Here is a 115343-nt window from a genome sequence, read left to right on the forward strand (position 1 = left end):
CTGTTTCCGCCAAGATGCGCTGTATCGATGAATGGTTTCGATCAAAAAGTTGGGCGATGTGCTGGAGAGAGTCGCCTTTCTGCCAGTGATCCCACATCAGCTTTTTCTGGCTTTCGGTGTAATAGATCCGCGGTCTCTGCTTCATCTGCAACACTCCTTCTACTTACACAGAATTTAGTTGTGTTGCGTCGACCGGTTGAATCCACAGCCAAAAGCGGACGTTTGCCAATGGCGGCTACCGACCCATTGCAGTACTTCGATTGGGCTGGCAGTCAGGAGTGTCTTTCGCTGTGTGATCGGTACACGCTTTCGGTTCGAATGGGCATTTCGTCCAGCAATTATTGAGGGACGGCAGGAGTCAGGAAACGAATCACTTCCGCGAGAATGGCTATTCCCTCATGAATTTCTTTGGCCGATAGGCCCGCATAACCCAGTATCAGGCCTGCGGATCCCTCTATTTTCAGAAATGTAGGACGCGCATACAGCGGGGACAACGGATATACCCCTACACCGCGCTCAAGTGCCATTGCTTGCACTCTCGCCTCATCTTCAGCACGAAGTCTCGGCAGCATTAGCACACCATGCAACCCCGCTGCCATGCCACCCAGTTCCCCGTATCCCGCCAGATGCTGTGCGAAAGCCTCCAGCAGCGCCTTTCGCCGTTGCTCGTTGTCACGGCGCAGGCGGCGAACGTGGCGCTCGTAAGTGCCATTTTCGATCAACGACGCGAGGACGTTCTGCTCCCAACGCGGTGAGTGACGATCCGTCAGGCGCTTGGCTTCGCGAAACACGTGGACCAGTTCCCTCGGAAGCACCAGATAGCCCAGCCTGAGCTGCGGCGACAGTGCTTTGGAGAAGGTTCCAACATAAATGACCCGCGCCTGGGTATCCATCGATTGCAGCGCGTCGATGGGACGTTGGCCGTAACGGAACTCGCCGCCGTAATCGTCTTCGATAATCCAGGCGCGACGGCGGCTCGCCCACTCCAGCAGTTGCAGGCGACGCGCGACGGGAAGCACCGCGCCCATGGGGAACTGGTGCGAAGGCGTTACGTAGGCCAAGCGCACACGATCATCCTCTGGCAACGCACCGGTAACCATTCCCGCACAGTCGACGTTGATGGGTAAAGCTGTCGCCCCCGTGGCCTGAAAGCTGTAGCGAGCCATACGGTAGCCAGGTTCTTCAAAGACGAACGCATCGTTCGGGTTCAGCAGCAGCCGTGCGCACAGATCCAGCCCTTGCTGCGAGCCATGCACCACGAGAATCTGATCGGCCTCGCAGGACAGACCGCGCGCCCGGCGAAGATAGCTCTGCAACGCAGTGCGCAGGCGTGACTCCCCTTCGGGTTGGCCGTAGGAGAGGCTGGGTTGGCGTTTGACCAGTTCGGCACGATAAGCGCGCTGCCAGCCCAGCGCCGGGAAATCCCTCGTCGCCACCGAGCCGTAGCGGAAGTCGATGCGGGCATTGGGCGTGGCCATGTCATAGGGCTTCATCGCCGCCACGCGCTGGCCATAGTCGGACAGCACCGGCGGGAGTATCGGGTTCTCCCTGGCTCGCCCCGCTGGTTTACAGATCACGTTGGCCACGAGGGCGGCCTTACCCTTGGTGGTGATCACAAAACCTTCGGCGGCCAGTTGTTCGTAAGCCGCTGTCACGGTGGTTCGCGATACCCCAAGCTCGTCCGCCAAAGCCCGCGTCGACAGCAGTCTGCTACCCGCTGCAAGCGTGCCGTCCTCAATCTGCGCCCGCAGCCGGGCATAGATCCGGCGCTGAGCACCGCGTGTGGATGCATCGGACTGGCGTGCAAACTGGCCCATGGCAATACCTCGAAACTGGCACTTTTTGTGGTGCAGGTTGTGGTCGACATTATGGATACCCCGCTCTGGGGAATGAAATCCCCCGTTACAGGAAGCCTACGTTTTGGACCTGACACTCACCACGATCCTTGTGACTTTCGCCGGAGTCTTTCTGATCTGTTTCATGAAGGGTGCGTTCGGCGGTGGTTTTGCCATCGTCGGAATTCCGCTGCTCTCGCTGGTGATGGACCCCATCACCGCGGGCGGCCTGCTCGCGCCGCTGTTCATCGCCATGGACCTGTTTGGCCTGCGTTACTGGAAGCCCTCCACCTGGTCGAAGCCGGATCTGAAGCTGCTGATCCCCGGGTTGGTGCTGGGAGTCGGCATCGGCTACTTGTTCTTTCGGGTGGTGGACCACCGGATGGTCGCGATAATGATGGCGGCAATCACGCTGGTATTTGTCGGTCTCTGGTTCAGGGGGGGCGGAGAAGTCAGGGTTCGTCCGCGCTCGTCGCCCAAGGCAGTGGCAGCGGGCATTACCTCGGGCATCACGACAATGGTTGCACACTCCGGCGGCCCACCTCTGGCGATTTACCTGCTGCCGCTGGGCCTGAGCAAACAACTCTATGCCGGCACCACCAGCATGTTTTTCACAGTGGGAAATCTGATGAAGGCCGTGCCCTGGCTACTGCTGGCCAAGCCGACGGGGAGTGTGCTTAGTCTCATGGGCATTTGTCTGCTGGCGGTGCCCAGCGGGGTATGGCTGGGGTGGCGGCTGCATGAAAGGCTGGATCAGCGCCAGATGTATCGCGCCTGTTATGGATTGCTGGTGGTGACGGCCGGGAAACTGCTGTGGGATGGGGTTTCGGGTTATCTCGCCTGAACACAAACAACTTTAGGAGCGAGCATGCTCGCGATGTACCCGAGGAGACCACGGGTCATCAAGCACGCCGCTTATCTGTCAAAAAACTGCTGAATCGAGGCACCCGGACTCAGCGACACTTCATGAAAAATTTGCTTGCTGAGAGGCTGGTAATGGCCGTTATCGGCCAGTTGAATCCACAGTCGTTAGCGGCCGTACCGAGTGACGTTTGCACACAATTAAAGCGCAATACTTTGATCCATAATCCATTAAAATTCATAATTTTAGTCATGGGCTTAAACCGTCGACTGTAACAGTTCCATGAGTTCGAATCCCATCGCCTCCGCCATATTAGATATGACAAAGCCTTGATTACCCAGGGCTTTGCCGTATCTGGGGTTTGCGATTTTTGTTGCGCCATTTCCGTATCCTTTCAGTTTTTTTCCGCAACCCTCCCCCTTCCGTACCGCCCCCTAAGTATCTGATAGGATTCAAGCGGGACCACCTTTCACATGGCCGCTCAGGCATTCACGCACGGCGTATTACTCGACCATGGCACGCAAGACCGTCACCGTTCACTGTTTGTCCAGCACTCATGCGATGTAGACTCCAGGCGCGGGATGCAAACATGATGATGGTTCTTTCACAGGACAACATCGCCCCCTACCGTGGCCCACCTGTTCGGCCTGATGCCATCAATCTGTAAACCCAAAGGACGGCAGCGAAGATGTGACACCGAAGATATAACGTGTGGGATAAGCAATGAAACTCAGAAACGTCCTATGTTCGTAGCTCAATGCGGTCTCTATTTTATGCCGCTCCTATGGCTACCCGTAATCGCTACCCCATGGCCCACAAAACACGGAATCGATCGATATTTTTGTTGTTCTTCGGAACCCTCGTGGCTGTTGCTCACTCGCCCGATACATTTGCCTATTGTAATTTCAATCAAGGAGCGACGTTCGACGCCAACTACATCAAGCTACCGCTCAACGACCTGAGCATCTCCGCAGACGCTCCCGTCGGCACCGTGATTTACGAAGAGTCCGTCACGGCTCCCTCTCAGGGATTCACGTGCAGCGACCAATCGCCGTTTATTTTCTTGCTGGATCCAAAGCTGGGAAGTGTTTCGACCGGCAGCGTTTTCCCCTTGGGAAAAACGGGGCTGTCGCTCAAAGTCAAGAATGATATAAACGGGTATCTGAACGCCGATCGAAAGCTGAGCGGGACATACACGGACCCTGCCCGCAACTACGCCATTGAAATCATAAAGTCGAGCGAACTCTCATCCCAAAGCGTCATCGCCGCAGGCTATCTGGGGTCCCACGTCTACGGGGACCTTCAATTGGTCAGGATCAACTTGCTCAATCCAATTACCCTGAATTCAGCATCGTGCCAGACACCGTCGGTCCGAGTAGAAATGGGCGACGACTATCGCCTCGTGGACTTCGTCAATGCTGGTGATACGCCACGAACAATCAAGTTCAATATCGACCTCAAAGAATGCCAGGCCGGCATAAAAGCGGTCACCTACTCCCTGAAGGCAACTTCTCAGGTACTTGATCAAAAAAAAGGATTGGTTGCGCTAAGCCTTGACTCGACAGCCAAAGGCGTTGGTTTGCAACTGATGAACGAGACCGGACAACCTCTTGCCCTGGACACCACTTACGCATTCAGTGAGTTCGACCCTAAAGGCACCAACTTCAAAATACCGCTATCTGCCGCTTACTATCGACTGGCCGACACCAAACTGGAAGCTGGCACCGCCAACGCATCAGTAACATTCATAGTTAATTACTTGTGACTGCCGCTCGCTGCATCGGACGGCAGCCTTTCCATTCATGCTCTGAAGCCATTGTGTGACTTTGTCTATGCACCGATGGCCTGCTGATTATGCAGGAGCAAAGTCAGCGCATCCGCCGTAGCGATCCTGTATTCAGAGTTATCCGGCATGGGTTCCGTCCTGGACTACCTCTAATCAACCTACGGCCTGCCAATATAAGGATCGTCTGATTTTCCCGGCATCCGGCCGCCCCTAGAGTGCCGGGATGAGATTAAAAAACTACCTCCATCAGATCAGCCCGATCCTGTCCTCGCCCCATGCTGCGCGTCGTCTGCTGCGCATTTTTGCTACCGTGCTGCTAGTGGGGATTCTCGGCGGCGTATACAGCTTCCTTCAATTTACCTTCAACAATGAAGTCTCCCAGCGCCGCAGCTACATGAGTAGCGCGATTGCTGAAGCGCATACGTTTTTCACTACCCGTGAAGCACTGCTCGAAAGTCTGAGTCTGTCAGCCACGCGCATGGCCAACCTGGATCTGCCGGTCTCCGAGGAAGAGATCCGCCTGCTGCTCGGGCAAGCACCGGGCCAGCAATGGAGCATCTGGCTGACCCAACGCATGCGTGATTACCTCAAGGCGCGGCAGTTGAACCTGGTCTACGTCAGCAGCGGCCCCCGGCCCCAAGTGTTGCGCCTGTACAACGCAACCTCGGTGATCGGTCGTTTCCCCGAGGCCATGCTCGAGCAGCTGCAAACCCTCGAGCACCACAACAGCGGCAACGTCAAAGAACTCTGGCTGCCTCATGCCGCCAACGGCCACTCGCCGTTGTACATCTTCATTCGCCTGGACAAGCGCGAAATCAACTCTGGCTGGCTCGGCCTGGAAATGGACGACCGCGAAGTCTCCAGCGCCTTGAGCGACCACAGTGCCGGCGAGTTCACCATGTTCAATTCGCAAGGCATGCCGCTGTTCAGCAACAGCCAGAAACCGCCGCCCGAGCAGAACCTGCCGCTGCTGCGACAACAGGACTTCTTTGGTTTTGTCGGGAACGGCTGGCTGCCCGAGCAACTGGTACTACGCAAGCAGCTGAAATCATCGGATTGGCAACTCACCTACTCCATCGACTTGCTCGCGGTGCTATGGGCGCTGTGGCCGCAGATGCTCGGCGCCCTACTCTTCTGTCTGCTGGGTATCAGCCTGGTGTGTCTGTTGACACGGCGCCTTGAACACCGCGTGATCAACCCGGCAATTCACCGGATCCAGGCGTTGGTGGAAAGCGAGCTGTTCAGCCGCGACGTGATCCAGACTGCCCCGGTGGCGCTATGCGTGCTGCGCCGCAGCGACGGTCAGGTCGTGCTGGAAAACACCCTCGCCCGGCAATGGCTGGGCGTCTGTGGCGAGCAACTGGGCGCCGGCTGGATTCGCGATGCCTTCGATGCGACCGAGCCATTCCTGACGGATTACTTCGAGACCGCCGACGGCCGCCATCTTTACTTGAGCTGCGCACCGACTCGCTACAACGGTGAAGACGTGTTGCTGTGTGCATTCAGCGACATCAGTGCGCGCCGACAAATCGAAGCTGCGCTGGAGCAGGCGCGACAGTCGGCAGATACGGCCAACGAGGCCAAAACCTTGTTCCTCGCGACCATGAGCCACGAAATCCGCACCCCGCTCTATGGCGTTCTCGGCACCCTGGAATTGCTCGCTCGGACGCAACTCGACAGCCAGCAGAAAAGTTACCTGCAAGCGATCGAAGGTTCGTCCGCCACGTTGCTGCAGTTGATCTGCGACGTACTCGATGTGTCGAAGATCGAGGCCGGGCAACTGACGCTTGAACTCAGCGAGTTTTGCCCGGCGACACTGGTTCAGGAAGTGGTCCAGGGTTACACGGCGGCAGCACAGAGCAAAGGCCTGCAGCTGTATGCCTGCCTCGATCCGCAACTGCCGGACCGGCTGATCGGCGATGCCAGCCGCGTGCGGCAGATCCTCAACAACCTGCTGAGCAACGCGGTCAAGTTCACCGATTCCGGGCGCGTGGTGCTGCGGGTCAGACTGCTGGGGCGCGAAGGCGAACGGGTGTGCCTGCAATGGCAAGTTTCGGACACCGGCAAAGGCATTGCCCATGACGATCAGGCATTCATTTTCGAGCCGTTCTACCAAACCGAAGGCAATACCAACGTTGTGGCCGGTACGGGCCTGGGTCTGCCGATTTGCCAGCGTCTGACGCACTTGATGAATGGCACTCTGCGCATGGTCAGCGAGCCGGGACTGGGCAGCAGTTTTGCCCTGAGCGTTCCGTTGGAGCAGCCCTCCTCCAGCGCCTCCCTTGTCGCGTTGCCGACATTGGCCGCAGACAGCGTCTACGTGGTGTCGCCCATCCGCGAACTGGCAGAGAGCCTCAGCGGCTGGTTGCGTCGCTGGGGCGCCCGCGCGCAAATCGGAGCACCTGAAATCACGGAACTCGACGCAACGGCGGTGCTATTGGAGCTGCATCCTGCACCGCTCGGCCAACCATCGAACCCTGAATGGCGCGGGCCGCGCGTGCTGGCCAGCAGCGACGGTGCCCACGAACCGCAATTCAGCGGCAACGGCTGGAAGGTCAATCTGAACGACCTGGTGGCGATCCAGCGTGCAGTTCGCCTGGCTCAGGGCGGTCCGGTTGTCCCGCATCCGCGGCACCGAGAACCCCATACGTTATGGCCATTACACCTGCACATTCTGGTGGCCGAGGACAACGTCATCAACCAGTTGATCCTGCGCGATCAGCTCGAAGAGCTCGGCTGCACAGTGGCGCTGGCCTGCGATGGCGAAGAAGCCTTGTCGCTCTGGCGTGATGGTGCGTTCGACATTGTCCTCACTGACGTCAACATGCCCCGCCTCAATGGCTATGAACTGGCCGAAGCCCTGCGTCGTCAGGGCTGCACCACCCCGATCATCGGCGCCACCGCCAACGCGATGCGCGGTGAAGACGCCCTTTGTCTGGCCGCCGGGATGAATCACTGCCTGGTCAAACCTTTTACGCTGCGAGCCTTGTTCGCTGTCCTGGCTCCCTACGAACGAGTTGCTCATGAAGCCCTGTAGCCTTTTGATTGTCGAAGACCATTCCTTCCAGCACCTGTATTTGCGCAACCTGCTCAACGAGCTGGGCGTCTTCGACGTGGTTTGCGCCAAGGACGGCGAAGCAGCACTGGCCTGCCTGCAACAACGCGATTTCGATCTTGTACTCACTGACCTGCTGATGCCGGGCATGGACGGCGTGCAGTTCATTCAGAGCCTCGCCAGGCAACGTTCACGCCCGGCGCTGGCGATCATGAGCGCCGCTTCCCGGCGCATGCTGATGGGCGCGAGCCTGGTCGCGAGCAACCTGCAAGTGAAAGTCATCGGGTTGATTTCCAAACCGGTGACCCCGGCCGCCTTGCGCTGCCTGATCGATCAGTTGCAGGCGCTGCGCCAGGCGCCGCCGGCAGAGCCGAGCGAAGGCATCGACCGGCAGAGTCTGTTACAGGCACTGAACAATGGCGAACTGCAAGCCTGGTTTCAACCGAAGAAAGCCCTGAGCAATGGCCGGATCGTCGCCGCCGAAGCACTGGTGCGCTGGATGCATCCCGAGCATGGCACGCTGTTGCCCGGGGTGTTCCTGCCGACGCTGGTCGCCTGCGGCCTCGAAGAACATCTGCTGTGGCGGGTGCTGGAACAAGCGATCGCCGCGCAGATCATTTGGCGCAAGCAAGGCTATGACATTCCGGTGTCGATCAACCTGCCTACGCACTTGCTCAACAGCCATGACTTGCCCGATCGCATCCTCGCATTCGTGCTGGCCCATCAGGGATTGCCGGCAAGGATCTGCTTCGAGTTGATGGAATGCTCAGTGCCCGATGACATCAGCAACTTCTACGCCGGGGCCTGCCGCTTGCGGATCAAAGGCTTCGACTTGTCCCAGGATGATTTCGGCAAGGGCTACAGCTCGTACATGAACCTGGTGTCGGCTCCCTTCACCGAATTGAAGATCGACCGTACGCTGGTACAAGGCTGCAACGCCAACGAGGAACTGGCCCAGGCCCTGACCAGCATTGTCAGCCTCGGACGGCAGTTGGGCCTGACGGTGGTGGCCGAAGGTGTCGAGACCGCGCAAGAACTTGCTCTGCTGCGTAGAATCGACTGCACTCAGGTTCAGGGTTTCCTGATCTCCCACGCCGTGTCTTCGGATCAGTTCCAGCAATTGCTGACCCATGACGGGCCGGCGAAAGCGTATTGACCCGCCAGCCGATGTTGACGAACGTCACTTGCTATCGAGGTTACTGTGCGCAAAGACTCTTCCACCACTGCTGCCCGGGCCAATTGATGCCACATCCCAATGCCATGATGGAGAAGCTCGCCAGCAGTTCATCGCGCCTGAACAAGAGCCTGCTGGTGCTCGGAGCCCTGGTGTTGCTGCTGATGGGCGTCAGCTATCTGGGGGTGACGCGCATGATCGAAGAGCGGCGCGAAACCCTGCAGTTTCATTTTGCCCGGTTAATGGAGAATGTCCGCGAACAGGAAGTGTTCCTGCAGGACATCGCCCGGGAAAGCACCAAGGGCGAGCGGCTGCCCTTGATCACGTTGCCTCCCTATTTACAAAAGCCTCTGCCCGAAGAAGGACCGGACATCTATGAGGTTCGTAGCCTGCCGTTTTCGCTGCCCTATAGCATGAAGATCGATCCGCAGCGGATTGCCGCCGATCAACGCCCCAAAGTCTTCGCACTGGGCACCTATCTGGCTGCCTACTACAGCGCGTTCTGGTCGGCGTCACATTATCAGTCCCCTCAGGTCATCCTGATCAATGGCCCCGGCAATTTCGATGTGGCCGTACCCTCCTCCGGGCGGTTGCGTGGCAACGGGCAAACGCAGATCAGCCATCTGGCAAAGGTGATGACCCAGGTCAGCATGCGCCTGCACGGAAAGAACCCGTCGCAGCCCGATCTGGAAGTGCACTGGGAGCCCTATTCTTCCGTCGAGCAAGACAAGAGCGCACCGTCCCTGCTGGCCTACGTGAACATCAACCTGGCCAGGACCGCACTTGATATCGAGGGCGCCGATACCTGGGTGATCCTGGGTTCGCTGCTGAGTCTGGGCCAGGTCAACAACATCGAGCGGCTGATGCAGTGGTCGATATACGACGACTTCACCTTGATCACACCACGTGGCGTGGTATTGACCGGTGCATTGAAGCCGGGCCAGGTGCTGGATGAGGGGGTGAATTTCAACCGCGACGGCCTGGTATTCAAACTGAGCAGCCCCGGCGAGCAACACTGGACCGCGATCTACGTCATCAGCGTGCAGAGCTTCCTCGATTACGCGCTGTGGCCGTTGCTGGGCCTGATAGCTCTGGTAGTGGCGGTGCTCGGATGCAGCAGGGCGATCAATCGCTGGTACCAGACCCAGGTCATCCTGCCCGCACAAAGCGCACACGCCAGCATCGCCGAAAGCGAGGCGTTCAGCCGGGCGGTGATCGACACGGCACCGATCGGCCTGTGCGTGATCCGTCGCAGCGATCACCACGTGCTTCTGCAAAACCAGCGCGCCCAACAGTGGCGTGACAACGGCCAGTTGATGAGCTTGCTCAACTCGCGCACCGACCCCGGCCACGCCGATCTCGAACTCAACGGGCGCCATCTGCACGTCGCCTTCGTGCCCACCCGCTATCAAGGTCAGGACGCCTGGCTGTGTGCGCTGCATGACGTGACCCGACATGTCGAAGACGCAGCGGCGCAGGAAGATGCACGCCACGCGGCCGACTCGGCGAACGAGGCCAAAAGTCGCTTCCTCGCGACGATGAGCCATGAGATTCGAACCCCTCTATACGGGGTGCTGGGCACTCTGGAACTGCTCGGTCTGACCGCCCTCGCCCCGCGCCAGCAGGATTACCTGCAGACCATTCAGCGCTCGTCCGCTACGTTGTTCCAGTTGATCAGCGATGTGCTGGACGTTTCAAAAATCGAATCCGGACAGATGACCCTCGAACTACAGGATTTCTGCCCGCTGGAACTGACCGAAGACACGGTGCGCACCTACAGCGCGTTCGCCCGTTCCAAGGGCCTGCAATTGTATGCCTGCATCGACGCGACGCTGCCGGATCGGCTACGCGGTGACCCGATACGGATTCGTCAGATCCTCAACAACCTGCTGAGCAATGCGATCAAGTTCACCGAAAACGGTCGTGTGGTGCTGCGGGTACGGGTGCTGGAAAGTGTCGACGGCCGCGCCAACGTGCAGTGGCAGGTCAGCGATTCGGGGGTAGGGATTTCCCAGGCGCAGCAACAGCAATTATTCGACCCTTTCTATCAGGTCAACGACGCAACCGAACAGGCCGGTGCCGGTCTCGGTCTGGCCATCTGCAAATGGCTGTGCGAGTTGATGGCGGGCCATCTGAGCGTGGTCAGCGAACCGGGGCTGGGCAGCAGCTTTACCCTCCAACTGGCACATGAGCCCGCACCCGGCGCATTGGCCGATTGCCCTGCATTCAATTCCGGCCCCCAGACCATTTATGTGCGCGCCCAGGTCACTGAGCAGGCACAGCACCTGATCGCCTGGCTCAACCGTTTCGGTCTCGACTGCCGTGCGCTGACAGCCGACGTCCCCGCGTCCTCGGCGCTGCTGGTGGAACTCTCGCCACTGGCGAACACCTCGCCGTGGTCCGGACCACGGATCATTGCCACCGCAGGCGGTCCCAACCCGTCGCAGGTACGCGGTGCCGACCGGGAAGTCGACGCCGACGATGTCCGGACAATTGCCTGGGCGATTCATCAGACGCTGTACGGCGCCAGCAGCACCAGCCAGCCGTTGCCGATGGAAAAGGCCCGGCGCTTGAATCTGCGCGTGCTGGTAGCAGAAGACAACGTGATCAACTCGGCAATCATCAAGGAGCAACTGGAGGTGCTGGGCTGCACGGTAGTCGTCGCGGCCCATGGCGAACAGGCACTGGCACAGTGGTCACCGGGACGCTTCGATCTGGTGCTGACGGATGTCAACATGCCGTTCATGAACGGTTACCAACTGGCGGCGGCGTTACGCCTGCGGGATCAAACCGTGCCGATTATCGGCATCACCGCCAACGCCCTGCGCGAAGAAGGCGAACGTTGCGCCGCCGTCGGCATGAACGCGTGGATGGTCAAGCCACTGAACCTTGTCACCTTGCGCGCCCACCTGGAAAAACACTGCAAGATCGTCCTGCCGGCCACCAACGCCGCGCCGATTCAGCTGTCACCGAAAATGCGCGAACTGTTTGTAACTACCCTGCGCCAAGACATACACACCACGTTGACGGCACTCGACAGCACTGACGCCAATCGAGTGGCGCAGCAACTGCACAGCATGGCCGGCGCGCTGGGTGCTGTGCAGATCGAAGCCATGGCCACAACATTTGTCGAGCTGGAATGCCGTTTGAACGGCATGGCCGTGACCCGCGCCCTGGACCTGGAAGTCCGCCAGAACCTGGCTCGATTGAGCGATTTACTGGATACCCTTGAATAATTTCACTCTGGATGAATAACCATGGAAACCCTCAACGTTGTCATTGCCGATGACCATCCCATCGTTCTGGTCGGGGTACGTGAGCTGGTTGAACGGGACAGTCGCTTTCGCGTGGTGGGCGAGGCGGTTTGCTCCAACGAGCTAATCAATCTGCTGCAAACCCGCCAGGTGGATCTGGTTATCACCGATTTCAACATGCCCGGCGACTCGCCCTATGGTGACGGCCTGAAATTGGTGGAGTACCTGACGCGGCACTTCCCCGGCCTCCGCGTGCTGGTACTGACGATGATTTCCAACCCGTTGATCCTGACTCGCCTGCAGGAATTGGGGGTGCTGGCGATCATTCAAAAAAACCAGCTGCACAACGAAATCGAAACCGCACTGAAGGCCATCGCCCGGGGCAATCCCGTGCGCAACTACGGGCCGCCGCCGACCTCGGTGATCGTTGACAATGCCGACCTCGATGAGCGCTTTACCCGACTGTCGCCCAAGGAACACGAAATATTGCGTTTATTTGTCTCGGGGCTGGGTGTCAATGAAATTGCCCGCGGGTTGAACAGAAGTGCCAAGACCATCAGCACTCAGAAGATATCAGCCATGCGAAAACTGGAAGTCAGCAGTGATCAGGACTTGCTGACCTATTGTATAGAACGCAACTTGTTCAACTAATCAAACAGGAGCAAAAGTTCAACCTGATCACTTCTAGGAATCGTCTGATGTGCATCAGAAACTGTGCGCTTTATCGTGTTGTTGTTTTAACCCCAACCATTGGAAAACAACATGAAAACGCTGACTCGCGCACTTCTCGCCCTTTCAATCGTCGCCGCTAGCGGCAACGCCTTCTCTGCCGAACCACCGGTTACGCCAACCAAGGCCGGCAGCGGCACCATCAACTTCACCGGCACCATCAACAACGATGCCTGCTCCGTTGAAGGCGCCGGAAACAACAAGACCATTTCGGTCGCCATGGGCGAAGTGTCGATCAAGGACATGGGCACCGCCACTGCACCTAAAGGCAACGGCCCCCTGAGCGCCGAGAACTTCGACATGAAGATCAACTGCAACGCCGGGACCAAGGTCGCGATGATCTTCGAACCGACCAAGGGTGCAGGTTCGGGCATTGTTGCCGGGACTAAAGTACTGAAGCTGATCGACGGCCTGGGCGCGGCCAAGAACATCGGTATCGCCTTGCTCGATTCCAACGGTGCGCTGATCGACCTGAGCTCGCCGTCCACCGCGAAGATCGAAAACACCCTGCAGGACAGCAACACCACGCTGAAATTCTCGGCCGTCTACGTCACCACCGCCGATGTGGCAACCGCCGTTGCCGGTCGCGGCGATGCCACCCTGCCGTTCACGCTGCAATACGAATAACCCGCGCGGACACTCAAGCCTGGTGCGGGGCCGCTCGGCCCTGCACCTTCATTCAATTACGCGGTAACCCTAATGTTTTATCGTCATTCATTGTCTCTTTGCGCAGGCCTTCTGGGCCTGCTCATGGTCGATCAGGCCATGGCCGGCATTTCATTGAGCAGCACCCGCCTGATTTTCAACGGCCAGTACAAGGAAGCCGGGATCACCGTGCGTAACAGCGGTGAAGATGTGTTGATCCAGTCGTGGATCGATACCGACGCCAGCGAAACCGCTGCGGTACCGTTTGCCGTTACGCCGCCACTGGTGCGCGTCAGCGGCAACGAGCAGCAGATCCTGCGGGTGATCTACGAAGGTACGGGCATGCCGACCGACCGTGAGTCGGTGGTGTGGCTCAACGTGCAGGAGATCCCCCAGGCCTCAAAAACCCAAAACACCTTGCAGCTCGCCGTGCGCCAACGCATCAAGGTGTTCTTTCGCCCGGCGGGACTGAAAAACAATGCCTACCTGGCACCGAGCGAATTGACCTGGCGCCTGGCCGAACACGCCGGCAAACATGTTCTGCTGGTGAACAACCCAAGTCTGTATCACGTATCGATTGCCGATATCACCCTGCAATCCAGCGCAGTCAGCGAACACCCTTTTGATTCGATGATGATCGCTCCCGGTGAACAGAAAGAGTTCAGCCTCAAAACACTTCACAACGCCAATACAGCACGCCTGTCATTCAGCAGCATTAATGACTATGGCGCGCAAGACCGTTATGCCGCGCAACTATCCAACAATGCCGACACCCAGGCCAGTTTGAATAAAGAGACGCCATAACTTGAGTGCCGCTGTTACAGCCGCACTTTTACTGTATTTCTCTTCGCTCCGTTAGTTCGTATCGGAGGTGATATAGGGTTCCCGCATGTTTTTACTCAAGCGCGACGGATGGGCGCCATTTTCGGTTGCTCTGGTGTTCAGTTCCGCCTGCCTGGCCGATGGCGAAGAACAATTCAATACCTCGTTTCTGCAAGGTGCGTCGTCTTCTGTCGACGTACAAGCGCTGCTCGCTACCAGTCGGGTATTGCCCGGGGTTTACCGGGTCGACCTGTACGGTAACAAGACACTGGTTGGCCGTCGCGATATCGACTTTCGGCGCCACCCGGGCACGGGCAAGATCGAGGCTTGCCTGACCCTGGAGATGGTCCGGCAACTGGGGGTGGACGTCGGAAAACTGCAGACCGCTGACAAACTGCTCGGCGATGATCCGAACGCTTGCCTCGATCTGCCCGCGTTGATCGATCACGCCAGCGTGCGTTACGACGTGCCGCGTCTGCAGCTGATGGTCAGTGTTCCACAAAGCGCCATGGAGCGTGGTCGGCGTGGATATGTCGATCCAGCCCTGTGGGACGCAGGTGTGTCCGCCGCGTTCATCAACTATCAAGTGAGCAGCAGCCGCAACAGCACTCAGGGTGATAACACGCTGAGCAATAACATTGGCTTGCGCAACGGCATCAACCTCGGTGCCTGGCGCATGCGTAACGAGTCGAACTTCAACAGCACCACCGGCAACCCAAGCACCTTCAAAAGCAACCGAACCTATCTGCAACATGACGTGACCGCCCTGAAGGGCCAGTTCAGCGCCGGGGATATTTTCTCCGACGCTGACCTGTTCGACAGCGTGCGCTATCGAGGCCTGAAACTGGCGTCCGATGACGGCATGCGCGCCGACAGCGAACGCGGTTATGCACCCGTGATTCGCGGCATTGCACAGTCCAGCGCCAGCGTGGAAATTCGCCAGAACAACTACATCCTCTACACCGCCAACGTGCCGCCGGGGCCGTTCGAGATCAGCGACATCTACCCCAGCGGATCCAACGGCGACCTGGAGGTAACGATCATCGAAGCCGATGGCCGGCGCCGGGTAAGCGTGCAGGCGTTCTCCAGCCTGCCCATCATGGTGCGTCAGGGCCAACTGAAGTACAGCGTCTCTGCCGGCCGCTACAACAGCAACAGCGATGATCAGCAGTCACCGCAGTTTCTCAGCAGCACGCTGGCGTATGGCATCAGTAGCAACCTGTCGGGGATCGTCGGCGTGCAGGCGACAGAAAACTTCAAGGCGTTGTCCGTGGGCGCAGGTCGCAACACCGCCATCGGTGCGGTTTCGCTGGACTTGACTCACTCAAGCAGCCGCACGTTCGATCAGACGGTTACCGGTAACAGCTTGCGCGCCCTGTACGCCAAGACGTTCACCGACACCGACACCAACTTCACCCTCGCCGCCTACCGCTACTCGACCGAGGGCTACCGCACCCTCACCGAGCACGTCGAGGAACTGAACAGCGCGGGACAATCACACACCGGCAACTCCAAAACCCGCACCGACCTGACCGTCAACCAGAGCCTGGGGCGCAACCAGGAATTTGGCAGTGTCTATATAAATGCCAGCGACCAGCGTTACTGGGGACGCGGCGGTTCACAAAGTTTGTCGGCGGGTTACAGCAACTATTGGGGGAATGTCAGTTACAACCTCGGCACCACCTATTCCAAGGATATCGGAAACTATGGGCTTTCAAGCAATGACACTCTGGTCAACCTGTCCGTGTCGTTCCCGCTAGGCTCGAAACCCCGTGCCACTCGTGCGTTTGTCTCGGCCAGCGCGCAGAACCACAACGACACCACTCAGATGGGCATCAATGGCTATCTGTCAGAGGACAGCGATACGTACTACTCGGTGCAGGGCGGCAACAGCAGCATCGGTGGCAGCTCAGGTTCGGTCAACCTCAGCACCCGTACCTTGGTGATGGACATCGGCGCCGGTTACAGTCAGGGACGCGGCTACAACTCGCAGAATCTGAATGTGGCAGGTTCGATCGTCGGCCATGCCGGCGGCATCAATCTGGGACAAACCGTGGGCGAGACGTTTGCGCTGGCGCAAGTCGAAGGTGTGGAAGGGGTAAAAATCGGCAGCTTCTCCGGGGCAAAAACCGGCAGCAACGGCTTCGCCGTGGTACCCAACGCGCAGCCTTATCGGGTGAACTGGATCAACCTCGACACCCGTGACCTCGGCGGCGATATCGAGATCGACAATGCGACCCGGCAAGTAGTGCCACGCCGCGGCGCGGTCGTGCTCGCACGTTATGCCAGCAAGACCGGGCGGCGGGTGCAGTTCGCCTTGTTCGACGCGCAGCACCGACCGATCCCGTTTGGCGCATCGCTCGAGGACAGCGCCGGCAAACAATTGGCGATCTCCGATCCGGGCGGCAAGGCACTGGCGCTGGTGGAAGCCGACGCCGGCACTCTGGTCATCAGTTGGCAAGGCCAGCGGTGCGAGGCGTCTTACTTATTGCCAGAACGTAATAAGGCTTTGAATTATGAAAAGGTCTCCCTTTCCTGTATCAGGTAATCAGTTTTTTGATGACATTTGCAGCAAGGATAGGATCTCGATTACAGCTCCGAACTTAGCGCAGCTCACCCAGAAACCCAAATACCGGCAAAATCCGTTTCCGCAAATGAACTCCTGCTCCTTGATTTCAAGGGCTCCAGACCATTGATGAAGACCAACAGGCGGAAACGCGCGGGTTAGTCGTGCACCGCGACCGGCGCACAGAACTGAAACCGGAAAACTTACGCGGCCGCCCTCTCATGCTCGCTTTCATGGACGTAAATCCACGAAATACCCGAAGGGGATTTCTCATCAAGACGCATGAGCGCCGAATCGACTTTTTTCTTGGTGATCCCGTCCTTGACCAGATCGAACACCGTCAGGAAAAAGCCACCGGGTAGCGGCGTGATCGAGAGATTGGTGATATGCGATTCGGGGCTTCCGGCACGCTTGCCATGCAGGCCCCATAGTCGCTCCCAGTAGTCCGCCCGTTCCATGATCTGGCCATCCGTGAGCACCACACGAAAATCGTCCGCCAGCGCATCGTACAAAGGCTTAATGGCGCCTTCCGATTGTGAAGACATGCCGCGTGACCACGGGAAAAACAGGTTGTACCAGCGATACACCTCGGCTTCGACGAGCGCCGTTTTGTCTGAGGTGTCGAGTACTCGATTGCTATCCATCTGCGTTCTCCCTAACAAGTAAAAAGGCACGGGGGGCTCCGTTACGCATCGGATGAACGATGCCCCGCGCCTTTCAAGATCCATCCTGAAAGCTGCGTCACCGGCCTCAGCTAAAGTGACCGTTTCCCAAGGGCTGCTGTCACTTCGCTGACCCGGATAAAAAATAGTCTTTTCCCTGCTGGATAGTATTGAGAACTGACCAATGGTCAACGATGGCCGAGCGATCGCTGTCCTCCTATCCGGGGCCAGCGACGAAGATGGCATACTCCCCAGAACCTGATCATTTCGGAGGCCCTTATGCTTCGCGTGTTTGAACGCAGGCTCGATCCTTTCCCGCCCGACGAGGCGCCGCCACCGCCGGTTGGCCTGATGCGTTTTCTGTGGGCCTGCACCCGGGGTGCCCGTGGCTACGTGCTTGCGCTGGCGCTGCTCAGTGCCAGTGTTTCGATCTACGAAGCCTGGCTGTTTTCGTTTCTCGGGCAAGTGGTGGACCTGCTCTCGAACTGGCAGGCCGGCGGCGCCGTGAGCAGTCAGGAAAGCCGTGTGCTGTGGGGCATCGCCATCGTCCTGCTCACCAGCATCGGCCTGGTAGCGTTGCGCACGATGGTCCAGCACCAGATTCTGGCGATCAACCTGCCGCTGCGCCTGCGCTGGGACTTCCATCGCTTGATGCTGCGGCAAAGCCTTTCGTTCTTTTCCGACGAGTTCTCCGGTCGCGTCACGACCAAAGTGATGCAGACCGCGCTGGCCGTACGCGAAGTCCTGTTCACGATCATCGAAATCGCTCCGGGTATCGGCGTTTACTTCATTGCAATCATCGCTTTGGCCGGTGGATTTGCCCTGAAACTGATGCTGCCATTCATTGCCTGGGTCGCCCTCTTCGGGCTGGCGATGCTGTATTTCGTGCCACGCCTTGGACAGGTCGGGCAGGAACAGGCCCATGCGCGCTCGTCGATGACGGGGCGTATTTCCGACGCTTACACCAACATCACCACCGTCAAACTGTTCTCGCATTCCAACCGTGAAGCGCACTTCGCCCGTGCGGCGATGGAGGACTTCAAGCTCACCGGTTTTCGCCAGATGCGTCTGGTCAGCCAGTTCGAAATCGTCAATCAGGCCCTGGTCGTCGGGCTGATCCTGGGTGCCGGCGGCTATGCCTTGTGGCTCTGGCATCAGGGTCAGGTCGGTGCGGGCGCGGTGGCCGCGATCACCGCCATGGCATTGCGGATCAACGGCATGTCCCACTGGATCATGTGGCAGATGACCTCGCTGTTCGAAAACATCGGCACCGTGCAGGACGGCATGGCCACCCTCACCCGCGGCCCCAAGGTGCAAGACGCGCCCGACGCCGGCGTGTTGGTGCCTTCCGGCGGCGCCGTGACCTTCGACAACGTGCACTTCAACTACAACGGTGAACGTCAGGTGCTCGACGGCTTGAGCCTGCACATCCGCGCCGGGGAAAAAATCGGTCTGGTGGGCCGCTCCGGCGCCGGCAAATCCACGCTGATCAACCTGCTGCTGCGCTTCTACGATGTCGACAGCGGTACGATTCGCATCGATGGCCAGAACATCGCGCAGGTGACACAGGACAGTCTGCGCAGCGCCATCGGCATGGTCACTCAGGATACGTCGCTGCTGCACCGTTCGATCCGCGACAACATTGCCTACGGACGCCCGGACGCTACCGATGCGCAAATTCACCGCGCCGCGATCAACGCCCAGGCCGACGGCTTCATCAGCCAACTGAGCGACCGCCAGGGTCACACCGGTTACGACACGCTGGTGGGCGAACGCGGCATCAAGCTTTCGGGCGGTCAGCGGCAACGCATCGCCATCGCCCGGGTGATGCTCAAGAACGCGCCGATCCTGCTGCTCGACGAGGCCACCAGTGCACTGGATTCCGAAGTGGAAGTCGCGATCCAGGAAAGTCTGGATGAAATGATGCAAGGCAAGACCGTCATCGCCATTGCGCATCGGTTGTCGACGATTGCCGCAATGGACCGGCTGATCGTCATGGACGAGGGCCGCATCATCGAACAAGGCACCCACGCCGAGCTGCTGGAACGAAACGGCACCTACGCGCGGCTCTGGCAGCATCAAAGCGGCGGTTTTCTCGGTGAAGATCAAGGGCTGGATGAGGCGATGGACCGGGCATGAACCGTACCGGGCCCCTTTCCCTGCCGAGCGCTGAAATTTTGTGAAATAGGGACAGATTTTTTGCCCCCATCGAAACGACAAAGCCCTGAATAATCAGGGCTTTGTCGTATCCGGGCTTTCTGGATATTACAACCAGGTCAACGCCCCGGGCACTTCAGGACTTCGCCATTGGCAGCGCCGCAACGGATGAGATCCCTGACGTCCGGGTTTTTAAAGTAGTCAACGTGCGCGTTCAGGGGGCTCTCCATTATCAGGAGCTTGGGTGCATTCCGCACAAATACGTCTGTCACATCGATCCGCGGCCGCCCTCCCGGCGTAGCCTCAGCGTTAGCGTACCAACTCGGGATATGCCAGGTGAGCAGGTCATTTGTGTCATTGAAAGAGACTATCTGAAGGCCATCGGTTTGTTTTCCGGTCTTCGTTTCTACGGTTGATTTTAAATCTGCGAGTTCCGAAAGAACATTTCCGTACGCAACCGGTCCTGCGTTTTCTTGCGACTGAAACGAGAGAGCATCAAAGTCACTTACAGGAAATAACTGCCGAAAAAAAGGATGTGCAACGCTATCACTGGAGCGGGCTAGTGGCGGAACTTTGGCCAAACCCAGCAACGAAAGCTGATTCGCCATCATGTAGAAGGCAGGCGTATTCGTGATCATGTTTTCGATGAATCCCTGAGCGCTGCTGCGTTCGCTGTAGCGAAAAGGGTTGGTCTCACTGTCTTTTGTCCGGTCCATTAGGTCGAGGAACATGTCGTAAGTCATGCGACTGCCCAGACTGTGGGTCACGAATAAATTCTTGTGCGGTGTTTTTTCACTTTCCTGCGCAGAGGGCCATACACATTTTTTATCCTTGTCCGTAGGCGTGATGGCATGGCAAATCCCCTCTGCAAGCCCCCGCACCATGGTCTGCCCATAGGTTCCGGTATAGAGAATGGCATCGGACAAGTTCCGGTCAAAAACCTGCTCCTTGATTGTTTTATCGAGCAAAAGCCTTGGTGGCGCCTGTACCGTTGCAGGAATTTTCGGGTCGGGGAACTCAATGCATGGCTCGCGTTTTTTATTTGCGAAAACAGACGGCGAGTCATATCCAAGCTGATTGCTTTTCAGCCATCGGGTCAGGGGTGACCAGGTAATTTCAATCGCCTCTACGCTCACTGCGCGGTCCCTGTCAGGCAGAGTCAGAGAGTAATTTCTTTTGAGGACGTTCACCCCTGAGTGTGGGTCTTCTTCTCCCCCCATAAAGACGTTCACATTGATGAATTCATCAGATTTGATTCCGCCGGGTACGGGTTTCAATCCCATCGCAGCAGCGTTTTTTTCATTCAACCAGCCGTCAGGACCCAGGGCGTAACCCGGACAGTGATCTCCTACACCATGAACAAAAAACAGCCTCACAGGGGTGTTGTCAGGGAGCAGTTTCTGTAACGGTTTTATAGTGCCTGGAGAGTTATCGCTGGCATTGTAGATAAGAGGGGTGGACGAACAAGCGGTCAAACTCAAAACGATAGTTGCGCAGAGCGCGCGAGGGATGTTCATTTTCAGACTCCTTGCCTATGGATGCAGCTATCCACTCATGGGCATTGAAGTCATGCAGATTTGAAACTGGCGGAGTACACACAGATGCCCATGTTCAGGTTAGGTGTAAAAACCATGGCTGCAACCTGCGTTTTGACAATCGTATTAAAGCTCGCACAAGCGTCTTGATGAGTCCGCGTGCTGATGGGCAACCCTTGCCTCAAAGACCGATTGACCGGCCTCTGAAGCAAAGCAGATACGCTGAATGACTCAGACCATTCAGACAGCGCATCACTGCAAATCACAAGCGAAAGTACGATACGTAAGGCAGGAACGGCGAACGCAGGACCTGAATAGTGTTCATGTCAAACACTTCAAGCAGCGCTTGTGTTTCGCCCGGGAAGTGAGGGCAGTTCAGCTCGTCAAATACCAGAATCGAACCTTTTGACAGTCGTGGCTTGATCGCTTCCAGCACATCCTTCGTCGGCTTATAGACGTCCATATCGAAAATGGCCATCGAGATGAGCGAGTGAGGATTGTCTTCAAGCCATCGTTTCGAAGTCTCTGAAGCATCGCCCTTGATCAGAGTGAACTTCTTCAGGTGATTATTCGGGCTTAACGACTCTTGAGCCTGGAGAAGCCGCTCCAGCAAATTCTCATAGCCATCGTCTACATGAAAATCGCCCGCTTTTACTTGTGCACCATCTTTCTCGTCAACTTCGGCAAAACCACTGAAGGTGTCGAAGCCAAAGATATGCCGCGAGTAATTGTAGGGTTCCTTGATAGCCCGAAGATTCAGCAACGTTGCCAGACTGCTGCCGTAATGAACGCCAAACTCGCAGATAGATCCCGCGACAGGGAGCATCTCGTCGTACAGGAAGTTAAGGTTCAAGATTCGCGCCAGGGAAGGCCTAGACAGAGTAGCAACCGAAGGCCAGTTCCAGTATTCCCCTGCGATTGTATGAATCTCGCCATGAATATCCCGCAGCTCCTTGTAGGCATCCGCTTGGCTGGGAGGGGTGAAAAACAGCTGACCGTCTTGAGTTTTCATTTACTTTCCATCAAAAAGTTAAGACCGTTCGAAATGAGTTTGCTTTGAATCAGGTAGGCCAGTTTGGAAACCCTGGCGTGGATGCTGGATATATTTTGATCCGGCCTGTGCACGAGCCCCATGCCTCCGATGATAATCGCCTCCAGCGTCAGCTCGGCGTTCAATATCCTTGACCAGACATGCCGCGAAGCCTCGTAGCCGACAGTACCGCTCTCGTATTCATCCGACGCCGTGAGCAATCTCACGGGAACAGGACCGCCCACTGCCTTGTTCAGAAAACGCTCGAGCTGCTCAAGCAGCAAATCAAAGAGCTCTTCACCTGGGGACTCGTGGAGCTGACCCGTTTTTATGTCGATTCCGGACACACACTGGGTGAACGGCCCTGGATTTCGGCGCAAAAAGTCTTGCGCAAGATCGTAGAGAGAACCTCTATCCCAAGAGGCCGGGTATTGATACAGCGATTGATTCGCGTAATAGAAACCCTTATCGAGCCCCAGATGTTTGAGGTTAGCCGTGGTTGCGGCCTGATAGGACTTGAATCGAGACTCGATCATCTCGTCCGCACTTTGCTTGTCAAAGGACGGGTAGTTGACCGGAAAACTGTCAGCGATTCCGAACTGGATAAAAAAGTAACGACGTTCAACCGGGACCGTACTCAAACACTCATTGAGCGCATCGGTGAGCGCAACCGGATACTCGTGCCAGTTATCGTTGGCATGAATGACCGCATCGGTTTCAGACACGATAGTCACAATCGAATCGTATTCCGTGAAATCCGGATTGATGAAGCATCTCAGCTCCACTCCGTCGACGTAATGCGCCTCTTCTGTCAGCTCAACCGGATAACGACCGGTAAGGCGCTCAATACGTTTGGACAGCCCATTCGTCTTGAACTTCGGAACAAAGAACGTGGCGTCTGCCAGATGCTGCTGAATGAAAAACTCATCCAGATGATCGTCATGACCATGCGAAATGATGACATTAAGTTTATCGACCGAAAGAGAAAGCAGCTTCTCAATCATTGCTGTTCTGGGTGACGGGTTTTGAATCCACCCGCCAAACGCTGGAGAAACGTACCAGGGATCAGTAAGAAAATAACTGCCCTTCTCTTCCAGAAGCAATGAGGCGTGATTGACGAACTCTATATCCAACTGCCTAACCCTTCATATATTAATTAATCAAATCGTGAGTTAAGCAAAAGAACAACCACCTCAAAAAAAATAACCCACTGCCAGTTTACTGACAAACCACCACTAAACGCAGCCGCTACACCACTTTGCATACATTTTCAATCACCTGCTCAAAAAAATAACACACCTGGGCTCAGTACGAAAAGTAGCAATGCGGCCGTCGCAGCGTGCAGATCAGCAAGGTACTCTGGTCCTGTATCGGCCGCCGAACGCGATTCCACACCCGTCCATTCAAGAAAAATTCTGAGGCCTTTGATGTTGTTTTCAAAAACGTGGCTCGCACTTGCAGGCTTGGCGCTTGGCCTGACCGGCCCCCATGTTCAAGCGAAGGAGCCGTTGCTATACACCCTCGACGCTTCAACGGTATTGCCAGGCGACGGTTACAGTTGGGGCTTCGCGGCACTGGAACCCAAGGGTCCGCATCTGTTCGTCGCCCGCCGCGAAAACGGCCTGTCGGTGTTCGACGTCGACCAACAGAAACTGCTGAAGACCCTCGACAACTCCGCCGGCGCCAATGCCGTCGCCTTCGTGCCGCAACGCAACCGCGCGTATGTCGCCAACATGGATGGAACGCTGGGGATCGTGGCGCTGGATCGGCTGCAAGTGCTGCAACGACTCAAGCTCGACTCAGGCAACCTCAACAACCTGGTCTACGACGCCAGCCGCGACCGGCTGACCGTCACCAGCGGCCGACGCGGCGATCATTCGACGCTGTATCTGATCGATGCGAAAACCAATCGCCTGACCGATGCAGTGGATCTGCCTGCGCAAAAACTTGACGGCCCCGTGATCCTTGAAAACGGCCACTTCATCGTCCCCATGCGCGACGAGGATAAAGTCGCCGTGCTCTCAGGGGCGAAGCTTGAACAGCAGCAATTCTGGGCATTCAAGGGTTGCAGCAAACCCAGCGCACTGGCCGTGGACGAACCGCGTCAACGCCTGTTCGTGGCCTGCCGTGGCGCTGACCCGATTCTGGTGGTCGCCGACCTGAAAACGGGCAAGGCCTTGAGGACCCTGCCCATCGGCCGCGCCGTGAATGCGCTGGCTTACGATCGGGTGAAAGACCAGCTGCTGGTGCCCAGCGGCGCCGACGCCAGCCTTGCGATTGTCCAGCGCGACGACCAAGGACAATACCAATTGCGCGGCAGCGTCGGAACCCGGCCATGGGCGCACAACATGGTGCTGGACGCCCAACGCGGTCAGGCCTATCTGTTCACTGCCGACTTCACCCAACCCGCGTCGAGCCGGGAACAACCCAAACCCGACCCGGTGTTTCACCCCGACACTTTTACGGTCCTGACCTTCAAGTCGCAGTAAGCGTCAGGAAGCGCGGTGTTGCACCGGCTGTACCGCACCGAACCCAGCCGCCATACGCCAGGCAACGGGTTGGGCTTGAGCATGGTTTCGGCGGTCGCGCGCCTGCATGACATGCGCCTCACCGTAAACGATGCGGCCCCCGGTTGCCGCATCGACATGCTCGGAAAGCCCTTGCGGCAACCGCCTGATCATGACGCGCAGGTGCCCTGTGTGCCTGCGCGCTCAGCCGAAAGCGTTTTTCTCTCAGTTGATTTTAATCAAACACGCCTGCGCGCTTCTCGACGAGATTAATCCTCGACGTCCGCATCACCGCGTTCGCGGCCAATGCCGACCATCTTGTCTCGTGGAGGCGCGTCATGGCTACTCAACTGCAAGACCTTCAACCGGGCGCTACCCCCGCCCAGCATCCGCCACTGATTGGCAGTTTGCGCAAGAGTGAGCCCAGGCGCCTGACGCTGAGCCTGCTGGTGGCGCTGGTGGTGGGTTCGATGATCGGCAGCGGCATTTTCAGCCTGCCGCAGAACATGGCCGCCAGCGCCGGGGCCGGGGCGATCCTGATCGGCTGGCTGATCACCGGAGTCGGCATGCTGTCTCTGGCACTGGTCTATCAGAGTTTGTCCAACCGCCAGCCGGCACTGGATAACGGTGTATTCGCCTACGCCCGGGCACTGGGTGGTGATTTTCTCAGCTTCAACTCTGCCTGGGGTTACTGGATCAGCGCCTGGATCGGCAACGTCAGCTACCTGGTGATTCTGTTTGCCGCGCTGAGTTACTTCTTTCCGGCATTTGGCGACGGCAATAACAAGGCAGCGATTGCCGGTGCGTCGGTCGTGCTCTGGTCGTTGCACTGGATGATCCTGCGGGGCATGCGCACGGCGGCCCGTGCCAACGCCCTGAGCACCGCGGCCAAGATCGTGCCGCTGCTGTTGTTCATCGGTTTTGTGATCGCGGCCTTCCGGCGCGACACCTTCGCCATGGACTTTTGGGGCGCTCCGGCGCTGGGCAGCACCCTCGACCAAGTCAAGAGCACGATGCTGGTGACGGTCTGGGTGTTTATCGGGATCGAAGGCGCCAATGTGTTTTCTGCCCGCGCCGCAGAACGCGCTGATGTCGGACGCGCCACGGTCATCGGTTTTGTCATTACCCTGTTGCTGCTGATCGCGGTTTCCCTGTTGTCCCTGGGCATTCTCAAACAGCCGGAACTGGCCGCCCTGAAAAACCCTTCGATGGCCGGCGTACTGCAGGCTGCCGCCGGGCCATGGGGTGCCGTGCTGATCAGCATCGGCCTGATTGTTTCGGTCGGTGGCGCCCTGCTCGCCTGGACCCTTCTGGCGGCCGAATCGGTGTTCACACCGGCGAAGGAAAAGGTCATGCCACCGTCGCTCGGCGCAGAGTCCACCCGCGGCGTACCGGCCCACGCCTTGTGGCTGACCAACGGATGCATCCAGCTGTTTCTGTTGCTGACGCTGTACTCGAGCGCCAGTTACCTGGCACTGATTTCCCTTGCCACCTCGATGATTCTGCTGCCCTACCTGCTCAGCAGTCTGTATGCACTGAAAATGACCTGGCAGGGCGAAACCTACGCCGGTCATCGCGCCCTGCAAGTGCGCGACCTGGCCATCGCGCTGGTTGCCACGCTCTATTGCTTCTGGCTGCTTTACGCCGCCGGCCCCAAATACATGCTGCTCAGCGCGTTGCTCTACGCCCCCGGCTCACTGATCTACCTCGGCACATTGAAGGCCCGGGAGGGACAGCCTCTCGACGGACCGGACACCGGCCTGTTGATCATCATCTGGGCGGCAGCGGCCTACGCCGGCTGGATGCTGTGGTCCGGGACGTTGACGTTGTAAGGAGTTCGTTCAGTCCGCGCGGTTCGCCGACAGGACGTCCGGCGCTGCGCTTTCCATCCGAGAGGAGTACCGAAATGAGCAATTCCGTGAAAAAAATGCAGGAACATGCGGACGTAAAATCGAACCAGGTGCCCGTGACGACCGACCTCTGGCGCCCGCTGGAAAAGCTGCGGCAACAGGTCGACCACCTGTTCGAGGACTTCCACCGCGGATCATTTATGTCGCCCTTCAGCCGCGGACTGTTCGATGTCGAACCGTTCTTCTCGCGTGACTTGTTCACCCGCAGCGTGCCTGCCGTGGACATCACCGAAAAGGATAAAAGCTTCGAGATCACCGCAGAACTGCCCGGCATGGATCAAAAGAACATCGAGATCAAACTGTCCAACGGCAGCCTGATCATCAAGGGCGAGAAAAAGGAAGACAAGGAAGAAAAACGCAAGGGTTATCACTTGAGCGAGCGTCACTACGGTTCCTTCGAGCGGGTGTTCAACCTGCCCAAAGGGGTCGACGCCGAGAAGATCGATGCGCACTTCAGCAAAGGCGTATTGAGCATCTCGCTGCCGAAAAAGCCCGAAGCGATGAAAGCGGACAAGGTCGTGCCGATCAAGGGCGAATGAATCCGCAGATGTATGCCCCTTGCCGGAAAACCGGCAAGGGGCTTTTTCTTGGGCCTCAGCCTCTGAAAATGTCGAATGGCTCGATCTTCAGCACCTTGCGAATGCCCAGGTAGCTGGAAAACCCGGCAATCAACAGCACCAGACCAAACGCCAGTCCCAGATTCCAGAAAGTGACGATCGCAGCGTAGTTGGGAAGATAGGTTCGTGCGATGACGATCATCAGAGTCACCAGTCCGATGCCCAGACCATAACCGGTCATCGCGGTGAACATGGCCATGAAGAAGATCATGTAGACCATCTCCCGGCTCTTGGCGCCGATGGCTTTCAAAGCGGCAAACTTATCCAGGTTTTCCAGAATGAAACTGTAGAACGTCTGACCGGAAATCGACAGGCCGACCAGAAAACTGATGACTGTCATCATCAGAATATTGGTCCCGACACCGGTCTGATAGATGTAGAAGTCGGCAATACGCCGGTTGAACTCATCCCTGGTCAGGGCGATGTAGCCCAACCGCGCCACTTGCTGCTTGATGGCTGCCTCACCTTGCCGGCTTCTGGGCTTGAGCAAAATGTATGACACGGTGAAGCGTGTCGTAGGGATGTATTCGATGGCACGCCGGTAGGTTGTGTAAAGCGTCGGCACTCCGGTCAATCCACCGACCAGAACCCTGGCGATGCCGACGATGGTGCCCCGGTGGTCGTTGAGCTCGAACGAGGTACCGATGGCAGGGTTACCCAGTTTTGCGAACTCAGCATCGTGAACCACGATGAACGCGTTTTCGGCGTAGATATCCTCGATGGCGCCCTGCTCCAGGGCCGGACGGCCGAGCAGGCTGGTGTCGTCCAGACCAATCACGCTAACCCCTTGATATGTGCCATTTTCCAGGCGCACCTGGGCGCTGCCAATGAATACCGGGACGGCGTATTCCACCTGCTGCATGCTGCGCACTGCGTCCAGCAGGTAGTCCGGCAACGGGATGGCAATCGTCGGGGTGTTGACCGCCGGATCGATGATCCACATCGGTGCACCGACATTGGTGACCGTCGAATAGGCGCGGTTCAGGATGCCGGCGAACATGGCGGTCATTTGCATCATCAGGAACACCGAGAAGGTGATACCCACCAGTAACGCGGAGAATTTGGCGCGATCATTGACCAGAAGCTTGTACCCGATGCGCAGAATTCCACTGTATTTCATGGCTAGTTTCCGCTAATGCCGGTATCGGGCCGGTTCCACCAGCCGCCGCCCAGCGCCACGAACAACGCAACCGTGTCCTGATGCCGCTGCGCCAATGCTTGAAGGTAAGCAATATCGACCTGATGCAACTGCACGTCGGCCACGAGCAGATCCAGATAGGTCACCAACCCCGAGCGATAGTTGGCCTGCAATAATCTCAAGGCCTCTCGGGCAGCGGCCTGCGCCTCGGCCTGCTTCTGCAACGTTTGCGCATCGAGCTCTATTGCCCTGAGCACATCCGCCACCTGCGCGAAAGACTCCAGCACCACTTGTCGGTAGTTCGCCGCTGCTTGCTGATAGGCGTCAATTGCCGCCTGGCGGCTGTACCACAGGCGCCCTCCCTGAAACAGCGGAATATCGATCGACGGCCCGAAGTTCCAGAATCGTCCGGCGCCGGCAAACAGTGAACCGGTGTACGACCCAGCCGCCCCGTAGGTACCGCTCAAGCTGAAGCTGGGAAACATCGCCGCCGTGGCGACACCGATTTGCGCGCTGGCCTGATGCAATTGCGCCTCGGCGGTGAGGATATCCGGACGCTGGCGCACTAGGTCGGAAGGCAGACTGACCGGCAGATCGTGCGGTAACGAAAGTGCTGTCAAGCGAATGTCGGGAAGTTTGAGTTCTGCAGGCATCACGCCTTCGAGCGTGGCCAGCAAGTGCTCGCTTTGACTGACTTTCTGTTTGAGCGCCGGTAACGAGGCCTCGTTAGTCGCGATCAGGCTCTGCAGGCTCAATGTCGCCGAATAAGGCACCGTTCCGCTGCGCACCTGAACCTGGGTGGACTGCAGCTGCTGGCGCTGCAAACCGATCAATTGTTCCGTGGCCTCGATCTGCGCGGTATAGGCTGCCCGGGCAATGGCCGTATTGACGACATTGGCCGTTAGCGTGAGATAGGCCGCCTGAGTCAGCCAGGTCTGGCGATCGACCTGGGCCTGCAAGCCCTCCACGGCACGTCGCTCGCCGCCAAAGACATCGAGGGTGTAGCTGATCGTGCCACTGAAGATCATCACGTTAAAGATCGAGCCTGCCGTCGTCAGCCCTTGCTGGACCGGCGCGCTGCGCTCACGACTGGCGCTGAAGCGGGCATCGAGCTGCGGATAGAAGACCCCGTGACCGGCTCTGAGCGCGTTCTGGCTTTGACGCAAACTGGCCTCGGCCGCCTGCACGGTCATGTTATGGGTGATCGCCTGGCGCACCAGTGCATCAAGCGCCGTCGAGTGGAAAAAACGCCACCAGTCCGGTGTGACCTCACCGCCGGACACGAACTGTTGAACCTGGCCCTGCGCCGCAACAGTCCCCGGCAGCGGCTCGTTCAGATAACGCTCTGACACAGGCGTGGCCGGAGGCGAAAAATCCGGGCCGACCGTGCATGCGCTGCCCAGCAACAGGCTCAGTGCAAGGCAGAAGCGTCCAGTGCGGCGTAACCGGTCTACCCTTTCCATTATTTCTGACCTATGAACACATCCACCAACTGCCCCGGGTAGACGTTCGGCAGATCTTTCTTCTCGAAGCGAAAAATCACCGCCAGCACCCTCAGGTCAACTTTTTCCCGGCGCTGGTTGGACAGCTCGATTTTCGGCGATACGTAGGGCTGCACCCGCACGAAGGCCAGCGGCACACGGATGTCCGTGCCGTGAATCAGCATCTGCGCCTGCATGTGCTCGGGCGCTGGTAATCGGGCGATCAGAATCTCGTCCACATAACAGCGCACAGCCAGATGCGCCTGATCGGCGCTCATGACCAGCAGCGGCGCGAACCCTTGGGTGTAAACGTCATAGGCCCCCTGGGGCGATACATAACTGCCCACTGCGCTGTTAATAGTCATCACCACACCGTCCGCTGGCGCCTTGATGAGGTATTGCGCCAGCAACGCCGCCGACGCCTTGAGGGCAGCCTGCGCCTGGGTCACGGAATTGCGCGCGGTGTCCAGGGTATCTTTGCTGATCGATTTCGGATCAATGTTGTAAGACGCCAAGCGCTTGTTGTACTGGTCGCGGGCGGTGGCCAGGCTGGCCTGGGCCAGTTCAAAATTGGCGCGTGGCACCGCGTCGTCAAGTGTGACCAGCGGCTCCCCGCGTTTGACCGTCTGCCCCTCCTGCACCCACACCCGGGTTACCGGCGCGGCCACCTGCGGATAGATCACGATATTGCTGCCACCGGGCTGCTCGCCCTCGATGATGCCATTGGCATAGATCGCGCTGGCATCGTTGCTGCTCGCTGGTGCGAAGGCGGGCGGCAGCGGCTGCGGTGTCCGCCCGAGCAGATAGGCGGCGATCAGCCCCCCGAGAACACCGACTACCGCCAGCGTAAACAGCAGGGACTTTTTCACGATATGGCATGCCCGGTTTCGCTGATTCGGCCGTCAGCCATGTAGATGATACGGTCGGCGTACTCGTTGATCCGTGCATCGTGAGTGACAATAAGGATGCAGCGTTGCTGATTGAGTACTCTCTCCTTGACGAACGCGATGATCATTTTTCCCGTGTCCCCATCCAGAGATGCCGTGGGCTCGTCCATTATCAAGATTTGCGGCTCCCCCACGATGGCTCTGGCAATGGCAACGCGCTGCTGCTCCCCTCCGGAAAGCTTCATGGGCAAGATGTTCCCCCGATCCTTCAGGCCCACCACCTCCAGACTCTGGCGGGCCTTCGAAAGCGCATCGTTCCATTTGTGATGCCTAAGGATCAGGGGGATGGCGACGTTCTCGGCCGCCGTCAACCGCGAAAACAAGTGATAGTCCTGGAACACGAACCCGATGTGATCCAGGCGCAGTTCGGCCAATCTGTCGCTATTCAGGCTCCAGATGTCCAGGCCATTAATCAGCACCGTTCCAGAGTCGGGTCGCAGGATGCCGGAGAGGATGCTCAATAGTGTGGTCTTGCCGCTACCCGAGGGGCCGACGACAAAAACCATTTCGCCGAACTGCGCGACCAGCGCCACCTGGTCGACCGCTTTCATGCGCGTACTGCCTTCGCCAAACCACTTACACAACCCGCTCGCAACGATGGCCGGGTGGGGGGTCATTATTTGCGACTCGCCTTTTCAAGCATTCGGCTGGCGCGTTCATTGGCCTCATCGGCGGTGCGTTGTGCCTGACTGGCCGCGGCCTGCGCCTGTTCCGCTTTTGAATACGCGGCATCGGCTCTGGATTGCGCAGCAGCGGCAGCGCTTTGTGCCGAATCGATACGAGCATTCATTTCTTGCACATGCTTATGACTGCACCCCGCCGTCATCGCCAGAAGGACGCTCAGCACAACAACAGATAAACGCTTGTTCATGGTGGTTCTCCTCAGTTGAGTGAGCCGGGAACACGCCGGCACCCCTCAAAGTATCCGGCCCCCCTGCGCCGGCACTGTGATTTTTGTCAATGAATGGCCAACCCGGCGTGCCGGTTAATCACTCGTCGCAATAATGTGCGCGTGCCCGCTCATCCGGATGAATGCTCAGCGGTGCATCAACCAATCCAGCGAATCTCTGGTGCCTGATGGGCAACAGGCGCCGGCGCGGCTTTCGGATGGCCGACGATGATCGGTGCTACCGGAACCCACGCCTGTGGAAGATTCAGCATTTGCTTGCCCTGTTGAGTATTGAGATACGGCTGGGCAAAACCGATCCAGCAAGTGCCCAGTCCTTCTGCACAGGCACTGAGCATCAGGTTCTGGGCGGCCAGCGCACAGTCTTCGACCACCCATTGCCCGGGTGCGTCAGCCGAGATCAGGATCAGTACCGGTGCGTGATAGAAAATCTGAAAGTGCTCGTCATCGAGCAACGCGTGAAAGCGCTCTGATTGTGATCCCGGTGCCAGCGTCTTGAGCATGCAGGCTTTCGCCTCGCGTGAAATTCGATCCAGCAACGCTTGGTCGCGAACCACGGTGAATCGCCAGGGTTGTTGGTTCATCGCACTTGGCGCCAAGGTGGCGGCACCGATCAAGCGCACAATGACCTCTTCATCGACAGCCTGCGCCGTGTATTCACGTGTCGAATGACGGCCAGAAATGGCCTGGTCAATGTTCATGAGCATTCCTCCTACAGGGACCTCCGGCGCGGTGCTACACAGCCAGAACGTTGCAAGGGACCTGATACAGAATGTGTTCGGTGGTACTGCCGAGTAGCTTGTCCAGACCGTGGAATTGCACGCGCCCCATGACGATTACATCCACCTGATGCTCGTCTGTGAACTCACTGAGCGCCGCAACGGGGTGCCCCACCACAAAATGCCGGCGATCAGCCGGTACGCCATGCTGACTGGCCCAGTCGAGGTAGGTCTTTTCAAACTCACGGCGCAAGCCTTTAGTCAGTTCGGCGATTTTCAGGCCATCGCCCAGTTCTGCCAGGTATTCCTGCGAAACGTCATAGGCATACAACAGGTGCAATTCGGCATCACACTGGATAGCCAGCGCAGTGGCCTGCTGGATGATGCGCTCGTTCAACCGATTATTTTCCAAGCCGTTCGTAGAGACGTCGACCGCGGCTACAACCTTGCGCGGTAATGCATGGGCCGCGCCGCCAAGCAGGTACACCGGCACTTGGCATTGGCGCAAAAGATACCAGTCCAGTGGGGTGAAGAATGCACGTTTGAGCAGTGACTCGTGTTGCACTTCCTTAATCAGCAAGTCGGGATTCAACTCTGTAACGTGATCAGAAATCTCCTGTTTTATGTCGTCCGCCCAAGCGACTTCGCAGGTCACTGCTACGCCTCGGCCAGACAGTTTCTCCGCCTGGGACTTCAACCAGTCGCGTTGGTTCTGAAGATAGCTTTCCCGAACCTGTTTCCTGCTGCCCTCGTCAAGTAGCCACAGAATGTCCAGTGTCTTGACGAGGGCGACGATGTGCAATGTCGCACCACTGGCCCTGGCCAGCGCGCCGGCATGGTTGATTGCCGGAGAGCGGCGCAGGAGCGGGTTGATGATCAGCAAAAGGCGTTGATATTGGCTCATGATCTGTCTCCCGTCAGGCAGGTCGCGAGACCGGCCTTGCTCAAACGCCCGGCGACACTGCCGGACCTCATTCGCTGAACCCAGGCGGGATCGGCGACTCTTTCTCCGGAATATCCGTCAATATTGCCTCGGTCAGCAGCAGGATGCTGGCCACTGACACTGCATTTTCAAGGGCGATCCGCACCACTTTGGATGGGTCGATGATTCCGGCCTCGTAAAGATCGACGTAGCGATTGACCGACGCGTCGAAGCCAATGTTGCCAGGCTCCGCCAACATCCTCGCGACAACGACGCCGGCATCCACTGCCGAGTTTTCAGCGATGACCCTGGCCGGCGCCTCCAAAGCGCGCCGCATGATTTGCAGACCCGTGCGGGCATCCCCTTCATACTGCATCTCCTCGGCGGCAATCTTCGGGACGGCCTTGAGCAAAGACATGCCGGCGCCTGGCACAATGCCTTCGGCGATGGCTGCACGAGTGGCGGAAATGGCGTCATCCAACGCATCCTTGCGGGTTTTCATCTCGGCTTCCGAAGGCGCTCCGACCCGGACCACCGCGACGCCGCCCGAGAGCCTGGCCAAGCGTTCCTGTAGCTTTTCACGGTCGTAGTCGCTGGTGGTTGTCTCCATTTGTGCGCGGATTTGCTGCATCCGCGCCTCGATGGCCTCGCGATTGCCAGCCCCCCCGATCAACGCCGAACTGTCCCTTTGCACCACCACCCGATGCGCCCGGCCCAATTGACTCAACTCGATCTGTTCGAGGGCAAAGCCCAGGTCATTGGAAATCACCGTTCCTGCGGTCAGAACGGCCATGTCCTGCAGCATCTCCTTGCGCCGGTCACCGAAGCCCGGAGCTTTGATCGCCACCGCTCGCAGCACACCGCGTATCTGATTGACCACCAGCGTGGTCAACGCCTCCCCTTCTATGTCATCCGCGATCAACACCAGGGGCTGGCCGCTCTTGGCCACGAGCTCCATCAGGGGCAGCAACTCCTTGAGATTCAGAATCTTGTGGTCGCAAAACAACAGGTAAGCGTCATCGAGTTCCACCTGCATCTTTTCGGTATCGGTGACGAAATATGGCGAGACATAGCCTCGGTCGAAGCGCATGCCTTCCATGACCTCGACCACCGTTTCAGTGGTTTTTGACTCCTCGACGCTGACCACTCCTTCAATACCAACCTTCTCCAGGGCATCGGCTACCAGTTGGCCAATGACCGCATCGTTATGCGCGGATAGCGTCGCGACCTGGACCTTTTCCCTGGGCGTACTCACTGGTCGCGACAGCGTCCTCAACGACTCCACAACCAAAGCGAGTCCGCGATCGAGCCCGCGTTTGAGGTCGATCGCACTGGCACCCGCCACCACATTGCGGATACCGTCCGCGAGGATGGCCTGGGCCAGCACCGTTGCAGTGCTGGTACCGTCCCCCACCGCGTCACCGGTGCGCTCGGCAGCCTGACGCAACATTTGCGCACCGAGATTTTCTTCCGGATCCAGCAGGTCGATGCGCCTGGCGATCGTTACACCATCATTGCAGACTGTTGGATTGCCCCATTTATTCTGAATCAGCACCGACTTGGACTTGGGGCCCAGCGTCACGCGCACGGCATCCGCCAACTGAGTGGCACCGCTGAGAATCCTCTCGCGGGCGGCGCCGCGAAATACCAGCTTGCTGTGAGCCATCGGATCGCTCTCCTGCCAATTCCACGTTCAAGCAGGGTCTATTAACCACTCCCGGCGACGTTGACTTTTATCAACAAAGCCCTGAGCAGCCCGGTCCTCCTGTCGCCTCATGCATAAACGCGGACCATTGGCTCGAGCCGCCTTCAGCGCTTGCATCGCAGTTGATAAAAATCAACCTGCTGGAACCCGGATCGCGTCGAAATGAGCGGGTGCGCTTCAGCAAGCGTCAGTTGTTCTGATCATCTCTGGAGGAACATCATGGACAAGTTTCAGCAAAGCCAAAAAAACAAACTGTTCAAGAACGTCTCGCATGACCCTTATAGCGCCCCACGCACGGAGGGCCCTGCCGTTTGCCCGAAATGCGAGGCCGTGTATGCCGCAGGAACCTGGAGCTGGAAACGCCAGGAAAACACCGTGGTTCACGGTGCGCAAACAACGATCTGTCCAGCCTGCCGGCGCATAGAAGACAACAGGCCTGCGGGTATCCTGACCCTGTCCGGCGGCTACGTGCACCAGCACCGTGGAGAAATCGTCCAGCTGATTAAACACACTGAGGAAAAAGAAAAAGCCGAGCATCCCCTTGAGCGCATCATCAAGTTCGATGACGCGGCCGATGATCTGATCGTGACCACTACTGGCATTCACCTTGCCAATCGTCTGGGGCATGCCCTGAAAGGCGCTTTCAAAGGCAACTCTGAATACCACTACAGCGATAGCGAATATGGCATGAGCGTGCGCTGGTCCCGTGAGGAATAACCCGGACAGCGAAGTGGTTGCAGTCAGTACTGAATTGATTATCTGGCGTTGGCCGGCGCCGGCTCTGATCTTCGTCAAAATATCGTTGACTTGTGGGCAACCCATTCACTGCCGGGCCAAACAGGCATTGTTGATATTCCTCAAGGATTTTTTGCCACTCAGGCGTAGAAAAAAACAAGGCGACTGTTCCCTGCTCTCTTGCATCGTGGACACCGTCACGTGCGACTTGAGCCTGCGCAAAAGCATGCTGGAAGAACTCGAGTTCCAGCGTGATATCGACGACGCCAACATCGGCGTCTCAGGTGATGCTTGAAGCCCGGGTTCATCTGTGGCGCGAGCGGCACGCTGAGCGCCTCGATTGGTCGGTGCCCGAGTCGAGGTTCATCTCCTGCTGGCGTACAACGTCTTCGTTGAGACAAGACCATGAAAAACAACCACCAGTGGAACCTCTCGTACTTCCTGATCGCCTTCGTTGTTCTGGCACTTGTGCAGTTTTTGTTTGCCGAACGTCATGCCGTGCAGAACATTCCGTACAGCCAGTTCCTGCAACTGGTGAACGACCAGAAGGTCAGCGATCTGCGGGTCGAGAAAGACCAGATCAGCGGCAAGTTACTGGACCCCATCGACGGCCGTGAACTATTCACCACTGTCCGGGTGGATTCGACGCTGGCGGCAGACCTGGCGCATTCGGGGGTCAGATTCAGCGGCGTCAATGAAGACACCCTGCTCAGCGGGCTGTTGGGCTGGTTACTACCGTTGATCCTGATCACGGTGGTCTGGCACTTTGCATTCCGCGGTTTTGCCGAAAAGCAGGGCTTGGGAGGGTTGATGAGTATCGGCAAGTCACGGGCCAAAGTGTTTGTCGAACGGGATACAGGCGTCACCTTTGACAACGTTGCCGGGATCGATGAAGCCAAGCTCGAACTGATGGAAATTGTGTCGTTCTTGAAGGACAAGGCCCGCTATGCTCGCCTGGGCGCACACATACCCAAAGGGACGCTGCTGGTCGGCCCGCCCGGCACCGGAAAGACACTTGTGGCCAAGGCCATCGCGGGTGAAGCTGGTGTGCCGTTTTTCTCGATCTCTGGTTCTGAGTTCGTCGAAATGTTCGTCGGAGTCGGTGCCGCCCGGGTCCACGATCTGTTCGAGCAGGCGCGCCAGGCCGCGCCCTGCATTATCTTCATCGATGAGCTGGATGCACTGGGCAAAATGCGCGGTGTCGGCGCGTTCGGTGGCAATGACGAGAAGGAGCAGACCCTCAATCAACTGCTCTCGGAACTGGACGGCTTCGACCCTCGCGAAGGCGTGGTATTACTGGCCGCGACCAACCGGCCTGAGATTCTCGATCCGGCGCTGTTGCGCGCTGGAAGGATTGATCGCCAAGTGCTGATCGACCGACCAGACCGCAAAGGCCGACAAGCGATCCTCAAGGTACACCTGCAGAAAATCACCGTGTCACCGACTATCGATAGCGAAAGTATCGCTGACATCACCACCGGATTCACTGGCGCGGATCTGGCGAACCTGGTAAACGAGGCGGCGATTGTTGCGACCCGACGCGGCGCGGACATGGTGGAACTCGTCGACTTCACCGCCGCCGTGGAACGACTGGTTGCCGGGATCGAGCGCAAGAGCAGCATACTGCGCCCCGAGGAACGCCAGATAGTGGCCTATCACGAGATGGGCCACGCGCTCGCCGCGAGTCACTTACCGGCCATGGATCCGGTACACAAAGTCTCGATCGTGCCGCGGGCCATCGGCTCGCTGGGCTACACCTTGCAGCGACCGACCGAAGACCACTTTCTTATCAGTTGCCAGATGCTCAAGGACCGGATGGTCGTGCTGATGGCGGGACGCGCGGCGGAATTCCTCCTGATCGGGGAGATTTCCACCGGCGCTGCCGATGATCTGGCCCACGCCACGGACATCGCCCGTCAAATCGTCACGCGCTTTGGTATGAGTAGCGAACTCGGCCAAGCGGTTCTGGAGCGGCGCAATGCGACCTGGCTTGGCGAGCGAGTGCCCGAATCCGGCGAAAAGGACTATTCGGAGCAGACCGCGCGGGAAATCGACCTCGCTATTCGCGCACTGCTGGACGACGCTTGGCAGCGAGCCAAAGCCCTGCTCGAAAGGTTGCGTCCCGAGCTGGAGGCCGGCGCTCACCTTTTGCTGCAAAAGGAAACCCTGACTCCCGAGGAGTTCGCCGCGCTAAGGCCGCTTCAGCGCGTTGCGCAACCTGCACGGACTGACGCGGCATCGTCCTGACACGGGAGGCTGGCGAATGCCGGCAGTCACGTTGTCTTTGAGGTAAATCTGCCCGACGGCCAGATAATTGGCCGCGCGCCAGTAAGCATGCAGACCTTCCAATTGCTCGGCACTGAGAAAATCGCTCATGAAATTGCCCACCAGACCATTCAACGCCAGTACTTGCGGGATGGCGCGAAATGGACGCATCAAGCTTCTGATACGTCGCACAGCAATACGTAGATCATGCAGCGCCTCATGATCGGTGTGCGCCTCCAGTCGTGCCATGGCCTGATAGAGCCTTACTTGCAAGGTCAGTACCTGCGCGACGATATTGTCTACGGCTGACTTAAGCTTTGATCCCTTTCTGTTTGCCAGCCCCCGCCCCCGCTCAAAAACGACTTGAGCGCTGGTAGTGACATTGTGTTTAAAACGTTATGGGATTCCAGCCAGGCTCGACGTGCCTGTGCGACCCCAAAACGCAAATGGGAGAAATCAGCTACTTGATGCGCATCCGAATTGATGCTGACCATCCCCCCCTGATCCTTGACGTATTGGCATTGCAGATCGGACAGGTCCATGCGTTGCGGTTGCGAATTGAGTTCCAGACAGCAACCTCGTTCAGCGGCGGCCTTGATGATGGCTGAGAGATCCAGGTTTATGGGGTCGCGCTCATTGATCAACCGACACAGCGGGTGCGCCAGAATCGTGAAATGACGATGGTTTATCGCCCTGAGCAAGCGGCGGGTCTGCTGGCGCCGAGTCAGATTGAAATGGCTGTGGACAGCACCCACCACCAGATCAAGGCGCCCCAGAATATCGTCCGACAAATCCAGGCTACCGTCTTCGAGGATGTCGACCTCGACGCCCTTGAGCAAGGTTATGCCCTGCAATCGATCATTGAGCGCATCGATCTGGTCCATCTGCTGCAGTAACCGGTCCCCGTCCAGACCATGGGCTACCCTGAGGGACTGGGAATGATCGGTGATTGCCAAATATTGCAACCCCGCTGCCTGCGCGGCGAGCGCCATATCTTCCAGGCTGTTGACGCCATCGGATTCACAGGTATGGGCATGCAAGTCACCTTTGAGATCGCATGACTCGATCAGTCTGGGCAAGCGATTGGCAAGCGCCGCTTCGACTTCACCGCGATTTTCGCGAAGCTCAGGCACTATCCAGGGCAGATCCAGCGCCCGATAAACATCGGTTTCAGTGCTACTGGCTAACCGTTCACCACCTTTGAATACTCCATACTCACTGAGTTTGAGCCCCTTGTTCTGTGCTCTTTGGCGAATAGCGATGTTATGCGCCTTGCTGCCAGTGAAGTACACCAGGGCCGCCCCATACACAGCCGGGTCAACGACCCGTAAATCGACTTGCATGCCTGAACTCAGAAGAACGCTGGTACGTGTCTGTCCTTGAACCAGCACAGTGGCAACATCCGGGTGTTTGATGAATTGCTGGCAGACATCAACGCGAGCAGCAACAAGAATATCTATATCGCCGACGGTGTCCCTCATGCGTCGCAGGCTTCCGGCCACGGTCGCTTGTTCGACACCCGAGATCTGCTTCAAATAGCGCGCCAACCGTTCTGCCAATGGCTCGACATGTGCGAGCGGAACACGGCGATCTTTGCCGATTCCTTTCTGCGCTGCACTCAATAACCGGGCCTCCAACTTTTCACCGAAGCCTGGAAGATGGCGAATGCGCCCACTTTCAGCGGCCAGGCATAACTGTTGTACGGTTTCGATGCCAAGATCGTGATAGAGGTGCCTGACCCGCTTTGGTCCCAAGCCGGCAATAGATAGCAACTGGGCCAGTCCTTTTGGCGACGTGCTCCGCAACCGTGAAAGTAACGCACAATCGCCGGTGGTAACGATTTCGTTGATCTTGCCCGCCAGGTCGACACCGATCCCAGCCAGTTTTGGCAACGGCTCACCACGCGCGATGATCTTCGCCAGATCGATTGTCAACGCCCTCAGCGTTCGCGAAGCATTACGATAGGCCCTGATCCGGAAAGGGTTGGCATCGTCCAACTCCAGCAAATCGGCAATATCGTCGAAAACCCTGGCAATCTGTTCATTCACTGAGCCCTGGCCGAGCGATGAAGACGGCAGGGTTGCCAATGGTTCGCATGAGGTTCTGTCCGGCCGAGGCATGGAAAATCCCGCTGCTGTGGCTATCGATGTCGACAGCTTTGCTGATCCCGATGTCCGTTCCTTGATGTAGATCAGATACGCCCAATGAACGGTCGGACGGCCGGATAACCGGTTGAGGCCAGGCGGTTTTCATGGTGCAAGCGCTTGTAAATTGACGTTGGGGGATCTGCCTACCTGTCAATGATCAAAGAACTGCAGCCTTTCACTCAAGGGACAAGCGCCTGGCCCCTTCAGCATCATGTTTCCACAGTTCATTGATGCAGACTTCTGCATCTTGCTCTGTTACTGGCTCAAGTGACTGCGGTGCCAGTAAGTGGCTGTCGACCAAGGCAAGTCGCACAACTCCGTTTTTTTTGAGCAGCGCTTTTGCCTGACATTCGCACAAGGATCGCGACAGAACTTCGAGCGGAGGCTCTACTTCGGCTTGTTCGAATTCCACTTCAAAACGCGCGGTACAAAAGTTCACCAACTCCCTCAACGTATGGGCAGCAAAGTGATACGCCGTGAAATATCCAACCGGCAACAGCAGCAAGATTATCAACAGGTGGGTTGCGTCACGTTTCCAATGCCTTTTGCCCGATCGGCGCAGATTTCCTGCTGTGGCTCCCCTGCTCCGCTGCCAGCCTTGCACCGCGTGAATCCCTATTGGTTTGTTGGTGTTCATGACCCGGCGCCAATCTCCGCATGTGACAAGAGCATGGAACCGGTAACAGGCTGCCCATTGATTTAGATCAACCTGACTGCATCCAGCTTACTCTTGTTCCGTAATCCGTAGGCTTAAGCACTTCGGATTATTAATGGCAAAAGAAACCCGTGCAGTTTGATCAATCAAAGCAACGCTGTTGAACAACTGTGTTTACACGCGTATGCGGCGCCGACGTCAATCAGCATGCAGGTTTTCACCAGTGGGTTTGGCCCCTGGTTCAAAGGGGCAAGGGGCAAATGGATTGAGTTTGTCGCTCTCAAGCCCCCCTTGCTCCTCGAAAGACCGGCTGTCAACGCTCGACTTACAATTGATAAAAATCAATGTGGGCGCCAATAAGTTGCATCTCAATACAGTCGTGGAGTCGGTCGACAGTCCGTTCTAGTTGTCCTCCTCTGCACTCAATTGAGTCTGATAGGGATCGAGCATGCACTTCCTTGCCCTGGCAGTAGACTACGATGGGACCATTGCCGAAAACGGTAGCGTTTCTCCCCAGGTCTGCGCATCGCTCAGCCAGGTAAAAAAAAGCGGTCGCAAGTTATTGCTGATTTCAGGCCGGGAATTGCAAGCGCTCAAGCATCATTTTCCGCATCTGGATCTTTTTGACAGGGTGGTTGCGGAAAATGGCGCGCTCTTGTACGACCCGAGCACTGATACCGAGGAGCTTATTGCAGATCCCGCCTCAACCGAGCTGGTTGGTCACCTGCGCGCCAAAGGGGTTTCACCGTTGTCGATCGGACAGTCGGTCATCGCTACTTGGCAGCCATTCGAAAATGAAGTGATCAGTAGCATTCACGAGTTGGGTCTTGAACTGCAGATAACCTTCAACAAGGACGCCATCATGATCCTGCCGCCTGGCGTGAACAAAGCGTCCGGCCTTGTTGCAGCGTTACGAGATTTAGGCATATGCGAATTGAACGTGGTCGGAGTGGGCGATGCGGAAAACGACCACTCCTTTCTGTCGATCTGCGGCTGTGCCGCAGCGGTCAGCAATGCCATAGCCTCCATAAAATCCAGCGCTGACCTATGCCTGACCCGTGACCATGGTCAAGGGGTGTGCGAGCTGGTCGAGATGCTCCTGGAAAAAGATGCCGCACTGGTTGGCGTCGAACGCATCGGGGTTCAGTTGGGGCAGTCCACCGATGGGCACCCGTTATGGCTGCCTCCAGAATCGGTGATGTTGGTAATTGGCAATTCCGGGGCCGGAAAATCCAGTTACATCACCTGGCTGACAGAAAGAATGGTCCAGGTTCATCAGGGATTCTGCATCATCGATCCAGAGGGCGACTACCTCACACTGGAAGACGCGGTGACCATCGGCGGCCTCACCGCGCCCCCGACGACAGAAGATGCTGTGCACTATCTTTTGCAGGCGCAGCTCAATGTGGTGGTCAATGCCCTTGCCCTGGATCTCTCGGCGCGCGTGCAGTTGTTTGGCGACCTGCTGCCTTTCCTCCAGCATTTGCGCAGCACTTCAGGTCGCCCCTACTGGTTGATCGTCGACGAAGCTCATTACATGCTTCCCCACTGTTCAAGTTGGCCGCCCGGCTTTCTCAGAGACATCGGTGCAATCATCGTAGCCCTCGACTTCGACCAGGTCTGCCCGGCGCTACTTGAGGGGGTCGACGTGCTGGTGACGCTTGGCAGCACTGCTCGGGAACTGGTCGAGCAATTCGCCAAGCGCATGCAGCGACCTTCCCCTCGGTTTCCAGAGCGAACGCCAGGCCTCGAGCATGCCTGTCTCTGGAGCTTGCACGAAGACGACGAGGTATACCTGATCGACCAGATGCAGCCGCATCAAAAGCACCATCGCCACAGTGGCAAGTATGTCGCGGGAGATGTCGGTCCATGGCGATCATTCCACTTTCCTGCTCTTGGCCGGAGTGCCGCCAACCTGACTGAGTTTTTATCCTGTTTAACGCAAATTGAAGAGCCCGCCCTTCGCGAGCATCTCGATGCCGGGGATTTCTCCAATTGGTTTCGCAAAGTGATCCGGGACGATGTACTTGCCAATAAGACACGCCTTATCGAAATGGACAAAAGCATGGTCCTCAAAAAGGCAATGGAACAGATCCGGGGCATCATCCAGTCACGCTATCACCTCTGAATCATCAGGCCGGAGTCAGACGCTCAGCCGGTATGCACAACGTTCGCTCAGCGTGCGTCAAGGAAACGGAACAGCTCTTCCTCTTGGTCAAAGTGCAGTCGCACCAGGGTATCGAGCCTGATCAATTGATGCTGAATTTCGTCGGCATCGGCCCTGGCCGGCTCGGCATTGAAATCACGACTCATGCGCTCCAGCAAATGGATCAGGCGGAAGATCTCTCGGTGGGCGTGGCTCATGGCTGACATCGGGTCCTCGCCTGGCAACCGTTGCGTTAAAAGCGGGTAAAGCAGCTGCTCATCATCACGCTCGTGGTGCGCCAATGAGGTTTGCAACTTGTCGACCAGCTCCTGCAGTTCGGTTCGTGCCTGTGCAACCGGGCACCGGGCGAAGTCAGCGGACAGTTGGTGCAGGTCACTCAACACGCTGGACAGTTGCCGGTGTTCATCCTGCAGCCGATCAATATGTTCTGCAGTCAGCATGCCCTTTCGACGCCCCCACAGTGGCCCCAATGCCCGCAACGCATTGAGGATAATCAGCACATCAATGCCCTCCTGCACCACAGCGCCGATTAGTGGCGCGAGAAAGCCGAGTGCCGCCGCGACCATGGCCAGCAACGATAGGCCCATGCCGACCAGCACACCGATGACAGCAATGTGACGAGTTCGTTGGGCGATGTCCAAGGCCTCGACCAGACGATCCAGGCGATCGACCAGCAGAACGACACCCGCAGCTTGTGCCGAAGCGGTTGCGCCGCAGGCCCCCATTGCCACACCAACGTTAGCCGCCGCCAATGCGGGTGCATCATTGATACCGTCACCGACCATCAGCGTGCGGCTGCGCAAACAGCCCTCCTGCACGGCCCGCACTTTATCCTCGGGTGTCAAACCCGCGCGCAGCTCGTCGATTCCGGCAGACATTGCGATCATCTCGGCTGTTTCCAGTCGATCGCCGGTGAGCATAACGATTCTCTCGATCCCCTTGCAGCGTAACCGGCGCAGCGTTTGTGGAGTTTCGCGCCGAACAGTGTCCGCGAGAACCAACAGCCCCGCCAGTTTCCCATCCACTTCGATAAAGCTTCCGCTACAGGCCAGATAATCCATGTGACGAAGCATGGCGACAGCCCAGGCAGTTTCGCAAGCGTCCTGATGAGCAAAAGACAGTGTGCCCAATCGCACCTGCTTACCGTCGATGAGCCCGCAAAGCCCCTCGCCCGGACTCTCCTGTACCTCAGTTGGCACGCTGAGGGACACCCTGCGCTGTTGCGCTGCCTCGACAATGGCCTGAGAGATGGGATGCGTCGAAGCTTGTGCTAGCGAGGCCGCCAGGCCAAGCAATTGCTGCGGATCGGCCAGTCCATTGACTTCGATCGACTGCAGGCGCGCGTGTCCACTGGTCAGCGTTCCGGTTTTGTCGAAAAACACTTGTTTGATCCCGGCCAGCGCTTCCAGGGTGGCTCCATCCTTGATCAATATTCCGCGCCGCGCGGCTCGGGATATACCCGACATGATCGAAATGGGCACTGCCAGAATCAGAGGACAAGGCGTGGCCACCACCAGCACCGCCAACGCTCGCAAGGGGTCACCGCTCAGATGCCAGGCCAGTGCCGCCATCAACAAGGTCAACGGGATAAAAAACAGTGCATAGCGGTCAGCCAAGCGCACAAAAGGCGCCCGTGAACTGCGCGCCGCTTCGGCCAGCCGCACGATGGCAGCGTAGGTGCTTTGCGCAACCGTTCGCGTAGCAACCAACAGAATGGGGGCGCCGACGTTTGAGACTCCGCTGGGCAATTGCTCGCCTTGTCGTCGGGTCACGGGCAAGGATTCACCGCTGAGTGCCGACTCGTCCAGAATCGCTGCCGGGCTGAGCAAGCGGCCATCGACCGGTACAACCTCTCCCAGGCGTACCAGCAATGTCTGATCTGGATGAATCTGTTCAACGGGAATCTGGCGTAAGCCCCCCTTCTCCTGCAACCAGGCAAAACGTGGTGCCCGATCGATAAGCGCACGTAGTTCACGCTCGGCTCGTTGACGGGTAAAGAATTCCAGGGTGCGACCGGTGGCCAGCATCAGGGCAATCACTGCTGCGACTAAAGCCTGCTCGAAAAACAGGGCGGCACTGATCGACAACAGTGCGATCAAATCCACTCCTGCCTCACCTCGAGCCAATCGCCCGGCAATCTCGACGAGCAGAACCAATGCCATTGTCAAGCTGCCTGCGGCCCAACAAAACGATGCCCAATCATTCTCTTGCGCACTATGTGCAACGACACCAGCCAGCAATGCCAGCGTTGTAAGCAGCAAAAGCATGGGGTCCAGCCATTTACTGAACATTGCTCTTCACGCCTCTAAACCGAATGTTCAATCAATCATCTTGCGCCCATCGAGGTAAAGCTTAAGTCTTTTGCCTTGGCCTGAGTGATGCGGCAATGGATACGCCGCAGCGCATGGTTTTTCCCTGACAAACCAAGGCGAGTACATCCGTACAAGCCCCGCCTCTTGCCGGAGCTCCGCACCTGGGAGTTGTGGTCTTTTTGATTTAGCTCAATGTCTTTCTAACGCTGCAGCGTAAAAAAAGACATGGGCTTTGTCGGCCCATGCATTTCAGTCATCTGGAAGAGGACAAGATCATGAGCGACATCACCTTGCGCAATACCATTTTGGATGAGCTTGACTTTCAGCCCAACATCGACGCCGCCCACATTGGCGTCAGCGTGGAAAATGGCATCGTCACACTGTCCGGCCACGTGAAAAGCTACGCTCAAAAAATCAGCGCCGAGCGCGCGGTCAAGGCGATCAAAGGAGTACGTGCCGTGGCTGAAGAAATACAGGTTCGGCTGGATAAGGGCGCAGGTACAGACGATGACACCATCGCAAACCGTGCCGTCAATATCATCTCGTGGCGCTCCGACACACCCGCCGGCGACATCAAGGTCGTCGTGCAAAAAGGCTGGGTAACCCTGGAAGGCCAGGTGGACTGGCAGTATCAGAAAGAAGTCGCTGAAAGTGCGGTGCGCAAATTGTCAGGCGTTGTGGGCGTGGATAACCGGATCACCCTGCGCCCGAGAGTGGAGGCCGTCGATATCCAACGAAGTATCGAAGAAGCCCTTAAACGCAATGCCGAAGTTGATGCCAAGGCCATACGGATCAAGGTCGATGGCAGTGTTGTAAAACTCGAAGGCAGGGTGCACTTCTGGCGTGAGCGTGAAATCGCCGAACGAGCAGCATGGTCGGTGCCGGGCGTCAGCAAAGTGGAAGACCAACTACTGATCGCCTGAAGCATAGCCCCGGAAATTCCCTGAATATCGGGGGCTATCCCATGCGACACCGCCTCAGTCGGGGAATCGTGTGTGATCACGACATGCATTGGCACCTACGTGGGCCTGCGTCTTGAATCCATATGCAGATCAAGTCCGGTGACGGCGAACAGCGTAGAAAGACCTTGAGCGCTTGGGATATCTTCGCGTCAAGTGACCGCCGGATGGAGGGCTGAAAGGTGATCGCCCCTGAAAAATCCTGGATTGATGTTCTCAGCAACGGTCGCCCGGTGTTGATCAGGTATGTCACGCAAGCAGATCAAGTTCGTGAATACGCCCTGGTGCGGCATTCGGCGCCTGAGTCCCGGCATGCGCTTTTACTCAGACAGCAGCACGAACCCCGCCAGACCCAAGCCTGCATCGCTCTGGCCCACGAGAATGGCCGCTTGACCGAAATCGGCGCCAGTCGTTATGCCGCGATGGGGAAATACCAGTGCGAATGCGCCGTGACCATCTCCTCTGCCTGGAAACGCCTCGGTCTGGGAACGTTATTGCTGGAGCACTTGATCGACGCTGCCCGCAGCAATGGCGTCCACCAATTGTACTCGGTCAGCACCTCCAGCAATGCGCCCTTGCGTGAGCTGGCCAGATTTCTGGGTTTTGAAGCCCACGACGATCCTTTCGATCCCCATAAGGTCATTCATCGCCTGTACCTGTAAAGCCTGTGCAAGGTTTCAGGGTGCGCATCAACTTCTGGTATGACCCGAGCGCCTTGCCGCCACCAGTTGCCAGCCATTCGGAGGACGACATTCATGAACTCTCATACGCACACATTGCTGTCGTCCGCAGGTACTGTTCAAACCAGTCGCCGGCGAGCCTGGCGACTTCCTCCAGCGTGCCAGGCTCTTCAAAAAGATGCGTGGCACGTTCCACGACTTCCAGCCGTTGCTCACACCCCAGGATTTGTTTGCTCCGGCGATTCAAGCCCAGTATCAAAGGATCTTGTGCACCAACAATCTGCAACGTTGGCGCCTTCACTCGGGTCAGGGCCGGCCCGACCAGATCGGTTCGTCCACCCCGGCTGACCACTGCCCTTATCACCGACGCTCGCTCGGCGGCAGCCACCATTGCTGTCGCCGCACCGGTACTGGCGCCGAACAGACCAATGGGCAAAGAACACAACTCACGATCCCGGCCGACCCAGTCGATCACGTCGATCAACCGTCTAGCCAGCAGGGAAATATCGAAGCGCAAGACCCCGCTAAGATTATCCAGGCGCTGCTCCGGTTCCGTCAGCAAGTCGAACAGCAGCGAGGCCAAACCCTGAAGGGCTAATACATCGGCCACATATTGATTGCGCGGGCTCAATCGAGCACTCCCACTGCCGTGTACGAAGATGACCAGGGCGCGCGCGTTTGCCGGCAAACGCAAATCTGCGGACAGTTCAACGCCAGGCAGCTCCAGGCATCTAAATTCAGCTTCAGGCATCGCGATGTTCCGTGCAGCAGACGCTCGACAGTTTTCGCCCCCAAGCTCGTTGCATGAGATCGATGACTTCTTCGTCCGAGGTCTGGGGAAAATCCAGATACCAGTAGCCGATCGACATCATCCAGTCAGGAATGAGCGGACAGATCACTTCGTCCACTTGCATCGATAAATCCTCGACTGTTTCCCGAGGAGCAACCGGTACCGCGACGATGATGCGCTCCGGCGCCTGCATCCTCACCGCCTGGATCGCAGCCATCATCGAAGAACCTGTGGCCAGGCCGTCGTCGATCAGGATTACCACCTGGCCCTTTACTTTCGGTGGCGGGCGGGTTCCCCGATACGCTTTTTCACGTCGCGACAGCTCCTGCGCCTCCCGGGCGACAACGGCCTCGAAACTGGCTCGACCGATCCGGTGCGCCCGCAGCGCGTCATCATTGAGGATTTGTACACCGCCACTGGCTATGGCGCCCATGGCGTATTCCGGGTGCGAAGGGACGCCGAGCTTGCGTACCAGCATCAGGTCCAGCCGCACACGCAGGGCGGTGGCGACTTCATAAGCCACCGGAACACCGCCACGGGGCAAGGCCAAGATGATCACCTCAGGCCTGTTGGCGTATTTGAGCAGAGGTTCGACCAAGCGCCGACCGGCTTCGGCGCGGTTAGGCAAGGTAATTTGTGATGAGGGACTGTGGATCAAGTTAACCTCCCGGGGAGAAGTATCGCAGGCATACACCAGATGCAACTCGGCCTGACACTGGATAGCCAGGCTGGACGCCTGCTGAATGATCCGCACATTGCGCTCGTCGTCCTGTGCAGGGAACTGGAAACATCAACTGCTGCCACAATCTTGCGCGGTAAAGGATGATCACCTTCGCCAGACAGGTACGTTTTCCATGTACCCAGAATCCCTCCTGGTGGCGGCCTTGGCGTTGATTTTTATCAAGTGCCTGTGCGAATCGCAGGCGACCCACTCGAAGCCGCTGCGTCCCGCGCGCGTGACCAGACAAGTAGCCGAGGGCTGAATAGACCGACGTTTATTTAATCGCGATTGATCAATGTCAATTGCGCCAAGGCAGACCGGGCTACCTTGAGCGAAACGTACGTGCCCATCGTTCGCAGACGGGAGATGGCAATGACGATCCTATTGGCAAGTCAGCGGTTGCGCCTGTATGAACGCAATGAACTCGATGACGTGCTGCAGACGATGGCACGCCAGGCTGCCAGCCTGCTGCCACCGGCGCCCGCCGCCCTGATTGGTATCAAGCGCCGGGGTGAGCCACTGGCCCAACGATTGCGCGAGCACATTGCACGCCAGACCGGCCAACCGGAACTTCCTCTTTATCCACTTGAGGTCAAGCGTTATGCCGACGACCTGCAAGTGCTGCATGCCCTCACACAACTGACCGAAAACCCTCTGCTGGCCAAACTCGATCTCGCCAATACCACCTTACTGGTCGTTGATGATGTTTTGTTCGAAGGCCATTCGCTGCTGCGTACCTGCGCTTATCTGGCACAACTGGGAGCTCGTCGGGTCTACACCGCCGTATTGGTCGACCGACACATCTGCCAGCAGCCGATCCGGGCCGACATTGTTGGCGTGCACCTGCAAGTTGCCGCTTCGGACATTGTCGAATGCAATGTGCCGCCCTTCGAGCCAGACTTTTGCATAGAGGTCGTGCGCCACGGTGCCGCTCGCTGACGCCGATGACGTCAAGCGCTGGCGGGTAGAGGCGCACACCCAAGGCCATAGCCACCTCATACGCAAGCGGAACTCCGCCACAATGTCCAACGACTTCATGAGGACGACGATGTGCAATGCCGCCCCACTGACCCTGGCCAGCGCTCCGGCATGGGTAATCGCCGGGGAATTGCGCAGCACCGGATTGATGACCAACAACAGGAGGTTCGAACGAAGAGGCCTTTACGAGGCTGGTTCCCCGTCACGCCAGCGTGCGCCGCACGCAGGTCCGGCGCTTGATAAATATCAAACGCGGCGGTGCTCACGAGCTTCAATCTGCAGAGGTCAGCCGATGACCGCGCCGCCTACCGTGCAGCGTTGTGCTGATCGTTGGCGGTGATAAAACACACGCTTCGCGCCTTCGGCACACACCGTGTACCGCAGACTGATCGCCAGCACCGATGCCAGGATCGGCAACGGCAAAGGCGCCAACCCCAGCGAAGCGGCAATCGGGCTGTACGGCAGCCCGATCGCCAGCAGCCCCACCGCAAGGGCACTGACCATCAGTAGTGTCGCCGGTCGACTGCGATAGAACGGTTTGTAGGTGCGCACAATGAAAATCGTCAGCAGCTGGGTCAGCAGCGACTCCACGAACCAGCCACTGCGAAAAACCTCGGGCACCATCTGCGACAGCAGGTACAAAGCCACGAACGTCATGATGTCGAACAACGAGCTCACCAGCCCGAAGACCACCATGAAATTGCGGATCTGATTGATGTCCCAACGATGCGGGGTTCTTTGCCATTCCCGGTCAACGTTATCGCTGGCGATGCCCATGGAGGGAATATCCGACAAGAAGTTGTTGAGCAGGATCTGCTTGGCGAGCAACGGCAGAAAGGGCAGCGCCAGCGACGCGAGGGCCATGCTGATCATGTTGCCGAAGTTGGCGCTGGAGACGATGGAAATGTACTTCAAGGTGTTGGCAAACGTGTGCCGCCCCTCTTCGATGCCCTCGCGCAGCACGTCCAGATCGTGCTGCAGCAACACAAAGTCGGCCGCCTGCTTGGCCACGTCGGCAGCGTTGTCCACGGAGATCCCGATGTCCGCCACTTGCAGCGCCGGGGCATCGTTGATTCCGTCGCCCATGTACCCGACCACATGACCGGTCTTCTGCAGGGCACGGATGATGCGCTCCTTCTGATTGGGGTCGACTTCGGCGAACAGGGTCGTGCGCGCTGCCAGGTGCATCAGCGCCTCGTCCTTCATCGTCGCCAGCTCGGCACCGGTAATGATGCGCTCCACAGGCAGGCCGACAGCCCTGCCGACATGCCGCACCACCAGTTGGTTGTCGCCGCTGATGATTTTCACCTGCACGCCGAGCCTGTCGAGGGTGGCGATGGTTTCCGTGACTCCCGGTTCCGGCGGATCAAAGAACAACAGGAAACCGCGAAAGCTCATGTCTTGCTCATCCTCGCGGCCATAGTGCGTCTGTTCCGGCAGCTCGCGCGTGGCCAGTCCCAGGACGCGGAAGCCCTGCTCGCTCCACTCGCCGAAGCGTTGCGCGATCAGTGCCCGTTCAGCGGCGTCCAGTGCCTTGCTCTGGTCTCCACGCCGCACCTGCGTGCAGACTTGCAACACGTTGTCCAGCGCCCCTTTGGTGATCATCAATCGGGGCGCCTGCGTTCTCTGGCTGACCACCACACCCAGACGCTTGCGCACGAAGTCATAAGGGATTTCATCGATTTTCTGCACCCCGTCTTCCGTCGCCAGGTCTTTGCCCGCCAGGGTGATGGCATCGTCCATGGCATTGCGCATGCCGGTCTGCAGGCTCGCGTTGAGCACTGCCAGTTGCAGAACGCTCGGTGCCGCGATGCCCTCGACATCCATCGCTGCGTCCAGAACCACAACACCCCGGGTCAGGGTTCCTGTCTTGTCGGTGCACAGAATGTCGATGGTCCCGAGATTTTCGATGGCATTGAGGTGACGCACGATCACTCCCTTGCCGGCCATGCGCTGCGCACCTTTGGCCAGGGTGATACTGAGGATCGCCGGCAACAGTTCCGGCGACAGTCCGATGGACAGGGCAATCGCAAACATCAGCGTGTCGAGGGGTGGACGATGCAGCAGGATGTTGATGCCGAACACAACGATGGTGATCACCAGCATCACGCGCAGCAGCAGACCGCCAAAGTGCCGAAGGCCTCGCTCGAACTCCGTTTCCGGAGGGCGTAACGCCAGGGTTCTGGCGATATGACCGATTTCACTGTCCTGGCCATAGCGGGTCACCAGGACTTCGGCCGAACCGCTGCGCACCGAGGTGCCCATGAACACACAGTTGTGACGCTGCGCGAGGGTGGCGTCCGGGGCGCACTCCCCCGGCGCTTTCTCCACCGGGTAGGTTTCGCCAGTCAGCAGGCTCTCGCCGATGAAACAATCGAGTGCCTGCAGAATACGACCGTCGGCAGCGATCAGGCTGCCGGCGCTGAGCACCAGAATATCCCCGGGCACCACATCGCTGGCGGCGACATCCAGCAAGTGTCCCTCTCGCCGCACGGTCGCGCGCAAGGCAATCTTGCTGCGCAATTGCTCTACCGCATGGCTGGCACGGTTCTCGTACCACGCGCTGAGCACTGCGCTGATCAGCACAATGCACCCGACGATTACCGCATCCAGCCAGTCCCCCACCCACACGGCAATACCGGCGCCGGCGATCAGAATCAATACCAGCGGTGTGCGCATCTGCTCCAGTACCAGCCTGCCCAGTCCTTTGGGTCGATCCTTGATTTGGGTGGGTGCTCGACGCCGTCGTGCCCTGGCCTGAGCGTGACTCAACCCTGCAGGCCCACTGTGCAAGGTATTGAACAATTGACTGATGGCCGGGCTCCAGTAATCCGCGGTTGCCGCAGGGTCGCGCCCGTGCGCGGTGGAGTGCCATTCCCGATGGGCCAACCAAAGGCCGGGAAGCATCGGCAACCAGAACGTCAGGCCACGAAACAGCAAAGTCGCGGAGAGCGCCACTGCCAAGTCGATGCCGACCCAGTGCATCGTGACGACGGCAGCCGCCTCGAACGCGCCGAGGCCACCGGGCACAATGCCGATACTGCGCAAGACGCTTGCGAGCATGAAGCCGGCAAACAGGCCCAGGGGCGGTGCCGAAACACCCAGCGAGCGCACTAGAACCCACAGGGTTGTACTGTCGAGAAGGATGATTGCCAGTTCCAGCAACGTGATGCGCAACAGCAGAAAATGGCTGCGTACCAGGCGCCGGTCAGCGCCTGTCAGCAAGGCGAGGCTTCTGGCAACGATCGCCAACCGTTGGCCCGGCACATGCGTCGCCAGTTGTGCATTACCCGACAGCCCCGGAGTGACAACCGCCAGCAGCAGGCTGAATGCGACGAAGATCACGCAGGTGGTCAGCACGGCCGTCGTGCCATGCCCCTGAAGAATGATCACCGGCAACGCCAGGCCCACTGACAAGGCATAGGCCAGAAAATAGCCCGACAGATCCAGTACCAGACACGCCAGCACCACCGGCCTGACAAAGCCCAGACGAACAAACGAAGCAACGACTGCGAACGCCCCGCTGATCCCGGAGGATGGCAGCGCCTGGTCGACAAACAGCTTCATCACGCTGAGCTTGCCCGCGACCCACAGGGACAGGTCCTGCCCCCCGGCCTTGAGTACTACGCGAAACACCTGGCCTTGGGCAACGTATGTCAGGGCCTGCAGAACGAAGGCCAGGATCAGCCATTGCGGCTGCGCCTGCGTCAGCAAGCGGCTGAAGGATTCGACATCGGTAAAGTGCAGAGCAACACCTACCACCGTCGCAAACATCGCGGCGCCCAGCAGCCAGGTCAGCCACAGAGCTGACCGGCTGTAATGCCGGTCACGTTCCAGTGCAGGCCGCCGGTTGATCTCTGAAACGGGCGGTTTTAAAGGCATGCCGTGACCCTGCGCATTCATTTGCATAACGGTTTCAGTATGCCCGTCAGGCCTTGTCTGTCGTATCACCGACAGCGGCCAGATCAACGCTGTCGCGGTACTCCGGCACCGACACCGCCCAGCCCAGTTCCAGACTGATACGCCGGCGCAGTACGTCCGATGCATTGGGTTCGCCGTGTACCACGAAGGTGTGTTTCGGCGGGCGTTTGAAGCCGCGCAGCCATTGCATGATTTCATCGGCATCGGCATGTGCCGACAAGGTCTGCATCGGCACCACGTCGGCGCGGATCGGGACTTCCTGGCCGTGAATGCGCACCGAAGGGGCTCCCGCCACGATCTGTGCGCCACGGGTACCGCCGGCCTGAAAGCCCGGCATCAGCAGCGAGTTCAGCGGGTTCGGCGCCAGCGCCTTTAGGTGGTGCAGCACACGGCCGCCCGTGGCCATGCCGCTGGCAGCGATAATCACCACCGGAGTGCGAAGCCGTTCCAGTTCGATCGACTCGTCGATCGAGCGCACAAAATGTGTCCCGCGACACATCCCTTCGCAACCGTCCGGTGACAGCCGGTGTTCGCTACGAAAGCGCTGGTACAAGCGCGTGACATCCGTAGCCATCGGGCTATTGAGATAAATCGGCAGATCGGGGATCGCATGCTGCTGCTTGAGGCGGTACAAGTGGTACATCAACAATTGCGCCCGGCCCACCGCAAATGAAGGCACCAGGGTAATACCGTGACGCAGCGCCGTACGATTGATCACGTCGGCCAACTGTTGCTCCGGGTCCTCATCTGGATGCTTGCGGTCACCGTAGGTCGATTCCACCAACAGATAATCCGCCTGCTCAATGGTTTCAGGGGCAAACATCAACGGGTCATCAGGGCGCCCCAGATCCCCCGAACACACCAGTGTCACGCCATCGGCGACTACTTCCACGGTGCTGGCCCCCAGAATATGACCGGCCCCGCGCAACAGCACGCTCAAGCCAGGGACGATTTCGACCCGATGGTGCCATTCGATCGGTTGCAACAGTTTCAATGTCTGTTCGGCGTCCTGCTCGGTGTACAACGGCAATGCCGGCGAGTGCTTGGAGAAACCGTGCCGATTGGCGAAACCGGCCTCCTCTTCCTGCAGGCGACCGCTGTCGAGCAAGAGGATTTTCACCAGCTCACAGGTCGCCTCTGTCGCATAGATCGGTCCGCGATAGCCATTGCGCACCAGTACCGGCAGGTAGCCGCTGTGATCGAGATGGGCATGGGTCAGGACAATCGCATCCAGGTCCTGCACAGGTAACTGAAAAGGGTCCCGGTTGTGCAGACGCAATTGCTTGTAGCCCTGAAACAGGCCGCAGTCGATCAATACATGCCGGTCCCTGTGATCCAGCAGATACTTGCTACCGGTGACGGTGCCGGCCGCACCCAGAAAAGTGATTCGCATGGCCATCTCCCCAGCCTCGACAAGAGCGTCATTGATCGCTCTTTTTGCCTCGCTGCCCTTTGATTTTTATCAACTGGCCGCCTGACTGGCGCCGCCATCAGTCGAAACCGGACGTGGGTTTGACGATCATCAGGCTGCACGGTGCCCGGTTCGTCAACGTTTCGACCGTACTGCCGACAGAACCATCGACATCGCGGTGATAGGCCGAACCCAGCACCAGCATGTCGAAAGCGTTCTGGCGCGCAAACAGTTCGATCACCTTGTGGGGAATGCCGGTCAGTTGATGCCGGCGCGGTTTGCCGATGCCGTAGCGTTCGGCAAGCGCATCGAATGCCTCTTGCTGGGTATCGGTGATCGCCTCGCACAAGCTGTGGTCCAGACTCAATGTCGGCACACTCATCGCAGCGTCCCCCAGCACCGACCAGTTACAGACGTTCAACAGGTGCAACGTCGCTTCGGTTGCGCCCGCCAGGGTTGTGGCCAGGTTGAGAATCCGGTCGTTGAGACCCTGGGTCAGCTCTTCCAGATGAGAAAGGTCGACGGCTGCCAGTATTTTCGCAGGTACGGGTTTCGCGTTTTCACTCACCAGGTGCAGATGAGCCGGACAGTCGCGCAGCAATACCCAGTCCAGCGGCCGGTGAAAGGCACGCTCGAGTGCCGGCACATAATGCATATCCTTGATCACCAGATCGGCATGGAAGTCATTGATGTATTCGAGTACATGGGCGGGCGTGGTCCTGGCCCACACCACTTCGGTGCTGACCGGCAGTCGGGCGCTGCGCTGAAACCGCGCTTGCTGTTCCAGCCACTGGCGGTGCACCTGCAGGTAGCCCTCCCGCGCCTGCGCCATCGCATTCGGGTCAAAAAGACCCGCCACCGCCAGCGCCTGGACATAATCGAATGCCACGATGTGCAGAAGCGCCCCGGTGGCCCTGGCCAGCGCCTCGGCACGTTCGAAGGCCGGCGAATGGTTCATCTCGGGGGGAGCAATCAACAAAATACGTTTGAGTTTGAGCATCACTTTTCTCCGGCAATGCTTGGCTGGCCCTGCCAGCCTGACGTCCCTGTTCCGACTCACGATGGAACTCGATTACTTGCGCGCCGCTTTTTCGGCCATGCGTCTTGCGCGCTCGTACGCCTCTTCCGCCGCTCGCTGCGCCTGCTCTGCCTTGAGCAGGGCCTCATCGGCCCGAAGCCTGGCGGTAGCGGCATTGTCCTCGGCGGACTCCAGTCGAGCGTCGAATTCTTCGGTCTGGCGATGACCGCAACCGCCAGTCGCCGCCACCAGCACACTGAGCACGACGATGGCCAAGCGCCTGTTCATGGTTTTCTCCTCAATGGATCAATGCTGAAGACCGTGTTGGCTTGAGTATCTGGCGTTGGCCACCGCTAGCTCTGATCTTTGTCAAACAAATCACTCGCCCGCGGGCACTGGGATCGATGCCGGGCCCAACAGGCATTGTTGACATTCCTCAACGAAATTTTGTCGCCTTGGCGTAGAAAAAAACACCGGGCACCTGTTCCCTGCCTCTCACATCGAACCGAGGACACCGTCATGAACGATTTGAGCCTGCGCAAATGCATTCTGGAAGAACTCGAATTCCAGCCTGAAATCGACGCCGCCAACATTGGTGTCTCGGTGGAGGACGGTGTCGTCACGCTGACGGGGCATGTCAAAAGCTACGCTCAGAAAGTCAGCGCCGAACGTGCAGTAAAACGGGTCAAGGGGGTGCGTGCGCTGGCCGAAGAGATCGAAGTCAGGCTTGAGCGAAATGCCGGCACCGCAGACGACACCATCGCCAGCCGCGCCTTGAAAATCATCCACTGGAGTTCCGACGTTCCCGAGGGCGATATCAAAGTCATCGTGCAGGGCGGGCGGATCACGCTGGAAGGCGAAGTCGACTGGCAGTACCAGAAGGAAACCGTCGAGCGCTCGGTACACAAGCTCACGGGCGTCACCGCAGTGAACAATCGCCTGACCCTGCGTCCGCGACTGGACGTCTTCGATATCCAGCAACGTATCGAAGCCGCTCTCAAACGCAATGCCGAAGTCGAGGCCAAGGATATTCGCGTCAAAGTCGAAGGCGATGTGGTAACGCTTGAAGGCCGGGTTCACCTGTGGCGTGAACGGCAGATCGCGGAGCGAGCCGCCTGGTCGATGCCCGGCGTCAGTCGCGTCGACGATCATCTGCTGCTGGCGTAAACCTCGTCTCGATCAGGACGCCGGCGCCAGCCTCTTGCGGCAAATGGAAGCCCTGACGGCCGAGGAATTCGCCCCGCTACAGCCCCTGCCGCGCGTTGCGCAACCTGCACGGACTGACGCGGCATCGTCCTGACACGGGAGGCTGGTGAATGCTGGCAGTCACGCTGATCAACACGCTGGTGGTGATCGTCGCCGTGGTGATTCACTACGAGTGCCTGTTGCGCCTGAACGACTTCCTGCCGCGCCTGAAAATGTGGCGCCGGTTCAGAATTGTCGTTGGCGTGTTTGGCAGCCTGCTGGCCCATGCCGTCGAAGTCTGGGCGTTTGCCCTGGCTTACTACCTGATGGCGCATTCCGGCCAATGGGGCTATCTGACAGGCAACTTCGACGGCACCTTCATGGACTGCGTGTACTTCTCTTTCACCACCTACACGACCATCGGTTTCGGTGACATTTCCCCTGCCGGTCACCTCAAGTACCTGACCGGCCTTGAAGCGTTGACCGGTCTGGTCCTGATCACCTGGACCGCCTCCTTTCTGTTCCTCGAAATGCAGAAATACTGGAAGAGCAAATAGCCGCTCATGGGGCCGACGGAGGCGTCCATTGCCAGTTGCGCACCTCAGGCAGGTCCTCGCCATGTTCGATGAGATAGAGCTTGTGCCGCTCCATTTGCGACCAGTATCGCGCCCGCGCCTCATGCACCTGGTCCTGCAATCGCGGTACGCGCTCGAACACATCCAGCATCAACCGGTAACGATCCAGACGGTTGATCACGACCATGTCGAACGGGGTGGTGGTCGCGCCCTCCTCCATAAAGCCACGGACATGGAAGTTGTCATGGCTGGCGCGTTTATAGAGCAACCGGTGAACCAGCGCCGGATAACCATGGAAGGCGAAAATCACCGGTTTATCGACGGTAAACAGCGTGTCGAATGCGCTATCCGACAAGCCGTGGGGATGCTGATACGACGGTTGCAGCACCATCAGGTCCACGACATTGACCACCCGCACCCGCAGGTCCGGTACGCAGTCGCGCAACAATGTCACGGCTGCGAGGGTTTCCAGAGTCGGTACGTCTCCGGCGCAAGCCATGACCACGTCCGGTGTCTGGTCGTCGCGACAGGCCCAGTCCCAGCGGCCGATACCTGCCTGGCAATGGCGTTGCGCTGCGTCGATGTCCAGCCACTGCCACTCCGGTTGTTTGCCGACCACGATGACGTTGATGTAATGGCGGCTGCGCAGGCAATGGTCGGCCACCGACAGCAGGCAATTTGCGTCTGGCGGCAGGTAGATTCGCGCGATGTCGGACTTTTTGTTCGCCAGCAGATCGATGAACCCCGGGTCCTGATGCGAAAAGCCGTTGTGGTCCTGGCGCCACACATGGGAGGTGAGCAAGTAGTTGAGCGACGCCACCGGCTTGCGCCACGGTACTTCGGCAGCGGTCTTGAGCCACTTGGCGTGCTGGTTGACCATCGAATCGACGATATGGATGAACGCCTCGTAACAGGACAGCAGACCGTGACGGCCGGTCAGCAGATAACCTTCCAGCCAGCCCTCGCATACCTGCTCGCTGAGAATCTCCATGACCCGGCCATCGGCACTCAGGTTCAAATCGTCATGTTCCACAGGATCAAGCCAGGTCTTGCCGGTCACCTCGTACACCGCATCGAGACGATTGGAGGCAGTTTCATCTGGGCCGAACAGGCGAAAATTACGGGTCGCCAGGCTGTTTCTCATCACCTCGCGCAGGTATTTCCCCAATACCCGCGTGGCCTCGGCGCGCACGCTGCCGGGGGTGTCGAGCGGTACAGCAAAGTCGGCAAACCGGGGCAGATCCAGTGGTCGCAGCAACAGCCCGCCATTACCGTGGGGATTGGCGCTCATGCGGCGGTGGCCCGTAGGCGCCAGCGCCGCGATCTCCGGCATCAGTGCCCCTTGGGCGTCAAACAGCTCTTCGGGACGATAACTGCTCAACCACGCTTCCAGCTGTTGCAGGTGAACCGGCTGGCTGAAGTCGGCCAGCGGTACCTGATGGGCGCGCCAATTGCCTTCAACCCGGTGGCCATCGACAAACTTCGGCCCGGTCCAGCCCTTGGGCGTGCGCAATATCAACACAGGCCAGACCGGCCGATGCGACACGTCATGGGCCGGTCGCCGACGCGCGTCACGCTGGATCCGGCGAATCTTCAGCAGCATCGTATCCAGGGTCTGTGCCAGCACCTGATGCACCTGCATCGGATCATCGCCTTCGACGAAGTACGGATCGTAGCCATAGCCGCGCATCAGCGCCGACAGTTCGTCCTCGGGAATTCTGGACAACACCGTGGGGTTGGCGATTTTGTAGCCATTGAGGTGCAGGATCGGCAGCACCGCCCCGTCACGCACCGGGTTCAGAAACTTGTTCGAATGCCAGCTGGCGGCCAGCGTACCGGTTTCAGCCTCTCCGTCGCCGATCACGCACGCGACGATCAGATCAGGGTTGTCGAACGCTGCGCCATAGGCATGCGCCAGGCTGTAGCCGAGTTCACCGCCTTCGTGGATAGAGCCGGGAATCTGCGCCGATACATGGCTGGAGAGGCCGTAGGGCCAGGAAAACTGCCGAAACAGACGCAACAGGCCATTGGCGTTGCGCTCGACCATCGGACAGACCTCGGTGTAAGTGCCTTCCAGATACGTCTGCGCCACCACCGCCGGCCCGCCATGGCCGGGGCCGGCAACGAACAGCATGTTCAGGTCATAGGTAGTGATCAGCCGGTTGAGATGGGTGTAGATCAGGTTCAGCCCCGGCGTCGTCCCCCAGTGTCCCAACAAACGCGGTTTGATGTGGCTGCGACGCAACGGCATCGCGAGCAACGGGTTGTCCTTGAGGTAAATCTGCCCGACGGCCAGGTAATTGGCCGCACGCCAGTAAGCATCCAGACCTTCCACTTGCTCTGCACTGAGAAACTCGCTCATGAGATTGCCCGCCAGACCATTCAACACCGGTTCATCGATTCTGGAGGGCGGCCCTCCCCAGGACTTGATTTAAATCAAGCGTCATCATCAGCAGAAACGGTCAATTAACGACTCGACCTGAAGCGAAATAAGATGATGAGTGACATATTCCATTGGTCTTTTTTTCCCCTTGCCAACGCCGGATTGAGCGCCCCTGACAGACCGGCGACTACAATTAAAAAACTATGTGATGGGGATCACACTCATGTCCGACACCAAAGCGTTGCAATTTCGTCGCCTCAAGTCGGCCTGTTCCAACTGCAGTGTGCTGGAGCTGTGTCTGCCGATCGGCCTGTCCGAGCAAGAGGTAGAACGACTGGATGCGCTCATCGCGCAGCGTTTCAAGGTCAAGAAAGGCGCAGCACTTTACCGCGAGGGTGATCCGCTGCGATCCCTCTATGCCGTCCGCCTGGGGTCATTCAAGACCAACGTGCTGTCCGTCGACGGGCGCGAACAGGTCACCGGGTTTCAAATGCCGGGAGAAATGCTCGGCCTGGACGCCATCAGCACTGACTCGCACGCCTGCAACGCCTTCGCACTGGAAGACAGCGAAGTCTGCCCGGTCCATTTCGCCCATCTGGAAAAACTCGCGCAGCAACTGCCCTCGCTGCAACACAACCTGAACAAGCTGCTGAGCCGGGAAATCGTGCGTGACCACGACATGCTCATGTTGCTCGGTACGATGAACTCCGACGAACGCCTGGCGGCCTTCTTGCTGAACCTGTCTCAACGCTTGAACCAGCGTGGTTACTCGTCGAAAAACTTCGTCCTGAAAATGCGCCGCGAGGAAATCGGCTCGTACCTGGGATTGCGCCTTGAAACCATCTGCCGGGGCATCGCGCACCTGCGCGATCAGGGCTTGGTGGAAATCTCCGGGCGCGACGTGAAAATCCAAAATCTGGAAGGGCTCAAACAGATGATCGCCGGTTGCCATCGCCCTACCTTGTGCTGATCCCGTAAAGTCTGGAGCCTCCCCGTGCGCGCCATGGTTCTGCATTCGCCCGGGCAGCCGCTGCAACGGGAAGAACGTCCGGTCCCCGTCCCCGGCGCACGGCAACTGCTGATCAAAGTCCTGGCCTGCGGCGTGTGCCGTACCGATTTGCACCTGCTCGACGGCGAACTGCCGCAAGCCGTGCTGCCACGGGTGCCGGGGCATGAAATCGTCGGTGAAGTCACCGCCGTGGGCGGCGACGTCGCCCGCGGTTGGATCGGACGAAGGGTCGGTGTTCCCTGGCTGGGCTGGACCTGCGGCGAATGCCCGTTCTGTCGCTCGGGCCGGGAAAACCTTTGCGATCAGGCGCAGTTCACCGGCTGCCAACTGGACGGCGGCTACGCCGAGTACACCGTTGCCGACCCGCGATTCTGCTTTCCGATTCCCGATGCACTGAGCGACCAACAGGCCGCGCCACTGCTGTGTGCCGGACTGATCGGTTTTCGAGCATTGCAAATGGCCCGTGACGCCCGCCACCTCGGGCTTTACGGGTTTGGCGCGGCAGCCCATCTGGCGATCCAGATCGCCCGGGGCCGCCGCCAACGTGTCTATGCTTTCACCCGGCCGGAGGATCATGAAAGCCAGGCTTATGCCCGCACGCTGGGCGCGGAATGGGCCGGCCCTTCGGATCAACTGCCGCCTCATCCACTGGATGCCAGCCTGATATTCGCCCCGGTCGGTGCGCTGGTGCCTCTGGCGCTGTCCGCAACCGTCAAGGGCGGTTGCGTGATCTGCGCCGGAATCCACATGAGCGACATCCCCACCTTTCCCTATCGTCTGCTCTGGGGCGAACGCAGCCTGCGTTCGGTAGCCAACCTGACCCGTGAGGACGGCACCGCGTTTTTCGCCGAGCTGCAACACACGCCAGTGCACTGCGACGTCACCCGGTTTGCGCTGGATGACGCCAATCAGGCCCTGGCCTGTTTGCGCAGCGGCCGGTTCAACGGCGCCATCGTGCTCACCCCCTGATGCTTTACCGCACCGCGAGAATACTGCCCGGCACGCTATACAGCGCCCGTTCGGTGTTGCTGCCGATCAAGCGATCGACGCCCACCCGGTGCACGGTGCCCATCACCACCACATCCGCCTGATACTGCTCGACGAACTCGCTGATCACCGGCACCGGCAGCCCCATGACAAAGTGCCGACGTTCTGGCGGCACGCCATAACGGTCGGCCAGACTGACGAAGGCCATGTGCAACGCCTGCCGCAATTCCTCGACAAAATCCACGCCCCAGCCGCCACCGACCAGCGGTGCGTCACCATTGAATGCAGCCGACAGGTCGTAGGCATACAGCAGGTGCAGCGGTGCATCGCACTGCAAGGCCAAGGCATTGGCGGACTGAATGATGGTGTCATTGAGGCCGCTGATCTGCGTGGCCGGATCAAATGGATCGACCGCGGCCACCACGCGGTGCGGCACACCATAACGCGCCTGATTGACCAGGTGCACCGGCACCGCACACTCGCGCAGCAAGTGGCAATCCAGCGGCGTGATGAACACCCGCTTGAGCGCCGGTTCCAGGGTGACGTCCTTGATCAGCAGGTCCGGCTTCAGGTCTTCGACGGCGCGCAGGATGTCCGGCAGCGGGTGCGTGGTGAACACGACCTTGACGGTGGCCTCGATGCCCAACTCGCCCAGACGCCGTTCCTCATCCGCGACCCAGCGGCGATAGCGGCGTAAATAGCGCTGGTAGTTGGCATCGTCGGTTTTCTCTTCCCACACATGCACCACCGGCACAGGATCGGCAAACGCTCGCACATGCAATACCGCGTCACACGTCCTGGCCAGCGCCTCGGCTCGTGTCATCGCCGCAGACGGATGCAGATTCTGGTCGGCGATCAGCAATAAACGTTGATATTGGCCCATCACACACCTCGGTTCGCACAGGTCTACCAATTCCGGTAAGCCAAGACTGCGCCTGCCATGCCCATGACCGGGTTGATTTACATCAGAAAGGCGCAAATCAACGCCGCACATCGACTGTGTCTGATCCAGATCAGATTCCGGCCGCGCCAGCGGCGTAGAAAGGACTCAACCGCGAGGTTCGTCACCCCGCGCCGACCTGAAGAAAGCGGAAGGAGGACCACCCCATGCTCACTGTCAAAGACCACAATGAACGGGCCGCTGCGGCCTACGCCGCAGTGTCCGGGCAATACTGGATCGAAGCGCTCAAGGATGGTCGCCACATTCTGATCCGACCTTTGGCGCAGAAGGATCGCGAGCGCGAATACGCCTTTATCAAACGGCTCTCTCCCGAGTCCCGGCACATGCGTTTTCTCGCGCAGATCAACGAACCGGACAAGGCGATGCTCGACCAGTTGATGGACACCGATAACCAACAGCGCATGGCTTACATCGCCCTGGTACACGAAAACGGCCAACTCATCGAAATCGGCGTCAGCCGCTATGCGGCCACCGGCGAGCACGAATGTGAATGCGCCGTGACGGTCGCCGATGAATGGCAGCACCTGGGCCTGGCGACTTTGTTGATGGAACACCTGATCAAGGCCGCCCGCCGTAACGGTTTCCATCGGATGTATTCGGTGGACGCATCCAGCAATGCCCCCATGCGCGACCTGGCCAGAGCGCTGGGATTCGAGACGCACCATGACCCCGAAAGCAGCAATCAGGTGATCCATCGTCTCTACCTGTAAAAAATCACCCCGCGATGTTCAGGCCAACGGTTCATCGCGGGGTGATCCAGAGCTTCAGCTCTGCGACTGCCCGCCCGGCTTGATCGCAAACACACTGCAGGGTGCACGATGCAGGAGTTGCTCGGCGGTCGTGCCCAATAACTTGTTCAAGCCATTGTGCTGCACGGTGCCCATGACGATCACGTCCGTGTCATGTTGGCTGGCGAACTCGCAAATGCTCGGCACTGGCGCGCCCTCGATGAAATGGCGCCGCTGTACCTCAACCCCATGACGCTCCGCCAGCGCGGCGAAGGCCTCATGCTGAGCCGTACCCAAGGCTTCATAAAGCCCGGTCGCCAGAGGCAAGGCGCCCACGCCAATATCCATTGCGTACGCCGCGGCCCAGTCATACACATGGACCAACTCCAGTCCGGCGCCGCACTGTTCGGCAAGTTTCACCGCCGCATCGATGATCTGATCGTTGAACACCAGATCCTGCTCCTCGCTGCGCAGCACATCGACGATGGCCATGATCTGGCGCGGCCGAGGATGGCGGTCATTGGTCACCAGATGCACCGGCACCGGACAATCGCGCAGCAATTGCCAGTCCAGCGGGGTGAAAAACACGCGCTTGAGGGCCGACTCTTCCTCGGCGTCCTTGATAATCAGCGCCAGTGACTGTTCATGCACGAAATGCAGGATTTCCTCATAAGGGCGCTGCACCCAGAGCACCTCGCGGGTGACCTCGATACCGTGTCTACCCAGGTGCGCAGCCTGGTCCGCGAGCCAATCGCTATGGCGCTGCAGATAACTTTCCCGGGCCACGCTGATTTCTTCGGCAGCAAACAGCCCTGCCACCGCCAGCGCCTGCAAGTAATCGAACGCGACGATATGCAACGGCAATTGCATGGCCTGCGCCAACGCGGCGGCGCGCTCGAATGCGGGTGTGCGCGTCATGGAGGGGGGAGCGATCAACAACAAACGCTGAGTCTGTGACATTGGACACCTCGGCATGCAGTCAACTGAAAGAACACTTGTCCAGATTGAGCCATGCAACCGAAGGCCATTTGATCTTTGTCAGCTTTGGCCGTTCTGCAGAACAAATCCGGTGATTCGAGACACGCCTCAGTAATGCAGCAAGGTGCCCGCCCACATGGCCAGCGTCAGTAAAAGCTGGCCGGGGATGACATACGCGGCAAATCGCCGGCCGCCGCTGACCCAGGCCACCAGACATTTGCTCAACGAATTGCTGCTGACGGCAATCAGCGCCGGCGGGACGATGGCATCGACGGGCAACAACCCGGCCTTGGCCAGCGAGGCGATGGACGCGATGGAAGAATGAGCGTCGGCAAAACCGCTGAACGTTGCGGTCAACATCACCCCTACCTGGCCGAAGTAGTTGAGCATTACCGATGAAACGAGCGTGATGGCGGTCATGGTCAACGTCACGACCACGGCGAGCTTGAGATTGAACGCCCCACCGTCCTCACGGGGTTCCTCGGCACCTCTTTGCGACCCGTGAAACATCAGGCATACGCCATACAATGCCGTGGTCGCCAGCCCGCAGCCCAGCGGCACCCACAGGCTGCGCAACAGCGCGGTGTCCACAGTGCCGACAATCAACGCCACCTGAATCACCGTGGCCAGGTTGGACACGATTGCAGCCGCCGCGAGCGTTCGCACCTGCCCGGGCGCCCTGGCGACGCGCTGCCCCATGGACGCGATGGTGACGGTGCTGGAAACAAAACCGGAGGCAACAGCACTGATGGCATAGCCGTAACGACTGCCCAGGGTTCGCACGGCGATGTGCCCGATGGCCCCCACCAGCATCAGCAATACCGTCAGTGTGCAGAGGGTCCGCAGGTTGATCGCGTGATAAGGCCCGATGTAGCGGTCCGGCGCCAGCGGCAGGATCACCAGCGCCGCTACCAGCAAGACCAGGCCGTCGCGCATTTCGGTCTCGGTCAACTGACTGTTGGCAAAGTCATGCAGTTTTTCCCGATACGCCAGCAACCCCGCTACTACTACACCTGTCGCCACCGCCATTTCTGCAGCAGAACCGCACCAGGCGCCGAGCAGCAATACCGTGAGCAAGGCCACTTCGCTGGTGACGCCCGGGTCGTCACTCAGGCTTCGCCAATACGCCACGGTAATCAGTGCGGTCAGGCCGAGCACCACAATCCCCAGCAGCAACGCGCCACCGACCTGCATTGCCATGTACCCCAGCAGCGCAGTGATGGCGAAGGTCCGCAGACCCGCACAGTCACGGGTACTACCGGTGCCTTTGTGTCGTTCGCGCTCCAGGCCGATGAGCATACCGATGCCCAACGCGGCCGCCGCGCCGGCCAGGTCAAGGGACTCATTCACGGGCCACCCGCCCCTGTCAGCGACTAGTCAACGCTTGCCACCGATGGTCGTGCGGCGTCCATCGGCACGCCAGCCTTGCGCGCCGTCGGCTGCGGCCAGGTGTGCGGTGCGTCGATTCGGGCCCGGAGCTGGCCGACAAATGCCCGGGCCTGCTCCAGGCTGTTGAAATTCACTTGCAGCCGATCCATGTGCACGACCCAGCCATGGGGGCTGCGTCTCTCGATGATCTCAATGTTCATGGACAGTCTCCGCAAACCGGATATTCAAGGCGTGATCGCGACTTTCATCACACCGTCGCGTTGATGGGCAAACAACTCGTAGGCCGCCTCGATGTCATCGAGTTTGAAACGGTGTGTGACCAGCGGCGACAGATCCACCGCCCCGCTCTGCACCACTGCCATCAACCGGCGCATCCGCTCCTTGCCGCCCGGACACAGGGTGGACACGATGCTGTAATCGCCCAGCCCGGCGGCAAAGGCGTCGAGCGGAATATGCAGGTCGCTGGAATACACCCCTAGGCTGGACAAGCGCCCGCCGGGCCGCAGCACCCGCAACGCCGATTCGAAAGTGCCTTGGGTGCCGAGCGCCTCGATGGACACGTCAACGCCACGGCCATCGGTCAACGCCATGATCTGCTCGACCACGTTGCCGTCCTTGAAGTTGACCACGTCGGTTGCCCCGAGGCGCCGGGCGACACTCATGCGTTCCGCAACCGCATCGACGCCGATGATGGTGGTGGCGCCCTTGAGGCGCGCCCCGGCCACCGCACACAGACCGATAGGCCCCAGGGCAAAGACCGCGACGGTATCGCCGATGGCGATCTTGCCGCGCTCGGCCCCGGAGAATCCGGTGGACATGATGTCCGGGCACATCAGCACCTGCTCGTCCGTCAGGCCGTCGGGAATCGGGCACAGATTGGCCAGCGCGTCCGGCACCAGCACGTACTCGGCCTGGCAACCGTCAAGCGTGTTGCCGAACTTCCAGCCGCCGATGGCCTTGAAGCCATGCCGGGTGTCCGGGCCGTCCTGGGATCCGCAGCCACACAGGCAGGCGTAGCTTTGTCCACTGGGGGTGATTGCCCCGGCGATCACCCGTTGCCCTTCGACGAACCCGCGCACCTGTGAGCCCAGCCGCTCGATGATGCCCACCGGCTCATGACCGATCGTCAGCCCTTTGGCCACCGGGTACTCGCCGCGCAAAATGTGCACATCAGTGCCGCAAATGGTCGTGGTGGTGATGCGGATCAGGGCGTCCAGCGGGCCGACCTCGGGGATCGGCTTGTCTTCCAGCACGATGCGGTTCTTTTCAACGAAAACAGCAGCTTTCATGGTCGCCATGGTCGATCCTCTGCGCCTGTCGTGAACGTGGTTCCAGCACAGGACCCAGACTGCGCCCGAGCGACTCGGCAAAAATTGATAATGGTCAACAATCGGTGGATCAGTCAGCCCCTGACCACCCATCCGGCCGTCCGGCGACCAACCGCCGGATTGACAAAAATCAAGGCCCTCCCCGTCAGCGTCGGCAGGATAGACACAAAGCGGTGCCGTCCGAGCGCGCTGTCGCCCTCGAGTCCAGACGTTCCTGCATTTGCCTACGGGAGATCTGCCATGTCTGAGCAATCACGCTTCATGCTCGTTGTTTCGCCCCTGATGGAAAACAGCCCGGCGTTCGACCGTGCGGCGGCACTGGCCAAAGCTGCGGACGCCGCGTTGCACATCGTGGCATTCGATTATCTGGAAGGCCTGGCCACTGCCGGTCTGGTCAATGAACAGGCGCTGGAGCAAATGCGCGTGGGCTACGTTGAACGTCATCGGCATTGGCTGGAGGATCAGGCTCGCCCTTTGCGCAAACTCGGCGTGCATGTGACGACGGAGGTGGTGTGGGTGGCCAACCCGCTAAAGGAGATCCTCATTCACCTCAAGGAGCAGCCGATGGCGGCCATGATCAAGGCGCTGGAGCACGAGTCAGCGTTGTCGCGCCTGATGTTCACCCCGCTTGACGTCCATTTGCTGCGCGAATGCCCGGTGCCGCTGCATTTCGTCAGCCACGTATTGCACGCTCTGCCGCGTCGCATTGTTGCGGCGGTCGACCCGTTCCATCGCGATGGCCGCTATGCAGGGCTCAATGACCGGATCCTGCGCGAAGCGGCCAAACTGGCAAGCATCTGCAACGCTCAACTTGACGTGATCTATGCCCACGACCTGTCCTCGATAGGCGCGGCAGAATTCGGCTTCGACAACGCCTCGGCGTTCTTCTCCTCGAATGCAGCCAAGAAGCTGTTCGATGCCCAGGGCGAAGCGTTCCGTGATCTGGCTGAACGCAATGACATCCCCGCCGAGAATCAACACATGATCCTCGGCGACCCGGCCAAGGTCCTGTCCAGCTATGCCGATGCGTATGACGTTGATCTCATCGTCATGGGTCGCGTGGCCCACCGGGGGATCGGGCGGCTGGTCGGCAGTACCGTCGAGCACCTGCTCTACAAAATGCCTTGCAGCGTGTGGGTGGTCGCGCCGGAGAGCCTGGAGGGCTGAGCCCTCGCCGTCACGCGCAGTGCAGTCGTCACCGTTCAGTACTGCACTGCGGCCCGGCCGTCCGCAGTGGTGCATGGTCCGGACAATACGATCAACCCACCTCTCGCAACCATTCCAGCAAATCCATTTCCAGACTGCCCGGTTTGTGAGGCGCAGGCGACAGCAGGCAATAATGCGAGCCGTCCTCTACAAATCCTGATGGCGCGGCCAACACCCCGCTTTCGATATCGTCGCGGACCAAATGCCACGGACCGATGGCCACCCCCAGTCCAGCGACAGCCGCCTGAATGCTGAAGTAAAAGTGTTCGAAAGCCTGCGTCTGCGTTGCAGGAACCGGCTGGCCCGCTGCGGCGGCCCACTCCTGCCAGGCCGTGGGTCGGCTGCTCGTTTGCAACAGAGGCGCCGTGGCGCGTAGACATTTGCCGCTTTTATCGAACCACTCACCGACCTTATCCGGTCGGCAGACCGGCCCTACCTTCTCGGCAAACAAGCGCTCGGCGTGGTAACCGGGAGGCCGGTGGAAATCGTCGCGGCGAATGGCCAGGTCGATTCCCTGTTCAAATGAAAACGGCCCGCCACCGGCCACCAGATGAATGTCCGGGCCGCGATGTTGTTTCTGGAAATCACTCCAGCGCGGAATCAACCAGCGCATCAACAGCGTCGGCTCGCAGGACAGGACCAGCCGTCGCGTACGGCGCGCCTCAGTACGGATCTCGCGGACGGCATGGTTCATCACCCCCAAACCTTCGCTCACTGCTTTGAGCAGTCGCCTGCCAGGGTCAGTCAGAAAAACCCTCCGTTGGCGCCGCTCGAACAAATCAACGCCCAGATCCTCTTCAAGCAGGCGCACCGCCCGGCTGATGGCGCCGGGTGTCAGATGCAGTTCGTCAGCCGCACGGGCGAAGTTCTCGAACCGGCCCGCGGATTCGAAGCAACGCAGCGCCAGCAGAGAAGGCATTCGCCCTTCGGAAAATGGTGATTCAGACTCACCATTTGCTTCAGAAATCATCGTTAATTCCAGCGTTCGGGATCTGTAAACATGGCTTTCTATCACCAACCCACCCAAGGTTCCACCATGAGCGAATGGATAGCCGTAATCACCATCACACTGCTGGCATGCATCAGCCCCGGGCCTGACTTCGCCCTGGTCTCGCGCAACGGCTTGCTGCTCTCTCGACGCGCAGGCGTGCTCACGGCGATGGGCATTGGTCTCGGAGTGCTGGTGCATGTCGGCTACACCCTGCTAGGACTCGGATTAGTGCTTCAACAATCGCCCTGGTTGTTCAATGCACTGAAACTGGCGGGGGCTGCGTATCTGGTTTATCTGGGCATCAAAATGCTTCGCTCCAGACCTGACGTTCAGCAGCCGGATGCTGCGCCACCTGCCCTGTCGGACCTGGCTGCGTTGCGTTCAGGTTTTCTCACCAATGCGTTGAACCCCAAAACCTCGATTTTCATCGTGAGCCTGTTCATGGGTGTCGTCCGGCCGGAGACGGGCCTGCCGGTACAAATCGCCTATGGGGTGTTCATTGCCGGGGCGCATGTGCTGTGGTTCAGCCTGGTGGCGCTGTGTTTCTCCGCCGGGCGAGTGCGGGAGAAACTGCTGGCGGCACGGCAGTGGATTGACCGGGCGTTCGGCGGCCTGCTCGTGGGCTTCGGGGTTCTGCTGACGCTGTCTCAGCGATCAGCCTGAACGCATCGCTACACAGCGATACATAACCCCCAGTTCATGACACATCCCTGGTACATGCCGATGCAAAAGTGTGGGCTATCGGAACCTTCCTTCCGACTCAACCACTCACATAGGCAGGCCTTCTCATGATCAATCAAATCGACACCGTGCTGTACACCGGCAAGACCCGCACCACCGGCGGACGCGATGGTGCCTCGCGCAGTTCCGACGGCAATCTGGACGTCAAGCTGTCGCCACCGGGCTCCAATGGCAGCGGCACCAATCCGGAACAGCTGCTGGCGGCCGGCTGGTCGGCCTGTTTCATCGGTGCCATGGGCAAAGCGGCGGCTGCGCTGAAGATCAGGCTGCCAGCCGATGTGGCGGTGGAAACCGAAATCGATCTGGGCAAGACCGGTGATGCGTTTTTCCTGCAGGCCCGCCTGAATGTCAGTCTGCCGGGGCTGGAGCCTTCGGTCGCCCAGTCACTGGTGGAAGCTGCGCACCAGACCTGCCCTTACTCCAAGGCCACGCGCGGCAACATCGACGTGACCCTGCGGCTGATCTGAATCCCGATCCTCCCTACACGCCCGAGGCACTGCCTCGGGCGTTTTGTTTGACTGGGACAGACGAAGTCGCCGGCCCATGCTGACGCGTGGTCACCAGCCCGATAAAGGAAATCGCCAGCGCCAGGCCAATGGTCGACGTCACTTCCAGGCGATGCTCCGGCGTCAGCATCATCACCGCGAGTGCGGCGCAGATGAACGCCATCACCAGATACGTCAGCCAGGGAAACAGCCACATGCGAAAGGTCAGCTCGACATTCTGCCGAAGCAGCATCCGCCGCATGCGCAGCTGGGAAACCGCGATCACCAGGTACACCAGCAACGCAATGGCGCCGGAACTGGCGAGCAGGAATTGAAACAGGCCGGCGGGCATGAAGTAACTGAGCAGCGTCACCCCGGCGCCGATGACGCTGCTGGCAATCACCGCCGCCCTCGGCACGTCTGCGCCGGAAGTCACTTTCAACGCGCGCGGTGCATCGCCGCGAAGCCCCAGTGAGAACAACATGCGCGAAGCGATATAGATCGACGAGTTCATGCAACTGGCCACGGCAATCAACACCACCACATCGACCATGAATTTGGCGTGGGGAACGTTCATCAATTCCAGTGCGCGCTGATAGGAACCGACGGACGCCAAAAGCGGGTCGTTCCAGGGCACCACGGAAATCACCACGAAGATCGACAGCAGATAGAACACACCGATGCGCCAGATCACCGAACGCGTGGCCTTGGCGATGTTCTGTGCCGGATTGTCCGATTCGGCAGCGGCAATGGTTACCGCTTCCGTACCGATAAAACTGAACATGATGGTGATGAAGGCGCCGACCACCGCCGACAGGCCATTGGGGGCGAACCCGCCATGTTCTTCCATCAACCGGCTGAGGCCGCTGGCTTCACGCTCGGGAATCCAGCCCATCAGCACGGCAAAACCCACGCCGATAAAACCGATGATCGCCACGACCTTGGCCATGGCGAACCAGAATTCGAACTCGCCGTACTTGGAGACACTGAACAGGTTGGTGATCACCAGCAGGATGATCGACACCAGCGCGAACAACCATGCATCGACCTGGGGAAACCACTGATTCAACACATGCCCGGCGGCAAGGGCCTCAATGGGAATGACCAGCACCCAGAACCACCAGTAGAGCCAGCCAATGGTGAAGCCGGCCCAGCGGCCGATGGCCTGATCGGCGTAGGTGGAAAACGATCCGGTGTCCGGTCGGGCCACCGCCATTTCCCCCAGCATGCGCATGACCAGCACCACCAACAGGCCGGAAAACAGATAGGCCAGCAACACCGCCGGCCCCGCCGCCGCGATGGCGTGTCCGGAACCGACAAACAACCCCGCACCGATGATTCCTGCAATTGACAACATGGTCACGTGACGTGGCTTGAAACCCTGCGCCAACTGACCGCTCGATTCCTTCGAATTCAGGCTGTTCATTGTTTTTGTTGTTCTCTGATGGACGCCTCACCTTACGTGGCTGAACTTGAACGCAAATAGCTCGAGTGCGGCATGCCGATGCCCGATTTCGACATGCCCGGGTGACGGTCAGCGAGAAAGACGAGCCTTCGAACTGCTCATGAACGTGGAGCCGATCCCGGGCCTCCCGTAGCACAATCGAAGCGCCCGAGGATGAACATACGTTCACCAAAAACATCGCCGGATGCGTCTAGTCTGCAGGTTCCAACATAGTGACTACAGGAGTAACCCACCATGTTCTCGCACGAAAGCATCCCGCTGATCATCCTTTTCATCATCCTGCTGCTTGGCGTGCTGACGGCTGTTTTGCATCCGGTGCATGCGTTTTTCAGCTGGCTCAAGCGGCGCAAACAAAGGGCATCTGCCGGGGTTGTGAAAGAGGTGGATGTGAGCTGAAGTTGCTTCAGTTTGAATCGGGCGGCATCAGCCTGCGTTGAGTCCGCCGACAAAAAAGGCCTGCCACATTGGCAGGCCTTTTCAGTATCCCGGTCGTTATTGCTTGAGGATCAACAATGGCTCGCCCTTCTTGACGATATACGTCGCCAATTCCGAACCCTTGTCATTCCCGACGTTCTTCGCGATGTGCGCCACGCCTTCCGGGATGAACAGCGAATCTCCCGCCTTGAGCGTCACCGGTGCCCGGCCTTCGAGCTGGTATTCGAAGGTGCCGCTGATCACATAGGCGACTTCAACGCCCGGATGCGCATGCCGGGGGGAAGTGATGCCTGGCTCGAAATCCACTCGAGCCTGAATCACTTCGCGATCCGCTGCGCCCAGGTCCTGATGGACCAGATCCGTGCGGCTCAGGCCTTGTTGCCAGCTCTTTGCAGGGGCTGCGGTTTGGGTGTCGGCGGCGTGTGCAAGGCCGGTCATCGAAACCAGTACGGCGGCTGCGGTCATCAGAAGTGTGCGGCGCATGGTGTTGCCCTCTTGGAAGTAGTGAAGTGACGCCGCTACTTTGACGAGGGCATGTACCGGGAATGTGTCCCGATATCGGCGCTTGTTAGCTCACTGTGTACGAGGGCGGGATTGATACACGCTCATACAACTCTCGCCACCTGCGACAGCCACTGCCTGAAGGCGACGATCTTTTTCGAGCCGGCGTTTTCATGGGGCGTGACGAAGTAGAAACCCGAGTCGGACTTGAGCCGCAAATCGAACGGCGCCACCAGTCTTCCGGCCCGTAAATCGTCCTCGACGTAGGTCGAGCGCCCGATGCACACGCCCTGCCCGTCAATCGCCGACTGCACCGCCATCATGGCCAGGTCGAAGGTCAGGCGCGGGCCTTTGGCCGACGGTGGCGGTTGACCTGCGGCGTTCAGCCAGGCGCTCCAGTCATCGGCGGTCTGCCCGCTGACGTGCAGCAAAGTGTGCCGGGCCAGATCGGCCGGCGTTTTGATCGGGTCCGGCCCGGTGAGCAAACGCGGGCTGCACACCGGGAATATCTCGTCGGCCATCAGCCAGTCGGCGCGCAGTCCCGGCCAGTTTCCGTTGCCGTATCGGATCGCTGCATCAATGCCACCCTTGCGAAAGTCCACCAGTTCGGTGGATGCACTGATGCGCACATCGATCTCGGGAAACGCCTTGCGAAAGGACGGCAGGCGCGGCAACAGCCACTTGGACGCCACCGAAACCAGGGTACTGATCGTCAGGACGCTTTGGTTGCTCGCCTCCAGCAAGCGCTCGGTCGAATGGCGCAGTTCCATGAATGCCGAACGAACACCGGGAAAATAAGCGCTGCCCTCTTCGGTCAGCGCCAATCCGTCCTTCAAGCGCATGAACAGGCGCACGCCGAGTTCATCTTCGAGGCGCCGGATCTGATGGCTGATCGCGGTTTGTGTGACGTTCAGTTCTTCGGCCGCGCGGGTGAAACTCAAATGGCGGGCCGCACATTCGAAAGCTCGCAGTCCGTTGAGCGACGGTAGTCGGGTGAGCATGGGGCTTCTTCAGTTCATGAGATTTTGTCATACGCTAGCATCGCAGATGTCCTTTGCGAAGCGCCGCCACAATGCCGGATTCTAGGCTCTCATTTGAAGGAGAACCCATGAAACTGTACTTCGCTCCCATGACCTGCTCGCTGGCCCCGCACATTGTCCTGCAAGAACTGGCGCTGCCGTTCGAGCTGATCCGGGTCAACAACCAGACCAAGCGCACCGCCGACGGTCGGGACTTTCGGGAGATCAATCCGAAGGGTTATGTAGCCGCACTGATGCTCGACAACGGCGAGGTGCTGACCGAAGGCCCGGCGATTCTGCAGTACCTCGCCGACCTTGCTCCCGACCTGAGACTGGCCCCGGCCAATGGCACCTGGGAGCGCTCGCGCCTGCAGGAGCACCTGAATTTCATCAGTTCGGAAATTCATGGCGGCAGCGCGCCGTTGTTCAGCAGCGAAATCCCGGAATCGAGCAAAACGATCTTCAAACACAAACTCTTCAAACGTCTGGATTACCTGAACCGAATTCTTGCGACCCAGCCCTTTCTGATGCAGGCGTTCGGCGTAGCGGATGCCTATCTGTACACCGTGTTGAAGTGGTTGCCGACGTTCAGTATCGCCATCGAAGACTGGCCAGCGCTGGCGAATTACATGGCGCGTATCGCCGAGCGGCCCAGCGTGCGGACCGCAATCGCAGTAGAGGAAGTCACGCAACCGGTGTGAATCGCCCGGTTGCGTGGTCGTTGCCCGGGGCCAGATTCGGCGCGGCGCAGCGGCAGACCAAAGGTGCATTTCGCGATGCGACAGTTGTCGGATGCCCCAACGCGCCTATATTGAAGAAGGTTCAAGCCCTCCTCCCCTCGAGCGCCCATGGCCACGACCGATCACCTGATCATCTGCGAGCATTGCGACTGCGTGTACGAAAAAGCCACGCTCGCCCGCTACCAGAAATCCCTCTGCGCCCGCTGTGGCGGCGTGCTCCAGCGCCACAACAATCTGAGCGTGGAACAACGGCTGGCCCTGAGTTTCACAGCGGCGATGCTGTGGCTGTTCGCCAATTTCTACCCGGTGATGAGCATCAGCATGAAGGGACTGAAAAACAGCGCGACCCTGTGGGATTCGGTGCTGGCCCTGAGTCAGGGGCCGATCACCTTCATGGCGATGGTCGCGGCGATCTCGATCATCATCGCGCCGGCCTTTCAATTGGTTTTGCTTATCTGGGTATTGAGCTTCGCCCTCGCCTCGCGCCGCTCGCCGGCCTTCAAACTGTGCATGCGCTGGCTGGAGGCGCTGCGGCCGTGGAGCATGCTCGAAGTGTGTCTGCTCGGAGCGATGGTGGCGGTGTTCAAACTGGCGGGCATGCTCGATGTGATCCCCGGCATCGGCCTGTTTGCGCTGGCCGTGCTCAGCCTGTTGCTGATCCGCATCGCCGGACGCGACATACGTGATTTGTGGGGCATCCTGTGAAGCGACCACCGACCGCCAGCGAGCTCAACCTCTGCCTGTGCCACAGCTGCGGACTGGCCTGCGACATGACCGACGAGCCGCACCAGTGCCCGCGCTGCGACGCGCCGCTGCACCGGCGCAAAACCAACTCGCTGGCCCGCACCTGGGCCTACATGTTCGCCGCCCTGGCGTTTTACGTGCCGGCGAACCTGCTGCCGGTGATGAACACCGTCATGCTCGGCAACGGCGCCGACAGCACCATCATGAGCGGTGTGCTGGAATTCTGGGAACACGGTGCGTGGGACATCGCGCTGATCATCTTCATCGCCAGCATCGCGGTGCCGGGGGTGAAATTCGTCGCGCTGACTTTGCTGCTGGTTACCGTGCAACGGGACAGTCATTGGGCGCGCAAGGAGCGTTCGAAGCTGTACCGTTTCGTCGAGCTGATCGGCTATTGGTCGATGCTTGATGTACTGGTGGTCGCGCTGGTGGCGGCGCTAGTGAAATTCCAGGCGCTGGGGGATATCGAGCCGCGACCGGGGATTCTGTTTTTCGGTCTGGTGGTCGTGTTCACGATGTTGTCGGCGATGAGCTTCGACCCGCGTCTGATTTGGGACAAGGCGCCGGCCGAAGAAACCGATGAAACAGACGAGCCCCGACACTCGAATGAACAAGTGCCGGGGCATTGAGTGACTCCAATCAGATCTGCGCAGTGCCACCGTCGACGAACAACTCGATGCCGTTGACGAAGCTGCTGTCATCCGAAGCCAGGAACAGCGCCGCCTTGGCAATCTCGCTCGGCTCGCCCAGACGCCCGATCGGCACGATAGACGCCAGTTGATCGAACAGCCCCTGCGTGTGCTCCGCCGGCACCAGCCCTGCCAGACCTGGGGTGCGCACCGGGCCAGGGCTGATGGCGTTGACGCGGATGCGCCGAGGCTTCAGGTCCAGCAACCATGACCGGGCGAAGTTGCGTACCGCCGCTTTGCTCGCGCTATAGACGCTAAAGTTTTCTGTGCCTTGCACCGAAGTGGTCGACGAAGTCAGCAGGATCGATGCGCCATCACGCAGCAGCGGTAACGCCTTCTGCACCGTGAACAACGTGCCCTTCACGTTGGCGTCGAAAGTCCGGTCGAAGTGCTCTTCGGTGATCGCCCCCAGCGGCAGCATGTCGCCGCCACCGGCATTGGCGAACAGGATGTCGAGGTGCCCGGCCTTCTCGGCGATTTCGCGGTAAATGCGATCCAGATCGTCCAGTTTTGCTACATCGCCCTGAATACCGATGGCACGAGGGCCGATGGCGGCGACCGCTTTGTCCAGTTCGGCCTGACGCCGGCCGGTGATGAATACCGTGGCGCCCTGGGCGACGAACTCCTGCGCCGAGGCCAGGCCGATGCCGGTGGTGCCGCCAGTGATCAGTGCGATTTTGCCTTCAAGTCTGTTGCTCATGATGAATCTCCAGTAACCGTTTCAAAGAAGGTGACGGGTCGTAGGTGAGCCGTTGGAATCGACTTTAGGCTGATGGATTGAATTGAAAAATCCGCAAAATCGGTTTTGTTTGTGCACAGATATGCACAATACTCAGCCCTGTCTTCGATCCTTGAGTGCAGCCCGATGAATCAGTTACTGGCGATCCGTGTGTTCGCCCGCGTCGTGGAAAGCGGCTCGTTCACCAAAGCCGCCGACTCGTTGAACCAGCCGAAAACCACGGTCAGCAAATTGATCGGGCAACTGGAAAGCCATCTCGGCGTGCGCCTGCTGCAACGCACCACGCGACGCCTGACCGTCACCGCCGACGGCGCTTCCTACTACCAACTGACCCAGCAACTGCTGCATCAACTGGATGACATCGATCAGGGTTTCAGTCAGGCCCAGGGCTTGCCCCGTGGCCGGATTCGCGTGGACATCGGCGGCTCGACCGCGACCATGCTGGTGATTCCCGAACTGCCGAAGTTCTTCGAGCGTTATCCGGACATTCAGGTCGATCTGGGCGTCAGCGACCGGCCGGTGGACTTGATCAGCGAGCGCGTCGACTGCGTGATTCGCGGCGGCCCGCTGACCGAGCAGGCCCTCGCCGTGCGCCGCTTGGGCGAAGTGTCCTGGACCACCTGCGCCACGCCCGACTATTTGCAGCGCCACGGCACGCCGATGCACCCGCTGGAACTGGCCCAACATCAGTTGATCGCTTACCGCTCGGCCTCCACCGGGCGCATTCTGCCGTCGAACTTCCAGCGCAACGGCGAACGCCATCAGATCGAAGGCAAAGGTCTGGTCAGCGTCAACGAAAGCAACGCGCATCTGGCGGCCGGTCTGGCGGGTCTGGGGATCATTCACACATTCAGCTACACAGTCAGGGCGGCCATCGAACGCGGTGAACTGGTGCCGATCCTCACCGACTGGCGCCCGCCGGCGTACCCGTTCCACCTGCTGTACCCGCCGAACCGGCATTTGAGCAACCGCGTGCGGGTTTTTATCGATTGGCTGGTTGAGCGATTTGCGCAGGTTGATTAAGGCGTTGCGGGGCATTGCTGATTTTTACGCAAAACACCTTTGACCCAGGGCCGGTTCTTCTCATGTCCGCAGACCGGGATACTGACGGCCATCGAAATCATGAGAACCGCACAATGCAAACCGATTACGCAGCTTGGGCCTGGACGTCCGGCCAAGGGCTGGATGGCCTGACACTGACCCGCAAAACCCTCGTGCAACCCGGCCCCGGCCAGGTGCTGGTGGCCAATCGCGCCATCGCCCTGAACCCGGTGGACTGGAAAATCATCGAGTGGGGCCATCCCGCATGGAGTACCGGGCGTGTGCCGGGTGTCGACGGCATGGGCGTGGTGGTCGCGGCGGGCGCCGGCGTGACGCTGCAACCCGGCAGTCGCGTGGCGTATCACCAATCATTGGCGAGCGATGGCAGCTTCGCCGAGTACTGCCTGCTGGACGCCGCCACCGTACTGTCGGTGCCCGCCGCGCTCGATGATGCAACTGCCGCATCGCTGCCCTGCCCCGGATTGACCGCATGGCAAGCCGTGGAGAAAGTCCCTGCCGGCGAGGCCGCTGATGTGCTGGTGATCGGCGCCGGCGGCGCGGTTGGTCTGCTGCTGGTGCAACTGGCGGTGCAACGCGGCTGGCGGGTCTGGGCGACCGCGTCCGGCGCGCATCATGCAAAACTCAAATCCTTGGGGGTGGTCGGCGTATTCGATTACCGCGAACCGGACTGGAAAACCGCACTCACCGCCAGCCTCGGCGAGCGCCGTTTGCACGCCGTGTTCGACACGGTCAGCGGCGCTCACGCAGCAGAAATGGCCAGCATGCTGGGCTACAACGGTCATCTGGTGTGCATTCAGGATCGTCAGGAAACCGCGCCGGTTCCGGCGTTCAGCTCTGCGATTTCGCTGCACGAAGTGGCGTTGAACAGCTACCACACCCACGCCAGCCTGCAGGATCGCCAGACGCTGCGCCGCAACGGCGAACAGCTGCTGCAAGCCCTGCTCGACGGCAGTCTGATCGGCCCGGCGCTGCAAACGTTCGACTTCCGCGAACTGCCCCAGGCTCTGCGCGCCTTGAAGGACGGCGCCGGTGGCGGGAAATGGGTGGCGCGCCTTCCCTCCGTTTGAAGCGCGTCAGTCTAGGCCTTCCCTTGCGCCTTGACTGACCTCCCGGGTCAGACAATCAATCAGCGCCCGCGCCGATGCCGACAGTTGCCGATGTGGCGGGTAGATCACCGAGAACGGTCGGGAGCGCCCGCCCGACTGTTCAAGCAATCGCACCAGCCGCCCGCTTTCGATCCGCTCGCGGACGATGAAGTCGTAGGTCTGGCAGATGCCCAGCCCCTGTTCCGCCAGCGACACGATCCCCAATACATCTTCGGACACCTGGATATTGGCGCTGGGCAGCCATTCGCGATCTTCGTTCTGTTCACGAAACAGCCACGGCCCGACGCGGCCGGTGCTGGGCATCACGAACGGCAGGCACGCATGCCGCTGCAGATCGTCGACACTTTGCGGCGTCCCGGCCCGTTGCAGATAATCCGGCGCGGCAACCACACACAAACGCGCATCTTCCAGCTTGCGCCCGATCAATCCGCTGTCCGGCAGCGCGCCCAACCGAATAGCCAGGTCGTACCCTTCGGCCACCAGATCGACGTTGCGATTGCTGATACTCAACTCAACACGCACTTGCGGATATTGCCGGGTGAATCGGCCAAGCATGGCCGGCAAACGATAGTGACCGTAAGTGGTCGGCACGCTCAGGCGCACACGGCCACTGAGTTCACCGTCCTGCCCCTGGATCGTGCGTTCTGCATCATCGATCAGGCCGAATGCGGCTCGCGATTGTTCCAGATACAACACACCGGCATCGGTCAGGCTCAAGCGCCGGGTAGTGCGCCGCAGCAACTGCACGCCCAAACGCGCTTCAAGTCGCGAAATCGCCCGGCTGACCACCGAAGGCGTGGTTGCGAGAAAAACCGCACCGGCGCTAAGCGAACCCTTTTCCACCACCGTAACGAACACTTCGACGTCAGCCAGATAATCGAATCGGCGGCTCATCTTGATCTCCAGAGAACAAATTCTTTGCTGTGGCGAGAGTTTATCGCCGCCATGAGCATCAATACAGTGAACCGCACTTTCCTCCACGTACTGGAATCGCCATGCGCTCATACACTCGTCTTGCTTTCGCCTTGTCTCTCTCCGTTGCGGCGTTGAACGCCCAAGCCGCCAATGTGCTGGTGGTTCTGTCGGATTCCGACCATCTCGATCTGAAAGACGGCAAGGTATTCAGCACCGGTTTCTACCTCAACGAACTGATGCAACCGGTCAAGCTGCTGCTCGATGCGGGCCACACCGTGACCTTCGCCACCCCGACCGGCAAGGCGCCGACGCTGGACCGGTCCTCCGGCGACAAGATGTATTTCAAAAATGACGTCGCGGCCCTGCAGAACCACAAAGCGCTGCTGGAACAACTGAAGATCACCTCGCCCGGCGAATCGCCGGTCATCAGCCTCTCGCGGGTCGAGCAAGTCGGCTACGACCATTTCGATGCCGTCTACATTCCGGGTGGCCACGCACCGATGCAGGATCTGTTGCACAGCCAGGCGCTGGGCAAATTGCTGAGCAACTTCCATCAAAAAGGCAAATCCACAGCGCTGGTTTGCCACGGCCCGATTGCGCTGCTGTCGACCCTGACGGATCCGACCGCATTCACCCGGCAACTGGAAAACGGCAAAGCCACAACGGCGAACAACTGGACGTATGCCGGCTATAAGTTCACGGTCATCAGCAATCAGGAAGAAGAGATCGCCAAAGGACTGCTGAACGGCGGCACGATGAAGTTCTACCCGCAGACCGCGCTTGAAAAAGCCGGTGGTGTATTCAGCAGCAACACTTCGGCGTGGGCCAGTCATGTGGTGGTTGATCGTGAACTGATAACCGGACAAAACCCGGCGTCTGCATTGGGTGTCGGCAAGACGCTTGTTGAACGGTTGAAGTGATTGCCGGCTCCGAACCCGACACTGGTCGGGTTTGTCCGGGCTGACGTCATCGTGAGCCGGCTCGCTCTCACACTGGAACGCGTACTGCTGTGGGACCGAGCATGCTCGCGAAGGTGAAGGTTCAAACACTGCAAACTCATGGACATCCCCAACAAGTCCCCCGTTTCGGCTAACCTGACGTTGCACACGATGACCTTTGCCCCAGTCGGCGCATCGTTCCTGAAGCCCACGAAACGGAGAATTCCATGCTCAAGCGAACCCTGGCACTGACCGCAGGCCTGGCCCTGTCCTTTACCGCGGTGCTGGCGCAAGCCGCCGATGTGTTGAAGGTCAGCGCAATCCCCGATGAAGCCCCGACCGAACTGCTGCGCAAGTTCGAACCGCTGGGGGCTTATCTGGAGCAGCAATTGGGCATGAAAGTGCAATTCGTTCCCGTGGCCGACTACCCGGCCGTGGTTGAAGCCCTGGCCACCGACCGCCTCGACATGGCGTGGCTGGGCGGTTTCACCTTCGTCCAGGCACGGCTGAAAACCGATGCCACCACCCCGGTGATCCCGCTGGTACAGCGCGAGCAGGACGCGCAGTTCACCAGCAAATTCATCACCGCCGACCCGAACGTGAAAAGCCTCACCGACCTCAAGGGCAAGACCTTCGCCTTCGGTTCGGTATCGTCGACTTCCGGCAGCCTGATGCCGCGCTATTTCATGCTCAAGGACGGCATCAAACCGGAAACCTATTTCAGCCGCGTCGGTTACTCCGGCGCCCACGACGCCACCGTTGCCTGGGTGCAGGCCGGCAAGGTCGATGCCGGTGTGCTGAACGCCAGCGTCTGGCAGAAACTGGTGGACGCCGGCAAGGTCGACACCAACAAGGTCAAGGTTTTCGCCACCACTCCGGCCTACTTCGATTACAACTGGACCGTGCGCGGCACCCTCGATCCGGCGCTGGCGGCGAAGATCAAAAAAGCCTTCCTCGCCCTCGACCCGGCCAACCCCGAGCAGAAGAAAATCCTCGACCTGCAGGCCGCCAGCCGCTTCATCGAAACCAGCCCGGACAACTACAAAGGCATCGAAGAAGCCGCCCGCGCCGCCGAACTGCTGAAATGACCCTGAGCCTCAAGCAAGTCGTCCTGCACCACGCCAACGGCGTCGAAGCCCTGCGTGGTGTGGATTTGCAGATCAACAGTGGCGAGCAGGTGGCGATCATCGGCCCGTCCGGCGCCGGTAAATCCAGCCTGCTCAACTTGTTGGCCACCGCGGTTCGGCCGAGTAGCGGCGACATCGACGTGCTGGGCCAGCGGGCTTGGCACTTGTCCGCCCGCCAGCGTCAACACCTGCGCGCAAAAATCGGTCTTGTACATCAGGCACCGCCCCTGCCGCCCCGGCAACGGGTGGTGACGGCGGTGCTGGCCGGCAAGCTCGGGCAATGGAGCCTGGGCAAAAGCCTGATCAATCTGCTGCACCCGCTGGACATCCCCGGTGCCCGCGCCGCATTGGCGCGGCTGGATCTGGCGGACAAACTCTTCAGCCAATGCCAGCAGCTTTCCGGCGGCCAATTGCAGCGCGTGGGCATCGCTCGCGTGCTGTATCAGGCGCCGGACGTATTGCTGGCAGACGAACCGGTGTCCGCCATGGACCCGGTCCTCGCCGGGCACACCCTGACGGTCCTGTCGCGCCACGCCCGGGAGCACAACGTCACGCTGGTGGCGAGCCTGCATGCGGTGGAACTGGCGCTGGCGCACTTCCCACGCATCATCGGTTTGCGCGAGGGGCAGATCCTGTTCGATTGCCCGTCCGATCAAGTCAGCCACGACATGCTCGACAGCCTGTACGCCAACGAACAACTGCAATCCCCGGCGCCGGCCCTGACGCCGCTGATTGTGCAGATTCCACGATGCTGAGCGCCGACACCCGCGACCCTGCCGCGTGGCCACGCCTGTTGCTGACACTGCTGGCGATTGCCTTGATGTGGCCGGGGATTCAGCTCAGCGAACTCGACCTCGGCGTGTTGCTGCACGCCGACAGCCAGAGCGAAATGGGCCGCTTCGTCGCGACCTTCTGGCCGCCGGCCCATGACCGGGACTTTCTGCAATTGCTGCTCAAGGCCACCCTGCAAACCCTGGCCATCGCCACGGCCGGCATGGCGTTGGCACTGGTGTTGGCGGTGCCGGCCAGTTTGCTCGCCAGCCGCGCCTTGTCGTTGTCCGCCGCTTCCCACAGCGGCCATCCGAGCCTGTTGGGCCGGTTGCTGCGCTGGCCGGTGCGCGGCTTGCTGATCTTCCTGCGCAGCGTGCCGGAAATCGTCTGGGCGCTGCTGTTCGTGCGCGCCGTCGGCCTCGGCCCGGCAGCGGGCGTGCTGGCGATCGCCATCACCTACAGCGGCATGCTCGGCAAGGTCTACGCGGAAATCTTCGAATCCACCGACCAGCGCCCGGCCCACGCCCTGCTCCAGGCCGGCAGCGGACGCCTGGCCAGTTTCGCCTACGGCGTGCTGCCCAACGTCGCGGCGGAACTGCTCTCCTACACCGTCTACCGCTGGGAATGCGCGATCCGCGCCTCGGTGGTGATGGGCTTCGTTGGCGCCGGCGGCCTCGGCCAACAGATCGACCTGTCGATCCGCATGTTCGCCGGCGGTGAAGTCGCGAGCATGCTGCTGACCTTCCTGCTGCTGGTGCTCGGCGCCGACCAACTCAGCCGCCTGCTGCGCTGGAGGCTGACATGAAGCGTCTGATCAACCCGTTGCTGATTGTCGCGATCATCGCCGCTGTCATCGCCTCATTCGCCTACCTGGGCCTCGACCTCGAAGCCCTCGGCAGCGCTACCAGCCTGAAACAAATGGGCTCATATGTTGGCCGCTTCCTGAGCCCCGACTTCAGCGTCGGTTACCTCAACGCCATCCTCCACGGCGCCATGGAAACCCTCGCCATGTCCGCCCTCGGCACCCTCCTCGCCGCCGTGCTGGGACTGTTACTGGCACTCCCCGCCGCCGGGCGTTTTGGCTGGTTTTTTCAGAGCGCCGCACGTCTGCTGCTCAACGGCCTTCGCGCGATTCCTGAATTGGTGTGGGCTGCGTTGATGGTGTTTGCGGCTGGCCTCGGGCCGAATGCCGGGACACTGGCCCTGGCCCTGCACACCACAGGCGTATTGGGGCGGTTGTTTGCGGAAGCGCTGGAAAACACACCGCCGGAGCCGGCGGATGCGATTCGGTTGCAAGGGGGGAATCCGGTTTTGGCGTTCTGCTACGGCACGCTGCCGAATCTGGCGCCGCAGTTGCTCGCGTATTGTTTGTATCGGTGGGAGAACAATATTCGGATGGCGAGTGTGCTGGGGTTTGTGGGCGCTGGGGGGTTGGGGCAGATGTTGTATGTGAGCTTGAGTTTGTTTCAGGAGGCGCAGGCGGGGACGGTGATTTTGGCGATGTTGGTTTTGGTACTTGGGGTGGATTCGTTGAGTGCCTGGAGTCGGGGGCGGTGGGTTAAGGCGTAGGTTGATTAACCTTTGAAACGGGCTAAAAGCAGGTACTCGGAAGGTCCGCTTTCGGCCAGAAGCGGACATCGGCGATGTGACCGCTACCGGCCAGCAGCAGGCGTTCGAATGAGTCTAAAAAATCGGGGAAATTCAAAATTCGGGTTCACGATTACACCAGTTGCTCACTGCTAATCACCCGGGACTTAACCATTTGAACGCCGCATTTTATTCTTTCGGTGTGAAGCTACAATGTTTGGAGGGCCGTTTTTTTCGAGGTGCAGGTAGGAGTAAAAAATATGCTTTGGTCCCTAGGCGCGATTGCATTCCCTGTGCTAGATTCAGAGTGCTTGTGGCATTAGGCCATAAGGTGGATCACAAGTTGTCAAGCCACCCATGATTATTTATCAGCGGGATACACATGGCGAACAACAGCACGCGGAATCTCTTCATTGAGAACCTCCAGATGTAATCGTGATACTGACACTATACGTCAACTCTAGCAATACGCGGCCTAGTCTGAAAAGATGGATAATGTTTAGAGCATTAAGTTTAGCCGGTGGGGCGGTTTAGGGATTGCCGCCATCCTAGTCCCACCGGTTGGCTTATAAAGGTGAGAGCATGGACGAGTTGCCGTGGTACAAGCCTAGAAAGTATCTCCATTTTGATCGTCCTGTTGGCCAGAAAGCCGCACTGGATTACGTTTCATCCCCCCAGAAAGTTGCAACTCATTCTTTTTATCCTTTTATCACCTACACCTCAGTGATTCTGAAATATCGGTTAGACAATGATCGTGGCATATTCGTCAAGAATCCTAAGCCTAGACCAATCAGTTATTCCGCTCACTTGGATTCGCATATATATGCTTATTATTGTTTTCTTCTGAGTCAGCTTTATGAGAAAGAGTTGGTTAGGCGTGGTCTGCATACATCAGTGTTGGCTTTTCGCTCAATTGATGGGAAAAGTAATATTCATTTTGCACATGATGCTTTCTGCGAAATCAGGGCAAGGGGGGAGTGCTGCGTACTCGCCTTTGATGTTGAAAAATTCTTTGATCGCCTTGATCACTCCCTGTTGAAGGGGGCTTGGGCGAAACTTTTGGGAGTTCATAAACTTCCAGCTGATCATTTCGCAGTTTATAAGGCCATTACCAAAAGTTCTAGCGTCGATAAAGTCGCCCTCTATAATAAGCTTGGTGTGTCTATCCATAATCCACGAGTTGAGGATAAGCGTCTCTGCTCCGCAAAGCGATTTCGTGATGATGTGAGAGGTGGTGGACTTCTTGCTATCAATCCCAACTCACGAGGTATTCCCCAAGGTTCCCCAATAAGCGCACTCCTGTCCAATATCTATATGTTGGATTTTGATCTTGCTCTACTTTCCAAGTTATCCTTGACAGAGTCGGTCTTTTATCGTTACTGCGATGATATACTGGTTATTTGCGATTCGGATAAGGAGGATGAGATTTATAATTATGTGAATGACAATATTAGAAAGTTGGGGTTGAATTTACAGGAGAAAAAAACGGAGATTAGACAATTTGCGTTCGACGCTGCTGGCAAACTTCGCTCGGAAAAGCCGCTGCACTACCTTGGTTTTTCATTTGATGGGCAGCGTGAGCATATTCGCTCCTCCTCTATAACGAGGTATTATAAAAAGCTTCGTAAGCGTATTTGGGTAAGCAAGAAGGCAATGGATCGTTGCAATGAGCTCCGGGCTCGAAGGGGGGAACCTCCGCGAGAACTTTTCCTTCGTACTATCTATAGAGGCTATAGCTACCTTGGGCGCAGAAACTTCATTTCATATGGGTTCAGGGCTGCAAATATCATGGATTCTAAATCAATTAGAAAGCAGTTGCGCTCTCATTGGAAGAAACTAAACAAGTTGTTAGCCGATGCTAGGTCAAGTGATCAATAAAGATGTTCAAATTGGTTCAGAGTTAGCGGGTGTCTGGCCGATGATGAGTTGCAGGAATGCAACTGCCACCTCAAGTTGCACCGACTGTTAATCAGTCTCGACGAAAGTCGCGTATATTAATCATTTTTATCGCTATCAATTCTTGGATTTCGAATAAGATCGACTGAGTCAGCGCTCGAGTTAAATTCAAATTTCTTATCACCCAAAGTAATGATCGTTTTGCACCCTAAATTTATTAACTCGAAGCCAATGTGGAATGGTTTTTCAGAGGACGATGGCATATACGAAATGTACACGTCAACGTTCTGGTAAAAGCATAACTTTACTAGAAAAATCCCGAATTTATCCGGCTCTGTATATTGATAATAAAAGACTGCCGGATTGTCTCCATGCTTAGTCTTGTCGGCGAGTTCCAGGCTTGCCTTTTCTTTAATGAAAGCTTTTAATGCTTTCGGGTTGGGTGCATTTGTGTGAAGAAATCCTAAGAGTGCCTTAGTAGTACCAACAAAACTGGCCTTGAAATGATGTCTGTGTATGCCATAGGCAATATGTGTAAAGCAGTCAATAAGACGTTTATAATCTGGGGTTCCCCAAAGTACGTCGATAAACTTATTTTCGTTGCCGAGCCGAATGAGCCGCTTCTTAAGGAAAACCTTTTCTAATAGCTTGTAAGATGTGCGCTTTAGAGCTCTTTGGATTTTTCCATTGTAATGTTCATAACCGATGGAATTATTCCCAAGAATCCCGGCAATACTAACCATCAGAAATTCATCGTCATCAGACTTTTTACAATTGTGCTCCTCACAAGAAGGTACCGTAATTAAGTTTGATCTTAAATCAACGCCGGCATCCTTTAACTCAGGAAACAGACATCTTGGAGGTACGTGCTCGACAGTGATGCCCGGCTTTTCACACATGTAGCATAATTCAGACATGGCGCCTCACTTCTTATAAGCTTTATGACAGGGTAGCTAATGCACGTGTTATTAAGGGCAGGAGCCTACCATTCAAATCGATGTTGTAATCGCCGACCAAAAGTAGTGCTCCGACCTTGCCAAGGTCTGATCGTCGCGAATCTAAAATTCTAGAATCGCAATCAATAAGGGAATTTAACCCCCGGAAGATTTGGAATATCTCTTCGAAATACAAAATCCAAATGAGGTATTTCAACCTCTGCTTTTTTAGAACAGCACTGCCCGAACTTGCCTCCTCCTTTGCAAGGACAATCAGAATCCAAATCAACACGGAAAAACATATCAATTGGAAATTTTCTTGTCGTCCTAATAACATCCCACTCCTCAAAAGCCTCTTCCAAAACAGCCATGAGGTGTTCCAATACGGAAAAATCCAAAGTCTCATCATTATGAACAACAGAGTATTTTTGGACCGGCTTTGATACAATAGATATCTCTTTAAGTACGATATCATGTGCAACATGAACGCATAGTTTTCCGTTGTATATTTTCCCTTTCGCATGAGAGCATCTAGAGCGAGGGCGAATTTTATGGTCACAGATACCGCAAGAGTAATACCCAACAACCATGCCAGGGCTTGAAAACACACAGTAAGGGTAAAGTGATTGCAGATTTGAAATTTGATGATTTATGAAGAATATATTTTTGTTCAGACAGAACTCTTCACTCGAGTTCCGTATGACAAACTGACACTTAATCTCGCATCGTTCTAAGTCGTACCATGCCTCTCTGTACTCCTTGCGCTTTATTTTGTGAAACGCCTCTATGTAGATCAGCGTAAGCTGAAGAGCTTCTGATTCTCTCCAGCAATTGTTTGCACGCTCTTCGTCCCCTGCAACAACAGCTTTCTCCTTAACTTTTTCCAGCTCACTCAAGGCCCACTTAATGTCTGGATTTTTTGTGTGCTCCAGCGTGGTCAGCTCAAATTTCATTTTCGAGTTCCTTGATAGCAGTGAAAACTTTATCTAGTTTTTCAACCTTGCCATCAAAGCTAATGGAGACTGTTGAGCCGCTTTTTCTTTCGATAATAAGCTTTAAGGATACCCCGTCATCCTTCTGGGCTTTGAGCTTATCATATATGTAAGATGACATAAGATTGCTTAGTATTGGCAGAACAATGCTAGAAATAAAGAATGTTCCAAGCCAAAAGTCTGCCCCGTGCAGGCTTAGCTCTTTATAGTTCTCATCTGTAGAGTAGATCTCAGTATCGACATTGTTATTATTGAGGTAATCAAGCGTATCTAAACTTCCCGCGTAAAACTCATCTACTGTTCCGTGGGACGGCAAAATTATTAAACTCTTTTCTTTGATAATTTCTGCCAATGATTGGGGTGCATTGCGCACTAATTCTTCCCGCGTCAGCGACTCTTCCTTTACCTCAAAACGATCTCTTTTTTCCAATATAGACATTTTACAGAGCACTCCTTTCCATGATTTCGCAGTTCTTAGGTAATATTATGCTATCTAAAACACTTTGGTAATGGCCATTGCGCATTAGCTGTGATCGCAAGCCGCTCATCGGTAGTCAGTCTCCATATGACACTCAAAATTGCATACGCCTGCTCATCCGGAGTTATATCTAGTACACGCCGCGCAGCCGGCAGCTTGGTGATCTTTGCGCGGAAGCTTCAGATGAACGATCGTTTCTGGCCTGAAGACCATGGCCGAACGTCCGCTTTTGGCCGATAGCGGAAGTTCGCAACGTGCAACTTGGTCTTGAATCCCACCTTGATCGGAGGGCCGACTCACGGCCCTCCGATCAATAATCAGCGATTTACACAGCCACGTTTAAAGTCACCACTCGTAACTTCCCCAAGGCTACAACGCCTTGCGTCATTGCCTACGACTACGCCAGAATCCGCCGGCTTGTGCGTCTGGCATGCGGGTTTTATCGTTCCGGGGTCACTGAAAAACAGTGATCGGGTTTGGTAGCCCGGTATTTCCAGGCGCATAGCGCCACCTCTTTGCAGGGATCGTTCTCGTCTCTGCATTTTTATGGTGGCCGTGCGCAGGGCTTCTTCGGAAGCGCCGGGTTCCTGGACCGGTCTACCAACCTGAGCATGGCCACCACCCAACGTTTGGTAGCGAAGGTTGGTGGCTCCTAATAGCTTTCCAGGAGATACATCCATGATCAAACCAACACCCAACCCACCCGAAACCGACCCGACCTCCCCTTACGAATTTCCCGATTCGAAGAAATTCCACGACGCCGCCGAGCGTGCGCTGGACCACTACCTCTCCCCGTCTTCCCGGGTGATGTCGTGCTGCATCGATCCCGAGCCGATGTTCCGGGCCAATCCCAAGTACAACACCGAAGCCCTGTTGGCCAATGCCAGCGAAAGCCTGGGTTCGGCCAACGAGATGTTGAACAACTTTGCGTCCACGCTTGAACCCTCGCATCGCAAGACGGCGTTGGGGATTGCGCAGGTGGTGATGGTCGCCGGGTTGGCGGTAAATCAGGCACTGGATCACGTCGAAGTGGCGTAAGCGGCTGTCGCTAAAAACAGCCTTGAGCACCTGGCATCGCGCCAGGTGCTTTTCCTTCAGGGCCAATGACCCGCCCCCTGCCCTACAGCGCCCGCACCGGAATGCAGATGTCACAGCTCATTTCACCGGTGCGCGGATCGAAAACGGTAGATGCCGTAAACCGCTCGAAGAATGGGCGGTCGTCGCATTGCAGGCCGCTGGACGGCATCCATTCGCGAATCAGCCATGTCCACGCGTTGGCCATGCCTTCGGCTTTCCCTTTGAAACTTGCGACGGCATACCGCCCACCCGGCAGCGCTTGCGTATCCACCTGGCCGCTGGCGACGAAATCCGTCGGCACTTCGACGCAGGCGTCATAGCGGCATTTGTCGGGTGGCGTGATCGAGGGGTCGTCATGACCGATGCCGTAACAGGTCCGGTCACCGAGGCCATGGGAATACATCCATGGCGTGATGGTGCTGCGCCAGAATTCGCCGATGGCCGGCCCGTAAGGCCCGATCAAACGTTGATACGCGACGCGTGCTTTGGGCAATTCAATAATGCGTACTTCCATGGCATTGCCTTCCGATAGCCGATTAGAGCCGTCAGCTTCGGCGAACGGCCACTCGGCCGCCTGATGGCGATTGCCGAAGACCTGATCAGGATTGCTCTCCCGGCTGCCCGATGGCTGCCTGATCGCGGCCGCCTGAGCCTTCAGCCGCTGAGGCGTCGTGGCGCGCCAGGCCGAGGGCGTGCAGCCGAACTTGAGTTTGAAGGCCCGCGCAAACGCCTCGCCCGACTGAAAGCCAGTGGCCAACGCGATTTCAAGCACGGTTTCCCGGCCGCCACAGGACAGCCGCAACGCCGCCTTCTCGAGCCGTCGACGCTGCGCATAACTGCCCAGCGTTTCTCCCATCCACGCGGCGAAAATGCGATGAAAGTGAAAGCGCGAGAAATTGGCGATGTCGGCCAGATGCGCGCCGTCCAAGGGTTCATCAATGTGCGCGTCGATGTAGTTCAGTACACGATTGATCCGTCGCGCATACTCGGCGCGGGAGGCTTGCGCAGAGGGTTGGTTTGTCATTCCCGAGGCACCGTCCATGTGGCTGTTGAGCCGTTGAGTTACTGCGGCAATCCTGCACCGCCATCCACACTGGATTTACTACGCCGACAACGCTCCGAGCAATAGCGCACGTCCTCCCAGCAGCGAGCCCATTTCTTCCTCCATGTGAATGGAAGGCCGCAGGTCGCGCAGGTTTTGACGGGCAGCTCACTTTTTTTCACAGCGACTCACCATCGTCTAATTGCTTGAGCAACCATTCGCCGCGCTGCCAAAGCGCCTGTTGTCTGGGCTCAGGCATGCGGTCGAGGTTTTTGTAGATGATGCTCATGCGTTGATTGCCGCGCAGTCGGTCGCCGTGACGCATTAGAAAGTGCCAGTAGAGCGAATTGAAAGGGCAAGCGTCGTCTGTGGTGCTTTCACTGACCTTGTACACGCAGCCACGGCAATAGTCGGACATGCGTTTGATGTACTGGCCGCTCGCACAATAGGGTTTGGAACCGAGATAACCGCCATCGGCGTGCATGACCATGCCCAGGGTATTGGGCAGTTCCACCCAGTCGAAGGCGTCCATGTAGATAGCCAGATACCACTCACAGATGTCCTTCGGCGCGATGCCGGCGAGCAGTGCGAAATTGCCGGTCACCATCAGTCGCTGGATGTGGTGAGCGTAGGCATGTTCCAGGCTCTGGTTGGTGGCCTGGCGCATGCAGTTCATCTGTGTTTGCCCCGTCCAGTAGAACTCTGGAAGCGAACGCGTATTACCAAAGGCATTTCCCTGGGCATAGTCAGGCATCTTCAGCCAGTAGACACCCCGGACATACTCACGCCAGCCGATCAGCTGCCGAATAAAGCCTTCGGCGGCGTTGAGTGCAATGCTGCCGGACCAATAGGCAGATTCCACATCGCTGCAAAGCTTACGAAGATCCAGCAAGCCGATATTCAGTGCCGCGCTGATACGCGCATGAAACAGAAACGGCTCATCGCTGGCCATGGCGTCTTGATAGTCGCCGAAGGCTGCCAGCCCCCAATCGAGAAAGTAATCCCACAGGGCCTGCGCTTCGGCGTGGGTGACCGGATAGTCGAACGTATCGAGGGCGCCGTAGTGGCCGGAAAAGTTGTTGGAAACTAACGCAAGCACCTCACGGGTGATTGCATCTGGCGTAAAACGGGCTGGCGAAGGCGGCCTGACACCCTTGGGCAAGGCTTTGCGGTTTTCCGCATCAAAATTCCAGGCGCCTCCGACCGGACTGCCGTCGCCATTGAGTAACAACCTGCTCTTGCGGCGCATCTCTCGATAAAAGAACTCCATGCGCAGCTGTTTTTTGCCCTGCGCCCATTGAGCGAACTCGGCACGTGAGCAAAGAAAGCGATTATCGCAATGCCAGTGGATCGCCAGGCCACAGTCCCTGAGCGAATGCTCCAGTCGCCAGTCACCGCACTCTGTCATGTGCAGTTCATCCGGCTTCAGACGTGAGTGCCAGCGCTGCAATTCGCTCGGCACGGACCCGGTATTTTCCGGATCATCGAGCGTTACGTACTGCACCTTGACGCCGCTCTGCCGCAAGGCTTCGGCGAAGTGGCGCATGGCGCTGAATATGAGGGCGATCTTTTGCGGATGATGAGGAACATGGCTGGCCTCCTCCATCACCTCGACCAGCAGCACCGTATCGCTGTGTTGATCCAGCGCCTGCAGAGAGGCGAGATCGAACGATAACTGGTCGCCCAGGACGAGGCACAATCGGCGAGTCGTGTTCATCAATCAGGTTCCAGTTGATGGGGGCGTTCAGGCTGACTGCGTAGAGTTGATCCACTGAACGGCTTTCAACAAGCGAGAGCCTGAATTCTTGTACAAGAACACGAAAATGTACAATTTTATTGCAAGAGATTGGCTGGCCACGCCATGAAATCAGCCCAGGCGTGGCGCCGTGTAGAGGCGGCCGATGGCTGCTTCTACAGCCATTTACCAAAACCAATACGGCAAAAACTTCGGCGTAGGCTCGATCATCAGTTCCAGGTGATAGGTGATCGGGTTGAAGAAAAACATATCCAGAATCAAAAACGCCCCGACCCCGAATGACAGCGTCATGAACTCGCGATAAGGATGTTCAGCAAAGTACTCGCGTTTGGCGTGATAGAAGCTCAACAGCGCAATCAATCCCAACCCTGCGCCCAGGTAGTTGGGCTGTAACGGGACTTCGACGAAGTTGTTGTAGACCAGCACCGACACCAGCATCCCCAACCCAAGCATGGGCAACTTCAGGCAGAACTTCAGCAGGCCGTTTTTGGCGCGTACGAAGGCGGCTTCCTGGCTGACGAAGAGGTACGCGGCCAGCAGTGAAATGGCCGGGGTGATTGCCAGGATGTAGCGTGCTTTCTTGGAGCTCGGGATGGTGAACAGCACCAGCAGCACTAACAGCCACCCGGTCAGATAGAGCAACAGGTCGATGTCTTTGTCACGGGTCGGGCGGAAGAACAATTTGTACTTCTTCAGGATCACGTTGATGGCGTAAAACACCGTGAAGCCATAGGTAAACAGGCCTGCGGAGAAGTAGAAGTAATAGCGCGGCGCGTGGTCGGAGCCGAAGCGGCCGATGCCCTGCATGTTAAGCACGTCTTCGAGGAACGTTTGCCCCCCTTGCAGGTACGCCGCCCAGGCCAGCAGCACAACTCCGGCGGCCAGGATCAGGCCCGACAGGAATGAAAACAGCAGCAACATGCGCCATTGGCGGCTCAGCAAGTAATAAGCCCCGATGACGCAAGCGGGCCCTATCAAACCGATCGGCCCACGAAACGCAAAGCCCAGCGCCAGCCCGACGAACAGAAAAGCCAGGCGTCGCGGGTCTTTTTTCAGTTCGGCGGAATAGGCCACGTAGAAGCACATCACCGTAAACAGCGCCGGGTAGATATCCAGTGCCAACGAGTTCACGCCGTCGAGAAAGGCCCAGGTCAACAGGCTGAAAAGCACGCCGTACGCGCCCCACCTCTTGCTGTGCAGCGCCCCCAGCCGATAAATGAACACCAGCATCAGGGACGCGGCCACGCAGGACGGAAATCCCATGGAAAGTATCGACACCCGGCCGAAAGGCAAGGAAACCAGATAGACCAACAAGGTATTGAGGACGGTGTAGTCGGGATAAGGCTTGAGGTCGTCTGCAATGGGAAACAGCGTGACGCCGTGCTGCAACATGTACTCGGCAAAGTCGACAAAGCGTGTTGTGTAGTTGAGGACAGCAGGTTTGTACTGCAACACCATGAACACGGTCAGTGTCGTGAAGAAAATGCTCAGGCATGGATTTCTTGTAATCAATCCCTTCAACATGCCGGCCCGCCAAGTGCGCTCTACAACAAGCGGGGCATCATATCGATCCATCGTTAACCCTTTAGTGAAGTTGTTCTTTTGGCCACCATCCTGAAAGCCCGGATACACCGGAATTAATGTTCTGCTTTCCGGGAAGTTGAATTTGAGCCTAGCCCACAGCGGGGACTATTCAAGCATGACGCGCCCCAACACTCCCTGAACAAGATGGATGAAAGTCAACAAAAAAGCCCGGCCATAGACTCTCGTCATCGACGAGAGTCTATGGCCGGGCTGTGTACTTTTCAGTTACTGGTTATTCACGGTGATGTAGGGATCCCAGGTGTGGTCTGTGCCAATCTGGTTAAGGTCACGGTCGTACAGGGCGAAGTTGATGGTGTACCAGAGTTTGCCTGGATTCAGAGCAGTGGCTTGCCACAGGGAGTACGTCACATCGGTTTTGGAAATACCGCCGGGAGCCCCCTTGTTCAGATAGATCACCACACCGGGCACGTTGAAAGAGATAGGTGGAGAGATGGTGCCTCTGTAATCGCCGCCCTGGTGTGGGTCGCCGGGCTGGACGTTCTTGATTTGTGCGATGCGATCGAAGTTGCGCGACAGCGTGGTGGCACGCCAGCGGATGTTGTCGCCGGTTTTGACATCGATCCACAGCTCGTTGCCGCCTTCGCCGGTGTTGCCGCTGGCATGTGGATCGACGGCATCGCGCGTCACCAGCATGGAAATCGCACCGCCAACGTCGTTGGGATGGGCAATCAGGTAATCGGCATCAATATTGACGAGCACGTCATAAGTATTGGTCGCACTGGACATTTTGCTGCTCCTTGCTGGAATGGCATGACGACCGCGCCCGCAAAGGCTGTCCGGCTCATCCGGTCCCTGGATGCGGTCTGCGGAGAACGATAGGAGATGGCTTTATGGTGTCAACGTGCGATCAGTCGACACGGAAAAATCCGTAATGGGTACGGCTTCGGCAAGGCATTGATCCAGGGCTGTTCGAGGCATACGCCCAATCGGACACGAGGTTTTTTCTTACAAGCCAAAGTGCGGGAAACGCACATTCAATATTTGTAACTGTCGTGGAGAACCCAGAGAGCCAACGCAGATTAACGACAGTCAGTACATGATCGGTGTCTTTTAAAAAAACAGCACCAGGAGCGACTCTGTCATTAACTCACTCGGCGTTTTTGTCGCTGCCCTTTATGTTTTCAATCAGGTCAACCACATAGTCCTGATTGAAGCCCGCCACGAATGACCAGAACAGCAACTTGGCGTAGGCCGCATACCCTTCCGCATGCTGGCAAAAAATATCGTTGAAGATCTGCTTCAGACACTGCGGATCTCTGTCCGGAGTGATCACCGGAAACAAATCGCCCCGGATAACGCCGGAAAGGAACAACAGATACAAAAGCCCTGCCAGTATCCCGCCAATGAACGAAGGCAGTATCAACGCAAACCATGAACGGGAGAGGTTTTCGATTTCCGGGTCGGTGAGTGCTGACAACCGTCTGTGAAACCCTACATAGCCGCCGATATTCCCGGCAATACAGACGATAAACGGCACTTTGTAGTCAGGCAGGCTGTAAGTGACGGCAATCGCCAGCGCCAGCAAGGCGATGAACAGCCAGAATATGCGCTTCCAGATGATGTTGAGGTCTTCCTGACGATTCATGATCAACTCCTTGATCGCGACCCTGTGAGGACTATTCAGACGATAGACCAATCCGGTCGCGCGCACGGAAGATCGAACCGAAAAACGCCTCGAGGGTGCGCTGCTGAATCCACGCGCACCCTCGCAGCGACTGGTGTCAGCCCAGGCGCATCGACACTTCGATGTCATCGGCAAACGGCACGCTGAGGTAGCCGTTCTTTGGCGAGCGCACGTGGGCCAGGTATTCCGGGCAGTAGTCGGTGTTGTCAGCGATCACCAGCGCACCCGGGCGCAGTTGTTTTTCCACCTGGCTCAACACATCGCCATACAACGCCTTGGCGCCATCGAGCAGAAGCAGATCGACGGTGTCCGGCAGGCCGCTCGCCAGGGTCACCAGCGCATCGCCTTCGCGAATTTCGATCAGGTCACTGACCCCGCCCTCTACGAAGTGGTGCCGCGCCAGCTCGACTTTCGATGGTTCGAATTCGCTGCCGATCAGCACTCCACCGCCGTTGTCCCGCAGGGCCGCCGCCAGGTGCAGGGTCGACAGGCCGAACGAGGTGCCGAACTCGACAATGGCTTTGGCCTTGATGCTGCGGGCGAGCATGTACAGGAGTTTGCCGGTATCCCGGGAGACAGGCAGCCACAGGTCTTTGAGCATTCCATAGAGTTCGCGGTATTCGGTTTTACTGTGCATCAGGCGGTCGCGCTCGGCGTCGGACACGGAGTTCAGTACCGGGCTGGTGGCAGCGCTGGCCTGGGTGTAGAGGCGTTCGATCAGGGTGGCCAGAGGCTCGGCGGTCAAAGTCGTCATGGTGGTTTTCCGTCGGTTGAGGGCTAAAATGCGAATGATTCGTCGCATTCAATGATGCGAGCGAATGGCCCCGTTCGCTATTCGCATTCCCCCTTCACGCCCGAGCCGCCCATGACCGATCGCCAGACTGCCCGTATTTCCTCACGCAAACAGCCGCAGCAGGCGCGTTCTACCGAACTGGTCTCGGCGATTCTCGAAGCGGCTATTCAGGTTTTGGCCAAGGAAGGTGCGGCCCGTTTCACCACGGCACGGGTTGCGGAGAAGGCCGGGGTGAGTGTCGGATCGCTGTATCAGTACTTCCCGAACAAGGCAGCGATTCTGTTCCGGTTGCAGAGCGATGAATGGCTGCAGACTACGCAGATGCTGCAGCGGATCCTCGACAATCGAGAGGTGCCGCCACTGGATCGTCTGCGCACGCTGGTGCATGCATTTATCCGTTCGGAGTGCGAGGAAGCGCAGATGCGCGGTGCCTTGAGCGACGCGGCGCCGCTGTACCGCGATGCACCGGAGGCCCATGAAGTGCGGGCGACGGGCAAACGCACCTTTGAGGCGTTCATGGTTGAATTGCTGCCCGAGGCCAGCGAGTCGACCCGCGTTCAGGCCTGTGATCTGATCCTGGCTACGCTCAGTTCGGTCGGGAAGGATTTTTCACTGAGCCCGCGCACCGACGAGGAGATCTCGGCCCGCGCCGATACCATGGCAGATATGTTTCGGGCTTACCTGGTTTCGCTGGATACCAGATAAAGCTGTCGATACGCCGTCACCAGCTGATCCTGATTGAACGCGAGATTGCGGCCGCTGGGGTTGGGCAGGATCCACACCTTCGCCCCGCCGAACGTCTTGTCCTGCGCGCCCCATTCAAGCGCCTTATTACCGGACAACCCGGCATAGGCCGCCTTGCCGAGAAACGCCACATATCGCGGCGCATAGCGTTTGATCTTGCGCTCGAAGTGCGCCGCCGCTGTGGTGAATTCCTGCGCCGACAGTTGATCCGCCCGTGCCGTCGGCCTTTCCACCACGGCAGTCAGCCCGCAGTGGTAATGCAGGATCGAGCGATCGTTTTCCGGGGCCACTTCAACAGGCGTGAACCCGGCCAGATGCAACGTGCGCCAGAACCGATTGCTGCGCCCGGCAAAGTGATGCCCCTGCTCCGCCGCCAACAGGCCGGGATTGATCCCGCAGAACACCACGGACAGGCCTTTGATCAGGATGTCTTCAAGCATCAACTTCTCCCCTGTATTGCAGATACTCAAATCGGTACGACTACGCTTGGATATTGACCGTTCAAGGCAGTAATACCCACTCTTTCAAGCTACAGCCCCCAGCGCAAAAACCTACAAATACGTCAGAAAGCGCTGGCTTGTGGGCCAAATCCTTAGACTTTATCTTTCTACCTCACTGCTCATCGACAAAATCAAGAGCACATTCAGGATTGATGGCTCGTCCTTGATCAAAAACAAAGATGGCACGATTGACGACACTGTCATCTCTCCCTAATCTGCCCACATCCCGCCCAAGGCAGTAAGCCGTCCTAACCATCCAGGACGTGCCAAACCCTTGGGCGTTTTTGTTTTCAGGAAGAATGTATGCCCACAGCGGTTCTGGTTGACGGTGCCTACTTTATCAAGCGATTTCGAAGGATTGAGCCTCACAACGCATTCAATGCCGAACGCGCTGCCGATCTCGTGCACCGATGGGCAACGGCTCACCTGATGTCCAGAACCTTTTCTGGCCAAAGTGGCTTACCTTCAGGGCCACAGCAACGTCCCAGAAAGGAGCTTTACAGGATTTTCTTCTACGACTGCCCTCCCCTGGACACCAAGCAACACAACCCGATAACAAAAAAACTCGTGGACTTCTCTAAATCCAGAGAGGCAGTTTTTCGTAGAGAGCTGCACATTCGGTTGCGAAGCAAACGCAAGTTGGCATTGCGTCTGGGGCATCTGTCGAAAGATGTGAAATGGACAATCAAACCCGCAAGAATCGCCGATCTGCTCAAGGGCAAAATTCAGATATCAGACTTGACTGAGGCCGATGTCAGCATAGACACGCGGCAAAAAGGCGTAGATATGAGAATCGGCGTCGATGTCGCATCGCTTTCATTTAAGCAACAGGTCGATCAGATTGTCCTCATTGCGGGTGACGCTGACTTTGTACCTGCGGCGAAGATGGCTCGCCGCGAAGGCGTTGACTTCATACTTGATCCGATGTGGCAGAGCATCCCTGATGGATTGATGGAACACATCGATGGGTTGCGTTCCACCTGCCCCAAGCCATCGTAAACAGATGCGCCGCATTGGAGGCGGCCAGCTGAAAATCAACACGTCTTCGGTATCATGTCGAAGGCTGGCCAGCCCCGGGGCTTACTTGAACACCGGCACTGCCTCAACCCCATCCGCCTGCTTGAGATACTCGCGCAACCGCCCACCGATTTCCGCGATCTTCGCTTCGCCCTCTTGCAAGGCCTGCGGGTTGGTGTGCACGGAGTAGTTGCCCAATGCCAGATCGTAGGGATGAGGCTGTGCCGAGCCGATCACGAACACCGTGCCATCGCGCAGGGCCTTCAGGGTAACGGCACCGTTGCCCGGTTCGAAAACGGCCATTTCGCCGGCGCTGACCAGATCCGGTGTAGCCAGCAACCCACGGCTGACGCTCAGCCACAATGACTCATGCCCTTTTGGTGGAGTGTAAGTCCAGGTTTCGCCGGCACTCAGCGTGACCAACAGATAGTTGATGCCGGCAGGCGCCCGAACCGGGCTTTGCACGCCTTGATGAGCGCCGAGAATCACCCGCGCCGGCCCCACCTCGGGCATCGCGGCAGACTCCAGATACTGGCTGTCGACACTGGCGTTCTCCAGCTCCGGCGGCAAAGCCACCCACAATTGAAAGCCCTGAATCCGCTGCGACGTGCCCACCGACATTTCCTTGCCGTGCCACACTCCGCCGCCCGCGCGCATCCACTCGACACCACCGTAATCGATCATGCCCTTGCACGATCCGGCGGCCTCGAAACGCAGGTTGCCTTCGGTAACCACCGTCACGGTCGCGATCCCAGAATGCGGGTGCATCGGCATGTTGTGAATGAACGAGGCCTCGCCTTCGAACAGGTCGAGGAACACGAAGGGTTTGATCAACTGGCCCAGATCCGAAGGGCTCATCAGTCGCACGATCGAGCCGTGCCCGCTGCCGCTGGTGCGGTAGCGCAGAGTGCGGTGAGTGACAGGTTCGCGGGTGTAGCCGGAGAGGTGTTGCTGAACGGTCATGATGATTACTCGATGCTGTTACAGAGGGCGGCCAACAAACGGCAAAGCGCCGCGAGGGAACCTGTCCCTCGCGGCGCCCGGCTTTCAGCGGCGACGGACGTCGAGGCTGAAGCGACCTGCACCGAAGGCCACGACTTGCAACAGGCCGCCGGCCATGGCGATGTTCTTGAAGAAGTGGATGAACTGATTCTGGTCAGCCAGCGCATTGTGGAAGGCCAGTGCGGTGACCACGCTGAACGCGGCCAGCACAGCGGCGACGGTACGGGTGCGGTAGCCGGCGATCAGCGCCAGGCCTCCACCGATTTCGACAATGATCGCCAAAGCCAGCGCCACTTGCGGAAGCGGCAGCCCGACCGAGCCGATGTAGCCGATCATCATGGCCGGCGCGGCGAGTTTGGAGAAACCGGAGAGAATGAAAATCACGCTGAGCAAGACACGGCCGATCAAGGCAGCCGAGGCTTGTTTGGTGTCGGAAGCGTTCTGTACAGCAGTTGCTTGAGCGATGTTTGCAGAAGTAGCCATGGGAGAATTTCCTTCAATGGGGTCCGGTTCGACTTGAACCGTCCGGATGAAGAAATGTTGCGCCTCGGCAACTCATCTGAATAGCCGACTAATTTAGATCGTTACGTTCGATAAAATAGGCAAGCTGTTCACCCAATATAGGCCTCCATGGCGACTCAAGGACACCGACATGATCTCCGACCCAGGCACACCGACACTCGATCAACTGCGGGTCTTTCTTACCGTCGTCGAAGTCGGCAGTTTTGCCGCCGCGGCGCGCAAGCTCCACCGGGCGACCTCGGTCATCAGCTACTCGATTGCCAATCTCGAAATGCAACTGGGCGTCACCCTCTTCGATCGTGAAACCACCCGCAAACCGCAACTCACCGACGCCGGCCGCACTGTGCTGGCCGAAGCCCGGACCATCGCCAACGGCGTGCATGGCTTGCGCGCCAAGGTCAAAGGCCTGCTGCAGGGGCTGGAAGCCGAAGTGCATGTCGTACTCGACGTAATGTTGCCCGCCGAGCGCGTGGTGGATGCGCTGAAATCCTTTCGCGAGGAATTCCCCACTGTTGCCCTGCATCTGCACATTGAAGCGCTCGGCGCCGTGACTGAGTTGGTGATCAATCACGGCGCGGTGGTCGGTGTCAGCGGGCCGATGAATGACGGCATCAACGGCATCGAAAAAATCGGCATCGGCAGCGTCGAGCTGATTCCGGTGGCGGCGCCGAATCACCCGTTGGCGACCGCTGAAGGCAATGTTCCGGGTGCCGGGCGCGAGCACACGCAACTGGTGCTGTCGGATCGCTCGCAACTGACCAAAGACAAGGAATTCGCTGTGCTGAGCAACCGCACCTGGCGCCTGGCGGACCTGGGTGCCAAGCACATGCTGCTGCGCGAGGGCATCGGCTGGGGCAACATGCCCCGGCCGATGATCCAGGAAGATCTGGATACCGGCCGACTGGTGCAACTGGATCTGCCGGAATACACCAGCGGGCAATACACCTTCGACGCGATCTACCGCACCGATGTGCCACCGGGGCCGGCGGCGCGGTGGTTGATCGAGCGTTTCGTTCAGCAGAATACGCGCGAGGCTTGATCCGGCAAGTTGACGAGCGCCCATCCGGATGTTCAGATGCCGCCCTGTTTCAGGTGTCCCATGCCGCCGTGCATGGGGTGAAACGGGAAACCGGTACGTTCTTTTCGAACAAGTCCGGTGCTGCCCCCGCAACGGTAGGCGCGTGATGCTTTCGATACACCACTGTGGCCAGACGGCCATGGGAAGGTGAAAGCGTCCATACGCGCGAGCCCGGAGACCGGCCTGAAATTCTGTTTGGCAAACTCCTGCGGTGGGCGGGCATGGGCCGGTGTCGGCGTGTGCGCGATGCCTTCTCCTGCATGCTCTTCTGCGAAGATCCTTTCGAGAAGACAATGATTCGACCTTTCAACACTCCGGCTCCATCCCTGTTGTTCGGCTGCCTGTTCAGCCCCCTGCTGCTGGCGGATGATGCACCGCTCGAACTCATCCAGCAAATCGTTTCCGCGCCGTCGGTGGAGTCCACCACGGTGGCGGACATGGCGCAGTTCGGCAGCAAGGTCGAGGTCGTCACCCGTGAGCAGATCGAACGCGCCGGCCCCAGCGCCGATGTCACCCGCGTCATGCAGATGTTCATTCCCGGCCTGTACGTCGCGCCGAAAAACGGCCCGTTCGACTACGGCACCTATTCGCTGCTGGGTGGGCGCAACGATGACACGCTGATCCTGCTCGACGGCGTGCGCCTGAACAATCGCCTGTACGGCGGCCTGTATCTGGACACCCTGCCGGCCAACGCCATCGAACGCATCGAAGTGCTCAAGGGTGGGCAAAGTCTGTTGTTCGGCACCCAGGCCGTGTCCGGCGTGATCAACATCGTCACTCGTAGCCCGCAAAGTCGCAAAGCCTCCGGCGAAGTGAACATGGGCGTGGATACATTCGGCGGCACCACCGAGGATGCGCGGGTCGAGAACATCTTCACCAACGGTTTCGGCGACCTGGGCTTGCTGGCCTACGTCAGCCATAACGTCTCGGACGGCTATCAGCCGTTTCGCAATCGCGACATCAAGAACGACAGCGAAAAGAAGCGCGCCTACGAAGTCACCAGCTTCGGCGGCAAGGCGATTCAGTCCTTTGGCGATGACGCGCGCCTGGAACTGTTCTACCAGTACGCTGACGCCAACCTCGACTTCGCCCGCCCGGTGGACAATCACAAGACCACCAACGACCGTATCCAGCAGATCGCCACGGCGACCTTTGAACAGAACGTCAACGAACGCCTGAGCTACTTCGTCAAAGGCCACATCAACGACTGGGACACCCGCTACACGCGCATCAACAACACGTCCGATGGCGGTGTAAAAACCATCAACCACAACGACTATTGGGGCTTCACCGACTGGGGTGTGCAGGCCGAAGGCAAGGCCGAATTGCCCGGCGGCCATGTGCTGGTGTTCGGCACGGACAACCAATGGTTCAAGGGCCAGGACGATGTGCTGATCATCGACAATGACAAGGCTGAAGCCCACGCGCTCTATACTCAACTGCGCCCGCAGATCGACGCCCTGCCCGACTGGCATCCGAGCATCGGTATTCGTCACGAAGCCATGAGCGGCGGCGACAGCGCAACGGTCGGCATGCTCACTTCGTTGTATGACCTCAATGAACACTGGGCACTGCGCGGCCAGTACGGCACCGCCTACAAACTGCCGAACGCCGAGCAACTGTTCGTCAACGAACCGGGCGACGAGTTGGGCAACCGCAACCTGAAACCAGAGAAAAGTCGCAACGCCGAACTCGGCCTCGACTACAAAGGCTTGCTGCTCGACCGTGAGATCAGCGCCAGCGTCACCCTGTTCAAGCGCAAGATCGATGACCTGATTACTCTCGACGACATTCAGTGGGTCAATGGCCAGGGGCGGATCCAGATGCGTGGTTTCGAGGTGGACGCAAAACTGGCGCTCAACGATCAATGGAGCCTACAGGCAGACATGACCCGCAACCTCACCGAGTCCCGGGCGGGAGTGACAATCAACGACGTACCGAGCTTTTTCGCCCGCTCGCGCATCGGTTACGAGTCGGCTGACCGGATGTGGGGCGCCGGCGGTGCGATCCGCTATATCCGCGATGTGATCAGCTCGAAACAGGTCGAGTACGGCCATTATTCAGTGGTGGACGCTGACGCTTATCGCTATCTCGATTGCGCCCATCAGCATCGCCTGAGCCTGCTGGTAGAAAACCTGTTCGACCGCGACTACGTCACCAGCCGTTCGAGCAACGTCGACAACCTCGGACGGCCGTTCACCTCCGAAGTGCGCTACACGTACCGTTTCTGATGGCTGAAATCAAAACCATCGACGGCGTCGACACGCACCCGGACTGGTCGCATGTTCCCGCCCATGCCCGCCACGTACTCCTCTGCACCGGCCCGCGCTGCACCCAGCGCGGCGCCTTGCAGATATGGAAAACCCTGCGTCGGCACTTGCTGGCTCATGACCGCATCGAGACCCCCGGCGGCGTTTTGCTGACCCGCACGCACTGTCAATTCCCGTGCAACCTGGGGCCGGTCATGACGGTGTATCCGGAGACCTGCTGGTATGGCGTGCGCAGCCACGCGGATGCGCAACGGCTGGTCGAAGTGCATCTGGTGGGCGGTGAAGTGGTCGAGGATCTGTTGATCAAGGAGCGCTCGTGAGAAGACTGGGTTTTCTGGCGAGTGCCCTGCTCTGCACTTCGCCGGTTCTGGCAGATGACTATCGCAATTGTGGCGAGACCTGGCACCTGCCGGTGTCGCCACCGTCGCGGATTGTTGCGCTCAACCAGCATGCGGCCGATCTTGTGTTGGCGTTGGGTGCGGGCCCGGCACTGGCCGGCGTCGCTTATCTGGATGACACCGGTACGCCGCAATCCGAGTACTTCGGCGTGCCGGTGATTTCGCCCCGCTATCCATCGAGCGAAGTGCTGTACGCGCAGAAACCGGATCTCGTGGTCGGCGGCTTCGCCACGGCGTTTGGCAACGGCGTCACGTCACGCAGCGGACTGGAGCGCAACGGCGTGGCTTCGTATTTGCTGGAGTCGGCCTGCAACGGACACTCGCTGGATTACTTCGAACTCATCCGCAACGACCTCTCGACTCTCGGTGCCTTGCTGCACAAGCAGCAGCGCGCTCGGGAACTGAGCGATGCAATGGATGCCGATCTGGAAAAGGCCAAGGCTTTAACCCGCCGGGGCAGGCCGCTGTCAGTGTTCTACCTAGACAGCGAGGTCAACGGACTCGACAGCGAAGGCCGGCGTGGTTTTGTTACCAATCTGTTGGCCGCCGCCGGGGCGCGGAACCTGTTCGCCGACATCAACCAATACCGGGTGACCGTCAGCCGCGAAACCCTGCTTGCCACGGACCCCGACGTGATCCTGCTGGCCGATGCCCAATGGTCACCGGCCAGTCGCAAACGTCAGTTGCTGATGCAGGATCCAGTGCTGTCGACCCTGCGGGCCGTGCGTGAGGGGCGGATGATCGATATTCCGTTTACGCATCTGTTGCCGACCGTGAGCAGCGGTCGGGTGGCGCTGGAGTTGGCAGAGCGGCTCAGGGCCTTGCCTTGAACATCAACACGAGATTTATCCGGAACGGCAATAAATGACGAGACGGTTATCCCGTAAGACTGGTAGAACGGCTGGGCAAACGTCCCGTTTGCTCACTTTGATCAAGGAAGATAAAAACAATGAAAAACGCTTTCCGCATCCTGCTTCTGATCTGCCTTTCGACCAGCGCAAACGCTGACGAAAACCCCATCGGTTTCCGGACTTCCACACTGACGGACGCGCACAACGACCGTCCGCTGGAGATGGTCGTCTGGTATCCCGCCAGGACCACCGCCACCCCGCAGTTGATTGCAGACGATATTGTGTTTATCGGGACGTCCGCCGTGCGCGATGCACCACCGACTGCCGGAGAGCATCCATTACTGGTGCTTTCACACGGTTACCGAGGGAACTGGAGCAACCAGGCGTGGCTGGCCACAGCCTTGGCCCGTCAGGGTTACATCGTGGCGGCGGTCAACCATCCCGGCACCACGACCCATGACCGCAGTCCTCATGCGGCTGCCCAGTTGTGGCAACGACCTGCCGACATCAGCCGAGTCATTGATGCAGTGACCGCTCGGCCCGAGCAACTGGGTGCCGTTTCGATGCGTCGAATTGCGGTAGCCGGCCATTCGCTTGGCGGCTGGACTGCCCTCGAACTCGCCGGCTCACGTTTCGACCCCGAGCGCTTTGCGAAGGACTGCGCAGCCCATCAAAAGCTGGCCAGTTGCTCGGTCTACAAGACGATCAACGTCGCCAATACGCCAGAATCAAAAGGCCGGATGAGCGCGGACTTGAGCGACAAACGCGTCGGCGCGATCGTTTCACTGGACCTGGGCCTGTCACGCGGGATGACCGATACAAGCCTCGCTGAACTGCCGGTTCCGACGCTGGTGATTGGCGCTGGCGTGCCGTCCGAGGACCTGCCAGCCCAACTGGAGTCGGCCAATCTCGCCAAGCGGCTGCCTTCGGCATCGTCGCAGTATGTCGAGATCAGCGACGCCAGCCATTTCAGCTTCATGGCATCGTGCAAGGCCGGCGCAGTGGCGTTGCTTGAAGAAGACTCGCCGGGTGACGGCATCATTTGCGGGGATGGCGGCGGTCGTTCGCGTGAGATGATCCAGCAGCAGGTTGTGGCATTGATCGACGGGTTTCTGAACCGGTCACTCCCGAACTGATGACGGTGTTGCCTGTGGTTTCGTGATACATCAGGATCCCTCCTTTTTGATCGTCAGGAGCAATCGTGGAACGTCTCTTCGTTTATGGAACCCTGGGCCCCGGCAGACCGAATGAACATGTGATGCTGAACATCGGCGGCACCTGGCAGGCCGCTTCGTTGAAGGGGCGTCTGTCGCACGCCGGCTGGGGTGCGGCGATGGGCTTTCCCGGTCTGGTGATTGCGGAAGATGGTGATGTCATTGAAGGCTTTGTATTCTCCTCCGAAAACTTCCAGCAGCACTGGGCGGCGCTCGATGAGTTTGAAGGGGCCGAGTATCAGCGGGTTTTGACCAAGGTGACTCTGGATGACGGGACGACAACGGATGCCTGGGTCTACTCCCTGCGCTAGGCAACTTCACCAAAACGGCTACGCCCTGCTCCACCAGGCAATCCCGGCTGCATGGCTGACCGAACTTCGGCATACGTTCGACACCGGCGTAAAGCCCTCAAGCGAATGGCCCGTGCCCCGTGGTATCGACTGGCGCCATTCGCTGCTGGACACTGATCCGACCGTCCAGGCTGTTTGCCGGTTGCCACAATTGCTGGCAGTGGTGGGCGAGTTGATCGGCGAGCACTTCTTCATCTCCCAGGTTGAAGGCCGCGAACCGCTCGCCAATGGCGGCCACCAGCAACTGCACCGGGACCTGTCGGCACAACGCCCCGGCGACACCGTCATCGCGCTGGTCTACCTCGACGATTATGGCCCGGAGAACGGCGCAACCCGCATCGTCCCCGGCAGCCATCGCCCTGCACTCGGCGAGCCCCCGTTCGACTTCTCTGATGAATCCCGATCCGTGCAACTGACGGGCAACGCCGGCGATATCCTGATATTCGATGCCGATCTCATTCACGCCGGCAGCCTGAACCCCGCAGGCGCCCGTCGTCGCACCCTGCTGATCACTTATTTTTCGGAAACGCTCTATGCATCACACCTGGAAACGGTGGGTCTCAGAAACATTCGAATGGACACCAGCGAAAGGTTCGATCCGGCAGTGTTTGCCCTGAAAGAATCTGAGCAATTCATTTGACTTGATTGCCTTGGGCAACTATATAGTTGCTCAAGGCAACCATTAGAGCACATGTCATGTCCGCGAACCCACTGATCGAACGCGCCGACATCGTCCGGCAATTCAACCGCTTCTACACCCATCAGATCGGCGTTCTGCAGGAGCACCTGCTGCAAAGCGACTACTCGTTGACCGAGCTGCGCATCCTCTACGAACTGGCCTCCGGCGGCGATCTGACCAGCGCCGATCTGCGCCAGATGCTGAGCCTGGACGCCGGTTACATGAGCCGGATCATCAGCGGCTTCGACAAAAAAGGCCTGATCCAGAAAGTCCCCTCAGCCACCGACGCCCGCGCCAGCCAGCTGCACATCACCGACCTCGGCCGCGAAATCCTCGCCCCGCTGGAACAGGCCTCGCGGCAGGAAGTCATCACCCTGCTCGAACGCATGGCCGAGCCGCAGCAACTGCAATTGATCGAGTCCATGAAGCAGATCCAGACCCTGCTCGAGGGCGGCAAGCAACCCGCCTACCTGTTGCGCGATCCTCAGCCGGGCGACATGGGGCTGGTGGTGCAGCAGCAAACGGTGATCTACACCCGCGAATACGGCTGGAACTGGGAGTTCGAAGCGCTGGTCGCCGAGATCGTCGCCAAGTACCTGCGCGAGTTCGACCCTGCCAGCGAGCGCTGCTGGATTGCGGAAAAGGACGGCAAGGTTGTCGGGTCAGTATTTGTCATCCGGCACGACGCAACCACGGCAAAACTGCGCATGCTGTTTGTGGATGCCAGCGCACGGGGGTTGGGGATCGGCAATCGGCTGGTCGAGGAATGTCTGAGGTTTGCCCGGGATGTCGGGTACAAAAAGATGATTCTGTGGACGACCAGCAATCTGGTGGACGCGCGCAAGTTGTATCAGCGGGCGGGGTTTGAGTTGGTGGAGGAAGAGCCGATATTCAGCTTCGGGAAGGAGCTGGTGAGTCAGACGTGGGCGATTGGGTTGTGAGGTCTTTTAGCCCCAAGCAAAGGAAAAATGCTGCAGATGAATATTGATCTGGCGGAAGTATCGAGCGCTGAAGAGCTTCATTCAATCCTCAGAGATGCCCTCGGTTTCCCCGTCTGGTATGGCTGTAACTGGGATGCTTTCTGGGACGCGATCACGGGCCTCGTTCAAATGCCCGCTTACCTGAGATTTTCAGGGTGGGAGTCTTTTTCCACCCGACTACCAAGGGATGCGAAGCTACTGCAGGAATGCCTCGCGAATTTGAAAATCGAGTTTCCAGAACTTGCCCCCGATTTGGAATTCAGCTGAACGGAACCTCCGTATGAAAATCGGCCTCATCTCCGACACCCACAACCTCCTTCGCCCCGAAGCCCTCGCCGCGCTGCAAGGCTGCGATCAGATCATCCATGCCGGCGACATAGGTTGCGCGGACATCCTCGCGCAACTGACGGAAATCGCCCCCGTCCATGCAGTGCGCGGCAACAACGATCTGAACAGCCTGTGGGCCCAAGACCTTCCCGACCTCTTGAGCGTAAACCTCAACGGCTGGTCAACCCTCCTCGTCCACGACATCGTCGACGTCCCCACTGACCTAGACCCCGGCGTAAAACTCATCATCACCGGCCACTCCCACAAACCGCTTATTGAATGGCGTGGTGAGCGTCTCTACGTCAACCCGGGCAGCGCCGGCCCCCGTCGTTTCAAACTGCCGGTCACGCTGGCGATCCTTGAGATACAACCTGACGCCATCGAACCCCGCCTCATCTCCCTGCTGGATCCCCCAGCCTGAAACCGCTACCGTTCCCCCATCCAGAACAGGGAACCCACGCGCCATGTCCATCGCCGACAACCTCCTCGCTTTCACCTTCGCTGCCACGCTGTTGACCCTGACACCCGGCCTCGACACCGCGCTGGTCCTGCGCACCGCGACCGTCGAAGGCAAGCAACAGGCCTTGCGCGCGGCGTTGGGTATCAACGCCGGTTGTCTGTTGTGGGGCGCGGCGGTGGCGTTCGGGCTCGGGGCGTTGATTGCGGTGTCGGAGCTGGCCTACAACCTGTTGAAGTATTGCGGCGCGGCGTATCTGGCATGGCTCGGGTTGAACATGCTGCTGCGCCCTCGCCGCTCGCTGGCGCCCGCCGAAGCCAATGGCAAGCCGGGGGGCAACTGGTTCTTGAAGGGCATGCTGGGCAATGTGCTCAATCCCAAGGTGGGGATTTTCTACGTGTCGTTCCTGCCCCAGTTCATTCCGCAAGGGCAGCCACTGGTGCCGTGGACATTCGGGCTGGTGAGCATTCATGTGGTGCTCGGGCTGATCTGGTCGCTGGTGTTGATCGGCGCGACGCAACCGCTGTCGGGATTTCTGCGCCGCGAGAAGGTGATTCGCTGGATGGATCGCACCACCGGGATGATTTTCGTGTTGTTTGCGGCGCGACTGGCCTTCAGCAAGCGCTGAGTCGCCCGAAATTACGGAGTCAAAAAACAAGAGGGGGATTTTGAATAAGTATTCAAAATCCCCCTCTTCGTTCAATCGCTGAAAGCACGTTACTTCACAGCCATTGCTTTAACCTTGTCAGTGCACACGCTTACCAACGACTTTACCGGTAGCTGCGTCTTCCAACCATACTTCCAATCGGTTGAGGCCGACATATCGCGTACGAGCGATGATCTTTTGACCGGGCTTGCCTTCAAACTCCAGATCGGCAAACAAGAAGTGCAACGGCAGATTGTATTCCAGTTGAATCGTGTACTTACCCGGGATCAGCACTGCACGCTGGGGGGAATCATTCTTGTAGTAGTAAGTGGAAAACGGAATGTTCCCCACTTTCTTGTCGTTGATTCTAATGATGTTCAGGTTTGGCTCGCCGTCCCCCCAGGAGCGCTGGGGCCTTCCTGCATAGGTATCGGTTTCGATGACGGTGTAACGGGATTCGTCACTCGGCTCACCAGACTTAACGTTCGAATACGCAGGCATTTCTGCACACCCCTGCAGGCACAGCAGCAGGATGAGCGTCGGTATCGCAATCTTGATCATGGGTAAATCTGCATTGATTGAATATAAAAAACGGAGACGCTGAAAGGCAATCAAGCCAAAGCGTTGCTGGTTTCGCCGCGCAAATAAGCAATGAAACCCGCCCAATCGTGCTGCTGATATTTATCCAGCATGCGTTTGGGCAGTTTTATCTGAGACAGGCGCCAATCAATGGATTGCGCCCACTCGGATTCGGCCAGAATTTGCTGGCCCGTGAAGTAGCGAACTTCATCGACGGTGGTGTTGTAGATCAGGAAGATCCGCTCGGGGTTCATGCTGACCGCTGCGCGACTGAGTCCGCGCTGGTTGTTCCAGTTCACCCCGCTTTTGACTTGCACTTCAAAGTATCGGCCGTTGTGCCCGACGATTCCGTCAATGCCTTTATCGTCGACCAGGGATGGGAAAACGTCGAAGCCTGCTTCCAGTAGATAACCCCAGATGGCGAACTCATTGCGTTTGCCGATGGCCAGTTTGTTCTTCATGCCTTGTGTCCTTGCACGCTGCCCGAGGAGGCTGTTTGTCAGCCTCACCTCCATGAAGGCCACATGCTATCACTCACCCCAGAAAAATTCAGACCTTGCCTAATACATATGGAAATCCGTATATTCGAATTTCCGCATATGCAAGGGCACTCCCATGCTCGACCCTACCTCCGTTTTCAAATGCCTCGCCGACGAAACCCGCGCCCGGGCCACGTTGCTGATCACCCGTGAAGGCGAGTTGTGCGTCTGCGAGCTGGTCTGCGCACTCGACGACAGCCAGCCGAAAATCTCCCGTCATCTCGCGCAGCTGCGCACTTGTGGCTTGTTGCTGGATCGCCGTCAGGGCCAGTGGGTGTATTACCGGCTCAACCCGCAGCTGCCGGAATGGGTGAGCGAGATATTGCAGACCACTCTCGCCGCCAACACCGCGTGGCTGGAAGAAAACAGCGCGCGACTCGCCGCGATGGGCGACCGCCCACTCAATACATCCGCCTGCTGCTGAGGACCGATCATGCGCGTTCTATTCATGTGTACCGCCAACAGTTGCCGCAGCATTCTGTCCGAAGCGATGTTCAATCACTTGGCGCCGCCAGGTTTCGAAGCGGTCAGCGCCGGCAGTTTCCCCAAAGGCCAGGTGTTGCCGCGCAGCCTGACCACGTTGCAGGAGGCCGGCATTTCCATCGCCGGCTTGAGCAGCAAGGGCAACGATGCCTTCGAGGACAACCCGCCGGACATCGTCATCACCGTGTGCGACAAGGCCGCCGGCGAAGCCTGCCCCGTCTACTTCGGCCCGGCCTTGAAGGCCCATTGGGGACTGGAGGATCCGTCGGAAGTGCGCGGCGATGAAGCCGCCATCAGCGCAGCCTTCCACGGGACCCTTGCCCGGATCGAAACCCGCTGCAGGGCCTTCCTCGCCCTGCCCTTCGCCGAACTCGACCGCGATGCCCTCAAGCGCGAGCTCGACCGCATCAGCCTGCTGTGACCGGAGCCGTCATGATCGACTTGCCCAATCTCGACCCATCACTGATTCAGAAAACCACCCGCGACGACGGCATACCCAAACCGCGCATTCTGTTGTTGTACGGCTCGACCCGCCCACGCTCGTTCAGCCGCTTGCTGGTGGAAGAAGCCGCCCGCCTGCTGGAGCACTTCGGCGCCGAGACGCGAATCTTCAACCCCTCGGGCTTGCCGCTGCCGGACGACGCGCCCGGCGATCATCCGAAAGTCCAGGAGCTGCTTGAGCTGATGCAATGGTCCGAAGGCCAGGTCTGGTGTTCGCCCGAACGTCACGGCGCGATGTCGGCGGTGTTCAAGGCGCAGATCGACTGGGTGCCGCTGGCGCTGGGCGCAGTGCGCCCGACCCAGGGCAAGACCCTGGCGGTGATGCAAGTCTGTGGCGGTTCTCAATCGTTCAACGTGGTCAATCAACTGCGGGTGCTGGGCCGCTGGATGCGCATGTTCACCATCCCCAATCAGTCGTCGGTGCCCAAGGCGTATCTGGAGTTTGACGAAGGCAATCGCATGAAGCCTTCGGCGCTGTATGACCGGGTGGTGGATGTGATGGAAGAGTTGGTGAAGTTCACGCTGCTGTTGCGCGATCGTCCGGACCTGGTGGATCGCTACTCGGAGCGCAAGGAGTCGGCGGAGGAACTGATGCAGCGAGTCAATCAGCGCTCGATCTGAAAACCCGAATAAAAACCGGCGCGATGATTCGCGCCGGTTTTTTTTACGTCACAGCCTTACTTGCTGATCGAAACCAGCGTTGCCTTGCTGCCCTCCATCCGGAACGAAAACTTCACCCGGTCGCCCACCGCCAACCCGGACAACTGCTCCTGAGTCGCCGCAAAGCCCATGGTCATCGGCGGCCACTGCAACGCCGCAACGGCGCCATGTGCAATGGTCACGGTGTGCTTCGCGGTATCGATTGTCTTGATCGTGCCCTAGGCATTCGCGGCAGGTGCCTGTTGCGTGGCGGCCTGCATCTGCATGCCTTGCATGTCGTCCATCTTCAAGCCGGGCATGTCCTCGGCGTGGGCGGTCAGTGCGAACGCTACCAGCGTGCCCGCAAAGGTGATCGGGATCAGTTTCATGAGGTTTTTCCTTCAGGTGGGAGGGTTTCAACGGACAAGTGACGGCGGCGCATCAATCGATACGCCGCCGGGATGACGAACAGAGACAACAAAGGCGCGGTAACCATGCCGCCAACCATGGGCGCGGCGATGCGGCTCATGACTTCGCTACCGGCGCCGCTGCCGAGCAGAATCGGCAACAGACCGGCAATGATCACGGCCACCGTCATGGCTTTGGGGCGCACGCGCTGCACGGCGCCTTCGCGAATCGCCGCGACCAGCCCGCGCTCGGTGCGATCGCCGAAGTCTTCGCGTTCGGCCCAGGCGTTTTTCAGATAGAGCAGCATGATCACGCCGAACTCGGCGGAGACCCCGGCCAGTGCAATGAAGCCGACTCCGGTGGCCACCGACAGGTTGTAGCCCAGCAGATAGAGAAACCACGCACCGCCACTCAGGGCGAACGGCAACGTGGCCATGATCAGCAGCGCTTCGTCGAAGCGGGCGAAGGTCAGGTAGAGCAGCACGAAGATGATCAGCAACGTGGCCGGCACCACGAGTTTCAGGCGAGCGTTGGCCCGTTCGAGAAACTCGAATTGCCCCGAGTAACTCAGGCTCATGCCGGGCTGCAGTTTCACCTGCTCGCTGACTGCGCGGCGCAGATCGGCCACCACTGACGCGATGTCGCGACCGCGCACATCGATGTACACCCAGCCGGACGGTCGGGCGTTTTCGCTCTTGAGCATCGGCGGGCCGTCCGTGACCCTGATTTTCGCCAGCATGCCAAGGGTGACCTGACTACCCGAAGGCGTGTAGATCGGCAGTTGCTCCAGGGCACCGGGCGAATCGCGCCACTCTCGCGGGTAACGGATGTTGATCGGGAAACGTGCCAGTCCCTCAATGGTTTCTCCGACGGTTTCGCCGCCGATGGCCCCCGCGACGATGGACTGCACATCACTGATGTTCAGCCCGTAGCGGCCGCCGGCGTTGCGGTCGATATCGACGTCGATGTAGCGGCCACCGGTGAGGCGCTCGGCCAGCGCCGAACTGACGCCGGGCACGTCTTTGGCCACACGCTCGACGGCTTGGGTCACCGCATCGATCTGGGCCAGATCGTTGCCGGCGACCTTCACGCCGATGGGACTTTTGATCCCCGTGGCGAGCATGTCGATGCGGTTGCGGATCGGTGGAATCCAGATGTTGGTCAGCCCCGGCACTTTCACCACGCGGTCCAGTTCCTCCACGAGTTTTTCCGGGGTCATGCCCGGGCGCCATTGCTCGTGGGGCTTGAACTGGATCGTGGTTTCGAACATTTCCAGCGGCGCCGGATCGGTAGCCGTTTCGGCGCGGCCAGCCTTGCCGAACACATGCTCGACCTCGGGCACAGTCTTGATCAGCCGATCAGTCTGTTGCAGCAATTGCGCAGCTTTCTGCGCCGACAGCCCCGGCAGTGCCGACGGCATGTACAACAGATCGCCTTCGTCCAGCGGCGGCAGAAACTCGCCACCCAGGCGCGTAACCGGCCACGCCGCACTGATGAACACTAGCAGCGCCATCACCAGCGTTAACCTCGGTCGACGCAACACCGCATCCAGCGCTGGCTGGTAGATCCGGATCAGCCAACGGTTGAGCGGATTGTGGCGCTCATCCGGAATCCGCCCACGAATCCAGTAGCCCATCAGCACCGGCACCAATGTCACCGACAATCCGGCTGCCGCCGCCATGGCGTAGGTCTTGGTGAACGCCAGCGGGCCGAACAACCGTCCTTCCTGAGCCTGCAAGGTAAACACCGGGATGAACGACAGCGTGATGATCAACAGGCAGAAAAACAGCGCCGGCCCGACCTCCGCCGCCGCGTCGGTCATCACCTGCCAATGGCGCTCGCCCTTGAGTTCCTCACCCGGATTGGCGGCGTGCCACGCCTCGATCTTCTTGTGCGCGTTCTCGATCATCACCACGGCGGCATCGACCATCGCACCAATGGCGATGGCAATTCCACCCAGTGACATGATGTTGGCGTTCAGCCCCTGATGACGCATGACGATGAACGCAATCAGCACGCCCACCGGCAACGAGATGATCGCTACCAATGAAGAGCGCAAATGCCAGAGGAAGATCCCGCAGACCAGCGCCACAACAATGAACTCTTCGAGCAGTTTGTGGCTGAGGTTGTCCACGGCGCGATCGATTAGCTTGCTGCGATCGTAGGTGGTGACGATCTCCACGCCGGGCGGCAGGCTGCTTTTCATGTCCTCGAGTTTGGCCTTGACCGCCGCGATGGTCTCGCGGGCATTCTTGCCGCTGCGCAGGATCACCACGCCACCGACGGTCTCGCCCTGGCCGTCCAGCTCGGTGATGCCCCGGCGCATGTCCGGCCCGGTCTGGATCGTCGCGACATCGCCCAGTGTCACCGGCACGCCGCCGGCGCCGAGTTTGAGCGGAATCGCCCGGAAGTCGTCGAGGGAATTCAGGTAACCGGAGGCCCGCACGATGAAC

The 115343-nt window shown here is 58.6% G+C and carries 108 protein-coding genes, 2 pseudogenes and 1 riboswitch (1 of these 111 running past the window's edge); of the genes and pseudogenes, 57 read left to right on the forward strand and 53 right to left on the reverse strand.

Annotated elements, in window-relative coordinates; genetic code table 11:
• Both CAF87_RS29005 and CAF87_RS12935 read right to left on the reverse strand, forming a co-directional pair.
• Window positions 1-145, reverse strand: a pseudogene (locus tag CAF87_RS29005) (IS30 family transposase); the annotation flags it as partial.
• A 193-nt stretch (window positions 146-338) separates the two neighbouring features.
• Window positions 339-1817, reverse strand: a complete 1479-nt coding sequence (locus CAF87_RS12935) for a PLP-dependent aminotransferase family protein (RefSeq protein ID WP_085731745.1) — start codon at window positions 1815-1817, stop codon at window positions 339-341.
• 103 nt (window positions 1818-1920) lie between these two features.
• Here CAF87_RS12935 and CAF87_RS12940 point away from each other — a divergent pair, with 103 nt between their 5' ends.
• The 9 genes from CAF87_RS12940 (at window position 1921) to CAF87_RS12980 (ending at window position 16710) form a co-directional block, all read left to right on the forward strand.
• The gene (locus tag CAF87_RS12940; RefSeq protein ID WP_085731746.1) at window positions 1921-2679 is read left to right on the forward strand and encodes a sulfite exporter TauE/SafE family protein; all 759 of its coding nucleotides are present in this window, start codon (window positions 1921-1923) and stop codon (window positions 2677-2679) included.
• An 880-nt stretch (window positions 2680-3559) separates the two neighbouring features.
• Window positions 3560-4462 carry a fimbrial protein gene (locus tag CAF87_RS29490; protein ID WP_256576009.1) on the forward strand — a complete coding sequence of 301 codons (903 nt, stop codon included), beginning with the start codon at window positions 3560-3562 and terminating at the stop codon, window positions 4460-4462.
• 244 nt (window positions 4463-4706) lie between these two features.
• Window positions 4707-7520: an ATP-binding protein gene (locus tag CAF87_RS12950; RefSeq protein ID WP_085731747.1), complete on the forward strand. Its 2814-nt coding sequence runs from the start codon at window positions 4707-4709 to the stop codon at window positions 7518-7520.
• A complete protein-coding gene (locus CAF87_RS12955) occupies window positions 7507-8694 on the forward strand; it encodes an EAL domain-containing protein (protein WP_085731748.1) in 1188 nt (395 codons plus the stop codon). The genes CAF87_RS12950 and CAF87_RS12955 overlap by 14 nt, the downstream gene beginning before the upstream one ends.
• An 86-nt stretch (window positions 8695-8780) precedes the next feature.
• Entirely contained in the window at window positions 8781-11948 is a 3168-nt protein-coding gene (locus CAF87_RS12960) for a hybrid sensor histidine kinase/response regulator (protein ID WP_085731749.1), read from the forward strand.
• 21 nt (window positions 11949-11969) lie between these two features.
• Window positions 11970-12617, forward strand: a complete 648-nt coding sequence (locus CAF87_RS12965) for a response regulator (RefSeq protein WP_085731750.1) — start codon at window positions 11970-11972, stop codon at window positions 12615-12617.
• Window positions 12618-12728: 111 nt separating this feature from the next.
• Entirely contained in the window at window positions 12729-13322 is a 594-nt protein-coding gene (locus CAF87_RS12970) for a fimbrial protein (protein WP_085731751.1), read from the forward strand.
• Between the two features lie 72 nt (window positions 13323-13394).
• The gene (locus CAF87_RS12975) at window positions 13395-14144 is read left to right on the forward strand and encodes a molecular chaperone (protein WP_085731752.1); all 750 of its coding nucleotides are present in this window, start codon (window positions 13395-13397) and stop codon (window positions 14142-14144) included.
• Between the two features lie 85 nt (window positions 14145-14229).
• Window positions 14230-16710 carry a fimbria/pilus outer membrane usher protein gene (locus CAF87_RS12980; RefSeq protein WP_085731753.1) on the forward strand — a complete coding sequence of 827 codons (2481 nt, stop codon included), beginning with the start codon at window positions 14230-14232 and terminating at the stop codon, window positions 16708-16710.
• Window positions 16711-16931: 221 nt separating this feature from the next.
• On the opposite strand, the gene CAF87_RS12985 is transcribed toward CAF87_RS12980, so the two are convergent.
• Window positions 16932-17372: a hypothetical protein gene (locus CAF87_RS12985; RefSeq protein WP_085731754.1), complete on the reverse strand. Its 441-nt coding sequence runs from the start codon at window positions 17370-17372 to the stop codon at window positions 16932-16934.
• A 297-nt stretch (window positions 17373-17669) separates the two neighbouring features.
• Here CAF87_RS12985 and CAF87_RS12990 point away from each other — a divergent pair, with 297 nt between their 5' ends.
• Entirely contained in the window at window positions 17670-19529 is a 1860-nt protein-coding gene (locus CAF87_RS12990; protein ID WP_085731755.1) for an ABC transporter ATP-binding protein, read from the forward strand.
• Between the two features lie 137 nt (window positions 19530-19666).
• Here CAF87_RS12990 and CAF87_RS12995 read toward each other — a convergent pair whose 3' ends face one another.
• The 3 genes from CAF87_RS12995 to CAF87_RS13005 form a co-directional block, all read right to left on the reverse strand.
• Window positions 19667-21064 (reverse strand): hypothetical protein, encoded by a 1398-nt coding sequence (locus tag CAF87_RS12995; RefSeq protein WP_085731756.1) that lies wholly within the window; start codon window positions 21062-21064, stop codon window positions 19667-19669.
• A 280-nt stretch (window positions 21065-21344) separates the two neighbouring features.
• A complete protein-coding gene (locus CAF87_RS13000; protein ID WP_085731757.1) occupies window positions 21345-22094 on the reverse strand; it encodes a class I SAM-dependent methyltransferase in 750 nt (249 codons plus the stop codon).
• Complete coding sequence (locus CAF87_RS13005; RefSeq protein ID WP_139831723.1) at window positions 22091-23245, reverse strand: MBL fold metallo-hydrolase; 1155 nt, start codon at window positions 23243-23245, stop codon at window positions 22091-22093. The genes CAF87_RS13000 and CAF87_RS13005 overlap by 4 nt, the downstream gene beginning before the upstream one ends.
• 294 nt (window positions 23246-23539) lie before the next feature.
• Between CAF87_RS13005 and CAF87_RS13010 the strand changes: the two genes are divergently transcribed.
• The 3 genes from CAF87_RS13010 to CAF87_RS13025 all read left to right on the forward strand — a co-directional run bounded on the left by CAF87_RS13010 (window position 23540) and on the right by CAF87_RS13025 (window position 27068).
• Window positions 23540-24601, forward strand: coding sequence for a YncE family protein (locus tag CAF87_RS13010; RefSeq protein ID WP_085731759.1), 1062 nt, complete (start codon window positions 23540-23542; stop codon window positions 24599-24601).
• Window positions 24602-24957: 356 nt separating this feature from the next.
• The gene (locus CAF87_RS13020; RefSeq protein ID WP_085731761.1) at window positions 24958-26451 is read left to right on the forward strand and encodes a basic amino acid/polyamine antiporter; all 1494 of its coding nucleotides are present in this window, start codon (window positions 24958-24960) and stop codon (window positions 26449-26451) included.
• A 74-nt stretch (window positions 26452-26525) separates the two neighbouring features.
• On the forward strand, window positions 26526-27068 hold the full coding sequence (locus CAF87_RS13025) for an Hsp20/alpha crystallin family protein (RefSeq protein WP_085731762.1): 543 nt from the start codon (window positions 26526-26528) through the stop codon (window positions 27066-27068).
• Between the two features lie 55 nt (window positions 27069-27123).
• Here the strand turns inward: CAF87_RS13025 and CAF87_RS13030 are convergent, their stop codons facing one another.
• The 8 genes from CAF87_RS13030 to groL all read right to left on the reverse strand — a co-directional run bounded on the left by CAF87_RS13030 (window position 27124) and on the right by groL (window position 34926).
• Window positions 27124-28266 (reverse strand): ABC transporter permease, encoded by a 1143-nt coding sequence (locus tag CAF87_RS13030; protein WP_085731763.1) that lies wholly within the window; start codon window positions 28264-28266, stop codon window positions 27124-27126.
• Window positions 28267-28268: 2 nt separating this feature from the next.
• Entirely contained in the window at window positions 28269-29690 is a 1422-nt protein-coding gene (locus CAF87_RS13035) for an efflux transporter outer membrane subunit (RefSeq protein ID WP_256576010.1), read from the reverse strand.
• Window positions 29691-29746: 56 nt separating this feature from the next.
• Window positions 29747-30634, reverse strand: a complete 888-nt coding sequence (locus CAF87_RS13040; protein WP_085702074.1) for an efflux RND transporter periplasmic adaptor subunit — start codon at window positions 30632-30634, stop codon at window positions 29747-29749.
• The gene (locus CAF87_RS13045; protein ID WP_227235539.1) at window positions 30631-31263 is read right to left on the reverse strand and encodes an ABC transporter ATP-binding protein; all 633 of its coding nucleotides are present in this window, start codon (window positions 31261-31263) and stop codon (window positions 30631-30633) included. Before CAF87_RS13045 ends, CAF87_RS13040 begins: the two co-directional genes overlap by 4 nt.
• 65 nt (window positions 31264-31328) lie before the next feature.
• On the reverse strand, window positions 31329-31583 hold the full coding sequence (locus CAF87_RS13050) for an Lpp/OprI family alanine-zipper lipoprotein (RefSeq protein WP_085702072.1): 255 nt from the start codon (window positions 31581-31583) through the stop codon (window positions 31329-31331).
• Between the two features lie 176 nt (window positions 31584-31759).
• Complete coding sequence (locus CAF87_RS13055) at window positions 31760-32320, reverse strand: nitroreductase (protein ID WP_085702071.1); 561 nt, start codon at window positions 32318-32320, stop codon at window positions 31760-31762.
• A gap of 34 nt (window positions 32321-32354) precedes the next feature.
• Window positions 32355-33242 carry a universal stress protein gene (locus CAF87_RS13060; protein ID WP_085702070.1) on the reverse strand — a complete coding sequence of 296 codons (888 nt, stop codon included), beginning with the start codon at window positions 33240-33242 and terminating at the stop codon, window positions 32355-32357.
• 67 nt (window positions 33243-33309) lie between these two features.
• Window positions 33310-34926 carry a chaperonin GroEL gene (gene groL, locus CAF87_RS13065; protein ID WP_085702069.1) on the reverse strand — a complete coding sequence of 539 codons (1617 nt, stop codon included), beginning with the start codon at window positions 34924-34926 and terminating at the stop codon, window positions 33310-33312.
• Between the two features lie 258 nt (window positions 34927-35184).
• On the opposite strand from groL, the gene CAF87_RS13070 reads away from it, so the two are divergent.
• From CAF87_RS13070 to ftsH, 3 genes are all read left to right on the forward strand, one after another.
• Window positions 35185-35682: a BCAM0308 family protein gene (locus tag CAF87_RS13070; RefSeq protein WP_085731766.1), complete on the forward strand. Its 498-nt coding sequence runs from the start codon at window positions 35185-35187 to the stop codon at window positions 35680-35682.
• Between the two features lie 13 nt (window positions 35683-35695).
• Entirely contained in the window at window positions 35696-35995 is a 300-nt protein-coding gene (locus CAF87_RS13075) for a hypothetical protein (protein WP_085731767.1), read from the forward strand.
• A 110-nt stretch (window positions 35996-36105) separates the two neighbouring features.
• Window positions 36106-37947 carry an ATP-dependent zinc metalloprotease FtsH gene (gene ftsH, locus CAF87_RS13080; RefSeq protein WP_085731768.1) on the forward strand — a complete coding sequence of 614 codons (1842 nt, stop codon included), beginning with the start codon at window positions 36106-36108 and terminating at the stop codon, window positions 37945-37947.
• Here ftsH and CAF87_RS29695 read toward each other — a convergent pair.
• The 3 genes from CAF87_RS29695 to CAF87_RS13095 all read right to left on the reverse strand — a co-directional run bounded on the left by CAF87_RS29695 (window position 37891) and on the right by CAF87_RS13095 (window position 40749).
• Window positions 37891-38214: a CHAD domain-containing protein gene (locus CAF87_RS29695; protein ID WP_139831724.1), complete on the reverse strand. Its 324-nt coding sequence runs from the start codon at window positions 38212-38214 to the stop codon at window positions 37891-37893. The two genes, ftsH and CAF87_RS29695, sit on opposite strands and share 57 nt — an antisense overlap.
• 50 nt (window positions 38215-38264) lie before the next feature.
• Window positions 38265-40013, reverse strand: coding sequence for a DNA polymerase/3'-5' exonuclease PolX (gene polX, locus CAF87_RS13090; RefSeq protein ID WP_256576011.1), 1749 nt, complete (start codon window positions 40011-40013; stop codon window positions 38265-38267).
• A gap of 274 nt (window positions 40014-40287) precedes the next feature.
• Window positions 40288-40749 carry a hypothetical protein gene (locus CAF87_RS13095; protein ID WP_085731770.1) on the reverse strand — a complete coding sequence of 154 codons (462 nt, stop codon included), beginning with the start codon at window positions 40747-40749 and terminating at the stop codon, window positions 40288-40290.
• A gap of 466 nt (window positions 40750-41215) precedes the next feature.
• Between CAF87_RS13095 and CAF87_RS13100 the strand changes: the two genes are divergently transcribed.
• Window positions 41216-42895, forward strand: coding sequence for an HAD-IIB family hydrolase (locus CAF87_RS13100; RefSeq protein WP_085731771.1), 1680 nt, complete (start codon window positions 41216-41218; stop codon window positions 42893-42895).
• A gap of 47 nt (window positions 42896-42942) precedes the next feature.
• Here the strand turns inward: CAF87_RS13100 and CAF87_RS13105 are convergent, their stop codons facing one another.
• Window positions 42943-45225: a heavy metal translocating P-type ATPase gene (locus CAF87_RS13105; protein WP_085731772.1), complete on the reverse strand. Its 2283-nt coding sequence runs from the start codon at window positions 45223-45225 to the stop codon at window positions 42943-42945.
• A 296-nt stretch (window positions 45226-45521) separates the two neighbouring features.
• On the opposite strand from CAF87_RS13105, the gene CAF87_RS13110 reads away from it, so the two are divergent.
• Both CAF87_RS13110 and CAF87_RS13115 read left to right on the forward strand, forming a co-directional pair.
• Window positions 45522-46169: a BON domain-containing protein gene (locus CAF87_RS13110; protein ID WP_085732246.1), complete on the forward strand. Its 648-nt coding sequence runs from the start codon at window positions 45522-45524 to the stop codon at window positions 46167-46169.
• Between the two features lie 218 nt (window positions 46170-46387).
• Window positions 46388-46867, forward strand: coding sequence for a GNAT family N-acetyltransferase (locus tag CAF87_RS13115; protein WP_085731773.1), 480 nt, complete (start codon window positions 46388-46390; stop codon window positions 46865-46867).
• 91 nt (window positions 46868-46958) lie between these two features.
• On the opposite strand, the gene CAF87_RS13120 is transcribed toward CAF87_RS13115, so the two are convergent.
• A complete protein-coding gene (locus tag CAF87_RS13120; protein ID WP_085731774.1) occupies window positions 46959-47636 on the reverse strand; it encodes a dienelactone hydrolase family protein in 678 nt (225 codons plus the stop codon).
• Window positions 47629-48333: a phosphoribosyltransferase gene (locus CAF87_RS13125; RefSeq protein WP_085732247.1), complete on the reverse strand. Its 705-nt coding sequence runs from the start codon at window positions 48331-48333 to the stop codon at window positions 47629-47631. Before CAF87_RS13125 ends, CAF87_RS13120 begins: the two co-directional genes overlap by 8 nt.
• A 435-nt stretch (window positions 48334-48768) precedes the next feature.
• Between CAF87_RS13125 and CAF87_RS13130 the strand changes: the two genes are divergently transcribed.
• Entirely contained in the window at window positions 48769-49335 is a 567-nt protein-coding gene (locus CAF87_RS13130; protein WP_085731775.1) for a phosphoribosyltransferase family protein, read from the forward strand.
• A 324-nt stretch (window positions 49336-49659) separates the two neighbouring features.
• On the opposite strand, the gene mgtA is transcribed toward CAF87_RS13130, so the two are convergent.
• From mgtA to CAF87_RS13150, 4 genes are all read right to left on the reverse strand, one after another.
• Window positions 49660-53256 carry a magnesium-translocating P-type ATPase gene (gene mgtA, locus CAF87_RS13135; RefSeq protein ID WP_085732248.1) on the reverse strand — a complete coding sequence of 1199 codons (3597 nt, stop codon included), beginning with the start codon at window positions 53254-53256 and terminating at the stop codon, window positions 49660-49662.
• A gap of 46 nt (window positions 53257-53302) precedes the next feature.
• The gene (locus CAF87_RS13140) at window positions 53303-54688 is read right to left on the reverse strand and encodes an MBL fold metallo-hydrolase RNA specificity domain-containing protein (RefSeq protein WP_085732249.1); all 1386 of its coding nucleotides are present in this window, start codon (window positions 54686-54688) and stop codon (window positions 53303-53305) included.
• Between the two features lie 97 nt (window positions 54689-54785).
• A complete protein-coding gene (locus CAF87_RS13145) occupies window positions 54786-55706 on the reverse strand; it encodes a universal stress protein (RefSeq protein WP_085731776.1) in 921 nt (306 codons plus the stop codon).
• Between the two features lie 72 nt (window positions 55707-55778).
• On the reverse strand, window positions 55779-56012 hold the full coding sequence (locus tag CAF87_RS13150; protein ID WP_085731777.1) for an Lpp/OprI family alanine-zipper lipoprotein: 234 nt from the start codon (window positions 56010-56012) through the stop codon (window positions 55779-55781).
• Between the two features lie 231 nt (window positions 56013-56243).
• Between CAF87_RS13150 and CAF87_RS13155 the strand changes: the two genes are divergently transcribed.
• Entirely contained in the window at window positions 56244-56891 is a 648-nt protein-coding gene (locus CAF87_RS13155; RefSeq protein WP_085731778.1) for a BON domain-containing protein, read from the forward strand.
• 149 nt (window positions 56892-57040) lie between these two features.
• Window positions 57041-57466 (forward strand): potassium channel family protein, encoded by a 426-nt coding sequence (locus CAF87_RS13160; RefSeq protein ID WP_085731779.1) that lies wholly within the window; start codon window positions 57041-57043, stop codon window positions 57464-57466.
• Between the two features lie 4 nt (window positions 57467-57470).
• On the opposite strand, the gene CAF87_RS13165 is transcribed toward CAF87_RS13160, so the two are convergent.
• On the reverse strand, window positions 57471-59846 hold the full coding sequence (locus CAF87_RS13165) for a phosphoketolase (protein ID WP_085732250.1): 2376 nt from the start codon (window positions 59844-59846) through the stop codon (window positions 57471-57473).
• Between the two features lie 244 nt (window positions 59847-60090).
• Between CAF87_RS13165 and fnr the strand changes: the two genes are divergently transcribed.
• Both fnr and CAF87_RS13175 read left to right on the forward strand, forming a co-directional pair.
• The gene (gene fnr, locus CAF87_RS13170; RefSeq protein ID WP_085731780.1) at window positions 60091-60837 is read left to right on the forward strand and encodes a fumarate/nitrate reduction transcriptional regulator Fnr; all 747 of its coding nucleotides are present in this window, start codon (window positions 60091-60093) and stop codon (window positions 60835-60837) included.
• A gap of 24 nt (window positions 60838-60861) precedes the next feature.
• Window positions 60862-61845: a zinc-dependent alcohol dehydrogenase family protein gene (locus tag CAF87_RS13175; protein WP_085731781.1), complete on the forward strand. Its 984-nt coding sequence runs from the start codon at window positions 60862-60864 to the stop codon at window positions 61843-61845.
• A gap of 4 nt (window positions 61846-61849) precedes the next feature.
• Here the strand turns inward: CAF87_RS13175 and CAF87_RS13180 are convergent, their stop codons facing one another.
• A complete protein-coding gene (locus tag CAF87_RS13180) occupies window positions 61850-62746 on the reverse strand; it encodes a universal stress protein (RefSeq protein ID WP_085731782.1) in 897 nt (298 codons plus the stop codon).
• A 224-nt stretch (window positions 62747-62970) separates the two neighbouring features.
• Here CAF87_RS13180 and CAF87_RS13185 point away from each other — a divergent pair, with 224 nt between their 5' ends.
• Entirely contained in the window at window positions 62971-63534 is a 564-nt protein-coding gene (locus CAF87_RS13185) for a GNAT family N-acetyltransferase (protein WP_085731783.1), read from the forward strand.
• A 54-nt stretch (window positions 63535-63588) separates the two neighbouring features.
• Here the strand turns inward: CAF87_RS13185 and CAF87_RS13190 are convergent, their stop codons facing one another.
• From CAF87_RS13190 to CAF87_RS13205, 4 genes are all read right to left on the reverse strand, one after another.
• A complete protein-coding gene (locus CAF87_RS13190; RefSeq protein ID WP_085731784.1) occupies window positions 63589-64512 on the reverse strand; it encodes a universal stress protein in 924 nt (307 codons plus the stop codon).
• Between the two features lie 126 nt (window positions 64513-64638).
• The gene (locus tag CAF87_RS13195; RefSeq protein ID WP_085731785.1) at window positions 64639-65880 is read right to left on the reverse strand and encodes a DUF4010 domain-containing protein; all 1242 of its coding nucleotides are present in this window, start codon (window positions 65878-65880) and stop codon (window positions 64639-64641) included.
• A gap of 23 nt (window positions 65881-65903) precedes the next feature.
• Entirely contained in the window at window positions 65904-66119 is a 216-nt protein-coding gene (locus CAF87_RS13200; RefSeq protein WP_085731786.1) for a hypothetical protein, read from the reverse strand.
• 24 nt (window positions 66120-66143) lie between these two features.
• Entirely contained in the window at window positions 66144-67217 is a 1074-nt protein-coding gene (locus CAF87_RS13205) for an NAD(P)-dependent alcohol dehydrogenase (protein ID WP_085731787.1), read from the reverse strand.
• A gap of 270 nt (window positions 67218-67487) precedes the next feature.
• On the opposite strand from CAF87_RS13205, the gene CAF87_RS13210 reads away from it, so the two are divergent.
• Complete coding sequence (locus CAF87_RS13210) at window positions 67488-68414, forward strand: universal stress protein (RefSeq protein WP_085731788.1); 927 nt, start codon at window positions 67488-67490, stop codon at window positions 68412-68414.
• Window positions 68415-68505: 91 nt separating this feature from the next.
• Here CAF87_RS13210 and CAF87_RS13215 read toward each other — a convergent pair whose 3' ends face one another.
• Window positions 68506-69423, reverse strand: a complete 918-nt coding sequence (locus CAF87_RS13215; RefSeq protein WP_085731789.1) for a LysR family transcriptional regulator — start codon at window positions 69421-69423, stop codon at window positions 68506-68508.
• 66 nt (window positions 69424-69489) lie between these two features.
• On the opposite strand from CAF87_RS13215, the gene CAF87_RS13220 reads away from it, so the two are divergent.
• Together CAF87_RS13220 and CAF87_RS13225 are read left to right on the forward strand one after the other, a co-directional pair.
• The gene (locus CAF87_RS13220; protein ID WP_085732251.1) at window positions 69490-70107 is read left to right on the forward strand and encodes a LysE family translocator; all 618 of its coding nucleotides are present in this window, start codon (window positions 69490-69492) and stop codon (window positions 70105-70107) included.
• 125 nt (window positions 70108-70232) lie between these two features.
• Window positions 70233-70652, forward strand: a complete 420-nt coding sequence (locus CAF87_RS13225) for an organic hydroperoxide resistance protein (protein ID WP_085709867.1) — start codon at window positions 70233-70235, stop codon at window positions 70650-70652.
• A 13-nt stretch (window positions 70653-70665) separates the two neighbouring features.
• Here the strand turns inward: CAF87_RS13225 and CAF87_RS13230 are convergent, their stop codons facing one another.
• Window positions 70666-72096, reverse strand: coding sequence for an amino acid permease (locus CAF87_RS13230; RefSeq protein WP_085731790.1), 1431 nt, complete (start codon window positions 72094-72096; stop codon window positions 70666-70668).
• A gap of 273 nt (window positions 72097-72369) precedes the next feature.
• On the opposite strand from CAF87_RS13230, the gene CAF87_RS29285 reads away from it, so the two are divergent.
• The gene (locus tag CAF87_RS29285) at window positions 72370-72531 is read left to right on the forward strand and encodes a hypothetical protein (protein WP_170929598.1); all 162 of its coding nucleotides are present in this window, start codon (window positions 72370-72372) and stop codon (window positions 72529-72531) included.
• A 96-nt stretch (window positions 72532-72627) separates the two neighbouring features.
• Here CAF87_RS29285 and CAF87_RS13235 read toward each other — a convergent pair whose 3' ends face one another.
• Window positions 72628-73053: a cupin domain-containing protein gene (locus tag CAF87_RS13235; RefSeq protein ID WP_085731791.1), complete on the reverse strand. Its 426-nt coding sequence runs from the start codon at window positions 73051-73053 to the stop codon at window positions 72628-72630.
• A 122-nt stretch (window positions 73054-73175) separates the two neighbouring features.
• On the reverse strand, window positions 73176-74072 hold the full coding sequence (locus tag CAF87_RS13240; RefSeq protein WP_085731792.1) for a transcriptional regulator GcvA: 897 nt from the start codon (window positions 74070-74072) through the stop codon (window positions 73176-73178).
• Between the two features lie 107 nt (window positions 74073-74179).
• On the opposite strand from CAF87_RS13240, the gene gstA reads away from it, so the two are divergent.
• From gstA to CAF87_RS13255, 3 genes are all read left to right on the forward strand, one after another.
• Window positions 74180-74791, forward strand: a complete 612-nt coding sequence (gstA, locus tag CAF87_RS13245; RefSeq protein ID WP_085731793.1) for a glutathione transferase GstA — start codon at window positions 74180-74182, stop codon at window positions 74789-74791.
• 147 nt (window positions 74792-74938) lie between these two features.
• Window positions 74939-75535, forward strand: coding sequence for a paraquat-inducible protein A (locus tag CAF87_RS13250; protein WP_085731794.1), 597 nt, complete (start codon window positions 74939-74941; stop codon window positions 75533-75535).
• Window positions 75532-76203 (forward strand): paraquat-inducible protein A, encoded by a 672-nt coding sequence (locus CAF87_RS13255; protein WP_085731795.1) that lies wholly within the window; start codon window positions 75532-75534, stop codon window positions 76201-76203. The genes CAF87_RS13250 and CAF87_RS13255 overlap by 4 nt, the downstream gene beginning before the upstream one ends.
• Window positions 76204-76213: 10 nt before the next feature.
• Here the strand turns inward: CAF87_RS13255 and CAF87_RS13260 are convergent, their stop codons facing one another.
• A complete protein-coding gene (locus CAF87_RS13260) occupies window positions 76214-76963 on the reverse strand; it encodes an SDR family NAD(P)-dependent oxidoreductase (RefSeq protein ID WP_085731796.1) in 750 nt (249 codons plus the stop codon).
• Window positions 76964-77128: 165 nt separating this feature from the next.
• Between CAF87_RS13260 and CAF87_RS13265 the strand changes: the two genes are divergently transcribed.
• On the forward strand, window positions 77129-78025 hold the full coding sequence (locus CAF87_RS13265; RefSeq protein ID WP_085731797.1) for a LysR family transcriptional regulator: 897 nt from the start codon (window positions 77129-77131) through the stop codon (window positions 78023-78025).
• 113 nt (window positions 78026-78138) lie between these two features.
• The gene (locus tag CAF87_RS13270; protein WP_085731798.1) at window positions 78139-79131 is read left to right on the forward strand and encodes a zinc-binding dehydrogenase; all 993 of its coding nucleotides are present in this window, start codon (window positions 78139-78141) and stop codon (window positions 79129-79131) included.
• A 6-nt stretch (window positions 79132-79137) separates the two neighbouring features.
• Here CAF87_RS13270 and CAF87_RS13275 read toward each other — a convergent pair whose 3' ends face one another.
• On the reverse strand, window positions 79138-80064 hold the full coding sequence (locus CAF87_RS13275) for a LysR family transcriptional regulator (RefSeq protein ID WP_085731799.1): 927 nt from the start codon (window positions 80062-80064) through the stop codon (window positions 79138-79140).
• Between the two features lie 101 nt (window positions 80065-80165).
• Between CAF87_RS13275 and CAF87_RS13280 the strand changes: the two genes are divergently transcribed.
• The 6 genes from CAF87_RS13280 (at window position 80166) to drt2 (ending at window position 86386) form a co-directional block, all read left to right on the forward strand.
• Window positions 80166-81005: a type 1 glutamine amidotransferase domain-containing protein gene (locus CAF87_RS13280; RefSeq protein WP_085731800.1), complete on the forward strand. Its 840-nt coding sequence runs from the start codon at window positions 80166-80168 to the stop codon at window positions 81003-81005.
• Window positions 81006-81250: 245 nt separating this feature from the next.
• The gene (locus tag CAF87_RS13285) at window positions 81251-82111 is read left to right on the forward strand and encodes a putative selenate ABC transporter substrate-binding protein (RefSeq protein WP_085731801.1); all 861 of its coding nucleotides are present in this window, start codon (window positions 81251-81253) and stop codon (window positions 82109-82111) included.
• Window positions 82108-82905, forward strand: coding sequence for a phosphonate ABC transporter ATP-binding protein (locus CAF87_RS13290; protein WP_085731802.1), 798 nt, complete (start codon window positions 82108-82110; stop codon window positions 82903-82905). The genes CAF87_RS13285 and CAF87_RS13290 overlap by 4 nt, the downstream gene beginning before the upstream one ends.
• Entirely contained in the window at window positions 82899-83726 is an 828-nt protein-coding gene (locus CAF87_RS13295) for an ABC transporter permease (RefSeq protein ID WP_085731803.1), read from the forward strand. The genes CAF87_RS13290 and CAF87_RS13295 overlap by 7 nt, the downstream gene beginning before the upstream one ends.
• Window positions 83723-84490 (forward strand): phosphonate ABC transporter, permease protein PhnE, encoded by a 768-nt coding sequence (phnE, locus tag CAF87_RS13300; RefSeq protein ID WP_085731804.1) that lies wholly within the window; start codon window positions 83723-83725, stop codon window positions 84488-84490. The genes CAF87_RS13295 and phnE overlap by 4 nt, the downstream gene beginning before the upstream one ends.
• A gap of 600 nt (window positions 84491-85090) precedes the next feature.
• Entirely contained in the window at window positions 85091-86386 is a 1296-nt protein-coding gene (drt2, locus tag CAF87_RS13305; protein ID WP_218189722.1) for an antiviral reverse transcriptase Drt2, read from the forward strand.
• Window positions 86387-86502: 116 nt separating this feature from the next.
• Here the strand turns inward: drt2 and CAF87_RS13310 are convergent, their stop codons facing one another.
• From CAF87_RS13310 to CAF87_RS13320, 3 genes are all read right to left on the reverse strand, one after another.
• Window positions 86503-87321 carry a hypothetical protein gene (locus CAF87_RS13310; RefSeq protein WP_085731805.1) on the reverse strand — a complete coding sequence of 273 codons (819 nt, stop codon included), beginning with the start codon at window positions 87319-87321 and terminating at the stop codon, window positions 86503-86505.
• 161 nt (window positions 87322-87482) lie between these two features.
• Window positions 87483-88292 carry a hypothetical protein gene (locus tag CAF87_RS29030; RefSeq protein WP_139831725.1) on the reverse strand — a complete coding sequence of 270 codons (810 nt, stop codon included), beginning with the start codon at window positions 88290-88292 and terminating at the stop codon, window positions 87483-87485.
• A complete protein-coding gene (locus CAF87_RS13320; RefSeq protein ID WP_085731807.1) occupies window positions 88282-88770 on the reverse strand; it encodes a hypothetical protein in 489 nt (162 codons plus the stop codon). Before CAF87_RS13320 ends, CAF87_RS29030 begins: the two co-directional genes overlap by 11 nt.
• Window positions 88771-89487: 717 nt before the next feature.
• Between CAF87_RS13320 and CAF87_RS13325 the strand changes: the two genes are divergently transcribed.
• Window positions 89488-89847 carry a DUF6124 family protein gene (locus CAF87_RS13325; protein WP_085731808.1) on the forward strand — a complete coding sequence of 120 codons (360 nt, stop codon included), beginning with the start codon at window positions 89488-89490 and terminating at the stop codon, window positions 89845-89847.
• Between the two features lie 82 nt (window positions 89848-89929).
• Here CAF87_RS13325 and CAF87_RS13330 read toward each other — a convergent pair whose 3' ends face one another.
• The 7 genes from CAF87_RS13330 to CAF87_RS13360 all read right to left on the reverse strand — a co-directional run bounded on the left by CAF87_RS13330 (window position 89930) and on the right by CAF87_RS13360 (window position 96667).
• Window positions 89930-90928 (reverse strand): GyrI-like domain-containing protein, encoded by a 999-nt coding sequence (locus CAF87_RS13330; protein WP_256576012.1) that lies wholly within the window; start codon window positions 90926-90928, stop codon window positions 89930-89932.
• Between the two features lie 20 nt (window positions 90929-90948).
• Window positions 90949-91110 (reverse strand): DUF2256 domain-containing protein, encoded by a 162-nt coding sequence (locus CAF87_RS13335; RefSeq protein ID WP_085731809.1) that lies wholly within the window; start codon window positions 91108-91110, stop codon window positions 90949-90951.
• Complete coding sequence (locus CAF87_RS13340; RefSeq protein ID WP_085731810.1) at window positions 91107-92645, reverse strand: cryptochrome/photolyase family protein; 1539 nt, start codon at window positions 92643-92645, stop codon at window positions 91107-91109. Before CAF87_RS13340 ends, CAF87_RS13335 begins: the two co-directional genes overlap by 4 nt.
• A gap of 204 nt (window positions 92646-92849) precedes the next feature.
• Window positions 92850-94208 (reverse strand): glycosyltransferase family 39 protein, encoded by a 1359-nt coding sequence (locus CAF87_RS13345; protein ID WP_085731811.1) that lies wholly within the window; start codon window positions 94206-94208, stop codon window positions 92850-92852.
• Window positions 94209-94493: 285 nt separating this feature from the next.
• Window positions 94494-95015, reverse strand: coding sequence for an AidA/PixA family protein (locus tag CAF87_RS13350; protein ID WP_085731812.1), 522 nt, complete (start codon window positions 95013-95015; stop codon window positions 94494-94496).
• Between the two features lie 361 nt (window positions 95016-95376).
• Window positions 95377-95874, reverse strand: coding sequence for a hypothetical protein (locus CAF87_RS13355; protein WP_085731813.1), 498 nt, complete (start codon window positions 95872-95874; stop codon window positions 95377-95379).
• Window positions 95875-96010: 136 nt separating this feature from the next.
• On the reverse strand, window positions 96011-96667 hold the full coding sequence (locus tag CAF87_RS13360) for an O-methyltransferase (RefSeq protein ID WP_085731814.1): 657 nt from the start codon (window positions 96665-96667) through the stop codon (window positions 96011-96013).
• Window positions 96668-96778: 111 nt separating this feature from the next.
• Between CAF87_RS13360 and CAF87_RS13365 the strand changes: the two genes are divergently transcribed.
• Window positions 96779-97411, forward strand: coding sequence for a TetR family transcriptional regulator (locus CAF87_RS13365; RefSeq protein WP_085731815.1), 633 nt, complete (start codon window positions 96779-96781; stop codon window positions 97409-97411).
• On the opposite strand, the gene mug is transcribed toward CAF87_RS13365, so the two are convergent.
• Window positions 97384-97890 (reverse strand): G/U mismatch-specific DNA glycosylase, encoded by a 507-nt coding sequence (gene mug / locus CAF87_RS13370; RefSeq protein ID WP_085731816.1) that lies wholly within the window; start codon window positions 97888-97890, stop codon window positions 97384-97386. The genes CAF87_RS13365 and mug overlap by 28 nt on opposite strands.
• Window positions 97891-98253: 363 nt before the next feature.
• Here mug and CAF87_RS13375 point away from each other — a divergent pair, with 363 nt between their 5' ends.
• Window positions 98254-98949, forward strand: a complete 696-nt coding sequence (locus CAF87_RS13375; protein ID WP_085731817.1) for an NYN domain-containing protein — start codon at window positions 98254-98256, stop codon at window positions 98947-98949.
• An 81-nt stretch (window positions 98950-99030) separates the two neighbouring features.
• Here CAF87_RS13375 and CAF87_RS13380 read toward each other — a convergent pair whose 3' ends face one another.
• Both CAF87_RS13380 and CAF87_RS13385 read right to left on the reverse strand, forming a co-directional pair.
• Window positions 99031-99930 carry a pirin family protein gene (locus CAF87_RS13380; RefSeq protein WP_085731818.1) on the reverse strand — a complete coding sequence of 300 codons (900 nt, stop codon included), beginning with the start codon at window positions 99928-99930 and terminating at the stop codon, window positions 99031-99033.
• An 84-nt stretch (window positions 99931-100014) separates the two neighbouring features.
• On the reverse strand, window positions 100015-100452 hold the full coding sequence (locus CAF87_RS13385; protein ID WP_085731819.1) for a DoxX family protein: 438 nt from the start codon (window positions 100450-100452) through the stop codon (window positions 100015-100017).
• A 169-nt stretch (window positions 100453-100621) separates the two neighbouring features.
• Between CAF87_RS13385 and CAF87_RS13390 the strand changes: the two genes are divergently transcribed.
• The 11 genes from CAF87_RS13390 to CAF87_RS13440 all read left to right on the forward strand — a co-directional run bounded on the left by CAF87_RS13390 (window position 100622) and on the right by CAF87_RS13440 (window position 109723).
• Window positions 100622-101530, forward strand: a complete 909-nt coding sequence (locus tag CAF87_RS13390; protein WP_085731820.1) for a LysR family transcriptional regulator — start codon at window positions 100622-100624, stop codon at window positions 101528-101530.
• A 34-nt stretch (window positions 101531-101564) separates the two neighbouring features.
• Window positions 101565-101771, forward strand: a riboswitch (cobalamin riboswitch).
• A 91-nt stretch (window positions 101772-101862) separates the two neighbouring features.
• Complete coding sequence (locus CAF87_RS13395; protein WP_085732254.1) at window positions 101863-103800, forward strand: TonB-dependent siderophore receptor; 1938 nt, start codon at window positions 101863-101865, stop codon at window positions 103798-103800.
• A complete protein-coding gene (locus CAF87_RS13400; protein ID WP_085731821.1) occupies window positions 103800-104159 on the forward strand; it encodes a ferredoxin in 360 nt (119 codons plus the stop codon). The genes CAF87_RS13395 and CAF87_RS13400 overlap by 1 nt, the downstream gene beginning before the upstream one ends.
• Window positions 104156-105067, forward strand: a complete 912-nt coding sequence (locus CAF87_RS13405; protein WP_085731822.1) for an ABC transporter substrate-binding protein — start codon at window positions 104156-104158, stop codon at window positions 105065-105067. Before CAF87_RS13400 ends, CAF87_RS13405 begins: the two co-directional genes overlap by 4 nt.
• Window positions 105068-105186: 119 nt before the next feature.
• Window positions 105187-106224, forward strand: a complete 1038-nt coding sequence (locus CAF87_RS13410; RefSeq protein WP_085731823.1) for an alpha/beta fold hydrolase — start codon at window positions 105187-105189, stop codon at window positions 106222-106224.
• A 65-nt stretch (window positions 106225-106289) separates the two neighbouring features.
• A complete protein-coding gene (locus CAF87_RS13415; protein WP_085731824.1) occupies window positions 106290-106613 on the forward strand; it encodes a gamma-glutamylcyclotransferase in 324 nt (107 codons plus the stop codon).
• Window positions 106588-107292 (forward strand): phytanoyl-CoA dioxygenase family protein, encoded by a 705-nt coding sequence (locus tag CAF87_RS13420; RefSeq protein WP_085731825.1) that lies wholly within the window; start codon window positions 106588-106590, stop codon window positions 107290-107292. Before CAF87_RS13415 ends, CAF87_RS13420 begins: the two co-directional genes overlap by 26 nt.
• A gap of 56 nt (window positions 107293-107348) precedes the next feature.
• Window positions 107349-108272, forward strand: coding sequence for a helix-turn-helix domain-containing GNAT family N-acetyltransferase (locus CAF87_RS13425; RefSeq protein WP_085731826.1), 924 nt, complete (start codon window positions 107349-107351; stop codon window positions 108270-108272).
• Between the two features lie 36 nt (window positions 108273-108308).
• A complete protein-coding gene (locus tag CAF87_RS13430; RefSeq protein ID WP_256576013.1) occupies window positions 108309-108578 on the forward strand; it encodes a barstar family protein in 270 nt (89 codons plus the stop codon).
• Window positions 108579-108591: 13 nt separating this feature from the next.
• Complete coding sequence (locus CAF87_RS13435) at window positions 108592-109059, forward strand: metallophosphoesterase family protein (protein WP_085731828.1); 468 nt, start codon at window positions 108592-108594, stop codon at window positions 109057-109059.
• A gap of 43 nt (window positions 109060-109102) precedes the next feature.
• Entirely contained in the window at window positions 109103-109723 is a 621-nt protein-coding gene (locus CAF87_RS13440; RefSeq protein WP_085731829.1) for a LysE family translocator, read from the forward strand.
• A gap of 117 nt (window positions 109724-109840) precedes the next feature.
• Here the strand turns inward: CAF87_RS13440 and CAF87_RS13445 are convergent, their stop codons facing one another.
• Window positions 109841-110302: a hypothetical protein gene (locus CAF87_RS13445; protein ID WP_085731830.1), complete on the reverse strand. Its 462-nt coding sequence runs from the start codon at window positions 110300-110302 to the stop codon at window positions 109841-109843.
• Window positions 110303-110352: 50 nt separating this feature from the next.
• Complete coding sequence (locus CAF87_RS13450; RefSeq protein ID WP_170929599.1) at window positions 110353-110835, reverse strand: hypothetical protein; 483 nt, start codon at window positions 110833-110835, stop codon at window positions 110353-110355.
• A 100-nt stretch (window positions 110836-110935) separates the two neighbouring features.
• Between CAF87_RS13450 and CAF87_RS13455 the strand changes: the two genes are divergently transcribed.
• From CAF87_RS13455 to arsH, 3 genes are read left to right on the forward strand one after another with little or no spacing between them, the layout of a single operon-like run.
• Window positions 110936-111283 carry a metalloregulator ArsR/SmtB family transcription factor gene (locus tag CAF87_RS13455; RefSeq protein WP_085731831.1) on the forward strand — a complete coding sequence of 116 codons (348 nt, stop codon included), beginning with the start codon at window positions 110936-110938 and terminating at the stop codon, window positions 111281-111283.
• 9 nt (window positions 111284-111292) lie between these two features.
• Window positions 111293-111763, forward strand: a complete 471-nt coding sequence (locus CAF87_RS13460; RefSeq protein ID WP_085731832.1) for an arsenate reductase ArsC — start codon at window positions 111293-111295, stop codon at window positions 111761-111763.
• Window positions 111764-111774: 11 nt separating this feature from the next.
• Window positions 111775-112464: an arsenical resistance protein ArsH gene (gene arsH / locus CAF87_RS13465; protein WP_085731833.1), complete on the forward strand. Its 690-nt coding sequence runs from the start codon at window positions 111775-111777 to the stop codon at window positions 112462-112464.
• Window positions 112465-112520: 56 nt separating this feature from the next.
• Here the strand turns inward: arsH and CAF87_RS13470 are convergent.
• A pseudogene (locus CAF87_RS13470) lies at window positions 112521-112871 on the reverse strand (copper-binding protein).
• On the reverse strand, window positions 112868-115343 hold the 3' portion of the coding sequence (locus CAF87_RS13475) for an efflux RND transporter permease subunit (RefSeq protein ID WP_085731834.1). The gene runs 683 nt beyond the window's last position; the window shows 2476 of its 3159 coding nt (coding positions 684-3159); its start codon lies beyond the right edge, outside the window — the gene reads right to left on this strand; its stop codon occupies window positions 112868-112870. The pseudogene CAF87_RS13470 and the gene CAF87_RS13475 overlap by 4 nt, the downstream one beginning before the upstream one ends.

This window comes from Pseudomonas sp. R38(2017) (assembly GCF_002112395.1).
In the GTDB taxonomy this organism is placed as follows: Bacteria; Pseudomonadota; Gammaproteobacteria; order Pseudomonadales; family Pseudomonadaceae; genus Aquipseudomonas.

Coding starts and splice junctions, on each gene's coding strand:
- CAF87_RS13460 (WP_085731832.1), top strand. CDS start 111,293: ATGCGCGTTCTATTCATGTGTACCGCCAACAGTTGCCGCAGCATTCTG.
- CAF87_RS13185 (WP_085731783.1), top strand. CDS start 62,971: ATGCTCACTGTCAAAGACCACAATGAACGGGCCGCTGCGGCCTACGCC.
- CAF87_RS13180 (WP_085731782.1), bottom strand. CDS start 62,746: ATGGGCCAATATCAACGTTTATTGCTGATCGCCGACCAGAATCTGCAT.
- CAF87_RS13235 (WP_085731791.1), bottom strand. CDS start 73,053: ATGCGCCGCACACTTCTGATGACCGCAGCCGCCGTACTGGTTTCGATG.
- phnE (WP_085731804.1), top strand. CDS start 83,723: ATGAAGCGTCTGATCAACCCGTTGCTGATTGTCGCGATCATCGCCGCT.
- CAF87_RS13045 (WP_227235539.1), bottom strand. CDS start 31,263: ATGAAAGCGGTCGACCAGGTGGCGCTGGTCGCGCAGTTCGGCGAAATG.
- CAF87_RS13190 (WP_085731784.1), bottom strand. CDS start 64,512: ATGTCACAGACTCAGCGTTTGTTGTTGATCGCTCCCCCCTCCATGACG.
- CAF87_RS13270 (WP_085731798.1), top strand. CDS start 78,139: ATGCAAACCGATTACGCAGCTTGGGCCTGGACGTCCGGCCAAGGGCTG.
- CAF87_RS13150 (WP_085731777.1), bottom strand. CDS start 56,012: ATGAACAGGCGCTTGGCCATCGTCGTGCTCAGTGTGCTGGTGGCGGCG.
- CAF87_RS13095 (WP_085731770.1), bottom strand. CDS start 40,749: ATGAACACCAACAAACCAATAGGGATTCACGCGGTGCAAGGCTGGCAG.
- mug (WP_085731816.1), bottom strand. CDS start 97,890: ATGCTTGAAGACATCCTGATCAAAGGCCTGTCCGTGGTGTTCTGCGGG.
- CAF87_RS13350 (WP_085731812.1), bottom strand. CDS start 95,015: ATGTCCAGTGCGACCAATACTTATGACGTGCTCGTCAATATTGATGCC.
- CAF87_RS12960 (WP_085731749.1), top strand. CDS start 8,781: ATGCCACATCCCAATGCCATGATGGAGAAGCTCGCCAGCAGTTCATCG.
- CAF87_RS13155 (WP_085731778.1), top strand. CDS start 56,244: ATGAACGATTTGAGCCTGCGCAAATGCATTCTGGAAGAACTCGAATTC.
- CAF87_RS13165 (WP_085732250.1), bottom strand. CDS start 59,846: ATGAGCGAGTTTCTCAGTGCAGAGCAAGTGGAAGGTCTGGATGCTTAC.
- CAF87_RS12965 (WP_085731750.1), top strand. CDS start 11,970: ATGGAAACCCTCAACGTTGTCATTGCCGATGACCATCCCATCGTTCTG.
- CAF87_RS13365 (WP_085731815.1), top strand. CDS start 96,779: ATGACCGATCGCCAGACTGCCCGTATTTCCTCACGCAAACAGCCGCAG.
- CAF87_RS13210 (WP_085731788.1), top strand. CDS start 67,488: ATGTCTGAGCAATCACGCTTCATGCTCGTTGTTTCGCCCCTGATGGAA.
- CAF87_RS13140 (WP_085732249.1), bottom strand. CDS start 54,688: ATGCGAATCACTTTTCTGGGTGCGGCCGGCACCGTCACCGGTAGCAAG.
- CAF87_RS13100 (WP_085731771.1), top strand. CDS start 41,216: ATGCACTTCCTTGCCCTGGCAGTAGACTACGATGGGACCATTGCCGAA.
- CAF87_RS13400 (WP_085731821.1), top strand. CDS start 103,800: ATGGCTGAAATCAAAACCATCGACGGCGTCGACACGCACCCGGACTGG.
- CAF87_RS13025 (WP_085731762.1), top strand. CDS start 26,526: ATGAGCAATTCCGTGAAAAAAATGCAGGAACATGCGGACGTAAAATCG.
- CAF87_RS13375 (WP_085731817.1), top strand. CDS start 98,254: ATGCCCACAGCGGTTCTGGTTGACGGTGCCTACTTTATCAAGCGATTT.
- CAF87_RS13330 (WP_256576012.1), bottom strand. CDS start 90,928: ATGGACGGTGCCTCGGGAATGACAAACCAACCCTCTGCGCAAGCCTCC.
- arsH (WP_085731833.1), top strand. CDS start 111,775: ATGATCGACTTGCCCAATCTCGACCCATCACTGATTCAGAAAACCACC.
- CAF87_RS13240 (WP_085731792.1), bottom strand. CDS start 74,072: ATGCTCACCCGACTACCGTCGCTCAACGGACTGCGAGCTTTCGAATGT.
- CAF87_RS12935 (WP_085731745.1), bottom strand. CDS start 1,817: ATGGGCCAGTTTGCACGCCAGTCCGATGCATCCACACGCGGTGCTCAG.
- CAF87_RS13345 (WP_085731811.1), bottom strand. CDS start 94,208: ATGTTGAAGGGATTGATTACAAGAAATCCATGCCTGAGCATTTTCTTC.
- CAF87_RS13020 (WP_085731761.1), top strand. CDS start 24,958: ATGGCTACTCAACTGCAAGACCTTCAACCGGGCGCTACCCCCGCCCAG.
- CAF87_RS13355 (WP_085731813.1), bottom strand. CDS start 95,874: ATGAATCGTCAGGAAGACCTCAACATCATCTGGAAGCGCATATTCTGG.
- CAF87_RS13260 (WP_085731796.1), bottom strand. CDS start 76,963: ATGAGCAACAGACTTGAAGGCAAAATCGCACTGATCACTGGCGGCACC.
- CAF87_RS13275 (WP_085731799.1), bottom strand. CDS start 80,064: ATGAGCCGCCGATTCGATTATCTGGCTGACGTCGAAGTGTTCGTTACG.
- CAF87_RS13445 (WP_085731830.1), bottom strand. CDS start 110,302: ATGATCAAGATTGCGATACCGACGCTCATCCTGCTGCTGTGCCTGCAG.
- CAF87_RS29030 (WP_139831725.1), bottom strand. CDS start 88,292: ATGAAATTTGAGCTGACCACGCTGGAGCACACAAAAAATCCAGACATT.
- CAF87_RS12990 (WP_085731755.1), top strand. CDS start 17,670: ATGCTTCGCGTGTTTGAACGCAGGCTCGATCCTTTCCCGCCCGACGAG.
- CAF87_RS13055 (WP_085702071.1), bottom strand. CDS start 32,320: ATGAACATTGACCAGGCCATTTCTGGCCGTCATTCGACACGTGAATAC.
- CAF87_RS13130 (WP_085731775.1), top strand. CDS start 48,769: ATGACGATCCTATTGGCAAGTCAGCGGTTGCGCCTGTATGAACGCAAT.
- CAF87_RS13360 (WP_085731814.1), bottom strand. CDS start 96,667: ATGACGACTTTGACCGCCGAGCCTCTGGCCACCCTGATCGAACGCCTC.
- CAF87_RS13205 (WP_085731787.1), bottom strand. CDS start 67,217: ATGGCGACCATGAAAGCTGCTGTTTTCGTTGAAAAGAACCGCATCGTG.
- CAF87_RS13385 (WP_085731819.1), bottom strand. CDS start 100,452: ATGGCTACTTCTGCAAACATCGCTCAAGCAACTGCTGTACAGAACGCT.
- CAF87_RS12980 (WP_085731753.1), top strand. CDS start 14,230: ATGTTTTTACTCAAGCGCGACGGATGGGCGCCATTTTCGGTTGCTCTG.
- CAF87_RS13250 (WP_085731794.1), top strand. CDS start 74,939: ATGGCCACGACCGATCACCTGATCATCTGCGAGCATTGCGACTGCGTG.
- CAF87_RS13325 (WP_085731808.1), top strand. CDS start 89,488: ATGATCAAACCAACACCCAACCCACCCGAAACCGACCCGACCTCCCCT.
- CAF87_RS12975 (WP_085731752.1), top strand. CDS start 13,395: ATGTTTTATCGTCATTCATTGTCTCTTTGCGCAGGCCTTCTGGGCCTG.
- CAF87_RS13030 (WP_085731763.1), bottom strand. CDS start 28,266: ATGAAATACAGTGGAATTCTGCGCATCGGGTACAAGCTTCTGGTCAAT.
- drt2 (WP_218189722.1), top strand. CDS start 85,091: ATGGACGAGTTGCCGTGGTACAAGCCTAGAAAGTATCTCCATTTTGAT.
- CAF87_RS13455 (WP_085731831.1), top strand. CDS start 110,936: ATGCTCGACCCTACCTCCGTTTTCAAATGCCTCGCCGACGAAACCCGC.
- CAF87_RS12995 (WP_085731756.1), bottom strand. CDS start 21,064: ATGAACATCCCTCGCGCGCTCTGCGCAACTATCGTTTTGAGTTTGACC.
- CAF87_RS13010 (WP_085731759.1), top strand. CDS start 23,540: ATGTTGTTTTCAAAAACGTGGCTCGCACTTGCAGGCTTGGCGCTTGGC.
- CAF87_RS13395 (WP_085732254.1), top strand. CDS start 101,863: ATGATTCGACCTTTCAACACTCCGGCTCCATCCCTGTTGTTCGGCTGC.
- CAF87_RS13450 (WP_170929599.1), bottom strand. CDS start 110,835: ATGGAGGTGAGGCTGACAAACAGCCTCCTCGGGCAGCGTGCAAGGACA.
- CAF87_RS13380 (WP_085731818.1), bottom strand. CDS start 99,930: ATGACCGTTCAGCAACACCTCTCCGGCTACACCCGCGAACCTGTCACT.
- CAF87_RS13000 (WP_085731757.1), bottom strand. CDS start 22,094: ATGAAAACTCAAGACGGTCAGCTGTTTTTCACCCCTCCCAGCCAAGCG.
- CAF87_RS13120 (WP_085731774.1), bottom strand. CDS start 47,636: ATGCCTGAAGCTGAATTTAGATGCCTGGAGCTGCCTGGCGTTGAACTG.
- ftsH (WP_085731768.1), top strand. CDS start 36,106: ATGAAAAACAACCACCAGTGGAACCTCTCGTACTTCCTGATCGCCTTC.
- CAF87_RS12950 (WP_085731747.1), top strand. CDS start 4,707: ATGAGATTAAAAAACTACCTCCATCAGATCAGCCCGATCCTGTCCTCG.
- CAF87_RS13430 (WP_256576013.1), top strand. CDS start 108,309: ATGAATATTGATCTGGCGGAAGTATCGAGCGCTGAAGAGCTTCATTCA.
- CAF87_RS13310 (WP_085731805.1), bottom strand. CDS start 87,321: ATGTCTGAATTATGCTACATGTGTGAAAAGCCGGGCATCACTGTCGAG.
- CAF87_RS13440 (WP_085731829.1), top strand. CDS start 109,103: ATGTCCATCGCCGACAACCTCCTCGCTTTCACCTTCGCTGCCACGCTG.
- fnr (WP_085731780.1), top strand. CDS start 60,091: ATGTCCGACACCAAAGCGTTGCAATTTCGTCGCCTCAAGTCGGCCTGT.
- CAF87_RS13230 (WP_085731790.1), bottom strand. CDS start 72,096: ATGAACAGCCTGAATTCGAAGGAATCGAGCGGTCAGTTGGCGCAGGGT.
- CAF87_RS13220 (WP_085732251.1), top strand. CDS start 69,490: ATGAGCGAATGGATAGCCGTAATCACCATCACACTGCTGGCATGCATC.
- CAF87_RS13105 (WP_085731772.1), bottom strand. CDS start 45,225: ATGTTCAGTAAATGGCTGGACCCCATGCTTTTGCTGCTTACAACGCTG.
- CAF87_RS13225 (WP_085709867.1), top strand. CDS start 70,233: ATGATCAATCAAATCGACACCGTGCTGTACACCGGCAAGACCCGCACC.
- CAF87_RS12985 (WP_085731754.1), bottom strand. CDS start 17,372: ATGGATAGCAATCGAGTACTCGACACCTCAGACAAAACGGCGCTCGTC.
- CAF87_RS13265 (WP_085731797.1), top strand. CDS start 77,129: ATGAATCAGTTACTGGCGATCCGTGTGTTCGCCCGCGTCGTGGAAAGC.
- CAF87_RS13070 (WP_085731766.1), top strand. CDS start 35,185: ATGGACAAGTTTCAGCAAAGCCAAAAAAACAAACTGTTCAAGAACGTC.
- CAF87_RS13390 (WP_085731820.1), top strand. CDS start 100,622: ATGATCTCCGACCCAGGCACACCGACACTCGATCAACTGCGGGTCTTT.
- CAF87_RS12955 (WP_085731748.1), top strand. CDS start 7,507: ATGAAGCCCTGTAGCCTTTTGATTGTCGAAGACCATTCCTTCCAGCAC.
- CAF87_RS13410 (WP_085731823.1), top strand. CDS start 105,187: ATGAAAAACGCTTTCCGCATCCTGCTTCTGATCTGCCTTTCGACCAGC.
- CAF87_RS13435 (WP_085731828.1), top strand. CDS start 108,592: ATGAAAATCGGCCTCATCTCCGACACCCACAACCTCCTTCGCCCCGAA.
- CAF87_RS12970 (WP_085731751.1), top strand. CDS start 12,729: ATGAAAACGCTGACTCGCGCACTTCTCGCCCTTTCAATCGTCGCCGCT.
- CAF87_RS29285 (WP_170929598.1), top strand. CDS start 72,370: ATGTTCTCGCACGAAAGCATCCCGCTGATCATCCTTTTCATCATCCTG.
- CAF87_RS13200 (WP_085731786.1), bottom strand. CDS start 66,119: ATGAACATTGAGATCATCGAGAGACGCAGCCCCCATGGCTGGGTCGTG.
- CAF87_RS13145 (WP_085731776.1), bottom strand. CDS start 55,706: ATGCTCAAACTCAAACGTATTTTGTTGATTGCTCCCCCCGAGATGAAC.
- CAF87_RS13110 (WP_085732246.1), top strand. CDS start 45,522: ATGAGCGACATCACCTTGCGCAATACCATTTTGGATGAGCTTGACTTT.
- CAF87_RS13050 (WP_085702072.1), bottom strand. CDS start 31,583: ATGAACAAGCGTTTATCTGTTGTTGTGCTGAGCGTCCTTCTGGCGATG.
- CAF87_RS29695 (WP_139831724.1), bottom strand. CDS start 38,214: ATGGCACGACTGGAGGCGCACACCGATCATGAGGCGCTGCATGATCTA.
- CAF87_RS13420 (WP_085731825.1), top strand. CDS start 106,588: ATGCCTGGGTCTACTCCCTGCGCTAGGCAACTTCACCAAAACGGCTAC.
- CAF87_RS13320 (WP_085731807.1), bottom strand. CDS start 88,770: ATGTCTATATTGGAAAAAAGAGATCGTTTTGAGGTAAAGGAAGAGTCG.
- CAF87_RS13060 (WP_085702070.1), bottom strand. CDS start 33,242: ATGAGCCAATATCAACGCCTTTTGCTGATCATCAACCCGCTCCTGCGC.
- CAF87_RS13285 (WP_085731801.1), top strand. CDS start 81,251: ATGCTCAAGCGAACCCTGGCACTGACCGCAGGCCTGGCCCTGTCCTTT.
- groL (WP_085702069.1), bottom strand. CDS start 34,926: ATGGCTCACAGCAAGCTGGTATTTCGCGGCGCCGCCCGCGAGAGGATT.
- CAF87_RS13280 (WP_085731800.1), top strand. CDS start 80,166: ATGCGCTCATACACTCGTCTTGCTTTCGCCTTGTCTCTCTCCGTTGCG.
- gstA (WP_085731793.1), top strand. CDS start 74,180: ATGAAACTGTACTTCGCTCCCATGACCTGCTCGCTGGCCCCGCACATT.
- CAF87_RS13340 (WP_085731810.1), bottom strand. CDS start 92,645: ATGAACACGACTCGCCGATTGTGCCTCGTCCTGGGCGACCAGTTATCG.
- mgtA (WP_085732248.1), bottom strand. CDS start 53,256: ATGCCTTTAAAACCGCCCGTTTCAGAGATCAACCGGCGGCCTGCACTG.
- CAF87_RS13425 (WP_085731826.1), top strand. CDS start 107,349: ATGTCCGCGAACCCACTGATCGAACGCGCCGACATCGTCCGGCAATTC.
- CAF87_RS13160 (WP_085731779.1), top strand. CDS start 57,041: ATGCTGGCAGTCACGCTGATCAACACGCTGGTGGTGATCGTCGCCGTG.
- CAF87_RS13215 (WP_085731789.1), bottom strand. CDS start 69,423: ATGATTTCTGAAGCAAATGGTGAGTCTGAATCACCATTTTCCGAAGGG.
- CAF87_RS13295 (WP_085731803.1), top strand. CDS start 82,899: ATGCTGAGCGCCGACACCCGCGACCCTGCCGCGTGGCCACGCCTGTTG.
- CAF87_RS13290 (WP_085731802.1), top strand. CDS start 82,108: ATGACCCTGAGCCTCAAGCAAGTCGTCCTGCACCACGCCAACGGCGTC.